103 protein-coding genes (1 of these 103 running past the window's edge) are annotated in these 115,343 nt (G+C 53.5%); 50 read left to right on the top strand and 53 right to left on the bottom strand.

Annotated elements, in window-relative coordinates; all coding sequences use genetic code 11:
• Positions 1-1,306: the 5' portion of a lysine-sensitive aspartokinase 3 gene (lysC, locus tag OGY10_RS01230; protein ID WP_003826556.1), read on the bottom strand. The gene continues 44 nt to the left of window position 1, outside the view; 1,306 of the gene's 1,350 nt are visible here — the first part of the coding sequence; its start codon is at positions 1,304-1,306; its stop codon lies beyond the left edge, outside the window.
• A gap of 314 nt (positions 1,307-1,620) precedes the next feature.
• On the opposite strand from lysC, the gene pgi reads away from it, so the two are divergent.
• From pgi to OGY10_RS01205, 5 genes are all read left to right on the top strand, one after another.
• On the top strand, positions 1,621-3,270 hold the full coding sequence (pgi, locus tag OGY10_RS01225) for a glucose-6-phosphate isomerase (protein WP_128612468.1): 1,650 nt from the start codon (positions 1,621-1,623) through the stop codon (positions 3,268-3,270).
• Positions 3,271-3,661: 391 nt separating this feature from the next.
• Positions 3,662-3,904 carry an exopolysaccharide production protein YjbE gene (gene yjbE / locus OGY10_RS01220; protein WP_003826562.1) on the top strand — a complete coding sequence of 81 codons (243 nt, stop codon included), beginning with the start codon at positions 3,662-3,664 and terminating at the stop codon, positions 3,902-3,904.
• 118 nt (positions 3,905-4,022) lie between these two features.
• Positions 4,023-4,661, top strand: a complete 639-nt coding sequence (locus OGY10_RS01215) for a YjbF family lipoprotein (RefSeq protein ID WP_128612467.1) — start codon at positions 4,023-4,025, stop codon at positions 4,659-4,661.
• Positions 4,658-5,395, top strand: a complete 738-nt coding sequence (locus OGY10_RS01210; protein WP_137377439.1) for a capsule biosynthesis GfcC family protein — start codon at positions 4,658-4,660, stop codon at positions 5,393-5,395. The genes OGY10_RS01215 and OGY10_RS01210 overlap by 4 nt, the downstream gene beginning before the upstream one ends.
• Positions 5,395-7,491, top strand: coding sequence for a YjbH domain-containing protein (locus tag OGY10_RS01205; protein ID WP_057068682.1), 2,097 nt, complete (start codon positions 5,395-5,397; stop codon positions 7,489-7,491). The genes OGY10_RS01210 and OGY10_RS01205 overlap by 1 nt, the downstream gene beginning before the upstream one ends.
• A gap of 97 nt (positions 7,492-7,588) precedes the next feature.
• Here OGY10_RS01205 and OGY10_RS01200 read toward each other — a convergent pair whose 3' ends face one another.
• Positions 7,589-8,041, bottom strand: a complete 453-nt coding sequence (locus OGY10_RS01200; RefSeq protein ID WP_008786912.1) for an acyltransferase — start codon at positions 8,039-8,041, stop codon at positions 7,589-7,591.
• A gap of 138 nt (positions 8,042-8,179) precedes the next feature.
• On the opposite strand from OGY10_RS01200, the gene psiE reads away from it, so the two are divergent.
• A complete protein-coding gene (gene psiE, locus OGY10_RS01195; protein ID WP_003031674.1) occupies positions 8,180-8,590 on the top strand; it encodes a phosphate-starvation-inducible protein PsiE in 411 nt (136 codons plus the stop codon).
• A 45-nt stretch (positions 8,591-8,635) separates the two neighbouring features.
• Here the strand turns inward: psiE and xylE are convergent, their stop codons facing one another.
• From xylE to malE, 4 genes are all read right to left on the bottom strand, one after another.
• A complete protein-coding gene (xylE, locus tag OGY10_RS01190; protein ID WP_071445334.1) occupies positions 8,636-10,111 on the bottom strand; it encodes a D-xylose transporter XylE in 1,476 nt (491 codons plus the stop codon).
• A 324-nt stretch (positions 10,112-10,435) separates the two neighbouring features.
• On the bottom strand, positions 10,436-11,326 hold the full coding sequence (malG, locus tag OGY10_RS01185; protein ID WP_003826575.1) for a maltose ABC transporter permease MalG: 891 nt from the start codon (positions 11,324-11,326) through the stop codon (positions 10,436-10,438).
• Between the two features lie 14 nt (positions 11,327-11,340).
• Positions 11,341-12,885: a maltose ABC transporter permease MalF gene (gene malF, locus OGY10_RS01180; protein WP_003826577.1), complete on the bottom strand. Its 1,545-nt coding sequence runs from the start codon at positions 12,883-12,885 to the stop codon at positions 11,341-11,343.
• Between the two features lie 130 nt (positions 12,886-13,015).
• Complete coding sequence (malE, locus tag OGY10_RS01175; RefSeq protein WP_003031680.1) at positions 13,016-14,206, bottom strand: maltose/maltodextrin ABC transporter substrate-binding protein MalE; 1,191 nt, start codon at positions 14,204-14,206, stop codon at positions 13,016-13,018.
• A 360-nt stretch (positions 14,207-14,566) separates the two neighbouring features.
• Here malE and malK point away from each other — a divergent pair, with 360 nt between their 5' ends.
• The 5 genes from malK (at position 14,567) to ubiA (ending at position 19,719) form a co-directional block, all read left to right on the top strand.
• A complete protein-coding gene (malK, locus tag OGY10_RS01170) occupies positions 14,567-15,676 on the top strand; it encodes a maltose/maltodextrin ABC transporter ATP-binding protein MalK (protein WP_008786916.1) in 1,110 nt (369 codons plus the stop codon).
• Positions 15,677-15,753: 77 nt separating this feature from the next.
• Entirely contained in the window at positions 15,754-17,094 is a 1,341-nt protein-coding gene (locus tag OGY10_RS01165) for a maltoporin (RefSeq protein ID WP_133085647.1), read from the top strand.
• 113 nt (positions 17,095-17,207) lie between these two features.
• Complete coding sequence (gene malM, locus OGY10_RS01160) at positions 17,208-18,155, top strand: maltose operon protein MalM (RefSeq protein WP_111466246.1); 948 nt, start codon at positions 17,208-17,210, stop codon at positions 18,153-18,155.
• Positions 18,156-18,335: 180 nt separating this feature from the next.
• Positions 18,336-18,833 carry a chorismate lyase gene (gene ubiC / locus OGY10_RS01155; RefSeq protein ID WP_286574120.1) on the top strand — a complete coding sequence of 166 codons (498 nt, stop codon included), beginning with the start codon at positions 18,336-18,338 and terminating at the stop codon, positions 18,831-18,833.
• Between the two features lie 13 nt (positions 18,834-18,846).
• Complete coding sequence (gene ubiA, locus OGY10_RS01150; protein WP_003826589.1) at positions 18,847-19,719, top strand: 4-hydroxybenzoate octaprenyltransferase; 873 nt, start codon at positions 18,847-18,849, stop codon at positions 19,717-19,719.
• Positions 19,720-19,775: 56 nt separating this feature from the next.
• Here ubiA and plsB read toward each other — a convergent pair whose 3' ends face one another.
• Positions 19,776-22,196, bottom strand: coding sequence for a glycerol-3-phosphate 1-O-acyltransferase PlsB (gene plsB, locus OGY10_RS01145; protein ID WP_008786919.1), 2,421 nt, complete (start codon positions 22,194-22,196; stop codon positions 19,776-19,778).
• A gap of 170 nt (positions 22,197-22,366) precedes the next feature.
• Between plsB and OGY10_RS01140 the strand changes: the two genes are divergently transcribed.
• The 4 genes from OGY10_RS01140 to OGY10_RS01125 all read left to right on the top strand — a co-directional run bounded on the left by OGY10_RS01140 (position 22,367) and on the right by OGY10_RS01125 (position 25,250).
• On the top strand, positions 22,367-22,735 hold the full coding sequence (locus OGY10_RS01140) for a diacylglycerol kinase (protein ID WP_003826594.1): 369 nt from the start codon (positions 22,367-22,369) through the stop codon (positions 22,733-22,735).
• A gap of 109 nt (positions 22,736-22,844) precedes the next feature.
• Positions 22,845-23,453: a transcriptional repressor LexA gene (gene lexA / locus OGY10_RS01135; protein ID WP_003826596.1), complete on the top strand. Its 609-nt coding sequence runs from the start codon at positions 22,845-22,847 to the stop codon at positions 23,451-23,453.
• A gap of 131 nt (positions 23,454-23,584) precedes the next feature.
• Entirely contained in the window at positions 23,585-24,904 is a 1,320-nt protein-coding gene (gene dinF, locus OGY10_RS01130; protein ID WP_191226531.1) for an MATE family efflux transporter DinF, read from the top strand.
• Between the two features lie 136 nt (positions 24,905-25,040).
• On the top strand, positions 25,041-25,250 hold the full coding sequence (locus OGY10_RS01125; protein WP_003031706.1) for a CsbD family protein: 210 nt from the start codon (positions 25,041-25,043) through the stop codon (positions 25,248-25,250).
• A gap of 49 nt (positions 25,251-25,299) precedes the next feature.
• Here the strand turns inward: OGY10_RS01125 and zur are convergent, their stop codons facing one another.
• Positions 25,300-25,818: a zinc uptake transcriptional repressor Zur gene (zur, locus tag OGY10_RS01120; RefSeq protein WP_003031709.1), complete on the bottom strand. Its 519-nt coding sequence runs from the start codon at positions 25,816-25,818 to the stop codon at positions 25,300-25,302.
• A gap of 115 nt (positions 25,819-25,933) precedes the next feature.
• Here zur and OGY10_RS01115 point away from each other — a divergent pair, with 115 nt between their 5' ends.
• The 3 genes from OGY10_RS01115 to pspG all read left to right on the top strand — a co-directional run bounded on the left by OGY10_RS01115 (position 25,934) and on the right by pspG (position 27,904).
• The gene (locus OGY10_RS01115; protein WP_003031710.1) at positions 25,934-26,422 is read left to right on the top strand and encodes a cupin domain-containing protein; all 489 of its coding nucleotides are present in this window, start codon (positions 25,934-25,936) and stop codon (positions 26,420-26,422) included.
• A gap of 107 nt (positions 26,423-26,529) precedes the next feature.
• Positions 26,530-27,528, top strand: coding sequence for a tRNA dihydrouridine(20/20a) synthase DusA (dusA, locus tag OGY10_RS01110; RefSeq protein ID WP_048215129.1), 999 nt, complete (start codon positions 26,530-26,532; stop codon positions 27,526-27,528).
• A 133-nt stretch (positions 27,529-27,661) separates the two neighbouring features.
• Positions 27,662-27,904 carry an envelope stress response protein PspG gene (gene pspG, locus OGY10_RS01105; protein WP_048227487.1) on the top strand — a complete coding sequence of 81 codons (243 nt, stop codon included), beginning with the start codon at positions 27,662-27,664 and terminating at the stop codon, positions 27,902-27,904.
• Between the two features lie 302 nt (positions 27,905-28,206).
• On the opposite strand, the gene OGY10_RS01100 is transcribed toward pspG, so the two are convergent.
• Complete coding sequence (locus OGY10_RS01100) at positions 28,207-29,190, bottom strand: quinone oxidoreductase (RefSeq protein WP_008786924.1); 984 nt, start codon at positions 29,188-29,190, stop codon at positions 28,207-28,209.
• Between the two features lie 64 nt (positions 29,191-29,254).
• Here OGY10_RS01100 and dnaB point away from each other — a divergent pair, with 64 nt between their 5' ends.
• The 5 genes from dnaB to OGY10_RS01075 all read left to right on the top strand — a co-directional run bounded on the left by dnaB (position 29,255) and on the right by OGY10_RS01075 (position 34,470).
• Positions 29,255-30,670, top strand: a complete 1,416-nt coding sequence (gene dnaB / locus OGY10_RS01095) for a replicative DNA helicase (RefSeq protein ID WP_003826610.1) — start codon at positions 29,255-29,257, stop codon at positions 30,668-30,670.
• A gap of 16 nt (positions 30,671-30,686) precedes the next feature.
• The gene (gene alr, locus OGY10_RS01090) at positions 30,687-31,766 is read left to right on the top strand and encodes an alanine racemase (protein ID WP_008786925.1); all 1,080 of its coding nucleotides are present in this window, start codon (positions 30,687-30,689) and stop codon (positions 31,764-31,766) included.
• A gap of 128 nt (positions 31,767-31,894) precedes the next feature.
• Positions 31,895-33,088, top strand: coding sequence for an aromatic amino acid transaminase (tyrB, locus tag OGY10_RS01085; RefSeq protein ID WP_060683094.1), 1,194 nt, complete (start codon positions 31,895-31,897; stop codon positions 33,086-33,088).
• 184 nt (positions 33,089-33,272) lie between these two features.
• Positions 33,273-33,986: an acid phosphatase AphA gene (gene aphA, locus OGY10_RS01080; RefSeq protein ID WP_003826615.1), complete on the top strand. Its 714-nt coding sequence runs from the start codon at positions 33,273-33,275 to the stop codon at positions 33,984-33,986.
• Positions 33,987-34,113: 127 nt separating this feature from the next.
• Positions 34,114-34,470, top strand: coding sequence for an MmcQ/YjbR family DNA-binding protein (locus tag OGY10_RS01075; RefSeq protein WP_008786927.1), 357 nt, complete (start codon positions 34,114-34,116; stop codon positions 34,468-34,470).
• Positions 34,471-34,753: 283 nt separating this feature from the next.
• Here the strand turns inward: OGY10_RS01075 and uvrA are convergent, their stop codons facing one another.
• Positions 34,754-37,576, bottom strand: coding sequence for an excinuclease ABC subunit UvrA (gene uvrA, locus OGY10_RS01070; protein WP_003826619.1), 2,823 nt, complete (start codon positions 37,574-37,576; stop codon positions 34,754-34,756).
• A 251-nt stretch (positions 37,577-37,827) separates the two neighbouring features.
• Between uvrA and ssb1 the strand changes: the two genes are divergently transcribed.
• Positions 37,828-38,352, top strand: a complete 525-nt coding sequence (ssb1, locus tag OGY10_RS01065; RefSeq protein ID WP_003826621.1) for a single-stranded DNA-binding protein SSB1 — start codon at positions 37,828-37,830, stop codon at positions 38,350-38,352.
• A 66-nt stretch (positions 38,353-38,418) separates the two neighbouring features.
• On the opposite strand, the gene OGY10_RS01060 is transcribed toward ssb1, so the two are convergent.
• Positions 38,419-38,700 carry a YjcB family protein gene (locus OGY10_RS01060; RefSeq protein WP_003826625.1) on the bottom strand — a complete coding sequence of 94 codons (282 nt, stop codon included), beginning with the start codon at positions 38,698-38,700 and terminating at the stop codon, positions 38,419-38,421.
• Positions 38,701-39,252: 552 nt separating this feature from the next.
• On the opposite strand from OGY10_RS01060, the gene pdeC reads away from it, so the two are divergent.
• Positions 39,253-40,839, top strand: coding sequence for a cyclic di-3',5'-guanosine monophosphate phosphodiesterase PdeC (pdeC, locus tag OGY10_RS01055; protein WP_048236344.1), 1,587 nt, complete (start codon positions 39,253-39,255; stop codon positions 40,837-40,839).
• A 2-nt stretch (positions 40,840-40,841) separates the two neighbouring features.
• On the opposite strand, the gene soxS is transcribed toward pdeC, so the two are convergent.
• A complete protein-coding gene (gene soxS / locus OGY10_RS01050; RefSeq protein ID WP_003031731.1) occupies positions 40,842-41,165 on the bottom strand; it encodes a superoxide response transcriptional regulator SoxS in 324 nt (107 codons plus the stop codon).
• Between the two features lie 86 nt (positions 41,166-41,251).
• Here soxS and soxR point away from each other — a divergent pair, with 86 nt between their 5' ends.
• The 4 genes from soxR to OGY10_RS01030 all read left to right on the top strand — a co-directional run bounded on the left by soxR (position 41,252) and on the right by OGY10_RS01030 (position 46,624).
• Entirely contained in the window at positions 41,252-41,710 is a 459-nt protein-coding gene (soxR, locus tag OGY10_RS01045; protein WP_003826630.1) for a redox-sensitive transcriptional activator SoxR, read from the top strand.
• 608 nt (positions 41,711-42,318) lie between these two features.
• The gene (gene ghxP / locus OGY10_RS01040) at positions 42,319-43,668 is read left to right on the top strand and encodes a guanine/hypoxanthine transporter GhxP (protein ID WP_003826632.1); all 1,350 of its coding nucleotides are present in this window, start codon (positions 42,319-42,321) and stop codon (positions 43,666-43,668) included.
• Positions 43,669-43,825: 157 nt separating this feature from the next.
• The gene (locus tag OGY10_RS01035; protein WP_003826634.1) at positions 43,826-45,472 is read left to right on the top strand and encodes a Na+/H+ antiporter; all 1,647 of its coding nucleotides are present in this window, start codon (positions 43,826-43,828) and stop codon (positions 45,470-45,472) included.
• 660 nt (positions 45,473-46,132) lie between these two features.
• Positions 46,133-46,624: an REP-associated tyrosine transposase gene (locus OGY10_RS01030; protein ID WP_191226528.1), complete on the top strand. Its 492-nt coding sequence runs from the start codon at positions 46,133-46,135 to the stop codon at positions 46,622-46,624.
• Positions 46,625-46,699: 75 nt separating this feature from the next.
• Here OGY10_RS01030 and OGY10_RS01025 read toward each other — a convergent pair whose 3' ends face one another.
• Positions 46,700-47,590 carry a LysR family transcriptional regulator gene (locus tag OGY10_RS01025; protein WP_003826636.1) on the bottom strand — a complete coding sequence of 297 codons (891 nt, stop codon included), beginning with the start codon at positions 47,588-47,590 and terminating at the stop codon, positions 46,700-46,702.
• Between the two features lie 101 nt (positions 47,591-47,691).
• Between OGY10_RS01025 and OGY10_RS01020 the strand changes: the two genes are divergently transcribed.
• Both OGY10_RS01020 and OGY10_RS01015 read left to right on the top strand, forming a co-directional pair.
• A complete protein-coding gene (locus OGY10_RS01020) occupies positions 47,692-48,102 on the top strand; it encodes a CidA/LrgA family protein (protein WP_003826638.1) in 411 nt (136 codons plus the stop codon).
• Entirely contained in the window at positions 48,095-48,784 is a 690-nt protein-coding gene (locus tag OGY10_RS01015) for an LrgB family protein (protein ID WP_003031745.1), read from the top strand. The genes OGY10_RS01020 and OGY10_RS01015 overlap by 8 nt, the downstream gene beginning before the upstream one ends.
• 45 nt (positions 48,785-48,829) lie before the next feature.
• Here OGY10_RS01015 and actP read toward each other — a convergent pair whose 3' ends face one another.
• From actP to acs, 3 genes are all read right to left on the bottom strand, one after another.
• On the bottom strand, positions 48,830-50,479 hold the full coding sequence (actP, locus tag OGY10_RS01010; protein WP_008786931.1) for a cation/acetate symporter ActP: 1,650 nt from the start codon (positions 50,477-50,479) through the stop codon (positions 48,830-48,832).
• Entirely contained in the window at positions 50,476-50,790 is a 315-nt protein-coding gene (locus tag OGY10_RS01005) for a DUF485 domain-containing protein (protein ID WP_003031750.1), read from the bottom strand. The genes actP and OGY10_RS01005 overlap by 4 nt, the downstream gene beginning before the upstream one ends.
• A gap of 242 nt (positions 50,791-51,032) precedes the next feature.
• Entirely contained in the window at positions 51,033-52,991 is a 1,959-nt protein-coding gene (gene acs, locus OGY10_RS01000) for an acetate--CoA ligase (RefSeq protein ID WP_003826645.1), read from the bottom strand.
• A gap of 434 nt (positions 52,992-53,425) precedes the next feature.
• On the opposite strand from acs, the gene nrfA reads away from it, so the two are divergent.
• The 7 genes from nrfA to gltP all read left to right on the top strand — a co-directional run bounded on the left by nrfA (position 53,426) and on the right by gltP (position 61,579).
• Positions 53,426-54,862, top strand: coding sequence for an ammonia-forming nitrite reductase cytochrome c552 subunit (gene nrfA, locus OGY10_RS00995; RefSeq protein WP_003826647.1), 1,437 nt, complete (start codon positions 53,426-53,428; stop codon positions 54,860-54,862).
• A gap of 44 nt (positions 54,863-54,906) precedes the next feature.
• Complete coding sequence (nrfB, locus tag OGY10_RS00990; protein ID WP_003826649.1) at positions 54,907-55,473, top strand: cytochrome c nitrite reductase pentaheme subunit; 567 nt, start codon at positions 54,907-54,909, stop codon at positions 55,471-55,473.
• Entirely contained in the window at positions 55,470-56,141 is a 672-nt protein-coding gene (gene nrfC, locus OGY10_RS00985; RefSeq protein WP_003031761.1) for a cytochrome c nitrite reductase Fe-S protein, read from the top strand. The genes nrfB and nrfC overlap by 4 nt, the downstream gene beginning before the upstream one ends.
• Positions 56,138-57,094, top strand: a complete 957-nt coding sequence (nrfD, locus tag OGY10_RS00980) for a cytochrome c nitrite reductase subunit NrfD (protein ID WP_286576051.1) — start codon at positions 56,138-56,140, stop codon at positions 57,092-57,094. The genes nrfC and nrfD overlap by 4 nt, the downstream gene beginning before the upstream one ends.
• A gap of 8 nt (positions 57,095-57,102) precedes the next feature.
• Positions 57,103-59,316, top strand: a complete 2,214-nt coding sequence (nrfF, locus tag OGY10_RS00975) for a heme lyase NrfEFG subunit NrfF (RefSeq protein ID WP_191227234.1) — start codon at positions 57,103-57,105, stop codon at positions 59,314-59,316.
• Complete coding sequence (gene nrfG, locus OGY10_RS00970; RefSeq protein ID WP_191226527.1) at positions 59,313-59,924, top strand: heme lyase NrfEFG subunit NrfG; 612 nt, start codon at positions 59,313-59,315, stop codon at positions 59,922-59,924. The genes nrfF and nrfG overlap by 4 nt, the downstream gene beginning before the upstream one ends.
• Positions 59,925-60,268: 344 nt before the next feature.
• On the top strand, positions 60,269-61,579 hold the full coding sequence (gene gltP / locus OGY10_RS00965; protein WP_020996087.1) for a glutamate/aspartate:proton symporter GltP: 1,311 nt from the start codon (positions 60,269-60,271) through the stop codon (positions 61,577-61,579).
• 78 nt (positions 61,580-61,657) lie between these two features.
• Here the strand turns inward: gltP and yjcO are convergent, their stop codons facing one another.
• Both yjcO and fdhF read right to left on the bottom strand, forming a co-directional pair.
• Entirely contained in the window at positions 61,658-62,341 is a 684-nt protein-coding gene (gene yjcO / locus OGY10_RS00960) for a Sel1 family TPR-like repeat protein YjcO (RefSeq protein WP_048236335.1), read from the bottom strand.
• Positions 62,342-62,432: 91 nt separating this feature from the next.
• Complete coding sequence (gene fdhF / locus OGY10_RS00955; protein WP_081003612.1) at positions 62,433-64,580, bottom strand: formate dehydrogenase subunit alpha; 2,148 nt, start codon at positions 64,578-64,580, stop codon at positions 62,433-62,435.
• Between the two features lie 288 nt (positions 64,581-64,868).
• On the opposite strand from fdhF, the gene OGY10_RS00950 reads away from it, so the two are divergent.
• The gene (locus OGY10_RS00950; RefSeq protein WP_032942111.1) at positions 64,869-65,600 is read left to right on the top strand and encodes a response regulator transcription factor; all 732 of its coding nucleotides are present in this window, start codon (positions 64,869-64,871) and stop codon (positions 65,598-65,600) included.
• 137 nt (positions 65,601-65,737) lie between these two features.
• Here OGY10_RS00950 and OGY10_RS00945 read toward each other — a convergent pair whose 3' ends face one another.
• The 6 genes from OGY10_RS00945 to OGY10_RS00920 all read right to left on the bottom strand — a co-directional run bounded on the left by OGY10_RS00945 (position 65,738) and on the right by OGY10_RS00920 (position 71,958).
• Positions 65,738-66,742 (bottom strand): carbohydrate kinase family protein, encoded by a 1,005-nt coding sequence (locus tag OGY10_RS00945; RefSeq protein WP_122983985.1) that lies wholly within the window; start codon positions 66,740-66,742, stop codon positions 65,738-65,740.
• Positions 66,739-67,599: a ketose 1,6-bisphosphate aldolase gene (locus OGY10_RS00940; protein ID WP_008786944.1), complete on the bottom strand. Its 861-nt coding sequence runs from the start codon at positions 67,597-67,599 to the stop codon at positions 66,739-66,741. Before OGY10_RS00940 ends, OGY10_RS00945 begins: the two co-directional genes overlap by 4 nt.
• A 14-nt stretch (positions 67,600-67,613) precedes the next feature.
• The gene (locus tag OGY10_RS00935) at positions 67,614-68,297 is read right to left on the bottom strand and encodes a D-lyxose/D-mannose isomerase (protein WP_153686850.1); all 684 of its coding nucleotides are present in this window, start codon (positions 68,295-68,297) and stop codon (positions 67,614-67,616) included.
• A gap of 119 nt (positions 68,298-68,416) precedes the next feature.
• Positions 68,417-69,358: an ABC transporter substrate-binding protein gene (locus OGY10_RS00930; protein WP_003826688.1), complete on the bottom strand. Its 942-nt coding sequence runs from the start codon at positions 69,356-69,358 to the stop codon at positions 68,417-68,419.
• Positions 69,359-69,446: 88 nt separating this feature from the next.
• Positions 69,447-70,442, bottom strand: coding sequence for an ABC transporter permease subunit (locus tag OGY10_RS00925; protein ID WP_032948335.1), 996 nt, complete (start codon positions 70,440-70,442; stop codon positions 69,447-69,449).
• Positions 70,435-71,958: a sugar ABC transporter ATP-binding protein gene (locus OGY10_RS00920; RefSeq protein ID WP_003844755.1), complete on the bottom strand. Its 1,524-nt coding sequence runs from the start codon at positions 71,956-71,958 to the stop codon at positions 70,435-70,437. The genes OGY10_RS00925 and OGY10_RS00920 overlap by 8 nt, the downstream gene beginning before the upstream one ends.
• A 114-nt stretch (positions 71,959-72,072) precedes the next feature.
• Here OGY10_RS00920 and OGY10_RS00915 point away from each other — a divergent pair, with 114 nt between their 5' ends.
• The 4 genes from OGY10_RS00915 to OGY10_RS00900 all read left to right on the top strand — a co-directional run bounded on the left by OGY10_RS00915 (position 72,073) and on the right by OGY10_RS00900 (position 75,556).
• A complete protein-coding gene (locus tag OGY10_RS00915) occupies positions 72,073-74,337 on the top strand; it encodes a hybrid sensor histidine kinase/response regulator (RefSeq protein WP_191226526.1) in 2,265 nt (754 codons plus the stop codon).
• A 69-nt stretch (positions 74,338-74,406) separates the two neighbouring features.
• The gene (yjdP, locus tag OGY10_RS00910) at positions 74,407-74,736 is read left to right on the top strand and encodes a DDRRRQL repeat protein YjdP (protein ID WP_003031807.1); all 330 of its coding nucleotides are present in this window, start codon (positions 74,407-74,409) and stop codon (positions 74,734-74,736) included.
• 155 nt (positions 74,737-74,891) lie between these two features.
• A complete protein-coding gene (locus tag OGY10_RS00905) occupies positions 74,892-75,194 on the top strand; it encodes a type II toxin-antitoxin system RelE/ParE family toxin (RefSeq protein WP_191226525.1) in 303 nt (100 codons plus the stop codon).
• Between the two features lie 20 nt (positions 75,195-75,214).
• Positions 75,215-75,556 carry a HigA family addiction module antitoxin gene (locus OGY10_RS00900; protein ID WP_008786950.1) on the top strand — a complete coding sequence of 114 codons (342 nt, stop codon included), beginning with the start codon at positions 75,215-75,217 and terminating at the stop codon, positions 75,554-75,556.
• A gap of 52 nt (positions 75,557-75,608) precedes the next feature.
• Here the strand turns inward: OGY10_RS00900 and phnP are convergent, their stop codons facing one another.
• The 16 genes from phnP to OGY10_RS00820 all read right to left on the bottom strand — a co-directional run bounded on the left by phnP (position 75,609) and on the right by OGY10_RS00820 (position 87,595).
• Positions 75,609-76,367 (bottom strand): phosphonate metabolism protein PhnP, encoded by a 759-nt coding sequence (gene phnP, locus OGY10_RS00895; RefSeq protein WP_191226524.1) that lies wholly within the window; start codon positions 76,365-76,367, stop codon positions 75,609-75,611.
• A gap of 8 nt (positions 76,368-76,375) precedes the next feature.
• Complete coding sequence (gene phnO, locus OGY10_RS00890) at positions 76,376-76,810, bottom strand: aminoalkylphosphonate N-acetyltransferase (RefSeq protein WP_191226523.1); 435 nt, start codon at positions 76,808-76,810, stop codon at positions 76,376-76,378.
• Entirely contained in the window at positions 76,797-77,351 is a 555-nt protein-coding gene (gene phnN, locus OGY10_RS00885) for a ribose 1,5-bisphosphokinase (protein WP_008786953.1), read from the bottom strand. Before phnN ends, phnO begins: the two co-directional genes overlap by 14 nt.
• 2 nt (positions 77,352-77,353) lie before the next feature.
• Positions 77,354-78,490: an alpha-D-ribose 1-methylphosphonate 5-triphosphate diphosphatase gene (gene phnM, locus OGY10_RS00880; protein ID WP_286576046.1), complete on the bottom strand. Its 1,137-nt coding sequence runs from the start codon at positions 78,488-78,490 to the stop codon at positions 77,354-77,356.
• A complete protein-coding gene (gene phnL / locus OGY10_RS00875; protein ID WP_003826708.1) occupies positions 78,487-79,173 on the bottom strand; it encodes a phosphonate C-P lyase system protein PhnL in 687 nt (228 codons plus the stop codon). The genes phnM and phnL overlap by 4 nt, the downstream gene beginning before the upstream one ends.
• Positions 79,174-79,343: 170 nt before the next feature.
• A complete protein-coding gene (gene phnK, locus OGY10_RS00870; RefSeq protein WP_003844769.1) occupies positions 79,344-80,102 on the bottom strand; it encodes a phosphonate C-P lyase system protein PhnK in 759 nt (252 codons plus the stop codon).
• Positions 80,099-80,890 (bottom strand): alpha-D-ribose 1-methylphosphonate 5-phosphate C-P-lyase PhnJ, encoded by a 792-nt coding sequence (gene phnJ, locus OGY10_RS00865; protein WP_049259807.1) that lies wholly within the window; start codon positions 80,888-80,890, stop codon positions 80,099-80,101. Before phnJ ends, phnK begins: the two co-directional genes overlap by 4 nt.
• A 46-nt stretch (positions 80,891-80,936) precedes the next feature.
• Positions 80,937-82,004 carry a carbon-phosphorus lyase complex subunit gene (locus OGY10_RS00860; protein ID WP_191226521.1) on the bottom strand — a complete coding sequence of 356 codons (1,068 nt, stop codon included), beginning with the start codon at positions 82,002-82,004 and terminating at the stop codon, positions 80,937-80,939.
• On the bottom strand, positions 82,004-82,600 hold the full coding sequence (phnH, locus tag OGY10_RS00855; RefSeq protein WP_008786957.1) for a phosphonate C-P lyase system protein PhnH: 597 nt from the start codon (positions 82,598-82,600) through the stop codon (positions 82,004-82,006). Before phnH ends, OGY10_RS00860 begins: the two co-directional genes overlap by 1 nt.
• Entirely contained in the window at positions 82,597-83,049 is a 453-nt protein-coding gene (gene phnG / locus OGY10_RS00850) for a phosphonate C-P lyase system protein PhnG (RefSeq protein ID WP_008786958.1), read from the bottom strand. Before phnG ends, phnH begins: the two co-directional genes overlap by 4 nt.
• Positions 83,050-83,775: a phosphonate metabolism transcriptional regulator PhnF gene (phnF, locus tag OGY10_RS00845; RefSeq protein ID WP_286576044.1), complete on the bottom strand. Its 726-nt coding sequence runs from the start codon at positions 83,773-83,775 to the stop codon at positions 83,050-83,052.
• 20 nt (positions 83,776-83,795) lie between these two features.
• Positions 83,796-84,575 carry a phosphonate ABC transporter, permease protein PhnE gene (phnE, locus tag OGY10_RS00840; RefSeq protein ID WP_016155398.1) on the bottom strand — a complete coding sequence of 260 codons (780 nt, stop codon included), beginning with the start codon at positions 84,573-84,575 and terminating at the stop codon, positions 83,796-83,798.
• A 133-nt stretch (positions 84,576-84,708) separates the two neighbouring features.
• Entirely contained in the window at positions 84,709-85,725 is a 1,017-nt protein-coding gene (gene phnD, locus OGY10_RS00835; protein ID WP_191226520.1) for a phosphonate ABC transporter substrate-binding protein, read from the bottom strand.
• A 24-nt stretch (positions 85,726-85,749) separates the two neighbouring features.
• On the bottom strand, positions 85,750-86,538 hold the full coding sequence (gene phnC / locus OGY10_RS00830) for a phosphonate ABC transporter ATP-binding protein (RefSeq protein ID WP_003826726.1): 789 nt from the start codon (positions 86,536-86,538) through the stop codon (positions 85,750-85,752).
• A 132-nt stretch (positions 86,539-86,670) separates the two neighbouring features.
• Complete coding sequence (gene yjdN / locus OGY10_RS00825) at positions 86,671-87,120, bottom strand: VOC family metalloprotein YjdN (RefSeq protein WP_008786962.1); 450 nt, start codon at positions 87,118-87,120, stop codon at positions 86,671-86,673.
• Positions 87,121-87,259: 139 nt separating this feature from the next.
• Positions 87,260-87,595 (bottom strand): zinc ribbon domain-containing protein YjdM, encoded by a 336-nt coding sequence (locus OGY10_RS00820; protein ID WP_003031835.1) that lies wholly within the window; start codon positions 87,593-87,595, stop codon positions 87,260-87,262.
• Between the two features lie 541 nt (positions 87,596-88,136).
• Between OGY10_RS00820 and crfC the strand changes: the two genes are divergently transcribed.
• Positions 88,137-90,494, top strand: coding sequence for a clamp-binding protein CrfC (gene crfC / locus OGY10_RS00815; protein WP_191226519.1), 2,358 nt, complete (start codon positions 88,137-88,139; stop codon positions 90,492-90,494).
• Positions 90,491-91,384, top strand: coding sequence for a diguanylate cyclase regulator RdcB family protein (locus OGY10_RS00810; RefSeq protein WP_032942133.1), 894 nt, complete (start codon positions 90,491-90,493; stop codon positions 91,382-91,384). The genes crfC and OGY10_RS00810 overlap by 4 nt, the downstream gene beginning before the upstream one ends.
• Before the next feature lie 30 nt (positions 91,385-91,414).
• On the opposite strand, the gene kdgT is transcribed toward OGY10_RS00810, so the two are convergent.
• Positions 91,415-92,413 (bottom strand): 2-keto-3-deoxygluconate transporter, encoded by a 999-nt coding sequence (gene kdgT, locus OGY10_RS00805; RefSeq protein ID WP_003826735.1) that lies wholly within the window; start codon positions 92,411-92,413, stop codon positions 91,415-91,417.
• A gap of 699 nt (positions 92,414-93,112) precedes the next feature.
• Between kdgT and proP the strand changes: the two genes are divergently transcribed.
• Entirely contained in the window at positions 93,113-94,615 is a 1,503-nt protein-coding gene (gene proP / locus OGY10_RS00800) for a glycine betaine/L-proline transporter ProP (RefSeq protein WP_003826737.1), read from the top strand.
• Positions 94,616-95,080: 465 nt separating this feature from the next.
• The gene (pmrR, locus tag OGY10_RS00795; RefSeq protein ID WP_003826741.1) at positions 95,081-95,170 is read left to right on the top strand and encodes an LpxT activity modulator PmrR; all 90 of its coding nucleotides are present in this window, start codon (positions 95,081-95,083) and stop codon (positions 95,168-95,170) included.
• On the opposite strand, the gene pmrB is transcribed toward pmrR, so the two are convergent.
• The 7 genes from pmrB to melR all read right to left on the bottom strand — a co-directional run bounded on the left by pmrB (position 95,164) and on the right by melR (position 104,681).
• On the bottom strand, positions 95,164-96,246 hold the full coding sequence (pmrB, locus tag OGY10_RS00790) for a two-component system sensor histidine kinase PmrB (protein ID WP_223124333.1): 1,083 nt from the start codon (positions 96,244-96,246) through the stop codon (positions 95,164-95,166). The two genes, pmrR and pmrB, sit on opposite strands and share 7 nt — an antisense overlap.
• Positions 96,243-96,914, bottom strand: coding sequence for a two-component system response regulator PmrA (gene pmrA, locus OGY10_RS00785; protein WP_191226518.1), 672 nt, complete (start codon positions 96,912-96,914; stop codon positions 96,243-96,245). The genes pmrB and pmrA overlap by 4 nt, the downstream gene beginning before the upstream one ends.
• A gap of 4 nt (positions 96,915-96,918) precedes the next feature.
• Positions 96,919-98,556, bottom strand: coding sequence for a phosphoethanolamine transferase EptA (gene eptA / locus OGY10_RS00780; protein ID WP_286576038.1), 1,638 nt, complete (start codon positions 98,554-98,556; stop codon positions 96,919-96,921).
• Positions 98,557-98,702: 146 nt separating this feature from the next.
• Positions 98,703-100,040, bottom strand: coding sequence for an arginine/agmatine antiporter (gene adiC, locus OGY10_RS00775; RefSeq protein WP_003031853.1), 1,338 nt, complete (start codon positions 100,038-100,040; stop codon positions 98,703-98,705).
• 127 nt (positions 100,041-100,167) lie between these two features.
• Positions 100,168-100,929, bottom strand: a complete 762-nt coding sequence (locus tag OGY10_RS00770; protein ID WP_008786968.1) for an AraC family transcriptional regulator — start codon at positions 100,927-100,929, stop codon at positions 100,168-100,170.
• A 314-nt stretch (positions 100,930-101,243) separates the two neighbouring features.
• The gene (adiA, locus tag OGY10_RS00765) at positions 101,244-103,511 is read right to left on the bottom strand and encodes an arginine decarboxylase (protein WP_003826754.1); all 2,268 of its coding nucleotides are present in this window, start codon (positions 103,509-103,511) and stop codon (positions 101,244-101,246) included.
• 237 nt (positions 103,512-103,748) lie between these two features.
• Positions 103,749-104,681: a transcriptional regulator MelR gene (melR, locus tag OGY10_RS00760; RefSeq protein WP_003826756.1), complete on the bottom strand. Its 933-nt coding sequence runs from the start codon at positions 104,679-104,681 to the stop codon at positions 103,749-103,751.
• 269 nt (positions 104,682-104,950) lie between these two features.
• Between melR and melA the strand changes: the two genes are divergently transcribed.
• From melA to OGY10_RS00745, 3 genes are all read left to right on the top strand, one after another.
• Positions 104,951-106,306, top strand: coding sequence for an alpha-galactosidase (melA, locus tag OGY10_RS00755; protein WP_008786970.1), 1,356 nt, complete (start codon positions 104,951-104,953; stop codon positions 106,304-106,306).
• A gap of 92 nt (positions 106,307-106,398) precedes the next feature.
• Positions 106,399-107,829 (top strand): melibiose:sodium transporter MelB, encoded by a 1,431-nt coding sequence (gene melB / locus OGY10_RS00750; RefSeq protein ID WP_286576036.1) that lies wholly within the window; start codon positions 106,399-106,401, stop codon positions 107,827-107,829.
• Between the two features lie 2 nt (positions 107,830-107,831).
• Positions 107,832-108,086 (top strand): SemiSWEET transporter, encoded by a 255-nt coding sequence (locus tag OGY10_RS00745; RefSeq protein ID WP_032942140.1) that lies wholly within the window; start codon positions 107,832-107,834, stop codon positions 108,084-108,086.
• 20 nt (positions 108,087-108,106) lie between these two features.
• On the opposite strand, the gene OGY10_RS00740 is transcribed toward OGY10_RS00745, so the two are convergent.
• From OGY10_RS00740 to OGY10_RS00720, 5 genes are all read right to left on the bottom strand, one after another.
• On the bottom strand, positions 108,107-108,730 hold the full coding sequence (locus OGY10_RS00740) for a DUF2238 domain-containing protein (protein ID WP_286576034.1): 624 nt from the start codon (positions 108,728-108,730) through the stop codon (positions 108,107-108,109).
• Positions 108,731-108,877: 147 nt separating this feature from the next.
• Positions 108,878-110,524 (bottom strand): class I fumarate hydratase FumA, encoded by a 1,647-nt coding sequence (fumA, locus tag OGY10_RS00735; protein WP_008786974.1) that lies wholly within the window; start codon positions 110,522-110,524, stop codon positions 108,878-108,880.
• A 96-nt stretch (positions 110,525-110,620) separates the two neighbouring features.
• A complete protein-coding gene (gene dcuB / locus OGY10_RS00730; RefSeq protein WP_003031873.1) occupies positions 110,621-111,961 on the bottom strand; it encodes an anaerobic C4-dicarboxylate transporter DcuB in 1,341 nt (446 codons plus the stop codon).
• 717 nt (positions 111,962-112,678) lie between these two features.
• Positions 112,679-113,398 (bottom strand): two-component system response regulator DcuR, encoded by a 720-nt coding sequence (gene dcuR / locus OGY10_RS00725; RefSeq protein WP_008786975.1) that lies wholly within the window; start codon positions 113,396-113,398, stop codon positions 112,679-112,681.
• On the bottom strand, positions 113,395-115,026 hold the full coding sequence (locus tag OGY10_RS00720) for a sensor histidine kinase (RefSeq protein WP_079935050.1): 1,632 nt from the start codon (positions 115,024-115,026) through the stop codon (positions 113,395-113,397). The genes dcuR and OGY10_RS00720 overlap by 4 nt, the downstream gene beginning before the upstream one ends.
• Between the last annotated feature and the right edge of the window lie 317 nt (positions 115,027-115,343).

The following is a 115,343-nucleotide window of genomic DNA, read 5'->3' as shown; positions in this document are numbered from 1 at the left end:
CTTCAGTACCGGGCACCAGGAAGCACAGGTTATGGCTGGACGCGCCGTAGCAAATCATGCGGATGTTGAATGGCTCCAGTACGCCGAACACCTCTTTACCCACTCCACAGGCTTTGGACAGGTCGTTGCCAATCAGTGCCACCAGCGCCAGGCCTTCTTCTACTTCAACCCGACACAGGGCAGACAGTTCCATCAGCAGAGACTGTGTTAACAGTGTATCGCCGGTGGAGGTCGAACCGGTGGTATCCAGCGTCAGCGCCACGCTGACTTCGGATGTGGTAATTAAATCGACCGAAATGTTATGGCGTGCGAGGATGCCGAACACTTCCGCCAAAAAGCCGCGAGAGTGCAGCATATTCAGGCTATGCAGCGTCAGCAGCGTTTGCTTACGACGCAGTGCCAGCGCCCGGAACAGCGGTGGATTAGCGGTTTTATTGCATACCAGCGTACCGCCTGCTTTTGGATCCTTACTGGAACCAACAAACACCGGGATATCGCTACGCACGGCTGGCAACAACGTTGCCGGGTGCAGCACTTTCGCGCCAAAGGTCGCCATTTCTGCGGCCTCTTCAAAGGCGATTTCATCAATACGCTGCGCCGCCGGAACAACGCGCGGATCGGTCGTGTAAATGCCAGGAACATCGGTCCAGATATCGACGCGCGTGGCGTGCAGTGCTTCGGCCAGCAGGGCAGCCGTATAATCGCTCCCGCCGCGCCCCAACGTGGTGGTGCGGCCTTTACCTTCACTGCCGATAAAGCCCTGAGTAATCACCAGACCTTCGCTCAGACGCGGGGCCAACTGGAGCGTTGCCAGTTCGGCCAGCGCCGCGACGTCAGGTTCTGCGCGGCCAAAACGATCGTTGGTGCGCATCACTTTACGTACGTCAAACCACTGCGCCTGCACGTTGCGCTCACGCAGGATCTCGACGAACAGCAGGGTAGACATCAGTTCGCCGTGGCTGACCAGTTCGTCGGTCAGCGCAGTTGAGGTCGCCAGTGACGCCGCTTCAGCCAGCGTGGTGATGTTTTCCAGCAGACGTTCAATCTCTTCACGGATCACGTTTGGATAACGCAGGCGTTCCAGAATATTGAACTGAATTTGACGAATGGCATCGAGTTTTTCGAAGCGCGCGGTTGGCTCCAGCCCTTCAGCCAGTGCGACCAGCAGGTTGGTGATTCCCGCAGAAGCGGAAAGTACCACTACACGGACGTTAGCATCAGAAAGTACTACATCAGCGCTGCGATTCATGGCATCAAAATCCGCCACGCTGGTACCGCCAAATTTGGAGACAACTACATCAGTCATAACTACCTCGTGTCAGGGAATGAATAGAGCGACCATGGCACATAAGGCAGAACAGAAACCGGTGCAGGCGCAAATGCAAATACCGTATTTATAAATAAAATGTGTAGCTTGCACTGTCAACGCTGGGATTATGCGGATTTTTCATGCTGCAACTGCGTTGAGTAACGGTACTAATAACAACGCTGATAACCGCTATACTTTTTAGTCACGTTTGGCGGATGCCCTGGCAATGGCATTAAAACAATCACACTTTTCTGTGACTGGCGTTACAATCGATCTCAGTCACAATTCTCAAAATCAGAAGAGTATTGCTAATGAAAAACATCAATCCAACGCAGACCTCAGCCTGGCAGGCACTACAAAAACACTTTGAAGAAATGAAAGACGTTACTATCGCGGATCTTTTCGCGAAAGATAGCGATCGTTTCACTAAGTTTTCCGCGACGTTTGACGATTTGATGCTGGTGGATTTCTCCAAAAACCGCATCACTGAAGAGACGCTGGCTAAACTGCAGGATCTGGCGAAAGAAACCGATTTGGCGGGTGCCATCAAGTCCATGTTCTCCGGTGAGAAAATCAACCGCACTGAAGACCGTGCCGTGCTGCACGTGGCGCTACGCAACCGTAGCAATACGCCTATCATCGTTGACGGCAAAGATGTCATGCCGGAAGTGAATGCTGTGCTGGAGAAGATGAAATCCTTCTCTGAAGCGATCATCTCCGGAAGCTGGAAAGGCTATACCGGTAAAGCCATCACTGATGTAGTAAACATCGGTATCGGCGGTTCTGACCTCGGTCCGTTCATGGTGACCGAAGCGCTGCGTCCGTACAAAAATCACCTGAACATGCACTTTGTGTCTAACGTCGATGGTACGCACATTGCTGAAGTGCTGAAGAAAGTGAACCCGGAAACCACGCTGTTCCTGGTCGCTTCCAAAACCTTCACCACCCAGGAAACCATGACCAATGCCCACAGCGCGCGCGACTGGTTCCTGGCGACCGCAGGCGACAACAAGCACGTTGCCAAACACTTCGCAGCGCTCTCCACTAACGGTAAAGCGGTTGGTGAGTTTGGCATTGATACTGCCAATATGTTCGAGTTCTGGGACTGGGTTGGCGGTCGTTACTCCCTGTGGTCTGCAATCGGTCTGTCCATCATCCTGTCCGTAGGCTTCGACAACTTTGTTGAGCTGCTCTCCGGCGCGCATGCGATGGACAAACACTTCTCCACCACTCCGGCTGAGAAAAACCTGCCGGTGCTGCTGGCGCTGATCGGTATCTGGTACAACAACTTCTTCGGTGCCGAAACCGAAGCAATTCTGCCGTATGACCAGTATATGCACCGTTTCGCGGCCTACTTCCAACAGGGCAACATGGAATCCAACGGTAAATACGTTGACCGTAACGGCAATGTGGTGGATTACCAGACTGGCCCAATCATCTGGGGTGAGCCGGGTACTAACGGCCAGCATGCGTTCTACCAGCTGATCCACCAGGGCACCAAAATGGTTCCATGCGATTTCATCGCGCCGGCCATCACCCACAACCCGCTGTCGGATCACCATCCGAAACTGCTGTCTAACTTCTTCGCGCAAACCGAAGCACTGGCATTCGGTAAATCTCGTGAAGTGGTTGAGCAGGAATACCGCGACCAGGGTAAAGATCCGGCAACGTTGGACCACGTTGTGCCGTTCAAAGTGTTCGAAGGTAACCGCCCAACGAACTCCATCCTGCTGCGCGAAATCACGCCGTTCAGCCTGGGTGCGCTGATTGCACTGTACGAACACAAAATCTTCACTCAGGGCGCTATCCTGAACATCTTCACCTTTGACCAGTGGGGCGTTGAGCTGGGCAAACAGCTGGCGAACCGCATTCTGCCAGAGCTGAAAGATGGTTCCGAAGTGAGCAGCCACGACAGTTCTACCAACGGTTTGATTAACCGTTATAAGTCCTGGCGTGCCTGATAGCACACACTTGTAGGCCGGATAAAGCGTTTAGCCGCATCCGGCATTAATGAAATAAAAAGCCGATATTAATATCGGCTTTTTTATAAGAATGCTCCAGGATATCTACGTTCTAACTTCATACCTTAATTGAGCTTAATCCTAAAATAATTTTATTAATGTTATTCAATTTCTGATGTTTTCGGATTTACCGGATATTGCATTTTAATTTTTATATTTTAATTTATTGATTTATTTGTCTTTGTTGTATTTTTTAATCATTTTTCCTTTCGTTATCTAATTATCCTAAATTCCCGCGTGGCGTAATTTGCACACTTTGACTTGTGTATACTCGATCTCGCCCGAAATTCTTTTGGGTAAATCTCCATTCATACAATGAAGGGAATTTGTGATGAAAAAAGTTCTGTATGGCCTGTGGGCTATATCTGCGCTTGCGGCGACTTCTGTCTATGCCGCCCCCGTTCAGGTGGGTGAGGCGGCAGGGTCGGCTGCCGCGTCGGTTTCGGCAGGAAGTTCCTCCGCAACCAGCGTGAGCACCGTAAGTTCTGCAGTGGGGGTCGCCCTGGCGGCGACCGGTGGCGGCGATGGTTCTAATACCGGAACCACAACCACCACAACCACCAGTACCCAGTAATAAAGGTACGTTTAATTCTAACCACACTTCGGTGTGGTTATTTTGAATTGCCAAAAGTATGTGGGATTTGTAGGCCGGATAAGCGTTGCGCCACCCGGCAATAATGCGGAGAAACGTCGTGAAGCGACCAGCGCTCATAATGGTTTGCCTGTTACTGCAGGCGTGCTCAGCCACCACCGAAGGGTTGGGGCATTCGCTGTGGGATAGCGTGTTTGGTACTCCCGGCGTACAGATGACGGACGATGAAATCCAAAATATGCCCTACGCCAGCCAGTATATGCAGCTAAACGGCGGTCCCCAACTGTTTGTGGTACTCGCGTTTGCGGAAAACGGACAGCAGAAATGGGTGACTCAGGATCGGGCTATTCTCGTCACGCAGCATGGGCGCATTGTGAAAACGCATCTCGGCGGGGACAACCTAATTGAGGTGAATAATCTGGCGGCAGACCCACTCATCAAACCCAATCAGATAGTCGATGGCGCAACGTGGACCCGCACAATGGGCTGGACTGAACATCAGCAGGTACGCTATGCCACCGCGCGATCGGTTTTCAAATGGGATGGCGCAGACACCATCAAGATCGGCAGCGATGACACGCCGGTACGGATCCTCGATGAAGAGATAACGACCGATCAAACGCGCTGGCATAACCGCTACTGGATAGACAGTGAAGGGCAGATTCGCCAGTCGGAACAGTATCTAGGCGCGCATTACTTCCCGGTGAAAACCACGCTGATTAAGGCGGCAAAATCATGATCAAACGAGCCGTTATGGCGCTGCTGATGGGCCTGAGCGCAGCGTCTGTTTTTGCTGCGGGCAGCGTTAAGGTCTTTACCTCCGCCAGCGAAGAGCCAAAAACGCTGACCGGGGCCGAACATCTGCTCGACCTGGTTGGACAGCCGCGGTTGAGCAATAGCTGGTGGCCAGGCGCGGTTATCAGCGAAGAGCGGGCAACGACGGAGGCGGAACGTCAGCAGCAGGCATTACTGGCTCGCCTGGCGACGCTGGGCGCAGAAGAAAGCGGTGACGATGCTGCCACTATCAACACATTACGCCAGCAGATTCAGGCGCTGAAGGTGACTGGCAGGCAGATGATTAATCTTGACCCGGATGTTGTGCGCGTCAGCGAGCGAGGCAACCCGCCGTTGCAGGGCAATTACACGCTGTGGGTCGGAGCGCAGCCAACGCATATCACGCTGTTTGGCCTGCTAAGCCATCCGGGTAAACAACCGTTTATGCCCGGGCGCGATGTTGCCAGTTATCTCGATGGGCAAAGTCGGCTCAGCGGCGCGGATCGTAGCTTCGCCTGGGTTATCTATCCTGACGGGCGCACGCAAAAAGTACCGGTCGCTTACTGGAACAAACGTCACGTTGAGCCGATGCCCGGCAGCATCATTTATGTCGGACTCTCTGATGCTGTCTGGAGCAGCACCCCGGATGAAATTAATGCCGACATTCTTCGCACCCTGACCCAGCGGATACCCGAATAATGAGAAAAACTTACCTGCTCAGCTTACTGGCGCTGGGCGTAAGCGTTGCCTGCCACGGTGAAACCTGGCCCGCGCCCATTGGACCTTCGCAGTCCGATTTTGGCGGCGTGGGGCTGCTGCAAACCCCAACCGCACGCATGGCACGTGAGGGCGAAATGAGCCTCAATTACCGCGATAACGATCAGTACCGCTACTACTCTGCGTCGGTGCAGCTCTTCCCGTGGTTGGAAACCACGCTGCGCTACACCGATGTGCGTACCAAAAAATACAGTAGCGTGGAGTCGTTTTCTGGCGATCAGACTTACAAGGATAAAGCTTTTGATCTCAAACTACGGCTGTGGGAAGAGAGCTACTGGATGCCGCAGGTGGCGGTTGGCGCGCGAGATATTGGCGGAACTGGCCTGTTCGATGCGGAGTATATTGTGGCGAATAAAGCCTGGGGGCCGTTTGATTTCTCGCTTGGCCTGGGCTGGGGATATCTCGGGACCAGCGGTAACGTCAGCAATCCGTTTTGCTCATACAGCGATAAATTCTGCTATCGCGATAACAGCTACAAGCAGGCCGGTTCTATTGACGGCAGCCAGATGTTCCACGGCCCGGCATCGCTGTTTGGCGGCGTCGAGTATCAGACGCCCTGGCAGCCGTTGCGTCTGAAACTGGAGTATGAGGGAAACAATTACCAGCAGGATTTTGCGGGCAAGCTGGATCAGAAGAGCAAGTTTAACGTCGGCGCTATTTATCGCGTCACCGATTGGGCCGACGTTAACCTCAGCTATGAGCGCGGGAACACCTTTATGTTTGGGGTCACGCTGCGGACTAACTTCAACGATCTGCGGCCAAACTATAACGACAACGCCCGCCCGAAATATCAGCCACAGCCGCAGGATGCCATCCTGCAACACTCGGTGGTGGCGAATCAGCTAACGCTGCTGAAATATAACGCCGGACTGGCCGATCCTAAAATTCAGGTGCAGGGCGATACGCTGTATGTGACCGGTGAACAGGTGAAATACCGTGATTCGCGCGAAGGGATCGAACGTGCCAACCGGATCGTGATGAACGATCTTCCCGACGGGATCCGCACGATCCGTATTACGGAAAATCGTCTTAACTTGCCGCAGGTGACGACCGAAACGGAGGTTTCCAGCCTCAAGCGTCATCTGGAAGGCGAACCGTTGGGCCACGAAACCCAGCTGGCGCAAAAACGCGTTGAGCCCGTGGTGCCGAAAACGACCGAGCAGGGCTGGTATATCGATAAGTCACGCTTCGATTTCCACATCGATCCGGTGCTTAACCAGTCGGTGGGCGGCCCGGAAAACTTCTATATGTATCAGTTGGGCGTGATGGGAACGGCGGATTGGTGGGTTACCGATCACCTGCTGACCACTGGGAGTTTGTTCGCCAACCTCGCCAATAACTATGACAAATTTAACTACACCAACCCGCCGCAGGATTCGCATTTGCCACGAGTGCGTACCCATGTGCGCGAGTATGTGCAAAACGATGTCTACGTGAATAACCTGCAGGCCAACTACTTCCAGTCACTCGGAAACGGGTTCTACGGACAGGTTTACGGTGGCTATCTGGAAACCATGTACGGCGGAGCGGGGGCAGAAGTGCTGTATCGTCCACTGGACAGCAACTGGGCGTTTGGTGTTGATGCCAACTACGTGAAACAGCGTGACTGGCGTAGCGCGCAGGACATGATGAAATTCACCGACTACAGCGTGAAGACCGGGCATTTGACGGCGTACTGGAATCCGTCATTCGCTCAGGATGTACTGGTGAAAGCCAGCGTGGGTCAGTATCTGGCGGGAGATAAGGGCGGAACGCTGGAAGTGGCGAAGCGCTTTGACAGTGGCGTTGTGGTAGGCGGCTATGCGACCATCACCGACGCCTCGCCGGATGAGTACGGAGAGGGTGATTTTACCAAAGGGGTGTACGTATCCGTGCCGCTGGATCTGTTCTCGTCAGGCCCGACCCGCAGCCGTGCGGCGATTGGCTGGACGCCGTTAACGCGTGATGGCGGCCAGCAGCTTGGACGTAAGTTTGGTTTGTACGACATGACCAGCGACAGAAGTGAAAACTTCCGTTAATCGAGCCGTTTGCCAGCCGGATGGCGCTACGCTTATCCGGCCTACAAACTGCCTGTACTGCAGGCCGGATAAGGCATTTGCGCCGTCAGCAGGCAAGTTACAGGCGACGCAATAATTTTGCCGGGTTTCCTGCATACACGCCTTTCTCGGTGATCGATTTGGTCACCACGCTCCCCGCACCGATGACCGCGCCATCGCAGATGGTGACCGCCAGAATGGTCGCTCCACTGCCGATTGAGACATCGTTGCCAATCGAAATTCTTCCCCAACTGTTGCGGTCGGCGTTGGGTTTTCCTTCGCGAAACATATCGTTGGCGAACATCACGCCATGACCGATAAAACAGCGGGCGCCCAGGGTGACATATTCGCAGATGAAAGTGTGCGACTGAATTTTGCTGTCTGCGCCAATTTGCGTATTACCCTGGATTTCAACAAATGGCCCGACAAAAACGTTGTCACCCAATGTGCAATTGTAGAGATTTGCGGGTTCATAAATCACCACGTTCTCACCGCAGGTAACGTTGCGGACAGCGGATTGTCTTAGCTGCATACTTCATCCTGTGAAATGTGTCGTGACATTCATCATTCCCCGCTGACCTTTCTTGCACAAAACATAAACAAAAAATGTAGATCTCTGTCACATTTTTGCGTTATACAGGAACCTCGCCACTGAGTAAGAGGTGCTGTTATGACGTCGCTATCTCGTCCGCGCGTGGAGTTTATCTCCACCATCTTACAGACCGTGTTGAATCTGGGACTGCTGAGTCTGGGCCTGATCCTGGTTGTATTCCTCGGGAAAGAAACGCTGCATCTGGCGGATGTGCTGTTCGCGCCGGAACAAACCAGCAAGTATGAGCTGGTGGAAGGGCTGGTGGTTTACTTCCTCTATTTTGAATTTATCGCGCTGATTGTGAAGTACTTTCAGTCGGGGTTTCACTTTCCGTTGCGCTATTTTGTCTATATCGGGATCACCGCGATTGTGCGGTTGATCATTGTCGATCATAAAGCACCGATGGATGTGCTGATCTATTCCGCGGCGATCCTGCTGCTGGTGATCACCTTGTGGTTGTGTAATTCAAAACGGCTGAAGCGAGAGTAAAAAACAACACGCCGCAATCGGGCTGCGGCGTGTTGCAGGTCAGGATTACTGCGCAGAGGCAGGCTGGGTTTTCTCTGCGGCGGGTTCCCACAGTTCTTCAAGTTCTTCCAGCGTTTTGCCTTTGGTTTCCGGTACAAACTTCCACATAAACAGCGCCGCCAGAATACCCATACAACCGTAAATCCAGTAGGAGAAACCGTTGTGGAAATGGGAAACCAGCCACGAATTTTTGTCCATCATCGGGAAGGTCCAGGAGACGAAATAGTTCGCCAGCCATTGTGCGGCCACCGCAATGGCGAGCGCTTTGCCGCGAATCGCATTGGGGAAGATTTCTGCCAGCAGCACCCAGCAAACCGGTCCCCAGGACATGGCGAATGCGGCGACGTAAAACAGCATCGACAGCAGAGCAACCAGCCCGGAAGCCTGGGTATAAAACGCGGTACCGAGGCTGAACATACCAATGGCCATGCCCAGAGCGCCAATAATCTGCAGCGGTTTGCGACCAAATTTATCCACCGTCATGATCGCCAGCACGGTAAAGCTCAGGTTGATCACGCCAACAATGATGGTCTGTAACAGTGCCACATCGGTGCTGGCTCCCAGCGTTTTAAACACCTCTGGGGCGTAGTAGAGTACGACGTTAATACCGACGAATTGCTGGAAGATAGACAGCATTACGCCGATGACGATAACGCCTGCGCCAAACATCAGCAGGCGACCACCGGTTTTACGACCATGTTCCAGAGACTGATTGATCTCCTGCATGGCCTGGGTAGCGAGGGTGCTGCCCATAATTTTGCGCAGAATACCTTCCGCCTGCTCGTGTCTGCCACGCGCCATCAGCCAGCGCGGGCTTTCTGGTACGGTGTACAGCAGCAGTAAAAACAGCAGGGCGGGAATACTTTCGGACGCAAACATATAGCGCCAGCCATCGGTATTCAACCAGTTAGCGTCGCCAGAACGGGCGATAAAATAGTTAACGCAATACACCAACAGTTGACCAAAAATAATGGCGAATTGGTTAAATGACACCAGTTTTCCACGAATATGTGCGGGTGCCAGTTCAGCAATATACATTGGTGAGAGCATTGAGGCTAAACCTACACCAATACCACCAATGATACGATAAATAACAAATTCGGGAACGTATCCGGCCAAATAAACAGGTACGGAATTATCAGGATTAATCGTCGTAAAGCCTAATTCCGGCCAGGCAGAACCAATACCGGAAATAAAGAACAGCAGAGCCGCGATTTTCAGCGAGTCCCGGCGGCCAAACCGGTTACTGCAATAGCCGCCCAGTGCACCGCCGATGATGCAGCCTATCAACGCACTGGCGACGCAAAAGCCCAACAGCGAGTTGGCGGCGGATTCACTTAAATGTTGTGGCGCGACAAACACAGTATTCAGGGATTCTACCGTTCCGGATATGACCGCAGTGTCGTAGCCGAATAATAGCCCTCCTAACGTTGCCACTAATGTAATCGAAAAAATATAACTGGAATTATATTGAGAGTTCATTCAGACCTGCCTTAGAGGATACAGCTCTTTTGATCAGTGCCGTGATGTTGAATTTAACAGGCAGGGAAGACAATTATCATTTTTTACATTGCAATTACGTTTTGTCTTTTCTGTGATCTTAATTCTGTTTGATTTATCTATATTCAGACAGGAAATAGAATTGCAGTGATGGAGAGCACGAAAGGAAATAATCGTAACAGTGATGCAAAATAACGTAAAAAAAGGGCGCTCCGTAGAGCGCCGAATAACAGTCACAGGTTGGGATAACATAAGTTGAGGGTTGCAGTGGCATTGCCCGTTGCCGGGCAGGTACTTCGGTAAAACTTAACCTTTCACACCACCCGCGGTCAGACCGTTGACTAGCCAGCGCTGCGCCAGCAAGAACACCAGAGTGATCGGAATGGCTGAAAGTACAGCCGCGGCGGCAAAGTCGCCCCACAAATAGTTCTGTGGGTTGAGGTACTGCTGCATACCTACCGCAAGGGTATAGCTGTTCACATCACGCAGCAGCAGTGACGCGACCGGTACTTCGGTAATAGCGGCAATGAAAGACAGAATAAACACGACCGCCAGAATCGGAACGGAAAGCGGCAACAGCACCAGGCGGAATGCCTGCCACGGCGTAGCGCCATCCAGCGCGGCCGCTTCTTCCAGTGAGCCGTCGATAGTTTCGAAATAGCCCTTAATCGTCCACACGTGCAGCGCGATACCGCCAAGATAGGCGAAGATCACGCCGCCGTGCGTGTTCAGGCCGATAAACGGAATGTACTGGCCCAGGCGATCAAACAAAGCATACAACGCGACCAGAGACAGCACCGCCGGGAACATCTGGAAAATCAGCATCCCTTTCAGCAGGGTTGCTTTGCCCGGGAAACGCATACGAGCAAAGGCGTAAGCACAGGTAGTGGAAAGCGTCACGATACCGATCGCGGTAATGCTGGCCACTTTCACCGAGTTCCACAGCCATAACAGTACCGGGAACGGCGGTGGCGTCACGCGGCCATCCGCGTGTTCAACGCTAAAGCCCAGCGCCAGTTTCCAGTGTTCCCAGGAGATGTTTTCCGGGATCAGGCTGCCGGTGGCAAAGTTACCTTCGCGCAGCGAGATAGCGATAACCATCAGCAGCGGGAACATGATCGCCGCGATAAAAATCAGCAGCCCTAAGTGCGTTGCGAATAAACGTAACTTTTGTGATTTCGGTTGGACCATAGCCATTGTCGTTATCTCCCTTAATCAAACTTCATACGTGTGGCTTTCAGGTTCACAATCGCCAGCGCACCAACCAGCAGGAAGATCAGCGTGGCAATCGCCGCCGCCAGACCGAAGTCCTGACCACCGCCGCCTTCAAAGGCGATACGGTAGGTGTAGCTCACGAGCAGGTCGGTATAACCGGCTGGTGTGGTGGTACCAAGACGGTCCGGACCACCGTTGGTCAACAGCTGAATCAGCACGAAGTTGTTAAAGTTAAAGGCGAAGCTGGCGATCATCAGCGGCGTCAGCGGCTTAATCAACAGCGGTAGCGTTATCTTAAAGAAGTTCTGGAACGGACCTGCGCCATCCATCGCCGAGGCTTCATACAGGTCGTCAGGAATCGCTTTCAGCAGACCCATGCACAGGATCATCATGTATGGATAACCGAGCCAGGTGTTGACGATAATAATCATCGAACGCGCGGTGGTTGGGTCGCTGAACCAGGCCGGTTTGATGCCAAACAGCGCGCTCAGCATCATGTTGATTTCACCAAAGCTCTGGTTGAATAAGCCCTTGAAAATCAGAATCGAGATAAACGACGGTACGGCATACGGAAGAATCAGCAGGACGCGGTAAATCGCTTTGCCTTTGAGAGACTCCCACTGTACGAGACAGGCCAGCACCATGCCCACGGCAACGGTCAAAATAACGGTCAGTACCGAGAAGACCACCGTCCAGACGAAGATGGCGAAGAACGGTTTCTGGATGCCCTCGTCGGTAAATACGCGGGTGAAGTTATCCCAGCCGATGGCAACGGTGTAGCCCGGGCTGAGTTTTTCGCTACCCCAGCTACCGTCAGCGTTAATCGCCTGATAATAACCAATATCGTTGTTGGCGCGGTATTTTACGCCGCTCTGGCTGTTGGTGAGCGTACCGTCTTCAGCTAGCGTATAGAGTGGCTGCGTGCCGGAAAACTGGCGCAGCGAACTCATGGTAACTTTGCTTTCATCCGGCAGGATGGCGGTCAATTGGGTAAGCGCCTGGCGATTCTGCGTGATGATACGCAGCGTTGCACGTTCGCCTGCCGGCAGCGCCTCGGCTTCTTTCAGTTGCAGTTTCTGCTCGCCGCCAAATTTAAAGGCGTCAGAAAGGTAATTCTTGCCGGTTTCACCGTCGGTGAGGGCCAGTTGCCACTCATCACCCGCCGGATACAGGCCAAAGTTGTAGGTTTTCCCAGCCTGGTACGAACGATCCATCAGGACTTCCTGAGCACGTTCAAATGTCAGCTGATTGGTACTGCTGTAGTTGGTAAAAGCAATGGCGATTGTACAAATCAGTGGAAACAGGACAAACAGCCCCATACCGGCAACGCCCGGGTAAACATAGCGCCAGGCATAGGCTTTACGGTTAGCGAAAATATACAGGCCAGCAGAGCTTAAAATCAGCGTCATGATGGCAAACAGGTACTCCCCCTGAGCGTACATCAAAACAACAAGGTAACCGACCAGCAGCCCAAGCAGACCCATCACTGACCATTTCAGCGTGTCGCTTTGCCACCAGTGTTTCTTTTTAATGACATCCATGGGGTTCAATCCTCAACAACAATGAAAACCTGTTGGTCAGCGTGCCTGATGGCGCTGCGCTTATCAGGCCTACAGGGTATGTAGGCCGGATAAGGCATTTATGCCGCCATCCGGCACGTTCACAACTGCATTACTTGGTGATACGACCCTGCGCGTCTTTCAGTGCGGCATCGACGGTCTGACGGCCGCTGGCTGCGTTGATCACTGCGGTACGAACGGCATACCAGAATGCGGACATCTGTGGGATGTTCGGCATGATTTCGCCTTTCTGGGCGTTATCCATGGTGGCGGCGATACGTGGGTCTTTCGCTAACTGATCCTGGAAGGATTTCAGCGCAACGGCGCCCAGCGGTTTGTCCTTGTTCACTTCATCCAGACCCTGATCGGTCAGCAGGTAGTTTTCGAGGAACTCTTTCGCCAGTTCTTTGTTCGGGCTGGCGGCGTTGATACCGGCGCTCAGAACGCCAACAAACGGTTTAGACGCTTTGCCTTTGAAGGTTGGCAGCAGCGTGACGCCGTAGTTGATTTTGCTCTTATCGATGTTGGACCACGCCCACGGACCGTTGATGGTCATCGCGGTATCGCCTTTGTTAAAGGCCGCTTCGGCGATGGAGTAATCGGTATCCGCGTTCATGTGTTTGTTCTTGATCAGATCAACCAGGAAGGTCAGACCCGCTTTCGCGCCAGCGTTATCCACGCCAACATCTTTCACATCGTACTTACCGTTCTCAAACTTGAACGCGTAACCGCCGTCGGCGGCAATCAGCGGCCAGGTGAAGTACGGTTCTTGCAGGTTAAACATCAGCGCGGATTTACCTTTTGCCTTCAGCTCTTTATCCAGTGCAGGAATTTCTTCCCAGGTTTTCGGTGGATTTGGAACGAGGTCTTTGTTGTAAATCAGCGACAGCGCTTCAACCGCGATCGGGTAGGCAATCAGTTTGCCGTTATAGCGTACGGCATCCCAGGTGAACGGATAGAGCTTGTCCTGGAACGCTTTGTCAGGCGTGATTTCAGCCAGCAGGCCAGACTGAGCGTAGCCGCCAAAACGGTCATGTGCCCAGAAGATGATGTCCGGACCGTCGCCAGTCGCGGCAACCTGCGGGAATTTCTCTTCCAGTTTGTCAGGGTGCTCAATAGTGACTTTGATCCCGGTGTCTTTCTCGAATTTTTTGCCCACTTCAGCGAGGCCGTTATAGCCTTTGTCGCCGTTAATCCAGATAACCAGCTTACCTTCTTCAATCTTGGCGAGAGCCGAGGCGGAAAACATCATCGTCGTTAATGCAGACAATGCGAGGATGCGTGCGCCAGTTTTGATTTTCATAGTTCCCATCCTGTTTGGTGATTTTGCAGAGGTGGCTTAACGGTTACTAGTTTCTTTATACGACAACCTCTTTCCATCCTCCTTACCCCTACGCCCCACCCGCTCTTTATGTGATCTGTGTTACATAAATGTGAGTATTGCGTACTGGCGCACATAAAAACCCACCGATTTTTGCAGGCTGCATCACGAAATTCCTCTGAGGCTGGTGGCCCGGGTCTCAGACGCTGCTCTCTCATCCTCCCGCCTCCTCCCCCATAAAAAAGCCGGGGGGTGGAGGATTCACGCAGTCAAGGGATCGCGCATAGTCAGCCCATCATGAATGTTGCTGTCGATGACAGGTTGTAACGAAGGGAGAAGGGCATGGCGAGCGTACAGCTACGAAATGTAACGAAAGCCTGGGGTGACGTGGTGGTATCGAAAGATATCAATCTCGACATTCACGAAGGGGAATTCGTGGTGTTTGTCGGACCGTCAGGCTGCGGTAAGTCGACCTTGCTGCGTATGATCGCTGGACTTGAAACCATCACCAGTGGCGACCTGTTTATCGGAGAGACCCGAATGAACGACATTCCGCCCGCCGAACGCGGTGTGGGCATGGTCTTTCAGTCCTACGCGTTGTATCCCCATTTGTCCGTCGCGGAGAACATGTCGTTCGGCCTCAAACTGGCCGGAGCGAAAAAAGAGGTGATGAACCAGCGGGTGAATCAGGTTGCGGAAGTTCTGCAACTGGCGCACCTGCTGGAGCGTAAACCGAAAGCGCTTTCCGGTGGACAACGTCAGCGTGTGGCGATTGGCCGTACGCTGGTCGCCGAACCGCGCGTATTCCTGCTGGACGAACCACTGTCGAACCTCGACGCCGCTCTGCGCGTGCAGATGCGTATTGAAATCTCCCGCCTGCATAAACGTCTTGGCCGCACGATGATTTACGTCACCCATGATCAGGTCGAAGCGATGACGCTGGCCGACAAAATTGTGGTGCTGGATGCCGGTCGCGTAGCGCAGGTTGGTAAGCCTCTGGAACTGTATCACTACCCGGCTGACCGCTTTGTGGCGGGCTTCATTGGTTCACCGAAGATGAACTTCCTGCCGGTGAAAGTCACGGCAACGGCGATTGATCAGGTGCAGGTTGAATTACCAAACCGCCAGCAAGTCTGGCTCCCGGTAGACAGCCATGCGGTACAGGTTGGCGCCAACATGTCTTTAGGTATCCGCCCGGAACATCTGCTGCCCAGCGATATCGCCGATGTCACCCTTGAAGGTGAAGTGCAGGTGGTCGAGCAGCTTGGTCACGAAACACAAATTCATATCCAGATCCCCGCCATCCGTCAAAACCTGGTTTACCGCCAGAACGACGTGGTGTTGGTAGAAGAGGGTGCCACTTTCGCTATCGGCCTGCCGCCAGAGCGTTGCCATCTGTTCCGTGAGGATGGCACTGCATGTCGTCGGTTGCACCAGGAGCCGGGCGTTTAAGGTGTCCCATTAAAAAAAACGCAAATCCGTCAAGGTGAAGCGTTCAAAGAAAAGCAATGATCTCAGGAGATAGAACGATGATTACTCTGCGCAAACTCCCTCTGGCGGTTGCTGTAGCAGCAGGCATTATGTCTGTTCAGGCAATGGCTGTGGATTTCCATGGTTATGCTCGTTCCGGCATTGGCTGGACAGGTAGCGGCGGTGAACAACAATGTTTCCAGGCAACAGGTGCACAAAGTAAATACCGTCTTGGTAACGAATGTGAAACCTATGCGGAAATTAAATTAGGCCAGGAAGTGTGGAAAGAGGGCGATAAGAGCTTCTACTTCGACACTAACGTTGCCTACTCCGTTGCACAGCAAAATGACTGGGAAGGGACTGACCCGGCCTTCCGTGAAGCCAACGTGCAGGGTAAAAACCTGATTGAATGGCTGCCAGGCTCCACTATCTGGGCCGGTAAACGTTTCTATCAGCGTCATGACGTCCACATGATCGACTTCTACTACTGGGATATTTCAGGTCCTGGTGCGGGTCTGGAAAACATCGATGTAGGCTTCGGTAAACTGTCTCTGGCTGCAACCCGTTCTTCTGAAGCGGGCGGTTCTTCCTCCTTCGCCAGCAACAGCATTTATGATTACACCACCCGTACCGCGAACGACGTGTTTGACGTTCGTTTAGCGCAGATGGAAATTAACCCAGGCGGTACGCTGGAACTGGGCGTTGACTACGGTCGTGCAAACCCGCGCGATGATTATCGCCTGGTTGACGGCGCATCTAAAGATGGCTGGATGTTCACCGCTGAACACACCCAAAGCATGCTGAAAGGCTACAACAAGTTTGTGGTTCAGTACGCTACCGACTCCATGACCTCTCAGGGTAAAGGTTTGTCTCAGGGCTCTGGCGTGGGCATTGATAGCAACTCCAACTTTGCTTACGACATTAACAACAACGGCAGCCTGCTGCGTATCCTCGACCACGGCGCAATCTCTCTGGGCGATCGTTGGGACCTGATGTACGTCGGTATGTACCAGGATATCGACTGGGATAACAACAACGGCACTAAGTGGTGGACCGTGGGCGTTCGTCCAATGTTCAAATGGACGCCAATCATGAGCACCTTGTTGGAAGTGGGCTACGACAACGTCAAATCCCAGGAAACTGGCGATACCAACAACCAGTATAAAATTACTCTGGCACAACAGTGGCAGGCTGGCGACAGCATCTGGTCTCGTCCGGCTATCCGCGTCTTCGCAACCTATGCTAAGTGGGATGAGAAGTGGGGCTACGACTACAACGGTAACCCATCTAATAACGCGAACTTCGGTAAAGCAGTTAAAGACGGCTTTAACGGCGGCTCCTTTGGCCGTGGCGACAGCGATGAATGGACCTTCGGTGCCCAGATGGAAATCTGGTGGTAATCCAGCACTAACCTGACGTAAAGACCGAAAGAGAGGCGCAAGCCCCTCTTGATTACGGTTTAGCGCGCTATTGCCTGGCCACCGCTGAACCCATGCTATCTGAGGTGATAACAATGAAAATGAAGAAAAGTCTCGTTGCCCTTTGTTTATCTGCAGGGTTATTTGCCAGCGCGCCTGGCATCAGCCTGGCCGATGTAAATATTGTTCCGCAGAACACCACCGCGGCCCCAACAATCCCCACTGCTGCGCTGCAACAGTTAACCTGGACGCCGGTTGATCAATCTAAAACTCAGTCCACACAGCTTGCCAATGCAGGTCAGCGTTTAGATGTTGCTGGTATTACTGGCCCTGTAGCGGCCTATAGCGTACCGGCGAATATTGGCGAACTGACCCTGACGCTGTCCAGTGAAGTCAACAAACAAACCAGCGTATTTGCGCCAAACGTCTTAATTCTCGATCAGAATATGACGCCATCTGCGTTCTTCCCCAGCAGCTATTTCACCTACCAGGAGCCCGGCGTGATGAGTGCCGATCGTCTGGAAGGCGTAATGCGTCTGACGCCAGCGCTGGGCCAGCAAAAACTGTATGTTCTGGTCTTTACCACAGATAAAGATCTCCAGCAGACCACGACCCTGCTTGACCCGGCAAAAGCCTACGCCAAGGGTGTAGGTAACGCTGTTCCGGATATTCCGGACCCGATTGCCCGCCACACCACCGACGGTCTGCTGCATCTGAAAGTTAAAACCAGCTCCTCCTCCAGCGTGCTGGTCGGGCCGCTGTTTGGTTCTTCCGGTCCTGGCCCTGTTACGGTTGGTAATACCGCAGCGCCTGCAGTGGCCGTTGCTGCTCCGGCGGCAGCCGTTGCTGCTCCGGCACCACAACCCGTGAAGAAAAGCGAGCCAATGCTGAACGACACGGAAAGCTATTTTAATCAGGCGATTAAGGATGCAGTTGCAAAAGGCGATGTTGATAAAGCGCTGAAGCTGCTTGATGAAGCGGAACGTCTGGGATCCAAATCTGCCCGATCCACCTTTATCAGCAGTGTAAAAGGCAAGGGGTAAACATCTCCCCACATTGTTGATTTTGCAACAACTGGTGCGTCTCCTGGCGCACCTTTTTTTATCCTTCGGTGCTAATTGTTACACTTATGTTGCCCTGCCGATCACTTAATCGTGTTTGCTCACCCCGTAATGCCTTTTCTGCGATACAATGCCTTCAGGTTATAAATCGGAGAGTAAGGCATGCCACACCCTGCGTTAACGCAACTGCGTGCGCTGCGTTATTTTGATGCGATCCCGGCGCTGGACGCCCAACTGCTCGACTGGTTGTTATTGGAAGATTCCATGACCAAACGTTTTGAGCAGCAGGGGAAAAAGGTCACCGTAACGTTGATTCGCGAAGAATTCGTTGGGCAAAATGAGGTGGCTGAAGAACTTACGCTGCTGCCTAAAGAGTCTCGTTATTGGTTACGTGAAATCCTGTTATGCGCGGATGGTGACCCCTGGCTTGCCGGACGGACTGTGGTGCCTGAATCAACCTTGTGCGGCCCTGAACTGGCCTTACAGAACCTGGGGAAAACCCCGCTCGGACGCTACCTGTTTACGTCATCGACATTGACCCGAGATTTTATTGAGATTGGCCGCGATGCAGCGCTGTGGGGGCGTCGTTCCCGCCTGCGGCTGAGCGGTAAGCCACTGATGCTTACCGAGCTTTTTCTGCCTGCGTCGCCGTTGTACTGAGAGGAAGATAAAGATGGAGTGGAGTCTGACGCAGAATAAGCTGCTGGCGTTTCACCGCTTGATGCGTACGGATAAGCCAATCGGCGCCTTACTGCTGCTCTGGCCTACGCTGTGGGCACTGTGGGTGGCGACCCCAGGCATGCCGCAACTGTGGATCCTGGCGGTTTTTGTCGCTGGCGTTTGGTTAATGCGCGCCGCCGGATGCGTGGTGAATGATTATGCCGACAGGAAATTTGACGGGCACGTCAAACGCACCGCGAATCGACCGCTGCCGAGCGGGGCTGTCACCGAGAAAGAAGCCCGAACGCTGTTCGTCGTATTGGTGCTGCTGGCCTTCCTGCTGGTTTTGACCCTCAACACGATGACCATTTTGTTGTCCGTTGCGGCATTAGCATTAGCGTGGGTTTACCCGTTTATGAAGCGCTATACGCATCTGCCGCAGGTGGTGCTGGGGGCGGCGTTTGGCTGGTCGATCCCGATGGCGTTCGCCGCCGTGAGTGAATCCGTACCGCTGAGCTGCTGGCTGATGTTCCTTGCGAATATTCTCTGGGCGGTGGCTTATGATACGCAGTACGCCATGGTTGACCGGGATGATGACCTGAAGATCGGCATTAAATCGACCGCGATCCTGTTCGGTCAGAACGACAAGCTGATTATTGGTATTTTGCAGGTAGGCGTGCTGGTGCTGATGGCGCTGGTGGGCTGGTTAAACGGGTTGGGACTGGGCTATTACTGGTCTCTGCTGGTGGCGGGCGCGCTGTTTGTCTATCAGCAGAAACTGATCGTCAACCGTGAACGTGATGCTTGCTTTAAAGCGTTTATGAACAATAACTACGTCGGTCTGGTGCTGTTCTTAGGTCTGGCAATGAGCTACTGGCATTTTTGATTTTGGCTTAGCCTGCAAAATAAAAAAACCGGTCATTTCGACCGGTTTTTTTATGCTTACTCGCCCTGAGTGGCGCTCTCGATGGTCAGACGCACATCTGACGTGACCAGTTCGGCCAGCATCTGATAGATCTTCATCGTCTCTTCCGGTTCGGCATCTCCGGTATCGCTGATGAATCCCTCGTCACGCAGCGTCAGCACCAGAGAGCTGAATACGGCTTTATCGAAGAATTCCGGCGCGTTAATGCCGTGCAGCACTGAGAGGCGTTGCGCCACGGTGCGGCTCTCTTTCTCCAGCGTGCCACGGTTGATGGACGGGTTCGCGCTCAGCAGCCAGAAGGTAATGGCGTAGCGCTGCAACGTCTCGCGAGCACCTGCGGCCAGCAGCTGTAGCGTGCGGGAGCGGGCTGGATTGATATGCAGTTCGTCATCGGTCAGGGTGATGAGTCCCTGGCGCTGCATTTCGCTGGCCAGTTCGTCAATCACTCCGGCAAGCTCATCACGCTCCCAGCGTAAGAACAGCTCCGCTTTCAGCATCGGGTACAGCGCATCAATATGCTGCTGCAACGCGGCGCGTGAAATACGACGATGCTGAGTCACAATGGCTGCCATCAACGAAGGCAGAACCAGCATATGCGCAATGTTATTGCGGTAGTAGGTCATCAATACCGCCTGCTCGCGCGGCAGAATAATGATGTCACCGATGGTGTCTTTCTCGACCTCAAACTTGTTCATCTGCAAGGCGTGGTCGATCAGTTCACTGGCGCTCTGTGCCGGCACAGTCGAATCCGCAGCATACGGCACATTGCGCAGCAGGCTCAGATAGCAGTCGAGTTGTTCGGTCAGCTGTTCACGGGTCAGAGAGCGCTGGCGGGAGGCCAGTAAAGCAGTACAGCACAGGTTCATGGCGTTGGCCGCGCCTGCGTTGTTAATGCGCACCATCAAATCGGCGGCAATGTTATTCACCGTCGGCGTCAGCCAGGCCGGGCGGATAGACTCGATAGGGTCAATAGATTCACGCCACTCCGGCACATGCTGGTTGAGGTAAGTCATCAATGGCATTGGTTCACCAAAGTTGACGTAGCCCTGACCCAGATTACGCAGCTTGCTTAAGCCACGCAGCATTTGCGGCAGACTTTCTTTCTCTTTCGTCGCGCCACGCAGCTCTTTTGCGTAGGTGCCCACTTCCATTACGTGCTCATAGCCGATGTAGATCGGAACGAGAGTAATCGGACGTGTACCGCCGCGCAGCATCGCCTGAATAGTCATCGACAGCGTGCCGGTTTTCGGGTCGAGCAGACGACCGGTACGTGAACGGCCCCCTTCGACAAAGTACTCAACCGAGTAACCGCGGCTGAACAGCTCGCCCAGGTATTCACGGAATACGGTGGAATAGAGCTTGTTGCCCTTGAAGGTACGACGAATAAAGAACGCGCCCAGACGGCGGAAAATCGGACCCGCGGGCCAGAAGTTCAGGTTGATACCGGCTGCGATGTGCGGCGGCACCAGACCCTGGTGGTACAGAACGTACGACAGTAGCATATAGTCCATATGGCTGCGGTGGCACGGAACGTACACGATTTCATGCCCATCATGCGCCAACTGGCGTACACGTTCAGCATTGTGAACGTTAATCCCCTGATACAGACGGTTCCAGGTAAAGCCCAGAATACGGTCCGTCAGACGAATCATTTCGTAGGAGAAGTTGGCGGCAATCTCTTCCATCAGCGCAATGGCATTTTGCTGCGCTTTTTCGTGGGAGATTTTTTTACTGCGCGCTTCATCTTCTACCGCACGAGCGATCGCTTTTGAAGCTAACAGCTTATTAAACAGATCCTGGCGGGCTGGGAGGCGCGGGCCGACAGCGGCCAGGCGCTGGCGAGCAAAGTGCATACGCGCCACGCGTGCCAGCTTCTGAGCGATGATCTTATCCGTACCGTGTTCATCCGCCATACGGCGCAGAGAAACCGACGGGGAGAAGCGGACAAAACTGTCGCGACCCAGCCAGGACACCGCAAAGAATTTCTGTACGCCGTTTAGCATACGTAACGGCGGATTGACCTCGCCTTTTTCACGCCCTGGCGCACGGCCAAACATCACCGAAACCGGCACCATCTGCACATCCAGATCTGGATTGCTGCGATGCAAGTCGAGATAGTTGTGGAACAGCTTGATGGACTCTTCTTTCGGCGTGTAATAGGTGAATACACGCGGACCGCCGTGAATAAACACGTAGCGCGGTAACAGCGTTCCGTCTATCTCTAGTGGTTCCAGGGGATCGGGGAGGTCGTGCACCAGACATTGGGCACGCAGCGTCAGCAAGTCTGCTTTCGAATTGTACGGTAGGACGTACATAATGGGACGCGAAGTATCGAGTCCCAATTCCGGAGCAGGTTCTGCTGGAATAGACTTGCTTTTTACCAGGACGCTTAATGGTAAATTCAGTAATTTGTAGTAAATTCGTGGCCAGCCGGACATAAACGATGTAAAGCCTCTGGTTAATAATGCAAATGCGCTGCAAGGATATCAGAAAGTTTAGTGAATTTCTGTGGTATCCGGTCATACTTCGCGCTGCTTTGCCACACCCTGAACAAACGGGGTAACGTTACAATGACATTGACGCTAATAATGTAAAAAGGTTCTTTTTGATGGCCAATAATACCACTGGATTCACCCGAATTATCAAAGCTGCAGGTTATTCCTGGAAAGGTTTTCGCGCCGCATGGATTAATGAGGCGGCATTCCGTCAGGAAAGTGTTGCCGTCCTGCTGGGTGTCGCCATCGCCTGCTGGCTGGATGTTGATGCAATTACCCGCGTGTTGTTGATCGGTTCTGTGATGCTGGTGATGATCGTTGAAATCCTCAACAGTGCGATTGAAGCGGTAGTTGATCGTATTGGTTCTGAGTACCACGAACTTTCCGGTCGAGCGAAAGATATGGGGTCGGCTGCGGTATTGCTGTCTATTTTTGTCGCTCTAATCACCTGGGGCATCCTGTTGTGGTCGCATTTGCGATAAGGCTTCCACAACTGCATAAATCTCCTGTTTTTTGTGCAGTTTGCGGTTCCAAATTCGCCTTTAGCTGTATATACTCACAGCATAACTGTATATACACCCAGGGGGCGGAATGAAAGCGTTAACGGCCAGGCAACAAGAGGTGTTTGATCTCATTAGAGATCACATCAGCCAGACAGGTATGCCACCGACGCGTGCGGAGATCGCGCAGCGTTTGGGGTTCCGTTCCCCAAACGCAGCTGAAGAACACCTGAAAGCGCTGGCGCGTAAAGGTGTGCTGGAAATTGTATCCGGCGCATCGCGCGGTATTCGACTGTTGCAGGAAGAAGAAGAAGGGTTACCGCTTGTTGGTCGCGTGGCAGCCGGTGAGCCACTTCTGGCGCAGCAGCACATCGAAGGCCACTATCAGGTCGATCCTTCACTGTTCAAACCGAACGCCGATTTTCTTCTGCGCGTTAGCGGTATGTCGATGAAAGATATCGGGATTATGGACGGTGATTTACTCGCTGTGCATAAAACCCAGGACGTGCGTAACGGCCAGGTTGTTGTTGCCCGTATTGATGACGAAGTTACGGTTAAGCGCCTGAAAAAGCAGGGAAACAAGGTTGAACTCCTGCCAGAAAACAGCGAATTCAAACCCATCGTTGTCGACCTGCGCGAACAAAACTTCACTATTGAAGGGCTGGCAGTAGGCGTCATCCGTAACGGTGAATGGCTGTAATTTTCTGTTGAATCCCCGTAGGCCGGATAAGACGATGACGTCGCCATCCGGCAACGTGCCCGGTAGCGCTGCGCTTGCCGGGCCTGCATCACATTATCCAGTACGTCTAACTTCTTCTCAGGCCCTCCTGTATGCCTTTCTTTACCTCTTCTGATAAAGCACTCTGGCACCTCGCCTTACCCATGATCTTTTCCAATATCACCGTTCCCCTGCTGGGACTGGTGGATACCGCGGTGATTGGTCATCTGGATAGTCCGGTCTATCTTGGCGGTGTTGCGGTTGGTGCTACGGCAACCAGTTTTCTTTTTATGCTGCTGCTTTTTTTGCGCATGAGCACCACCGGTCTTACCGCCCAGGCATTTGGTGCGAAAAATCCGCAGGCGCTGGCGCGCGCACTGGTGCAGCCGCTCATGCTGGCGCTGGGGGCGGGGTTGCTTATCGCACTTTTTCGTACGCCGATTATCGATCTGGCTCTGCACATTGTTGGCGGAAGTGAAGCGGTACTGGAGCAGGCCCGACGTTTCCTCGAAATTCGCTGGTTAAGCGCACCCGCCTCGCTGGCGAATCTGGTGCTACTCGGCTGGCTGCTTGGTGTTCAGTATGCGCGTGCGCCGGTTATCCTATTGATTGTCGGCAATATTCTCAACATTGTGCTTGATATATGGCTGGTGATGGGCCTGCATATGAACGTGCAGGGTGCGGCACTGGCAACGGTGATTGCTGAATATGCCACCTTGCTGATCGGCCTGATGATGGTGCGCAAAGTCCTGCATATGCGCGGAATTTCGCTGGCAATGCTGAAGCAGGCGTGGCGTGGCAACTTCCGCCGTTTGCTGGCGCTTAACCGTGACATCATGTTGCGCTCGCTGCTGCTGCAGCTCTGTTTTGGCGCTATCACGGTGCTGGGTGCGCGTCTGGGAGGCGATATCATTGCGGTTAATGCCGTTCTGATGACCCTGCTAACCTTTACCGCCTACGCGCTGGATGGATTTGCCTATGCCGTGGAAGCGCATTCGGGCCAGGCCTATGGGGCGCGAGATGGTAGCCAGTTGCTGGACGTCTGGCGGGCGGCCTGCCGACAGTCCGGTATTGTGGCTATTTTGTTTTCGTTTGTTTATGCCCTGTTTGGCGAGCAGATTGTTGCGCTGCTGACCTCGCTGCCACAGATCCAACAGCTGGCCGATCGCTATCTTTTCTGGCAGGTGGTGTTACCGCTGGTGGGTGTCTGGTGTTATCTGCTCGACGGAATGTTTATTGGCGCGACGCGCGCGGCAGAAATGCGCAACAGTATGGCCGTTGCCGCCACAGGATTCGCATTAACGCTGCTGACTTTGCCGTGGCTGGGAAATCATGGCTTGTGGTTGGCGTTAACCGTTTTCCTGGCGTTGCGCGGGCTTTCACTGGCCTTTATCTGGCGACGTCACTGGCGTAATGGAACCTGGTTTGCCTGAGCGGGATGGTTAAAAATTCCGAATAGTAAATAAAACCCAGAATCACTGACTACACTTATTCTCACGTCCAGCAAAAACAGCATGTGTCTGGACATGGCACTCTCGCTATTCACAACCTAACGATGAGGACTTGATGATGAATAAAGACGAAGTCGGCGGCAACTGGAAGCAGTTTAAAGGTAAAGTGAAAGAGCAATGGGGCAAACTGACCGATGATGATATGACGGTCATTGAAGGTAAACGTGACCAACTGGTCGGTAAAGTCCAGGAGCGTTACGGTTACGCGAAAGATCAGGCGGAGAAAGAAGTTAACGATTGGGAAAAACGTAACGATTACCGCTGGTAATTAACCCTTCCCTCCTGAGAGTACAAGGATGTACGCTCTTCCCGCTTACCTAGCGCCCAACTTTCTTCTTCACCTGAATCGTATGGTCATGCTGGCACTCGCCAGGATGGCGGCAAGATTCAACTTCCACACAGGCCGGACACAGCCCGTGGGCTTCAATAACGTTATGCCGCAGTGCAAAGCCCATTTTTGCTGCTAGTGTATGCATGATGTCTTCCACGCCTTCCGCACACTCTTCTTTTACCACGCCACAGCGGTCGCAAATGAACATTGCTGAACTGTGGGTTGGCTGATCGAACAGATGACAAAGCACATAGCTGTTGGTGGATTCCACCTTGTGCACGAAACCTTGTTCCAGCAGAAAATCGAGCGCACGATATACGGTAGGTGGCTTAGCCTGCGGCTCGGTTTCCCGCAACAGGTCGAGCAGGTCATAGGCGCTGATCGCACCTTCCTGCAGGCTCATCAGGCGCAGTACTTCGAGGCGTTGTGGCGTAAGCCGCACGTTGCGTTGCGCGCAGAGTTTTTCAGCTTGAGCCAATAACTCTTGCGTAGTGGTTTTGTCCATTTGGCGCCTCGATTTGCATGGAAGGTTAATCCCTTACTTTAACATGTTCTGCTTAAAACACCGAGATCCACCGCGGTGTGCTATACCTGACGCATCGCAATACTGGAAAATAACCATGAAAAGACCCGATTGTATTCGCCACTGGCGTGAGGTTGAGGGGGCTGATGACTCCACTTATCCTGACAGCGATGAGCTATTTGCTATTGGCGCGCCGCTTGCCCGCAAGTTGGGGTTAGGACGACTCGGCATTCATCATGAACGCCTGCCGCCGGGTCGGCGCACGTCGTACCCGCACGCTGAAAGCGATGAAGAAGAATTTATCTACGTGCTGGAAGGTTATCCTGAGGCCTGGATTAACGGGTATTTATGGAAGCTGGAACCGGGCGACAGCGTCGGTTTCCCGGCAGGTACAGGCGTGTGCCATACCTTTATCAATAACACCAGTGAAGAGGTGCGCCTGTTAGTCGTGGGTGAGGCGAACAAAAAATACAACCGCATTTATTATCCGCTTAACCCGGTCTACGCCGCTACACGTGAGGATCGCTGGGTCGACCATCCGCCACAGTTTTTTGGATCTCACGACGGAAAACCGGGGCGTAAATAGCTTTTGTTTAGGGTCAGGGGGAGTGAGCCGCGAGGATGTGGCTCACTATCGTAACGGTCTATGCTATAGTAGCGCCCCTTTTTTAACCGGATGCTTGAATATTCGCCATGCTGCCTGAATCTCAGTCTACCGCTTTTCCCGCTCATCGTTTTTCTATCGCGCCGATGCTCGACTGGACGGACAGACACTGCCGCTACTTTTTGCGCTTACTGTCCAGCCAGACGCTGCTCTATACGGAGATGGTAACCACTGGGGCAATCATTCATGGTAAAGGCGATTATCTGGCGTATAGCGAAGAAGAACATCCGGTCGCATTGCAACTGGGCGGGAGCGATCCTGCGGCGCTGGCGCAGTGTGCTAAGCTCGCTGAACAGCGGGGCTACGACGAAATTAACCTCAACGTGGGTTGTCCTTCCGACCGCGTACAGAACGGCATGTTTGGCGCCTGCCTGATGGGGAATGCGCAACTGGTCGCCGATTGCGTCAAAGCAATGCGCGACGTGGTGTCGATTCCGGTAACGGTGAAAACTCGTATCGGTATTGATGACCAGGATAGCTACGAATTCCTCTGCGATTTCATCAACACGGTATCTGGCAAAGGCGAATGTGAGATGTTTATCATTCACGCCCGCAAGGCCTGGCTGTCAGGGTTAAGCCCGAAAGAAAACCGCGAAATTCCACCGCTGGATTATGACCGTGTTTATCAGTTAAAGCGTGATTTTCCGCATCTGACGATGTCGATCAACGGCGGCATTAAATCGTTGGAAGAAGCGAAAATTCATCTGCAACATATGGATGGCGTGATGGTGGGGCGTGAGGCGTATCAAAACCCAGGCATTCTGGCGTCCGTTGACCGCGAGATTTTTGCAGCTACCACCAAAGATTCCGATCCAGTCGCCGTGGTGCGTGCCATGTACCCGTATATTGAGCGTGAACTGAGTAAGGGAACCTATTTGGGACATGTGACACGCCATATGTTGGGGCTGTTTCAGGGTATTCCCGGTGCGCGCCAGTGGCGTCGTTACCTGAGCGAGAATGCACATAAAGCCGGGGCAGATATTAACGTTCTGGAGCACGCGCTGAAGCTGGTGGCAGACAAGCGTTAAGTTTTCACCAAAAGTTAGTTAATTTCACCACGACCTGCGCTTTGTCGCGGGGCGTTTTCTTTATAAATCAACGCATTATTTTTGGCATGTTTCTTGTAAAGCAATGGAGAGAATTTCATTTCGGGAGAGAGCCATGCTGGAACTACTTTTTGTGATTGGATTTTTTATCATGCTGATGGTCACCGGCGTATCTTTGCTGGGCGTTCTGGCCGCATTGGTCGTAGCCACCGCCGTGATGTTTCTGGGCGGACTATTTGCCTTGATGATTAAACTGTTGCCCTGGCTGCTACTGGCTGTTGCCGTGGTGTGGGTGATCAAGACGATAAAAGCGCCAAAAGTCCCACAGTATCAGCGCAATAACCGCCGGTTTTACTAAGGTATTGAGCGGTACGTCACAACCTGCAACATTGCCTTTAGAACCAAATAGGAATTGATTATCAAATCTGTCACTATTGCCAGGTTAACGAATTCATCGAGCTGTACCCTACATACAGCCGAACTAAAAAAAGAAAGGGCTTCCTGCGGGAAGCCCTAATTCTTTCTTTCCCCGTCATAATTCAAACTCCAGGTGTGTTGGCTGCTTTCATTCACCCCAGTCACTTACTCCAGTAAGCTCCTGGGGATTCATTCCATTGCCGCCTTCCTGGAGCTTGAATTATTTAGGGGAAAATGATGGCGTTACGGAATCAGCAAACTCGATCCCTGCGTGGCCCGGCTTTCCAGTACTTCATGAGCACGCTGTGCATCGTGCAGTGCGAACGTTTGACCAGGCGCGACATCCACTTTGATCACTCCACTGGCAATCAGCGAGAAAAGCTCATTGCTGGCTTCGGTTAATTCGCGGTGATTGGTGATGTAACCCTGTAGAGAAGGACGGGTCACGTATAGCGAACCTTTCTGGTTCAGAATGCCTAAGTTCACGCCAGTAACCGGCCCGGAAGCATTACCAAAGCTGACCATTAATCCCCGGCGCTGTAAACAATCCAGCGAGGCTTCCCAGGTATCTTTCCCCACCGAGTCATACACCACCCGCACTTTTTTACCGCCAGTTACCTCTTTCACTCGCTCAACAATGCTCTCTTCACGATAGTTAATGACCTGCCATGCGCCAGCCTGCAGCGCAATTTGCGCTTTTTGCGCACTGCCGACGGTACCAATCAGCTTCGCACCCAATGCTTTTGCCCACTGGCAGGCAATCATGCCGACGCCGCCCGCAGCTGCATGGAACAAAAACGGCTCATCAGGTTGAATTTCATAGGTTTTACGTAACAGATAAAAAACGGTTAGCCCTTTAAGAAACGAGGCGGCAGCTTGTTCAAACGAGATAGCGTTAGGCAGGATGGCGGCTTTATCGGCCGGAACGTTATGCACTGAGCTGTAGGCGCCAAGAGCAGACTGGGCGTACACCACGCGATCGCCAGCTTTAATGTGTGTCACTTTGCTGCCAACTTTGCTGACTACGCCGGCGGCTTCGGTACCCAGCCCGCTGGGCAGGGAAGGCGGTGGATAAAGACCACTGCGGATGTAGGTGTCGATATAGTTGATCCCAATCGCTTTGTTCTCGACCTGGATTTCGTTTTCCGCCGGGTCTACGGGCGTAAACTCTACCGCCTTGAGTACATCAGGGCCACCATGCTTGTGAAATTCAATACGTGTTGCCATGCTTCCTCCAAAAGAAATGTGGTAATCTTTCGACCCAATCATTATCTCGGTAACTCCATTCACTATGGCAGGAAATAAACCCTTCAACAAACAACAGACTGATGCTCGTGAGCGCGATCCCCAGGTCGCCGGGCTGAAAGTACCGCCGCACTCGATTGAAGCGGAACAGTCGGTGTTGGGCGGTTTAATGCTGGATAACGAACGCTGGGACGATGTCGCCGAGCGTGTGGTGGCGGAAGATTTTTATACCCGTCCGCACCGGCATATCTTCACGGAAATGCATCGCCTGCAGGAGATGGGAAAACCCATCGATCTGATCACGCTGGCAGAGTCGCTGGAAGTTCAGGGACAACTGGACAGCGTCGGCGGTTTTGCTTACCTGGCTGAGTTGTCTAAAAACACGCCAAGTGCGGCGAACATTAGCGCTTATGCGGATATCGTCCGCGAACGTGCCGTTGTTCGTGACATGATTTCAGTTGCGAACGAAATCGCGGAAGCCGGTTTTGATCCGCAAGGGCGCTCCAGTGAAGATCTGTTGGACCTTGCAGAATCCCGTGTCTTTAAAATCGCGGAAAGCCGCGCTAATAAAGACGAAGGCCCGAAAAATATTACTGACGTGCTCGACGCCACCGTCGCGCGTATCGAGCAGCTGTTCCAGCAACCGCACGACGGCGTCACCGGGGTGAACACCGGTTATGACGACCTCAATAAAAAGACGGCTGGTTTGCAGCCGTCAGACTTAATTATCGTCGCCGCGCGTCCGTCGATGGGTAAAACGACATTTGCAATGAACCTCGTCGAAAATGCGGCGATGTTGCAGGATAAGCCGGTTCTTATCTTTAGTCTTGAAATGCCCTCAGAACAGATCATGATGCGTTCCCTGGCCTCGCTCTCACGCGTAGACCAAACCAAAATTCGTACCGGTCAACTGGATGATGAAGACTGGGCGCGAATTTCCGGAACAATGGGTATTTTGCTGGAGAAACGAAACATCTATATTGATGACTCCTCCGGCCTGACGCCTACGGAAGTGCGCTCGCGTGCCCGTCGTATCGCCCGTGAACATGGCGGTATCGGACTTATCATGATCGACTACCTGCAGCTGATGCGCGTGCCGTCGCTCTCCGACAACCGTACGCTGGAAATTGCAGAAATCTCCCGCTCGCTGAAAGCGTTAGCGAAAGAACTGCATGTGCCGGTGGTGGCGCTGTCGCAGCTTAACCGCTCTCTGGAACAACGTGCCGACAAGCGTCCGGTCAACTCGGATCTGCGTGAGTCTGGCTCCATCGAGCAGGATGCCGACTTAATCATGTTTATCTATCGTGATGAGGTTTATCACGAAAACAGCGACCTGAAAGGGATCGCAGAAATCATTATTGGTAAGCAACGTAACGGCCCGATCGGAACGGTTCGCCTGACGTTTAACGGACAGTGGTCGCGATTCGACAACTATGCCGGTCCTCAATATGACGATGAGTAATTTCTAAGGAATACAAATGCAAGCGGCAACTGTAGTTATTAACCGCCGCGCTCTGCGACACAACCTGCAACGTCTGCGTGAACTGGCTCCAGCCAGCAAACTGGTTGCGGTTGTGAAAGCGAACGCCTACGGCCATGGTCTGTTAGAGACCGCGCGAACGCTCCCCGATGCGGACGCTTTTGGTGTCGCTCGTCTTGAAGAAGCCCTGCGCTTGCGAGCGGGAGGGATCACGCAGCCCATCCTGCTGCTGGAAGGATTTTTTGATGCCTCCGATCTGCCGACTATTTCCGCGCAGCGCCTGCATACTGCCGTCCACAACCAGGAGCAGCTCGAAGCCCTGGAAGCCGCTAAACTGGCTGAACCCGTTACCGTCTGGATGAAGCTCGACACGGGTATGCATCGACTGGGCGTACGCCCTGAGCAGGCCGAGGCGTTTTATCAGCGCTTAACACAGTGTGAAAACGTGCGCCAGCCGGTCAATATCGTCAGCCACTTTGCTCGCGCGGACGAGCCTGAGTGTGGCGCGACCGAAAAACAGCTCGATATCTTCAACAGTTTTTGTGAAGGCAAACCGGGGCAGCGTTCGATTGCCGCGTCGGGTGGTATTTTGCTGTGGCCGCAGTCTCACTTCGACTGGGCGCGTCCGGGGCTGATTCTGTACGGTGTATCACCGCTGGAAAACCACTCTATCGGCGCTGATTTTGGCTGCCAGCCGGTAATGTCGCTAACCTCCAGCCTGATTGCGGTGCGTGAGCACAAAGCGGGCGAACCGGTCGGCTATGGCGGTACCTGGCAGAGCGAGCGCGACACGCGTCTTGGCGTGGTAGCGATGGGCTATGGCGATGGTTACCCGCGTGCGGCGCCGTCTGGAACACCGGTGCTGGTCAATGGCCGTGAAGTGCCGATCGTCGGTCGCGTCGCGATGGATATGATCTGCGTCGATTTAGGCCCCGAAGCGCAGGATAAAGCCGGCGATTCGGTGATTCTGTGGGGCGAGGGCTTGCCCGTTGAACGCATTGCTGAAATGACGAAAGTAAGTGCTTACGAACTTATTACGCGCCTGACCTCAAGGGTAGCGATGAAGTATATCGATTAGCAGCATGATGTGCCGGACAGGTGGTTACGCCGCCTTCCGGCAATATTCCTCTCAACATCCTCTCGATCTTCTCCCACTTCCGGTTTATTGTGTTCTTAACCCCTGCCTGTAAACCCGGAGAACCACACGTGTTTCAAAAAGTTGACGCCTACGCCGGCGACCCGATCTTATCGCTCATGGAGCGCTTCAAAGAAGATTCACGTAGCGACAAAGTGAATCTCAGCATCGGCCTGTATTACAACGAAGACGGCATTATTCCTCAGCTTAAAGCTGTGGCAGAAGCGGAAGCCCGCCTCAATGCCAAACCGCATGGCGCTTCGCTGTATCTGCCGATGGAAGGTCTGAACACGTATCGCCATACTATTGCGCCGCTGCTGTTTGGCGCAGAACATCCGGTTCTCCAGCAGCAGCGCGTCGCAACCATTCAGACGCTGGGCGGCTCCGGTGCGTTAAAGGTTGGCGCAGACTTCCTGAAACGTTATTTCCCTGATTCTGGCGTGTGGGTCAGCGATCCGACCTGGGAAAACCATATCGCGATTTTTGAAGGTGCCGGATTCGAAGTAAGCACTTACCCATGGTATGACGACACGACCAACGGCGTGCGTTTCAACGACCTGCTGGCAACGCTGAATACCCTACCGGCGCGCAGCATCGTGCTGCTACATCCGTGCTGCCATAACCCGACAGGGGCGGATTTAACGCCTGCGCAGTGGGATAGCGTTATTGAGATCCTGAAAGCACGCGATCTGATTCCGTTCCTGGACATTGCTTACCAGGGCTTTGGTGGTGGAATGGAAGACGATGCCTATGCGATTCGCGCCATTGCCAGCGCCGGATTGCCTGCTCTGGTCAGTAACTCATTCTCGAAGATTTTCTCCTTATACGGCGAGCGTGTCGGCGGACTGTCAGTGGTATGTGAAGACGCTGAAGCCGCTAGCCGCGTGCTGGGGCAGCTAAAAGCGACGGTGCGTCGGAACTACTCCAGCCCGCCAAACTTTGGTGCGCAGGTAGTTGCCGCGGTACTGGGGGATGACGCGCTGAAAGCCAGTTGGCAGGCGGAAGTTGAAGAGATGCGTACCCGCATTCTGGCGATGCGCCAGGAGTTGGTTAACGTATTGAATACGGAGATCCCAGGCCGTAACTTTGACTACCTGCTGCAACAGCGCGGGATGTTCAGCTATACCGGGCTTAGCGCAGCCCAGGTTGATCGTCTGCGCGATGAGTTCGGTGTATACCTGATCGCCAGTGGTCGCATGTGCGTGGCCGGGTTGAATCACGGTAACGTGCAGCGCGTGGCGAAGGCATTTGCCGCCGTCATGTAACCGACTTTGCAGGCCTGATAAGCGTCGCGCCATCAGGCCTGTTTTCCAATGTGATCGTGCTCCTTTTCCAGGACAAAACCAGAGAAAATCCTTCCTTTCCCTCCCCCTAAGGGGTAAGGTCAGATAGTTTTTTGACCAGTTGTTAATAAAAAAATGATAACTAACTGACTACTTAGGGAAAAATATGCGCAAGTTTACGTTGGCACTGAGTGCCGTTTGTTTATTGTTCACGCTTAATCAGCCAGCCCAGGCACTCGTTTCTTCTCCCTCTCAGCTCAATCCAGGCACTAACGTTGCAAAGCTCGCTGAGCAGGCTCCCATTCACTGGGTCTCCGTGGCACAAATTGAAAACAGCCTGACCGGACGTCCGCCGATGGCCGTCGGGTTTGATATCGATGACACTGTCCTCTTTTCCAGCCCAGGCTTCTGGCGCGGTAAAAAAACGTATTCTCCGGACAGTGAGGATTACCTGAAGAATCCGGCCTTCTGGGAAAAAATGAACAATGGCTGGGACGAGTTCAGTATTCCAAAAGAAGTCGCGCGCCAACTGATTGATATGCACGTGCGTCGCGGTGACAGCATCTTTTTCGTGACCGGGCGTAGCCAGACGAAGACTGAAACGGTGTCGAAAACGTTGTCTGATAACTTTCACATCCCAGCTGGAAATATGAATCCGGTCATTTTTGCCGGCGACAAGCCGGGTCAGAACACCAAAACGCAGTGGCTGCAGGATAAAAATATCCGCATGTTCTACGGTGACTCCGATAATGACATCACTGCCGCTCGCGACGTGGGTATTCGCGGTATTCGCATTTTGCGCGCCTCTAACTCCACTTATAAGCCGCTGCCACAGGCCGGTGCGTTTGGTGAAGAGGTGATCGTCAACTCGGAATATTGAGGACGCTGGCTGCGGATTGCTGTTTTTTTAAACAAATTTACATTGCTGGCTTTTACCTTTTGCGGACTTGCTGCACACTGAATAAAAGATGTTCTCATGAGGCAATATGCTGGTAAGGGGAATAAAGATGACGAATTCGGAGTTGCTGCAATACTGCATGGCAAAAACGGGCGCGGAGCAGAGCGTTCACAGTGATTGGAAGGCCACGCAAATCAAAGTCGAAGATGTGCTTTTTGCCATGGTAAAAGAGGTGGAAGAACGCCCGGCGGTGTCTCTGAAAACCAGCCCTGAACTGGCAGAACTGTTGCGCCAGCAGCATAGCGATGTTCGGCCAAGCAGGCATCTCAATAAGGCGCACTGGAGTACGGTGTATCTGGACGGCTCGCTGCCGGATTCACAGATTTATTATCTGGTCGACGCCTCTTATCAGCAGGCTGTGAACACGTTGCCGGAAGATAAACGCCGGATACTGACGCAGCCCTGATCCGTTTCGCCGGATGCGGCGCAAGCACCTTATCCGGCCTACAGGCTTTATACCTGGTCTGTAGTTTCGTAGGCCTGATAAGCGCAGCGCCATCAGGCACAACGGTTGCCGGATGCGGCGCAAGCACCTTATCCGGCCTACAGGCTTTATGCGTATTCTGTAGTTTCGTAGGTGCTGATAAGCGCAGTGCCATCAGGCACAACTGTTGCCGGATGCGGCGCAAGCACCTTATCCGGCCTACAGGCTTTATGCATATTCTGTAGGCCAGACAAGTGTTGCGTAATTACAACAGCGGTTTGAGGAAGCGGGCCGTGTGTGAGGCTTCACACTCAGCGACAGTTTCTGGTGTGCCGGAGACAAGGATTTCGCCGCCGCCGCTACCGCCTTCCGGACCGAGATCGACAATCCAGTCTGCGGTCTTAATCACGTCCAGATTGTGCTCAATCACCACGATGGTGTTGCCCTGATCCCGGAGTTGATGCAGCACGTCCAACAGTTGCTGAATATCCGCAAAATGCAGACCGGTGGTCGGCTCATCGAGAATATACAGCGTTTGCCCGGTACCGCGTTTGGACAGTTCGCGCGCCAGCTTCACGCGCTGTGCTTCACCGCCTGAGAGCGTGGTAGCGGACTGACCCAGCCGAATGTACGTCAGGCCAACGTCCATCAGCGTTTGCAGCTTACGTGCCAGCGCCGGAACGGCATCGAAGAACTCACGTGCTTCTTCAATCGTCATATCCAGCACTTCGTGGATAGTCTTGCCTTTGTACTTAATTTCTAACGTTTCGCGGTTATAGCGCTTGCCTTTGCACTGATCGCACGGCACGTAGATATCCGGCAGGAAGTGCATTTCGACTTTGATCACGCCGTCGCCCTGACAGGCTTCACAGCGTCCGCCACGGACGTTAAAGCTGAAACGCCCCGGCGTGTAACCGCGTGCTCGTGACTCCGGTACACCGGCAAACAGTTCGCGCACTGGCGTAAACACCCCGGTGTAGGTTGCCGGGTTAGAGCGCGGCGTACGGCCAATCGGGCTTTGGTCAATGTCGATCACTTTGTCGAAATGCTCCAGGCCTTGAACGTCGCGATACGGCGCAGGTTCAGCCAGCGTCGCACCGTTTAGCGCCGTCTGTGCAATCGGGAACAGTGTGTCGTTAATCAGCGTCGATTTACCCGAACCGGAAACACCGGTAATGCAGGTAAATAAACCTACCGGCAGCGTCAGGGTGACATCTTTCAGGTTATTACCGCGTGCGCCGGTGAGTTTCAGCACTTTCTCTGGGTCAGCCGCAACGCGCTGTTTAGGCACTTCAATCTTGCGTTTACCGCTCATGTACTGGCCGGTCAGCGACTCAGGCACTGCCATGATGTCGTCGAGCGTCCCTTCGGCGACGACCTGACCGCCGTGAACACCCGCGCCCGGGCCGATATCGATAACGTGGTCAGCGGCGCGAATCGCGTCTTCATCGTGCTCGACCACAATAACGGTATTACCCAGATTACGCAGGTGGATAAGCGTACCCAGCAGACGTTCGTTATCGCGCTGGTGCAGGCCAATAGACGGCTCATCCAGTACGTACATTACACCGACCAGACCCGCGCCGATCTGGCTTGCCAGGCGAATACGCTGGGCCTCACCGCCGGAGAGTGTTTCCGCCGACCGCGATAGCGTCAGGTAGTTGAGGCCGACGTTGACCAGGAACTTCAGACGATCGCCAATCTCTTTAAGAATTTTCTCGGCAATCTTCGCCCGCTGACCTGCGAGCTTCAGATTGTTGAAGAAATCCATTGCATGACCGATGCTCATGTCAGAAATCGCAGGCAGCGGCGTATTTTCAACAAATACGTGACGGGCTTCCCGGCGTAAACGCGTCCCTTCACAGCTGGCGCAAGGACGGTTACTGATGAACTTGGCTAATTCTTCACGTACTGCGCTGGATTCCGTCTCTTTATAGCGGCGCTCCATATTGTGCAATACGCCTTCGAACGGATGGCGACGTACGGACGTATCACCGCGATCGTTCATGTATTTAAATTCGATATTCTCTTTACCGGAACCGTACAGTACCACTTTATGCACAGCAGGGTTCAGGCTGGCCCACGGGGCTTCAACGTCGAATTTATAGTGTTCCGCCAGAGACTTAAGCATCTGGAAGTAATAGAAGTTACGGCGATCCCAACCGCGGATAGCACCACCGGCCAGCGACAGTTCCGGGTTTTGGATCACCCGATCAGGATCGAAATATTGCTGCACGCCGAGACCGTCACAGGTTGGACACGCGCCCGCCGGGTTGTTAAACGAGAACAGCCGCGGTTCCAGTTCGCGCATGCTATAGCCGCAGATAGGGCAGGCGAAGTTGGCGGAGAACAGCAGCTCCTCCGCTTTCGGGTCGTCCATATCGGCAACGACCGCCGTACCGCCGGACAGTTCCAGCGCGGTTTCAAAGGATTCCGCCAGTCGTTGGGTGAGATCGTCACGGACTTTAAAGCGGTCAATCACCACTTCAATGGTGTGTTTCTTTTGCAGCTCAAGCTTGGGCGGATCGGAAAGGTCACAGACTTCACCGTCGATACGGGCGCGGATATAGCCCTGGCCTGCCAGGTTTTCCAGCGTTTTGGTGTGCTCGCCTTTACGCTCTTTGATCACCGGCGCCAGCAGCATCAGACGCTTACCTTCCGGCTGCGACAGGACGTTATCCACCATCTGGCTTACGGTCTGCGCTGCCAGGGGGACGTCGTGATCCGGACAGCGCGGCTCGCCAACGCGGGCAAACAGCAGACGCAGATAGTCGTGAATTTCGGTAATTGTACCTACCGTGGATCGCGGGTTATGGGACGTCGATTTTTGTTCAATTGAGATGGCAGGAGAGAGCCCCTCAATGTGGTCGACGTCCGGTTTTTCCATCAGCGACAGAAATTGACGCGCGTACGCGGAAAGGGATTCAACGTAACGACGCTGCCCTTCGGCATATAAGGTGTCGAAAGCGAGCGAAGATTTGCCTGAGCCCGAAAGCCCGGTGACGACAATCAGCTTGTCGCGCGGGATGACGAGGTTGATGTTTTTGAGATTATGGGTGCGGGCGCCCCGAACTTCGATCTTATCCATTCATCTTTCCCGGATTAAACGCTTTTTTGCCTGGCTGCATGGTGCTACCGGCGATCACAAACGGTTAATTATGACACAACCTGACCTGAATGGATATACAGTATTGGAATGCAAAACGCAGACGTCTGTGCAACAATGTCTGGCTGGAGTTGTTTACTGGAATCAACTTCGCAACGTAGTAAAAGCGCTATTGGAAATGCTACAATCCCGCGCTTACACTTATTCAGTAACGTTTTTCAGGAGACACGATCATGGCCAGCAGAGGCGTAAACAAGGTGATTCTCGTCGGTAATCTGGGCCAGGACCCGGAAGTACGCTATATGCCGAATGGTGGCGCAGTTGCCAACATTACGCTGGCTACTTCCGAATCCTGGCGTGATAAAGCGACCGGTGAAATGAAAGAGCAGACTGAATGGCACCGTGTTGTGCTGTTTGGCAAACTGGCGGAAGTGGCCAGCGAATATCTGCGTAAAGGTTCTCAGGTCTATATCGAAGGTCAGCTGCGTACCCGCAAATGGACCGATCAGTCCGGTGTAGAAAAGTACACCACAGAAGTTGTGGTTAACGTTGGCGGCACCATGCAAATGCTGGGTGGTCGTCAGGGTGGTGGTGCTCCGGCAGGTGGCGGTCAGCAGCAGGGCGGTTGGGGTCAACCTCAGCAGCCGCAGGGTGGCAACCAGTTCAGCGGCGGCGCGCAGTCTCGCCCGCAACAGTCAGCGCCGGCAGCGCCGTCTAACGAGCCGCCGATGGATTTCGACGACGATATTCCGTTCTAATCCCACTGCGTTACGCTGAAAATAATGGCTACCTCAAGACTGGGGTAGCCATATGCAATTTTGTTATCAGTTCAACACCATAGGCCAATCTGGCGGTGTGTGGCTCATCACGTCAACCATTACGGTTTCAATGTTCTTCCAGATAGCGGACATATCCACCAGGGTTATGCCGAGCAATCCAGTCGCAAACCAGCAGGCAAAAACCAGCCCCAAACCGCTGCTAATGACGGCCAGGCCAATATAATCTGATTTACGAAAACGGATATTGAGCGTACTGGCTAAAAACATCAGCACCGCGCTGAGTAGTTGCCACCGCAGAAGAACCACGCCAGTTGTTATTGTCGCCATGAAAAACGTCCTCAGAAAGTCTGGATGCCCAGGACAGCGCGGGGGTGTTCACCGAGGGTGTGATACTCTGGCTATCGACGGGCAATAACATGAATGAAACATTGTTTCTGTTACATGATTTTTGTGAACTATATCACATCTGGTCGTTTGTTCACCAGCATTGGCCGTTATTTTTGTAGGCTTATAACCACTCCAGGTGTGTGGTTTTGTTTAATGAAGAGTTGATAATAAATAACCATTTTTTAAACATGCATTTAGTCTGCTTGTTATATTTATCCTAAATTAAACGTTAAAAAAAATTAATGAATTTCTTAAATGCAGCCAGGATAATGCTCATAAAAAATTACTCCGTGGGGATAATAACGTTATGAAATAAGCATAACTTTAAGTTTGCCTTACGGAAAAATAATATCATCATCAACTATTATCAGACTTTTACATAGAGAAGTCTGTTGCTAATACTGATAGATTCATGCAACTTAATCAGTCGGTGTTTATAGCATCCTGCCTTGATGGGTTCTGGCATATACGAAACAGGGAAATAGGGCTGACATGAATCACAGTGCGCGACGCAAGATGCTGAAGTTCCTAGGAACATTCATGGTGGTATTGTTCCCCGTGGTGCTGGCGATATGGTTTGCGCACATCCGGGCGATGACCGAAACCCATAGCCAACTCCGCTCTTTTGCTCAACTGGTGTTAAATAAAACAGAATTGGTGATCCTACAAGCTGATTTGGCGCGTGATATGGCCCAGTTGTATCAGGGTAAGATGTGTACCCCGGCACATCAGAAAAGTATGCTAAATATTATTCGCGGTCGTTTATATATCAGTGAGCTAATTTATGCGCAGGGCGATCACTTTTTGTGCTCTACGTCGATGGCGCCGCCTGTTACTTATATTATGCCGACAGCCGATTATAAACGTACGCCGGATATCGCCATCTATTACTACCGCGATACCCCTTTTTTCGCTGGCTACAGAATGACGTACATGCAACGCGGGAACTACGTAGCAGTCATCAATCCATTGTCCTACAGCGAAGTCATGTCAGATGATCCGGATCTCTCCTGGGGCGTGTATGACACAGTAACAGATACGTTTTTCTCTGCTAGTGAAGCGGCAAATATTGCGCAATTCGCGCCGCTCATACGCGGTGAAGCCTCGACCTTTCAACAAGACGATCGCTTCTACACCATCGTGCATTCAGAAAAACGTCCAATTGCGATTATTGTGTCGACCTCAGACAACCGCGTAAGTCAGATTTTCTATCACGAGGCGGCATTAACCATTCCCTTCGGGATTATCTGCAGCATCCTGATACTGCTAATGTGGTGGCGCACGCGCCAGGAATACTTATCTCCCCGGCGCTTATTAAAACGCGCGATCAAAAAACGTCAGCTTTGCCTGCATTACCAGCCGATCATTGATATTAAGAATGGGCAATGTGTTGGTGCTGAAGCTCTGCTGCGCTGGCCGGGCTGTAAAGGTGAGGTGATGAGCCCGACGGAGTTTATTCCACTGGCTGAAAAAGAGGGAATGATTGAGCGGATCACGGATTATGTCGTTGAAGAGGTGTTCAACGATTTGGGGTATTTTCTTTCGGCGCATCCTCAGCTTTCTATCTCGATTAACCTTTCCGCTTCTGACTTTCATTCATCCCGATTGATTGCCCTGATTAACGACAAAAATCGTGAGTACTCCGTGGCGGCCCAGCAAATTAAAGTTGAAGTGACCGAGCGTGGGTTCATAGATGTACATAAAATGACCCCCGTAATCCAGGCGTTCCGCAAGGCGGGTTATGAAGTGGCATTTGATGATTTTGGCACGGGATATTCCAATCTGCATAATTTGTCAGCGCTGAATGTCGATATCCTGAAGATCGACAAATCGTTTATTAGCACGTTGTCCACTAACAGCACCAGTCACTTGATTGCCGAACATATTATTGAGATGGCACAAAGCTTACACCTGAAGACGATTGCGGAAGGGGTGGAAACGAAGGAGCAAATCGAATGGCTGCTTGAACGCGGCGTACAGTATTGTCAGGGCTGGTATTTTGCGAAGGCGCTGCCGCCGCAGGAATTCATGCACTGGATACAACGGTCGCCCGCCATACTGACGCAGAGCGGGCAATAATATTACAGACGATGGCGGTAGTCGCTGGGAGTACGATCAAATTCGCGGCGAAACACACGCGAGAAGGTTTGTTGCGACACATAACCAAGATCCATCGCGATATCAAAAATAGGTCGCTCAGTTGTCCGCAGTTCAACGGCGGCCAGCAAAAGCCGACGCTGGCGGATGTAGTCACCCAAGGTCTGGCGCGTCACCGTGCGGAACATTCTTTGTAAATACCACTTCGAGTAACCTGATTTTTTCGCCACCGCCTCAATGTTCAGCGGTTGATCGATATGTTCATCAATCCATTCAATAAGGGTCTGAATAATCTGCTGATGGGACATAGGGCTGCCTCTTTCTCAGTATTCGATTCGTCGTTTTGTCTGTGGGCGAGTATAATTCCTCAAGTTAACTTGAGGTAAAGCGATTTATGGAAAAGAAATTACCCCGGATAAAAGCGCTGCTCACACCAGGTGAAGTCGCCAAACGTAGCGGCGTGGCGGTATCGACCCTGCATTTCTATGAAAGCAAAGGGTTAATCAGTAGCATGCGCAACAGCGGCAATCAGCGGCGATACAAACGTGATGTGTTGCGTTACGTCGCGATAATCAAGATTGCTCAACGCATCGGGATCCCGCTGGCCACGATCGGTGACGCGTTAGGTGTATTACCCGAGGGGCATTCGCTTAGTGCCAAAGAGTGGAAGCAGCTCTCTTCGCAATGGCGTGAAGAACTGGACCGACGCATCCATACTTTGGTGGCGCTACGTGATGAGCTGGATGGGTGTATTGGTTGCGGATGCTTGTCACGTAGCGATTGCCCGTTGCGTAACCCTGGCGATCAGCTTGGCGAGCAGGGGACCGGAGCGCGCCTGCTGGAAGATGATTAATTGGTTTAAAATATGTGACGGGTATGAAGGATATAAAACTAAAGCGCCACAGAGGGCGCTTTAGTTTGGTTCCGGTCTTTGTCTTTCACTCTATCCCGCTGGTTCACGGGAGGGTTTCCCCCGACATCAACACCCCTCAGTCGAGCACATTAGGGGAGGTTCCGGCCTGTGTTGATAATGTAAGTGTAAGCCACCTCCCTCCATTTGCCAGTGAAATGGTGATTTTTTAGCCAAAAAATTTTCCGCATCTTCACCTGTTTTCTTGCGCGAGTTGCGCGAAATAAACACGCCGATGATGTAATAACTCCGCGAAATTTGTTGCCAAATTGCGCATTGACGATAACGTTTGCGCATCGACTGGTTATTTCTTGCGCGTTATAAGAAGAAATGAGTAAAAAGCGGCAAAGTTCAGTTGAAAACCAGCGTATGATCGCTGGATAATCGTTTGCTTTTTTTTACCACCCGTTTTTTATGCGCGGAGCTAAACGTTTGCTTTTTTGCGACACCCCTATTGACGCAAACCTGGCACATGGAGAAAACGTTTAGCAGGCAGTGGATTGTCCAGCACGCATAATGACGAAAAAATAAACTCTCAGGGGATGTTTTCTATGTCTACGCCTTCAGCGCGTACCGGCGGTTCACTCGACGCCTGGTTTAAAATTTCGCTCCGCGGCAGTACCGTTCGTCAGGAAGTCGTTGCCGGATTAACGACCTTCCTGGCCATGGTCTACTCCGTTATCGTGGTTCCGGGGATGCTGGGTAAAGCCGGGTTCCCACCTGCTGCTGTATTTGTGGCGACCTGTCTGGTCGCGGGCGTCGGTTCTATTGTGATGGGCCTGTGGGCAAACTTGCCGCTGGCAATTGGTTGCGCCATTTCTCTGACCGCATTTACCGCATTCAGCCTGGTGCTGGGCCAACATATTAGCGTGCCCGTTGCGCTGGGTGCGGTGTTCCTGATGGGGGTCCTGTTTACCATCATTTCCGCGACCGGTATCCGTAGCTGGATCCTGCGCAATCTGCCGCAGGGCGTTGCGCATGGTACGGGGATTGGTATCGGCCTGTTCCTGCTGCTGATTGCGGCAAACGGTGTCGGTCTGGTAATTAAGAACCCGCTGGACGGCCTGCCGGTTGCGCTGGGTGACTTCGATACCTTCCCGGTCATTATGTCGTTAATTGGTCTGGCGGTGATTATTGGCCTCGAAAAACTGAAAGTACCGGGTGGCATTCTGCTGACCATTATCGGTATTTCAGTGGTTGGTCTGATTTTCGACCCGGCAGTGCATTTCTCCGGCATTTTTGCCATGCCGTCTCTGAGTGATGAAAACGGCAACTCGCTGATCGGCAGCCTGGATATCATGGGGGCACTGAACCCGATTGTCCTGCCGAGCGTGCTGGCGCTGGTCATGACCGCTGTCTTCGATGCAACCGGAACCATCCGCGCGGTAGCCGGACAGGCGAATCTGCTGGATAAAGACGGACAGATTATCGACGGTGGTAAGGCGCTGACCACTGACTCCCTGAGCAGCGTGTTCTCTGGTCTGGTGGGCGCAGCTCCGGCGGCGGTTTACATTGAATCCGCAGCGGGTACGGCGGCAGGCGGTAAAACTGGCCTGACAGCGATCACCGTTGGCGTACTGTTCCTGCTGATCCTGTTCCTCTCTCCGCTCTCTTATCTTGTACCTGTGTACGCAACGGCACCTGCGCTGATGTATGTGGGTCTGTTGATGCTGAGCAACGTCGCGAAAATCGATTTCGCTGACTTTGTCGACGCGATGGCGGGACTGGTTACGGCCGTATTTATCGTGCTGACCTGTAACATCGTTACCGGCATCATGATTGGCTTTGCGACCCTGGTAATTGGCCGCATCGTTTCTGGTGAATGGCGCAAACTGAACATCGGCACCGTGGTGATCGCCATCGCGCTGGTGGCCTTCTACGCCGGCGGTTGGGCTATCTGATTCTGATTTCCTGACGATCCTAAAAACGGGTGGCTTTGGCCGCCCGTTTTCATTTTCAGAACACACTCGTTGTCTTTTGCGTTACTCTCAATTAGATAGAATTGAGGCACGACGCCTCTCATTAGCAATCATAAGAAACATCGCAAACAGGGAACGCATGGAAATCTTTTTCACCATACTCATCATGACCCTTGTGGTCTCGCTGTCGGGGGTATTTACTCGCGTATTGCCCTTCCAACTTCCTTTACCCCTTATGCAGATCGCCATCGGCGCCTTGCTGGCGTGGCCGACGTTTGGTTTGCATGTGGAATTCGATCCTGAGCTGTTCCTGGTTCTGTTCATCCCGCCGCTGCTCTTTGCCGATGGCTGGAAGACGCCAACGCGTGAGTTTCTCGAGCACGGGCGAGAGATTTTCGGCCTGGCACTGGCGCTGGTGCTGGTCACGGTGGTCGGCATTGGATTTATGATTTACTGGCTGGTGCCGGGGATCCCTCTCATCCCAGCCTTTGCGCTGGCTGCTGTGCTATCGCCAACCGATGCCGTCGCACTTTCCGGCATTGTGGGAGAGGGACGTATACCGAAGAAAATCATGGGTATCCTGCAGGGCGAAGCGTTGATGAACGACGCCTCCGGTCTGGTCTCTCTGAAGTTTGCCGTCGCCGTGGCGATGGGGACGATGGTATTCACCGTTGGTGGCGCAACGCTTGAGTTCTTCAAAGTGGCGATTGGCGGCATCCTGGCTGGTTTTGTCGTCAGTTGGCTGTACGGCCGCTCCCTGCGCTTCCTCAGCCGCTGGGGCGGTGACGAGCCGGCAACGCAAATCGTCCTGCTGTTCCTGCTGCCGTTTGCGTCTTACCTGATTGCGGAACATATCGGCGTTTCCGGTATCCTCGCGGCGGTCGCTGCCGGGATGACGATCACCCGTTCCGGGGTGATGCGCCGCGCGCCACTGGCGATGCGTTTACGTGCTAACAGTACCTGGGCGATGCTGGAGTTTGTATTTAACGGCATGGTCTTCTTGCTGTTAGGGCTACAGTTACCGGGAATTCTGGAGTCTTCTTTGGCGGCGGCCGAGGCCGATCCGAATGTTGAAATCTGGATGCTGTTTACCGATGTCGTGCTGATTTACGTGGCGCTAATGCTGGTGCGTTTTGGCTGGCTGTGGACCATGAAAAAGTTCAGTCTGCGCTTCCTGAAGAAAAAACCGATGGAGTTTGGATCCTGGACGACGCGTGAAATCATGATCGCCTCTTTTGCCGGTGTACGCGGGGCCATTACCCTCGCCGGTGTACTCTCCATTCCTCTGTTGTTACCGGACGGTAGCGGCTTCCCGGCGCGATATGAGCTGATCTTCCTTGCCGCAGGCGTGATCCTGTTCTCGTTGTTTGTTGGCGTGGTGATGCTGCCGATTCTGCTACAACATCTGGAAGTGGCAGACCACTCGCAGCAGCAGAAAGAGGAACGTATTGCCCGCGCCGCCACGGCAGAAGTGGCGATTGTCGCGATCCAGAAAATGGAGGAGCGACTGGCCGCGGACACCGAAGAGAACATCGATAACCAGTTGCTCACCGAGGTGAGTTCACGCGTGATTGGTAACCTGCGTCGACGCGCCGACGGGCGCAACGATGTGGAAAGCTCTATGCAGGAAGAAAACCTCGAACGACGTTTCCGCCTGGCAGCGCTGCGTTCAGAACGCGCGGAGCTTTATCACCTGCGCGCCACGCGTGAAATCAGCAATGAAACGCTGCAAAAACTACTGCACGACCTGGATTTGCTGGAAGCGCTGTTGATTGAGAATCAGTAAACGATAGCGCCTGATGCGCTACGCTTATCAGGCCTACAAGACCGGCAACAGCGATGTAGGCCGGATTAGGCGCTAGCCGCATCCGGCGAAAGGTGTGCCTGATGCGCTACGCTTATCAGGCCTACAAGATCGGGAATAGTGATGTAGGCCGGATAGGGCGTCAGCCGCATCCGGCGAAGGGTGTGCCTGATGCGCTACGCTTATCAGGCCTACAAGATCGGGAATAGTGATGTAGGCCGGATAGGGCGTCAGCCGCATCCGGCGAAGGGTGTGCCTGATGCGCTACGCTTATCAGACCTACAAGACCGGCAATAGCGATGTAGGCCGGATAAGGCGCTAGCCGCATCCGGCGAAGGGTGTGCTTGATGCGCTACGCTTATCAGGCCTACAAGACCGGCATACCGATGTAGGCCGGATAAGGCGTTAGCCGCATCCGGCGAAGGGGTGCCTGATGCGCTACGCTTATCAGGCCTACAAAACCGGCAATAGCGATGTAGGCCGGATAAGGCGTTAGCCGCATCCGGCGAAAGGTGGGCCAAATGGCGCGCAACTGGCTGCAAGAAATTATTCATCGTGTAATTTGCGAGCGACATTCCTGAACGAATCCATCCCTCTTGTCGATTCCCTCTTTTCTCCATACGGTTGAGGAAAGGGGGAAACATGTCCAACTATCGACGAAATTACATCAATGGGGGAACCTGGTTTTTTACGGTAAATCTGCAGGACCGTCGAAGCCATCTTCTGACTGCCAACATTCACGCGCTTCGGTGTGCAATCGCTGCGGTCAATAAGGTTAGGCCTTTTCGCATCAATGCGTGGGTCGTTTTACCCGAGCATATGCATTGTATATGGACGTTACCCGGCAATGATGCGGATTATTCCTCTCGCTGGCGGGAAATTAAGAAGCATTTCACCCACTCATTGTCTTCCCGACATATCTGGCAATCTCGCTTTTGGGAGCACACCATCCGTGATGAACATGATTATCGCCAGCATGTTGATTATATTTACATTAACCCGGTGAAGCACGGTTGGGTAAAGCAGGTACAGGCTTGGCCTTTTTCAACATTTCATCGTGATGTGAGGCACGGTTTGTACCCGCAAGATTGGGCAGGTGAAATCATGGTTTTTAATGCGGGTGAACGTGCCTGATGCGCTACGCTTATCAGGCCTACAACACCGGCATACCGATGTAGGCCGGATAAGGCGTTAGCCGCATCCGGCATTTTACGACGCTTGCGGTAGCCAAAACCCTTCACAGCATTTGAGCCACGCCTGGGCGCTGTGCGACAGATACACGCCTTCGCGCCAAATCATGCCCAACTGCCAGCGTAAGTCACTCTCCAGAGGGATCCAGCGCAACGTTTGCTTATCCAGCCGCTGGCAAATCGGCTCCGGTAAAATGGCAATCCCGACTCCGGCTTGTACCATTGCCGCCAGAAAATCCCACTGCCCGCTGCGCACCGCGATGCGGGGTTTGACGTTGTGTTGGCTAAACAGCTCAAGCAATTGGCGGCTCAACGCGAAATCTTCGTTGTAGATAAGCAGCGGATGTTCCGCCAGCGCCTCGGGGGGAATGGATTCGCACGTTGTCCACTGGCCGGAGCGAGGAACCAACACGCAGAGTGGATGGCTAAAAAGCGGTAAGGTTGCCAGACCGCTCTCTTCTTCAACCGGCAGCGCGGTCATCGCGACATCCAGGTCACCGTTCATTACCGCCTGCTGAACGGTTAAGCCGCCAAATTCAGAGACCTTCAGCTCAACGCCGGGATAGCGCTGGCGAAACAGGCCGATCGGCCCAGCCATTAACATCCCCACCATGGGCGGGATACCGAGGCGCAGCACGCCCTTGTTGAGGTGATTTATGTCACTGAGTTCCGCTTCAAGCTGGCGAAACTCGGCAAGGATCGCCAGGCCGCGTTCGAAAACGACCTGCCCGGTATCGGTTAACAGCAGTCGCCGACCATCGCGGATTAACAGCGTGCAGTTAAGCTCGTCTTCAAGGTTCTTCAACATCTTGCTGATGGTGGGCTGGGTGACAAAAAGCTTCTCCGCTGCGCGGGTAAAGCTCTGCTGACGAACCACTTCAACAAAATATCGCAGCGTTCTGATATCCATGATTATTCCTTAAGACTATGCCTGCAATGAGTTTAATTCATTTCAGTCCTGGAAGGGGGCTCTCTATACTGGCGCTCTCTATTTTTTAAGGACATACCCTCATGGCTGTGGCGATAAGCCGCGTGACGCCTGCTGTCATTCACCGACTCCAGATCCCCGTTCAGGTTCTGTTGTACGCAGGTCTTTTTGTATTTGCTCAATATCTTGTCTCCTGGCTGCATCTGCCGCTTCCCGCCAACCTGGTCGGGATGGTGCTGATGCTGGCGTTAATTGTCTGTCGGGTTATCCCGCTGAACTGGATTCGCGCAGGTGCTCGCTGGTTACTGGCTGAAATGCTGCTGTTTTTTGTCCCGGCGGTGGTCGCCGTTGTGAACTACACGCAGCTGTTGCTGGTTGATGGCTGGCGTATATTTGCCGTGATTGCGATCAGTACGCTGATGGTGCTCGGCGCAACGGCGTGGGTGGTGGATAAAGTGTATCGCTATGAAATGCGCAGGCTAAACCGTGAGTAATTTCCAGCTAAGCGTATTGTGTCTGGTGATTACGCTGGGTATCTACTTTGCCAATAAGCGTCTGTATCGCCGTTTTCGTAAATTACCCCTGATGCCATTAGTTCTCACCCCGGCCCTGCTGGTGCTGATGCTGGTTTTCGGCCATATCTCCTGGCAAAACTATATTGGTGAATCGCACTGGTTGCTGTGGCTGTTAGGCCCGGCGACCATCGCCTTTGCCGTTCCGGTGTATGACAACCTTGCCGTGATTAAGCGTCACTGGATGTCGCTGACGGCGGGTGTGGTAACGGCAACGCTGGTGGCCGTCACCAGTTCCGTATGGCTGGCGCGCCTGTTTATGTTGCCTGATGAGATCCAACGTAGTCTGGCGGTGCGCTCCGTCACCACACCGTTTGCGCTGGCGGCGGCAGAACCGTTGGGCGGGCAGCCGGACCTGGTGGCATTGTTCGTGGTGGTGACCGGCGTATTTGGTATGGCGGTCGGCGATGTGCTGTTTTTACGGCTTTCCATTCGTGAAGGGATGGCGAAAGGCGCAGGATTTGGTGCAGCATCGCACGGTGCGGGCACGGCACGCTCTTATGAACTCGGTCAGCAGGAGGGTGTCGTTGCCAGCCTGGTGATGATGCTTTCCGGCGTGGTAATGGTGCTGGTGGCACCGCTGGTGGCGAGGCTGATGTTCTGAGGAAAGATATATTCCTCCGGCCCGAAAGCCGGAGGAGAAGGGAAGTTAGTGCGCGCGACCCTGTTCTACGCCGTATCCGGTCTGGGAACGGATAAACTGAGCACGGAACTGCTCGCGTTCGCGGTTACCTTCTTCTGAGTTATCGGTGGCAGAGAAGAACCAGATCCCGAGGAATGCTACGCTGATGGAGAACAGCGCCGGATACTCATACGGGAAAATGGCTTTTTCGTGACCGAGGATCTGGACCCAAATCGTTGGACCAAGAATCATCAGCACCACTGCCGTCAGCAGGCCTAACCAGCCACCCAACATTGCGCCACGCGTGGTCAGTTTCGACCAGTACATAGAGAGCAGAATGATGGGGAAGTTACAGCTCGCCGCGATGGCGAACGCCAGGCCGACCATGAAGGCGATGTTCTGGTTTTCGAACAGCACGCCGAGCACGATGGCAATCACGCCCAGCACCAGCACGGTGATTTTCGAAACCCGCAGCTCTTCACGTTCGGTGGCGCCTTTGCGGAACACGTTGGCGTACAGGTCGTGAGACACTGCCGATGCGCCCGCCAGCGTCAGACCGGCAACCACCGCCAGAATGGTGGCAAACGCCACTGCCGAGATGAAGCCGAGGAACAGGTTACCGCCTACCGCATTCGCCAGGTGAACCGCCGCCATGTTATTACCGCCAATCAGCGCGCCCGCAGCATCTTTGTACGCAGGGTTTGCACCAACCAGCATGATTGCGCCAAAGCCGATGATAAAGGTCAGGATGTAGAAATAACCCATAAAACCGGTGGCGTAGAACACACTCTTACGTGCTTCACGGGCATCGCTAACCGTGAAGAAGCGCATCAGGATGTGCGGCAAGCCTGCCGTACCAAACATCAGGCCGAGACCTAACGACAGCGCGGAGATCGGATCTTTCACCAACCCGCCCGGGCTCATAATGGCTGAACCTTTCGGGTGTACCGCCATCGCTTCGGTGAACAGATTATTGAAGCTAAAGCCGACGTGTTTCATCACCATAAAGGCCATAAAGCTGGCACCGAACAGCAACAGTACGGCTTTGATGATCTGTACCCAGGTGGTCGCCAGCATGCCGCCAAACAGCACGTACATCATCATCAGCACGCCAACCAGTACGACAGCGATGTGATAGTTCAGACCAAACAGCAGCTCAATCAGCTTACCTGCACCAACCATCTGGGCGATCAGATACAGCGCAACCACCACCAGGGAACCACAGGCGGACAGAATACGGATTGGCCCTTGCTTCAGACGATAAGACGCAACGTCTGCAAAGGTGTAACGACCCAGGTTACGCAAACGCTCAGCAATCAGGAACAGAATAATTGGCCAGCCGACCAGGAAGCCGAGTGAATAGATCAGCCCGTCATAACCGGAGGTAAAGACCAGCGCGGAAATCCCGAGGAACGATGCCGCCGACATATAGTCGCCCGCAATCGCCAACCCGTTCTGGAAACCGGTGATGTTACCTCCAGCGGTGTAGTAGTCATTACGCGAACGTACGCGCTTTGACGCCCAGTAGGTAATGCCGAGCGTAAAGATGACGAAAATCAGGAACATAATAATCGCCTGCCAATTGGTTGGCTGGCGTTGGACTGCACCGCTAATAGCATCCGCCGCGTTTGCGGCGAAGGGCAGCGTGGCGGCAAGCGCCGTCAGGACTCTCTTCATGATGCTTTAACCTCGTGCAAAACCGCATTGTTCAGGCGATCGAATTCACCGTTTGCCCGCCAGATGTAGATCCCGGTCAGGATGAAGGAGATAAGGATCACACCGACCCCAATCGGAATACCGCGGGTGACGCTGGTTCCCGCGTGTAGCGGAGTACCCAGCCAGCCCGGCGCAAAGGCAATCAATAAAATAAAGCTGATATAAACTGCCAGCATGATGATGGACAGAATGGTGGCAAACCGTTGCCGTTTTTCTACTAACTCCCTGAAACGCGCACTGTCTTCTATCCGCTGATAAATTTGGTCATTCATCACAGAGCTCTCCAGAGGTCCCCCTGCGTCTTTCGTGCTACAGGTTCGTTGGCCGCACTCGCCCACCCCAGTCACATAGTGAACTATGCTCTTGGGGATGTGCTCGCTTGCCGCCTTCCTGTAACACGAAATCCTTTGGGGGAGGTTTTTTATATTTCCCTCCCGGTGAAGAGAGGGTAGGGTCAGATTTGTAGGCCGGATAAGACGCTTTCGCGTCGCCATCCGGCATTTTCAGGACTTTGTTATGATGGCATCGCGATGGCCTGCTTCTCTTCGAGCAGTTTCTCCACGACGCCAGGATCGGCGAGGGTCGAGGTATCGCCCAGATTGCTGGTATCGCCCGCCGCGATTTTGCGCAGGATGCGGCGCATGATTTTGCCGGAGCGGGTTTTCGGCAGTGAGTCGGTCCAGTGCAGCACGTCTGGCGTTGCCAACGGACCAATTTCTTTACGCACCCAGTTGCGAACCTCGGCGTACAACTCAGGTGACGGCTCTTCACCGTGATTCAGCGTGACGTAGGCGTAGATCGCCTGGCCTTTAATATTATGCGGAATTCCCACCACCGCGGCTTCGGCAATCTTCGGATGCGACACCAGCGCCGATTCGATTTCAGCCGTTCCCAGACGGTGGCCAGAGACGTTCAGCACATCGTCCACACGTCCGGTAATCCAGTAATAGCCATCTTCGTCACGGCGCGCGCCGTCGCCGCTGAAGTACATATTCTTGAAGGTAGAGAAGTAGGTTTGCTCAAAGCGTTCGTGATCGCCAAACAGCGTTCTCGCCTGGCCTGGCCACGAGTCGGTAATCACCAGGTTACCTTCCGTCGCGCCTTCCAGTGGATTACCTTCGTTATCGACAATCGCAGGCTGTACGCCAAAGAATGGACGGGTTGCAGAACCGGCTTTCAGCTCGGTAGCGCCCGGCAGTGGGGTGATCATGAATCCCCCGGTTTCGGTCTGCCACCAGGTATCGACGACCGGACATTTTTCGTTGCCGATCTTCTTCCAGTACCACTCCCACGCTTCCGGGTTGATCGGCTCGCCAACGGAACCCAGGATACGCAGCGACGAACGGTCAGTACCTTCAATCGCTTTGTCGCCTTCTGCCATCAGTGCGCGAATGGCGGTCGGTGCGGTATACAGAATATTGACCTGGTGCTTGTCCACAACCTGCGACATACGCGCAGGCGTTGGCCAGTTTGGTACGCCTTCGAACATCAGCGTGGTTGCGCCGCAGGCCAGCGGGCCGTACAGCAGGTAGCTGTGTCCGGTTACCCAACCCACGTCAGCGGTGCACCAATAGATATCGCCCTGATGGTAATCAAACACGTACTTAAAGGTGGTTGCAGCGTAGACCAGATACCCGCCGGTGGTGTGCAGCACGCCTTTTGGCTTGCCGGTTGAACCGGAGGTATACAGGATAAACAGTGGATCTTCCGCGTTCATCTCTTCCGGTTGGTGTTCTGAGCTGGCTTTCTCGATAAGATCGGACCACCACAGGTCACGGCCTTCCTGCCACTCCGTTTTACCACCGGTACGTTTGAGGACGACCACATGTTCAACGGTTTTTACGTTTGGATTTTTCAGCGCATCATCCACGTTCTTTTTCAGTGGGATAGCGCGTCCGGCGCGTACGCCTTCGTCGGCGGTGATCACCAGGCGTGAATTGGAGTCGATAATACGTCCGGCGACGGCTTCCGGTGAGAAACCACCGAAGATGACAGAATGCACGGCCCCAATGCGGGCACAGGCCAGCATGGCAACCGCAGCTTCTGGCACCATCGGCATATAAATGGCCACCACGTCACCTTTTTTAATGCCTAAATCCAGTAGCGTATTGGCGAAACGGCAGACATCGCGATGCAACTCGCGATAGGTAATGTTTTTGCTTTGGGTAGCGTCATCGCCTTCCCAGATAATGGCGGTACGATCGCCGTTTGCCTGCAGATGGCGGTCAAGGCAGTTTGCGGCCAGGTTCAGGGTGCCGTCTTCGTACCATTTAATAGACACGTTGCCTGGTGCGAAGGAGGTGTTCTTCACCTGGCTGTACGGCTTGATCCAATCAAGAATCTTTCCCTGCTCGCCCCAAAATGTGTCGGGTTCGTTAACGGATTGCTGGTATTTCTCTGCGTACTGCTCCGGATTTATCAGGCAACGATCCGCAATGTTTGCGGGAATAGCGTGTTTATGTATTTGGCTCATGGCTTTTGTTCTCCTTGTAGGATGTTAATAATATGTCTCATAAACGTTAAATGTAGGGGCTTTGAGAGTTTTGTTTAGTATTTGCGCGGCAGATCACGCAATAAACGAATTGTGCAAATTAGCGACAAACTGAATTTTGAAGGGAACTAGCAAAAATTGATTAAATCTCGCGATAACATGCAGTTATCTAAAGGATTGTTGAAAAGGTGATCTGTCTCTGAATTAGACAAAAGAGTGAGAGATTAGAGGGGTGTTATAACTCTAAAGTGGTATTTTACATACACTTACAATTGATTAAAAACAACATTTTCAGTGTGGTTTCTTGTTACAAATAGGGTGGAGCAATGTCATGACAGTATTCGTGTGGTTGCTGTTGTGGAAAACAATAAAAGAACCGCCATTGCAGATAATGGCGTCATCTGGATGAGACCCCTATGGCAAGGATAAAATCACGCGTACGCCGTTTCTTCAGCCTGTTATTACCTTTATTATTTATTTCTGCTGTTCACGCTGAACAAACTTCTGTACCTGCAAAAACCGTCACCGTTGAAGCGAAGAATGAAACCTTCGCACCTCAGCATCCCGATCAATATCTCTCCTGGAAAGCCACGTCTGAGCAATCAGCCCGTGAAGATGCACTGGCAGAAGATCCGCGTCTGGTGATCCTGTGGGCGGGATACCCATTCTCGCGCGATTACAACAAACCGCGGGGACACGCGTATGCCGTGACCGATGTCCGTGAAACCTTACGTACCGGCGCACCAAAAACGGCAGAAGATGGTCCGTTGCCGATGGCCTGCTGGAGCTGTAAAAGCCCGGACGTAGCGCGTCTTATCCAGAAAGACGGTGAAGATGGCTACTTCCACGGTAAATGGGCGCGCGGCGGTCCGGAAATTGTTAACAACCTCGGTTGTGCGGATTGCCATAATACCGCGTCACCAGACTTCGCCAAAGGCAAGCCAGAACTGACCCTGTCGCGTCCTTATGCAGAACGCGCGATGGAAGCCATCGGTAAACCGTTTGAGAAAGCCGGTCGCTTTGACCAGCAATCCATGGTCTGCGGCCAGTGCCACGTGGAATACTACTTCGACGGTAAAAACAAAGCCGTTAAGTTCCCGTGGGACGACGGCATGAAAGTCGAGAACATGGAGAAATACTACGACAACATTGCTTTCTCTGACTGGACCAACTCCCTGTCTAAAACGCCGATGCTGAAAGCGCAGCACCCGGAGTATGAAACCTGGAGCGCGGGCATTCACGGCAAGAACAACGTGACCTGTATCGACTGTCACATGCCGAAAGTGCAAAACGCGGAAGGCAAGATCTATACCGACCATAAGATTGGTAACCCGTTCGACAACTTCCCTCAGACCTGCGCGAACTGCCACACCCAGGACAAAGCGTCCCTGCAAAAAGTGGTCGCCGAGCGTAAACAGGCTATTCATGACCTGAAAATCAAAGTTGAAGATCAGCTGGTTCGTGCGCACTTCGAAGCGAAAGCCGCATGGGATGCGGGCGCGACTGAAGCGGAAATGAAGCCGATTCTGGAAGATATCCGTCACGCACAATGGCGTTGGGACCTGTCTATCGCCTCACACGGCATTCATATGCACGCCCCGGAAGAAGGCCTGCGGATGCTGGGTAGCGCAATGGATAAAGCCGCCGACGCGCGTACCAAACTGGTCCGTCTGCTGGCGACCAAAGGCATCACGCATGAAATTCCGTTGCCGGATATCTCGACCAAAGAGAAAGCCCAGGCGGCGATTGGTCTGAACATGCAGCAAATCAATGCTGAGAAGCAGGACTTCATCAAAACGGTGATTCCGCAGTGGGAAGATCAGGCACGTAAAAACGGTCTGTTAAGCCAATAACCCCATTCCGCCCCGCAAGGGGCGGATAACTCAACGGAGTGAATATGAGCGTATTACGTTCGTTATTAACTGCTGGGGTGCTGGCGTCAGGCTTGTTATGGAGCCTGAGTGGAATCACTGCCACGCCAACGCCGCAGGAGTCGGATCAACGCTGGACGGTTACCCAACAGCGTAATCCGGATGCCGCCTGTCTGGACTGTCACAAGCCGGATACCGAAGGCATGCATGGTAAGCATGCGGAAGTCATCAACCCGAATAACAAACTGCCGGTCACCTGCACTAACTGTCACGGCCAGCCATCACCGAACCACCGTGAAGGGGTGAAAGATGTGATGCGCTTTAATGAGCCGATGTACAACGTGGAGCAGCAGAACAGCGTCTGTATGTCCTGTCACCTGCCTGAGCAGCTGCAAAAAGCGTTCTGGCCGCACGATGTCCATGTAACCAAAGTGGCGTGTGCCAGCTGTCACTCACTGCATCCGAAGCAAGACACGATGCAAACGCTGAGCGATAAAGGACGGATCAAGATTTGCGTCGATTGCCACAGCGATCAGCGTAACAATCCGAACTTTAACCCGGCGTCGATTCCGTTGCTTAAGGAGCATCCATGAGTTGCTCTCGTCGCCAGTTTATCACCGGCGTCGGCGCGCTGGTGGCAGTGAGCGGGACGGCGGGGCGCGTTGTGGCGAAGACGCTGAACATCAACGGCGTGCGTTACGGTATGGTACATGATGAGTCATTATGCATCGGCTGTACGGCCTGTATGGATGCTTGTCGCGAAGTCAACAACGTGCCGGAAGGCGTATCGCGTCTGACGATTATTCGCAGTGAGCCGCAAGGAACGTTTCCTGATGTGAAGTATCGCTTCTTCCGTCATTCGTGCCAGCACTGCGACCACGCTCCCTGCGTTGACGTCTGCCCGACGGGGGCATCGTATCGCGATGCCGCCAGCGGCATTGTGGATGTGAACCCGGACCTTTGCGTTGGCTGCCAGTACTGCATTGCCGCGTGTCCTTATCGCGTGCGCTTTATCCATCCGGTGAGCAAAACGGCGGATAAATGCGATTTCTGCCGGAAAACCAACCTGAAAGCGGGCAAACAGCCCGCCTGCGTTGAGTCATGTCCGACGAAGGCGCTGACGTTTGGTAATCTGGACGATCCCAACAGCGATATCTCCCGTTTGTTGCAGCAGAAAACGACCTACCGTTACAAGCTGGCGTTGGGTACAAAACCAAAGGTCTACCGCGTTCCCTTTAAATTTGGGGAGGTGAGCCAATGACATCCGCTTCTGCATTTCATTTTGAATCACTGGTGTGGGACTGGCCCATTGCCATCTATCTGTTCCTGATAGGTATCTCTGCCGGACTGGTCACGCTGGCGATTCTGCTGCGTCGCTTCCATCCGGAGGCGGGCGGTTCGGACAACACGCTGCTGCGCACTACGCTGGTGTTAGGGCCGGGGGCGATTATCCTCGGTCTGTTGATTCTGGTGTTCCACCTGACGCGGCCATGGACCTTCTGGAAACTGATGTTCCACTACAGCTTCACTTCGGTGATGTCGATGGGGGTCATGCTGTTCCAGTTGTACATGGTGGTGTTAGTGCTGTGGCTGGCAAAAATCTTTGAAAAAGAGGTGATTGCCCTGCAACAGCGCTGGCTGCCGCGGTTAGGTATCGTGCAGAAAGTATTGACGCTGATCGCGCCTTTCCATCGTGCGCTTGAGACGTTAATGCTGGTGCTGGCGGTCCTGCTCGGGGCGTACACCGGTTTTCTGCTGTCGGCGCTGAAATCTTACCCGTTCCTGAATAACCCGATCCTGCCGGTGCTGTTCCTGTTCTCTGGGATCTCCTCCGGCGCCGCGGTGGCGCTGATCGCCATGGCGTTACGCCATCGTAGCAACCCGCACAGCACCGAAGCGCACTTTGTGCATCGCATGGAAGTCCCGGTGGTATGGCTGGAGATCTTCCTGCTGGCGGCGTTCTTCGTCGGTCTGGCGCTGGGCGATGACGGCAAAATGCGCGCGCTGGCGGCGGCACTGGGCGGCGGATTCTGGACCTGGTGGTTCTGGCTTGGCGTGGCTGGGCTTGGGCTGATACTGCCGATGCTGCTAAAACCCTGGGCCAACCGCAGTTCGACGTTTCATGGCGTGCTGGCAGTGTGCGGCGCCAGCCTGACCGGCGTACTGCTGCTGCGTTTTTTTATACTCTATGCGGGTCAGCTAACCGTTGCGTAAGGTGATATCTGGACGTTCTCCTTCCTGAAGCCGGTTTTCTGGCGCTGTTATTAAGCCTTGGGGTCAACGTGTTGACCCCGCTTGCCGTGCTGGTGGGTGTCCGCCAGCGCTGGCAAGGGGTGATGCGGCTTGCAACGGTGGGCGTGTGGGCGCAATTTACCCTGCTACTGCTGGCTTTTGCCATTTTGGTATTCTGCTTTTTGACCAGCGACTTTTCGGTGGTCTACGTTGCTCAGCACAGCTACAGCCTGCTGCCGTGGGGATTAAAACTGGCGGCGGTGTGGGGCGGTCATGAAGGATCGCTGCTGCTGTGGGTGCTGTTTCTTTCCGGCTGGAGCGCGCTGTTCGCTTTACGCTATCGGCGTGATACCGACGCGCTGTTTCCGCTGACGCTCAGCGTCCTTTCAATGATAACGGCCCTGCTGCTGCTGTTTGTGGTGGTATGGTCCGATCCGTTCGTGCGCATCTTCCCGCCTGCCATTGAAGGGCGCGACCTTAACCCGATGCTGCAACATCTCGGGTTAATCCTCCATCCACCTCTGCTGTATCTGGGTTACGGTGGTTTGATGGTGGCGGCAGGCGTGGCGCTGGCCTCGCTGCTACGTGGTGACTTTAATGCGCAGAGCGCCTGGGTGTGCTGGCGCTGGGCGCTGCCCGGCTGGTGCGCGCTGACGCTGGGAATTATCCTCGGCTCCTGGTGGGCCTATTGCGAGCTGGGCTGGGGCGGCTGGTGGTTCTGGGACCCGGTTGAAAATGCCTCCTTATTACCCTGGCTTTCCGCCAGCGCGCTGCTGCATAGCCTGTATATCACGCGCCAGCGCGGAATCTTCCGCCACTGGTCCCTGCTACTGGCGATCGTCACGCTGATTTTATCGCTGCTTGGGACGCTGATCGTACGTTCCGGCATTCTCGTTTCGGTGCATGCTTTCGCGCTGGATAACGTTCGTGCCGCGCCGCTGTTTGCGCTGTTTACCGTGTTGAGTCTGGCGTCGCTCGGGCTGTACGCCTGGCGGGGCCAGCAAGTCCGGCAGAATGCGCGTTTTGGCGGTTGGTCACGCGAGATGCTGATTCTGGTTGCGCTGCTGCTCTTTAGTGCGGTGCTGCTGATTGTGTTGATTGGCACGCTCTACCCGATGATTTACGGGCTGTTCGGCTGGGGACGGCTCTCCGTAGGCGCACCGTACTTTAACCGCGCTACGCTGCCCTTTGGCCTGCTGATGCTGCTGGTTATCGTGCTGGCAACGGTCAGAAGCCGCAACGTGTCTTTCCGCATCCAGCTTCCGGCACTGCTGGCGCATGCCGGGGTGCTGGTGTTTGCGGCGGGGATCGTCTTTTCCAGCGGTAGCCGTCAGGAGATAAGCCTGAACCTGAGCCCTGGGCAGCAGGTTGAACTGGCGGGTTACATTTTCCGTTTTGAGCGTCTCGACCTGGAAGCCAAAGGTAACTACACCAGTGAAAAAGCGCAGATCACGCTGTGGCACAATGAGAAACGTATTGGCAGCCTGCAACCTGAAAGGCGCTTCTATGCCGCGCGCCGTCAACAGATGATGGAGCCGGGGATCCGCTGGAACCTGATGCATGACTGGTATGCGGTAATGGGTGAAAAAACCGGACCTGACCGCTATGCCATGCGTTTGTACGTGCAGACCGGCGTGCGCTGGATTTGGGGTGGGGGACTATTAATGGTCTTTGGCGCGCTGCTGAGCGCATGGCGAGGAAGGAAGCATCCAGAGTTATTGCCTGATGGCGCTGCGCTTATCAGGCCTACGAGTGAAAAGCATGGTAGGCCGGATAAGGCATTCATGCCGCCATCCGGCAAAACGATGTTACTTGTGGCTTTACTGATTTTTCTACCTTTTACCACCCATGCCCAGGTTGTGGATACCTGGCGCTTTGAAAATCCGCAACAGCAGGAACAAGCGCTGTCCATTGCCAGCCAGCTTCGCTGCCCACAGTGTCAGAACCAAAACCTACTGGAATCCAATGCGCCGGTAGCGGTCAGTATGCGCCATCAGGTTTATAGCATGGTGGCGGAAGGGAAAAGCGAAGCTGAGATCACGACATGGATGACCGAGCGTTACGGTGACTTCGTTCGTTATAATCCGCCGCTGAATGAGCAAACGCTGCTGCTGTGGGCGTTGCCGTGCCTGCTGTTATTGCTGGTAGGTGTGGTGGTCTGGCGAGTGAGAAGACGTCAGCATACGGAGGAAGGTGAACAATGAACCAGTCCGAACCGCTGTTACGCCCAATGCCTGTGAAGCGGCTGACCGCTGCGGCGGTGCTGATGGTTGTGGCCTGCATTGGAGGCTACTTGTTGACGCCAAAATGGCAGGCGGTTCGTCAGGAGCAAACGAGACTGGCAGACCCTTTACATGCTTTCTCCGATGAAAATGTTCAGGAAAAACAGTTGCTTTTGCTGCAATCGCAGATTCGCGCTAATCCCCAGGACGGCGTGAAATGGGCGCAACTCGGGGAGTACTATCTTTGGCAAAACGCGTATCATAATGCGCTGCTGGCCTACGAGCAGGCGCTGCGTGTCGGCGGTGAAAATGCTGAGATCTATTCCGCGATGGCAACGGTATTGTATTACCAGGCCGGACAACATATGACGCCACCCACTCGCGAGATGATTGATAAGGCTCTGGCGCTGGATCCGGCAGAGGTCACCGCGCTGATGCTGTTAGCCTCAGATGCGTTTATGCAGGCAGACTACGCCCAGGCTGTTTCAGTGTGGCAAAAGGTTATGGATTTAAACTCGCCTAGGGTGAACCGGGCACAGCTCGTTGACTCTATTAATATGGCGAAGTTATTGCAGAATCGGCAAAAATAAATTTGTTTTTTTTGTGATTTGTATCATTTGGCCTGTTTAAAAAACAGGCAAACGAACAAATGGGCGAAAAAAACTCACACCATGACTTCTTCATTTTTGAACATATTAAAATTCTTTTATAACAAAAAGTTATTCATCAATACCGCGATAAAATTGCATTTTTATGCATAAAATCAGCCAAAAGCCCTGTTCTTAGAGGGTTGCGCGGAATGCCATGCAGATGATAATGATAATAAGCGTTAAAAAACTCCATAAACGAACGCAACACAATTCATACCCTTTCAGTATGTACTATTCCCACACACCGCATGTGGAATAGCGCTCCATCGAGGAAGTCCGTTGTTATGAAAAATTTGAAAGTCAGCCTGGCATGGCAGATTCTAATCGCCATGGTGCTGGGCATTCTGCTAGGGAGTTACCTGCATTACCATAGTGACAGCCGTGAATGGCTGGTTGTAAACCTGCTGTCACCGGCGGGCGATATCTTTATCCATCTGATCAAAATGATCGTTGTGCCCATTGTCATCTCTACGCTGGTTGTCGGTATTGCCGGAGTCGGTGATGCAAAACAGCTGGGCCGCATTGGCGCCAAAACTATTCTCTATTTCGAAGTGATCACCACCGTGGCGATTATCCTTGGGATCACGCTGGCTAATGTGTTCCAGCCGGGTTCCGGGATTGATATGTCGCAACTGGCGACCGTGGATATTTCGAAATATCAAAGCACGACTGCAGAAGTACAGAGCCACGCGCATGGTTTGATGGGGACAATTTTGTCACTGGTGCCGACCAATATCGTCGCCTCGATGGCAAAAGGCGATATGCTGCCAATTATCTTCTTCTCGGTGCTGTTCGGTTTAGGCTTGTCTTCCCTGCCGGCAACTCACCGCGAACCGCTGGTGACCGTGTTCCGCTCTATTTCCGAAACCATGTTTAAAGTGACCCACATGGTTATGCGCTATGCGCCAGTCGGCGTTTTCGCGCTGATTGCCGTTACCGTCGCAAACTTCGGTTTTGCCTCCCTGTGGCCGCTGGCGAAGCTGGTGCTGTTGGTGCACTTTGCCATCCTGTTCTTCGCGCTGGTGGTGCTGGGGATTGTCGCGCGTATCTGTGGGTTGAGCATTTGGATCCTGATCCGCATTCTGAAAGACGAGTTGATTCTGGCTTACTCTACCGCCAGCTCCGAGAGCGTACTGCCGCGTATTATCGAGAAGATGGAAGCCTATGGCGCACCGGCTTCAATCACCAGCTTTGTGGTGCCGACCGGCTACTCATTCAACCTTGATGGTTCAACGCTGTACCAGAGTATTGCCGCGATCTTTATTGCGCAGCTGTATGGTATCGACCTGTCGCTGTGGCAGGAAATCGTGCTGGTGTTGACGTTGATGGTGACCTCGAAAGGGATTGCGGGCGTGCCGGGCGTATCATTCGTCGTGCTGCTGGCAACGCTGGGCAGCGTGGGGATCCCGCTGGAAGGCCTGGCGTTTATTGCCGGTGTTGATCGTATCCTCGACATGGCGCGTACCGCGCTTAATGTGGTGGGTAACGCACTGGCGGTGCTGGTTATCTCCAAGTGGGAACACAAATTTGACCGCAAAAAAGCGCTGGCCTATGAGCGCGAAGTATTAGGTAAGTTTGATAAGACCGCCTTGTAGGCCGGATAAGGCAACGCCGCCATCCGGCAACCTGCTCCGGGTTGCCTGATGGCGCTACGCTTATCAGGCCTACAACGACTACCCGTTGGTTAACTTATCAAACTCTTCGCAGCCGGTATCGAATCCTTCCGTACAGCTCAGATTCAGCCAGTGCAGTGCCTTCTGTTTATTCTTCACGATAAAACCCTGCTCACCGTTTAAGAACATCATCCCGGCCCAGTATTCGGAATAACCGGTGCGGGAGATGGCTGAGCTACGTTTGAAATACCACGTCGCTTTCTCATCGTCTGCGGGAATACCCACGCCGTTGGCGTAAATCAGCCCAAGCAGCATTTGCGCGTCGACGGCAGAATCATTTTCCAGGTCTTCGGAGGCGTTTTGCAGCAAGGTAATGGCTTTGGGGTAATCGGTGTGTCCAGCCTGAGTGTTGACCAGAATACGCGCCAGCGTAATTTCCCCGGTTTTACTGCCTGCCAGGGTCGCTTTTTCCGCCAGCGTTTTGGCCTGGGGGTAATCCAGACTGACCGGATTGGTAATCTTAATCTGTGCCAGCAATGCGTAAGCATCGGCATCACCATTGTCGGCGGCTTTTTGCGCCCAATATTCCGCTTTACCCAAATCGCCTGAGCTAAACCAGGTATCAGCGAGGAAATATTGTGCACGTCGATCTCCGGACTCGGCGGCTTTCAAAAACTGACTACCGGGCTCTTCGGCATGGACAAAGCATGTCATTAACACCATCAAGGCGAAAAGTCGTTTCATCTTATATTTAGATTTAGTGTAGGGAATGAACAGTATAGAGAGATTATTTGCATAAAAAAACGGCCTCCGAATGGAGGCCGTCAGGGGAAGCTTAACCCATCGCGCTTTCGCGCAGGCTGGCTTTCAGCTTGGTGTACTCATCAATGACATACTGCTCGGCAGCGCGCTGATCGGCAATGCGTTCAACGTTTACAGCACAGTACTTGTACTCCGGCGTTTTGGTAATCGGGCTTAAGTTCTCGGTTACCAGTTCATTACATGCGCCAATCCACCACTGGTAGGTCATGTAAATCGCGCCTTTGTTTGGACGATCGCTGACTGCCGCACGGGTAATGACCCGGCCTTTACGCGAGTTCACCCACACCAGCTCTTCATCCTGGATGCCCAGGCGTTCTGCGTCGGCGGTGTTGATCTGGGCATAGCCCGGTTCATCCGCCAGCGCGGCCAACGCCGCACAGTTACCGGTCATCGAACGGCAAGAGTAGTGGCCGACTTCACGCACTGTAGACAGTACCATCGGGTACTCCTCAGTGAGTTTGTCGATTGGCGCTACCCAGTCGCAGGTGAAGAACTGCGCCAGGCCGTTCGGGGTGTCGAACTTCTCTTTGAAGAGATAAGACGTACCCTGGTCGGCTTCTGAGGTGTCGCGGCAAGGCCACTGGATATAACCCAGTTCGCCCATTTTCTCGTAAGTGGCACCGTAGAAATCCGGGCACAGATGACGCAACTCGTCCCAGATTTCCTGGGTGTTGTTGTAGTGCATCGGGTAGCCCATACGGGTGGCGATTTCACTGATAATCTGCCAGTCCGTTTTCAGATCCCACTTCGGCTCAACGGCTTTAAAGAAGCGCTGGAAGCCACGGTCAGCTGCGGAGAATACGCCTTCATGCTCACCCCATGACGTAGACGGTAAAATAACGTCTGCGGCAGCGGCAGTTTTGGTCATGAAGATATCCTGCACGATGACCAGTTCCAGATCCTCAAAGCCTTTGCGCACTGCGGAGAGTTCAGCATCGGTTTGTAATGGATCTTCACCCATGATGTACGCCGCGCGTACTTCGCCATGCGCTGCACGGTGCGGCAGTTCGCTGATGCGATAACCGGTATGAGCAGGCAGACTTTCCACGCCCCAGGCTTTAGCGAACTTCTCGCGGTTAGCCGGATCTTTCACATACTGATAGCCCGGATAAGTATCCGGCAGCGCGCCCATGTCACATGCGCCCTGAACGTTGTTCTGCCCACGAACCGGGTTAACGCCCACGCTCGGCTTACCGAGGTTGCCGGTCAGCATTGCGAGGCTGGTCAGTGAACGCACGGTTTCCACGCCCTGATAGAACTGGGTAACACCCATGCCCCACAGGATGGCCGCGCTTTTCGCCGTGGCATACATACGTGCAGCCTGACGAATATCCTGCGCGCTAACGCCAGTGATATCTTCGACGGACTCCGGCGTGTAGCCTTCGACGATCTTGCTGTACTCTTCGAATCCTTCCGTACGGGAGGCGACGAACGCCTGGTCATACAGTTTTTCTTCGATGATGACATGACCCATAGCGTTGAGCAGCGCGATGTTCGAGCCGTTTTTCAACGCGATGTGCATGTCGGCAATACGCGCGGTTTCAATTTTGCGCGGATCGCAGACGATGATTTTCGCCCCGTTACGTTTAGCATTAATCACGTGATTCGCCACGATCGGGTGGGAATCCGCCGGGTTGTACCCGAAGATGAATACTAAATCTGTGTTATCAATTTCATTGATAGCATTACTCATTGCGCCGTTACCGACCGATTGGTGCAGACCTGCAACCGATGGGCCGTGTCAGACGCGAGCGCAGCAGTCAACGTTATTGGTACCAATAACGGCGCGCGCGAATTTTTGCATTACATAGTTGGTTTCGTTACCCGTACCGCGAGATGAACCGGTCGTCTGAATAGCGTCCGGGCCATACTTCGCTTTGATGGCGCTCAGACGACTGGCGACGTAATCAAGCGCTTCATCCCAGGAAACGGATTCCAGTTTGCCGCCACGCTGGCGACGGATCATAGGGGTTTTCAGACGAGGGGTCAGGATCTGGGTATCATTGATAAAATCCCAGCCATAGTAGCCCTTCAGACACAGGGTACCCTGGTTGGTTTTCCCCTGCGCCGCTTCAGCCCGGACGATTTTGCCGTTATCGACCACCAGGTTGATTTTGCAACCTGATGCGCAATATGGGCAAACCGTGACGACTTTTTTCATCGGTCTCGCTCCAGTTAATCAAATCGCGCATACGCGCTTGTCGTTTTTGTTATGCATCTTTTATGCCATGTTTTTATCAGGGGCATTAGTCGATATTACGGGCGAATTTTGCGCAAAACCCTGACGAAAAACAGGCTGTCGTCATATTTGACGTGACGAATCTCCAATACGTGACGCCCCGGCAGTGTGACCGAGGTTATGTTTCCCGCACATCCTTGTGCCTTATCGCTGTCACTCTGTGCAGAATCAATCACACTCATTTAAGTTGGCCAGAAATGGGGAAAAACAATGAAGCCAGCCATACTGGTTGTGGATGATGACATCGCTGTCTGCACGCTTTTACAGGATGTGCTGAGCGAACACGTCTTTACGGTGACCGCCTGTCACACCGGGCAGGAGGCGCTGCGCTGCATTGAGACTCAGCCGGATATCGCTCTGGTATTGCTGGACATGATGTTGCCCGATATCAACGGTCTGATGGTGTTGCAGCAGGTGCAAAAGATGAGACCCGGATTACCGGTAGTCATGCTGACGGGCTTAGGCAGCGAGTCGGATGTGGTGGTCGGACTGGAAATGGGGGCTGACGACTATATCGGTAAGCCGTTCAATGCGCGGGTGCTGGTGGCGCGGGTAAAGGCGGTGCTCAGACGCGTTGGCGTGTTAACGGCAGAAAGCGGCTGCCCGCAAACCACGGGGCTTTCTTTCAATGGCTGGCATCTCGATACCGCCGGTTGCCAGTTACATAATCCCCAGCAGTTGAAGGTGGAGTTGACGCAGGGGGAATACAGCCTGCTGTTGGCGCTGGCCCAAAATGCCCGCCGGGTGCTGAGCCGGGAACAGCTGCTGGAGCTGACGCGCAGCGACAGCGTTGAGGTGTTTGACCGCACTATTGACGTGTTAATCATGCGGCTGCGGCGAAAAATAGAGAACAACCCGCACCAGCCAATGTTGATCAAAACCCTGCGCGGGCTGGGTTATGTGTTTGCCGCCGACGTGCAACATCACGATAAGGCGGCGTGAACGTGTGCAGTTGCCGGATGCGGCGTAAACGCCTTATCCGGCCTACAAAAGCGATAACAACTCCGTAGGCCTGATAAGCGCAGCGCATCAGGCATATTTCCGGACGATGCGGTCGTAGGCCTGATAAGCGTAGCGCATCAGGCGTCAGCCATTTCTGCTTTCAACTCTGCCAGCGTCTTCGCGCCGTCTATCGCATTCGCGCACAGCAAGCTTGCCCGCGCACAGGCGTGTGCCAACCTGACGCTGTCCGTCAGCGACCAGCGCTCATGACAGCCATACAAAAATCCAGCGCAAAACGCATCTCCCGCCCCGACGCTGCCAACGATCTCCTCCTGCGCCAGGTACTGCGACGGGATCCAGACGCCCGGCAGATCCGGCGCTTCACCCCAGGCACCTTCCGGACAGTGGATCACCACCCGCTGGCGTACACCTGCATCCAATAATTCGCGTGCGGCGGTGGCGATGTGCGCAATATGCAGTTCGCCGTTGGGCTGGCGGATCTCCAGCCCGCTGAACTCCCCGGCTTCCAGCTCGTTAATCACCAGATAGTCTAGATGGCGCAGGGCTGGCATCACCAGCGGTTGATAGCGCGGGTCGCCCTTGCGTGAGACCAGATCCAGCGACGTTTCAAAGCCGTTGTCGCGCATTTGCGCCAGCAGGCGTGCGCTACGCGTCCCGTACTCCTCATCCGGCATGTCCAGACTGTCGAGCAGCAGCAGATATCCCAGATGGAAGATTTTCATCGAGGTATCCAGTTGCTCAAACGCAGGCAGATCGAGTAGCCGATTGGCACCGGGCGAGTGGAAAAAGGTGCGCTGACCGCTGGGATCGGTCATCACCTGCGACATCGACGTGGGGGCGAATGTGGTGCGCTGCACGTGTTGGCGATTAACGTGATACTGCTCCAGCATCGCCATAATGTAGTCGCCGTCGCTGTCCTGACCGATTAACCCCACCGCCTGCAACGGCAGCCCAGTGTGCATTTTTGCCAGCGTCAGCAGCACATTAAGCGGCGCACCGCCCGTGGCGCGTTCGCTACGGGTGATTTCCGCCAGCCAGCCACGTTCCGGCCACTGCACAATTTGATGCACGTGATCGACCAGCATGTTGCCTGCGGCGATAACGCCTTTGCGTTCCATCAGACCCGTCCCGCGCTGCCAAAAATGCGCATCTGTTCCGAAACGGTATCGGTAATGGCCTCTTCAATGCCGAGCAGCAGTTCGGCGAATTCGTCGTACAGCGGCTGGCGATTCGCCATCCGTGTTTCTACCGCCGACAGCGCCGCCTGCGACATGCCGGTATAGAAGTTGATTTTGTGAATGCCGAGTTCAATCGCACGCTTGAAATCGTCGTCGCTGATGCCGGAGCCGCCGTGCAGTACCAGCGGGATTGCCGCCTGCTGGCGAATGGCGTCCAGACGCGGGAAGTCGAGCAGCGGTTCGCCTTTGTATTTGCCGTGGGCATTGCCAATGGCGACCGCCAGCGCGTCAATCCCGGTTCTGTCGACGAAATCACGCGCCATCATTGGGTCGGTAAACAGCGACTCGTCGGCATGACCGTACAGCGCGCCGCCCTCATCACCGCCCACCGCACCCAGTTCGGCTTCCACCGACACGCCGACGGCATGGCACATTTTCACCACTTCGCGGGTCTGGCGGATATTTTCTTCATACTCCAGCGTGGAACCATCGAACATCACTGAACTGAAACCTAAGCGTAGCGCCCGCACCACTGACTCAAAGTGCAGGCCGTGGTCAAGGTTCAGCACCACCGGAATGTCATGCCTGGCGGCTTCGAATTTGACCGCTTCGACCAGAGAATCCAGCGAGATATATTTAAAATGTACTTCGGCGATATTGATGATAAACGGCGAACGTTCCTGCTTTGCCGCGGCAAACAGCGCGCGCAGGAAGTGTGAATCCAGAACATTAAATGCCCCTAAGGCATAGTGATGCTCACGGGCATGTGCAAGGCCATCAGCGAGAGATATCAACGGCATAATACGCTCCTTGGTTAGCGGAACAGGCGATATTCGTTACACAGCACCAGCTGCGCCGGCTCGTCTTCTTCAATGTCGTTATAGCGGGCGATCGGTTGCAGAAAGTGGTTATCGTGGTCGTCGTCATTAACAGAAGAAACCTCGCCGACCAGCACGTCGCCAAAACCTTCTTCCGCCCAGAAGCTGTGATACAGGCCCGGCGGCAGGCAGATGCTTTCACCCGGCGTCAGCCGTAACTGACTGCCCGCTGCATGGGTTTGCCGACAGCCGTCAATCACCACGCTGACGTCGGTCTCCTCCGTTTGTTCCCGGATCCCCGCATTCCACAGTTCCACAATTAAATTGCCGCCGCCGCGATTGATAATGTCTTCGCGTTTGCGCCAGTGAAAATGCATCGGCGTGACCTGCGCATCGCGAACATGCATGATTTTCTCGGCGTAGCATTTCTCGTAAGGCATTCCTTTCGGCGAGCCATTACGCAGAGTGAACAGCGTTAACCCTTGCGCGGCGAAATTGTTGCCGCCAAATGCGGTGACATCCCAACCGAGCTTAAGGTCGAACACTTCGCTCCAGGCTGTGGCATCAAGCTTGCGCCATTGGGTCGGGGGGAAGCTGGCAAAAGGGGGGAGAAGCACGTCGTGCTGAGAGAAAAACTGGCGCGTGTGGCCAAGGATCTCGTTTATTGCGGAGCGTTTCATCGGCTGAATCCTCCTTAATATAATGCCGGATGGGCCGCGCTTATCCGGCCTACAAATTCATAGCGATCTTGTAGGCCGGATAGGGCATTTTCGCCGCCATCCGGCGTTGTTGTGGCGGGCTATTTAACCGTCCAACCCTTATAACTGCCGACGTTGTTTTTATCGATCATCGTCACCGGGATCAGCACGGGTTCTTTCGGAGCGGGTTTCCCCTGCAATATGTCATAGCCGATTTCGACCGCTTTGGCAGCCATCACCTGCGGATCTTGTGCCGGAGTCGCCACAAATAGTGAGTTTTCGCGCTTAAGCGCTTCTTCACCGTCCGGGGATCCATCTACGCCGACAATAAAGAATTCGCTACGCTGCGCCTGTTTTGCCGCCAGATCGGCACCGATCGCCGTCGGATCGTTAATGGCGAATACGCCGTCGATCTTCGGATTCGCCGCCAGCAACGCGGTCATGATCTCCAGCCCGCCTTCGCGACTGCCTTTGGCGTTTTGGTTATGCGACAGCACCTTGATGTCTGGGTGGCGTTTGAACTCAGTCTGGCAGCCTTCCACGCGGTTCTGGACGGCGGAAACCGGCGGCCCGTTGATGATGACGACGTTGCCTTTGCCTTTCAGGCGGTCGGTAATGTATTTACAGGCCATTTCACCTGCCTGGGTGTTATCGGAGGTAATGGTCGCGTCTGCGCCTTCCGCTGCCACGTCAACGGCAACCACCACGATCCCGGCGTCTTTCGCGCGTTTTACCGCCGGGCCGATGCCTTTGGAGTCGGCAGCGTTAAGGATAATCATGTCGACTTTGGCGGCAATAAAGTTGTCGATCTGCGACACCTGTTGACCCAGATCGTAGCCGCTGGAAACCAGCGTTACTTTAACGCTATCACCTGCCAGCTTGCGTGCTTCCAGCTCCGCGCCTTTGGTGATCTGCACGAAGAACGGGTTGGCCAGATCGCCCACCGTAACGCCGATCGATTTCAGTTCTTTTGCCTGCACAAACGGAGCTGCAGCAAGCAGGGCGCCAGCACAGAGCGCGGTTACTAATGGCTTCAAACGCATACTCGTTTCCTCACGTAGGGTATTGTTGTTATACGCCTGATGGCGCTGCGCTTATCAGGCCTACGAATGAGTAGGCCAGTAAGCTTGTCTATGCACTTTGATGGTGTCGGGTACGGTATTTGTCGATCAGCACCGCTATGATGATCACCGCCCCTTTGATCACCAGTTGCCAGAAATAGGAGACGCCCATCAGCGTCATGCCGTTATTGAGCGTGGCGATTATCAACGCCCCCACCAGCGTGCCGGTGATGGTGCCGATCCCGCCAACAAAGCTGGTGCCGCCGAGGATCACCGCCGCGATGGCGTCCAGCTCGTAACCCATGCCTAAGTTGCCGTTGGCGCTATACAGCCGCGAGGCGCTCATCACCCCGCCAAGACCTGAGAGCAAACCGCTCATGCCGTAGACGAACAGCAGCACCAGCCACACTTTGATGCCGGTTAAACGTGCGGCCTGCATATTGCCGCCGACCGCGTAGATATGAACGCCGAGCGTGGTGCGGCGCAGAATGAACCAGCACACCACCACCACCGCCAGCGCAATGACCACCAGCCACGGAACCGGGCCGAGATAGTTGTTACCGATCCACTCAAAGCTGATATTGGAGTTAATCACCGTTGTACCGTCGGCCAGCAGATAGGCCGCACCGCGCAGCGCCGTATAGGTTCCAAGCGTGACGATAAACGGCGGTAGTCCGGCAAAAGCGACCAGCGCGCCGTTAAACAATCCCAGCACCAGACCGAGCATCAGCGCCGCCGGAATCGACAGCATGGCAAACTCAGGAATAAGAGAAACGACCATGGCTGCGACAGCGGTGGTACCGAGAATCGAGCCAACCGAGAGGTCGATCCCGCCGGTCAAAATAATGAAGGTCATGCCAGCCGCCAGCACGATGTTGATCGAGGCCTGACGGGTAATATTCAGCAGGTTACTTTCGGTAAAAAAGTTAGGCGCGATAAAGCCAAATACCGCCACAATCAGGATGAGAATCGGTAAGATGCCGACCGTTTGCATCAGATCGCTCATCAGCATTTTTTTTGCGGAGGCGGATTTCGCCACCTGCTGGGGAGTGGTTGGATTATTCATGGGGCACCGCCTGATGGTGGGAGTCGTTCACGCCGGTTGCCAGCGTCATAATATTTTCCTGGGTAATGCTTTGTCCGTTCAGCTCGCCGGCAATACTGCCTTCCCGCATGACATAAACACGATCGCTCATACCGACGACTTCCGGCAGCTCGCTGGAGATCATCAGGATCGCTACGCCTTTGCGCGCCATATCGTTCATGATCCGGTAGATCTCGCTTTTGGCGCCGACGTCCACGCCGCGCGTGGGTTCATCGAGGATCAAAATACGTGGGCCGATCGCGACCCAGCGTGAAATCAGCAGTTTTTGCTGATTTCCGCCGGACAGCCCGCCCGCGCGTACCTGTGCGTGCGGCACGCGGATGTTGAGCAGCTTGATGGCGTCATCGGAAATAGCCTGCGCCTTTTTGCGATCGAGCATGCCCCAGTTGGCGTCACGCTCCAGCGTTGCCATGGTGATGTTTTCTGCCGCTGCCAGCTCTAAAAATAATCCCTGTTCTTTGCGGTTTTCCGTCAGAAAGCCAATGCCGTGGTCAATCGCCTCGCGCGGGGAGTGGATCACTACCGGTTCACCGTCTACTTCAATCATGCCGCCGATGGCTTTACGCACGCCAAAAATAAGCTGAGCCAGTTCAGAACGCCCGGCACCGACTAGCCCGGCCAGGCCGACGATCTCCCCGGAGCGCACCAGTAAGCTGCACGGCTGGACTTTATGGCCGTCGGTCAGGTGATGAACATTGAGGCGTGCTTTACCTAAGGGAATATCGCGCTCTTTGTTGAACAGATCGCTCAACGGACGGCCCACCATCATGCGTACCAGCTCCGAGGCGTTGAGCTTGTCGCGGGTCAGGCTGCCAACATATTGCCCATCGCGCAGGACGCTGACGCGGTCCGAGAGTTCGTACACTTCCGCCATGCGGTGGCTGATGTAGATAATTGCCATCCCCTCATCGCGCAGGCGCATGATCAGTTCAAACAGGCGGTGAGTTTCACGTGAGGAGAGGGCGGCGGTGGGTTCATCCATTACCAGAATGCGGCTGTTACGGTGCAGGGCGCGGGCAATTTCCACCTGCTGCTGTTCGGCGATGGTCAACGTCATCACACGGTCGCTGGCCTTAAACTGGGCACCGAGTCGGTCGATGACTTTCTGCGACTGCATGACCATCTCTTTACGCTGGACCAGCCCGCCGCGCGACAGCTCGCTGCCAAGAAAGATATTTTCCGCTACCGTCAGGTTCGGCGCGAGCTGCATCTCCTGATAAATCAGCGTGATGCCTGCGCTAAGCGCATCTTTGGGACCGCGAATGTGAAACGGCTGACCGTCAATCAGGATCTCACCGCTGGTGGCGGTATAGGCGCCTGCGAGGATCTTCATCAGGGTGCTCTTCCCCGCGCCATTCTCGCCCATCAGGGCATGAATCTCGCCCGGCCAGACCGTTAAATCGACCCCTTTCAGCGCGTAAAATTTGCCAAACGCTTTAGCAATGTTGCGCATCTCCAGAACCGGTGTCCTGCTCATGGCGGATCTCCTGTGGGGTGGCCGATATCAGCAGTCCATCACAGGAATGTAAATGCAAAATGTCAGAAGCCGTTCATATTTGTCATATTGCGATTTTTCTTCACGGAGCGTGATATGCCGCAACCGGGACGTCACTTTCTCGCCAGTGCGCGCGGACGATTGCTGTTCTTCAATCTGCTGGTGGTGGCTGTCACGCTGATGGTGAGCGGCGTGGCGGTGCTGGGTTTTCAGCATGCCAGTCAGATTCAGGAGCAGGTGCAGCAGCAAACCGTTGACGACATGACCGGCAGCATGAACCTGGCGCGGGATACGGCGAACGTGGCGACGGCGGCGGTGCGGCTGTCGCAGGTGGTCGGGGCGCTGGAATACAAAGGGGAAGCGGAGCGGCTGCAGGAGACGCAAAGGGCGCTGAAGCAGTCGCTGGAACAACTGGCTACCGCGCCGCTGGCACAGCAAGAGCCGGTGCTGGTCGAGCGTATTATCCAGCGCAGTAATGAACTACAAAGCAGCGTAGAAGGGATGTTGCAGCGCGGGCAGCGGCGACACCTGGAGCGTAACGCGTTGCTCAGTTCGCTGTATCAAAATCAAAGCTATTTACGTCATCTGCAAAAGTTGACCGGCGCGCAGGATGATGCGCTGCTGGGGCAGATGGACCGCTTAATTGTTGCCGCCATCGACACGCCCACGCCGCGTTCGGTGGTGAAACAACTGGATGCGGTGATGCCTGCGCTTCCCTTGCGCCATGCTAGTCCGCTGATTAGCGGTATCCTCAACGACTTCAACCAGGAGCTGCATAAGCTGGAGCCGCTCTCTTCCGCGCTGGAGCAGAGCGATTTGGCCATCAACTGGTATATGTTTCATATCAAAGCGCTGGTGGCGATCCTCAACAGCGATATCAATCAGTATGCCTCGCAGGTGGCGCTGATCTCAGAGCAGCGGGTGGCGCAAAGCCATCAGGAACTGCAATCCGGCGCGTTGTTTATTTTAGTGTTTGCGCTGCTGGCGGTGGTGATCACCGGTTTTGCCGGGTGGTATATCTACCGTAATCTCGGTTCCAACCTGACGGCCATTTCACGGGCGATGACCCGGCTGGCGCACGGTGAATCAGACGTCAGCGTCCCGGCCCTGCAGCGTCGCGATGAGCTGGGCGAGCTGGCCCGCGCTTTTAGCGTCTTTGCCCGTAACACCGCGTCGCTGGAGCACACAACCCGACTGCTAAAAGAAAAAACCAGCCAGATGGAAATCGATCGCACCGAACGTCAGGGGCTGGAAGAAGCGCTGTTGCACAGCCAAAAGCTGAAGGCGGTGGGGCAACTGACGGGTGGATTAGCACATGATTTCAATAACCTGCTGGCGGTTATTATTGGCAGTCTGGATCTGGTGAATCCGGAGTCGCCCGATGCGCCACGGGTCAATCGGGCGCTAAAAGCCGCCGAGCGTGGGGCGTTGCTTACCCAGCGACTGCTGGCCTTTTCGCGCAAACAGTCGTTGCACCCTCATGCGGTGGAGCTGAAAACGCTGCTGGAAAATCTGGGCGAACTGATGCGCCACTCTCTTCCGGCCACGTTGACGCTGGAGATTGAAGCCCAGTCTCCCGCCTGGCCCGCGTGGATTGACGTCAGCCAACTGGAAAACGCTATTATCAATCTGGTGATGAACGCCCGTGACGCCATGGACGGGCAGGCGGGCACGATTAAAATCCGTACCTGGAATCAGCGGGTCACGCGCAGCGATGGGCGCAAGCAGGATATGGTGATGCTGGAGGTGGCTGACCAGGGAAGCGGGATGTCACAGGAGGTGAAAGCCCAGGTCTTCGAACCGTTTTTCACCACCAAACAGACCGGTAGCGGCAGCGGACTGGGGCTGTCGATGGTTTACGGTTTTGTGCGCCAGTCCGGTGGTCGGGTGGAGATTGAAAGCGCTCCCGGGCAGGGAACGACGGTCAGGCTACAACTGCCTCGCGCCGTTGTGCCAGTGCAGGCTCAGGCAGAACCGGTGGCGGTACATGCGGCGAACAGCAGTGAAAAACTGGTGTTGGTGCTCGAGGATGAGGACGATGTACGCCAGACGTTGTGCGAGCAATTACACCTGCTGGGCTACCTGACGTTAGAGGCCGCAAACGGGGAACAGGCGATGCATATGCTGGCGGCTTCATCCGAGATTGATATTTTTATCAGCGACTTAATGCTGCCAGGTGGTTTAAGCGGCGTGGATGTGGTTAACCATGCCCAGGCACATTATCCGCAGTTGTCCATCCTGCTGATAAGCGGTCAGGATTTACGTCCGGCGCATAACCCGGCGTTGCCGGATGTGGCGCTATTGCGTAAGCCTTTTACTCGGGGAGAGCTGGCGCAGGCGCTGCGGCATTCGCGTAATTGAGATTCCTCCGCTACCCGCGCAAATACGCTTTGATTACCGTGGGGCGAGTTTCTTGATGAGGCTGGTTTTATGCAACGCTCCGCGACATTCCTTCTTTTTAGTTTGCTAATGCTGACCACCGTATCGGCACAGGCGGATATTATCGATGACGCCATTGGTAATATTCAGCAGGCGATTAACGACGCATACAAACCGGACAACGGGCGGGATTATGATGACTCCCGTGATGAAAGCTGGCAGCGCCAGATGAGTGACGACCGGCGCAGGCAATATGACAATCGCCGCCGCCAGTTTGAAGATCGACGTCGCCAACTGGATGACCGTCAGCGCCAGCTCGATCAAGAACGGCGTCAGTTAGAAGACGAAGAACGCAGAATGGAAGAAGATTACGATCGTTAGCGGTAACGATTAAATTTATGGGTATTTTATCTTTCTGGCAGGGATTTACCTGCTCGCCCAACAGCTCACCATTTTATGTTAATGAATGCACTTGAGCACAGTGCATGTGTGCACTACAATCTCTCTATGCTTATGGAAAAGGTGCTGGCAATGGAATGTCTAAATCATTAAATATCAGAAATTTTCGGGATACATGGCTTGAAGATTTTTTTGAACGGGCGACATCGCACAGAAAAATACCTGCGGATATTCACACTGCATTAGCCAGAAAGCTGGATATCATTAATGCGGCTGTTTCGCATCGGGATTTGCGCTCGCCACCCGGTAACAGATATGAAGAGTTAACCGGAAAATTACAGGAATATTCTTCAATCAGAATAAACAAGCAGTACCGATTAATATTTAAATGGATTAATGGTAAGGCCGAAGATGTGTACTTAGATCCACACATCTATTAGAGAAAACGTAAGGTAACGATATGAAACAGGCATCCAGAAAACCAACGACTGTGGGTGATATCCTGCAATATGAATACCTGGAACCGCTTGATCTGAAAATCAACGATCTGGCTGAAATTCTGCATGTTCACCGCAATACAGTGAGCGCACTGGTCAACAATAATCGCAAATTAACAACGGATATGGCGTTTCGTTTGGCAAAAGCGTTCGATACCTCCGTTGATTTCTGGCGTAACCTACAGGCGGCGGTTGACCTGTGGGAAGTTGAAAATGACATGCGGGCGCAAGAAGAACTGAACCGGATTGTTTCAGTTAAAGATTTTATTGCGCAGCGAGATGTCGGCGCAAAAAAAGTCGCTTAATCATCTGTTTGTAGGCCGGATAAGATGTTTTCATCGCATCCGGCAAATTTCCTTACTCCAGCACAATCTCCATTCCGTCATATCCTGCCTCAAACCCTACTGGTAGCGGATGTTCCATCATCCACAGATCAAACTGATGGCTGATATGCGTCAGGATCACCCGTGGGCAGCGGATGACGTCGTTCAATGCGATAACGGTGTTTAAATCACAATGATTGCGCGGTGGCTCGGCGCGCGGGGCATGGCTGCAGTCAATGATAATCACCTGAGGCTGGTTATTGTGGAGAAACTTCAACGTCTTGTCGGGAAGTCCGGCGGTATCGGAGAGCCACGCCACGCGGCTATGTGCGGTCTCCAGCAGATAACCAAACGTCAGCTTTGAATGGTTGAGCGGTAGCGGCGTTACCTGCAATCCTTGCAGGTCGAACACCACGAACGGTGCCACGGTATGGCTAAAATCGAGGATGCCGGGATGCTTAAACAGATCGTCGCAACCCTGTTCATCCGGCGGACCGTACACCGGGATGGTCGCCCCGACACCCCAGCGCAACGGAAACAGCCCTTGCACATGATCCATATGATAGTGGGTCAGTAGAAACTGCTGGAAGCTGCCCGCCGGCCAGTCGTCCATCAGATGTGGGAGCCCTGCGTCCAGCAGCGTCACCGCATTATTGAACCTGACCACCCCGCTACAAGGGCGTCGACGGTATTGCGCCTGTAAGCGTGCTCGTTGGCAGGCCGCACAGTCGCAGCCATATGTCGGCACCAGCTGCGCGCCGCCCGTTCCCGTCAGCGTAATGGTCAGACTCATGGCTCCCCCTACAACGGTTTAGTGAAGCGAAAATGGCTCTGGGTATAGCCTTCGCGCTGATAAAAACGGTGAGCGTTAAGGCGTTGAGTGCTGGTGGAAAGCTCGGTCATCTCTGCACCCGCTTCGCGCGCGGTGGCTTCGGCCCAGGCCAGTAACTGACTGCCTACCGTTAATCCTCGCGCCTGCGGCATCACCACCAGTTCCTGTATTTCGCCAATCCAGTTAGCGTGGTGCAGATGAAACTGCAGGTGCAGACCGATCAAGCCGATGACCTGTCCGTCGAGCAGCGCCAGTTGGTAGTGCATATTGGGATCTTGCAGATTCGCGGCGTATCCGGCACTAAAGGCCTGCAGGTCGAATTGACCCTGTTTCAACTCACAGATGAGCGCATAAACCGCATCGGTATCGTATAGCGTAGCGCGGCGTAATTCACAGACAGACATGTTTCTTCTCCTTGCGTCCCATCAGTGTGAGTAGTGTATCGACAGACTGTAGCAAACTTCCATCGTTGTTCAGGACGTGGCAGTCATACGGGGCGTAGCGGGCTGCGCGCTCAAGACGGGCGGCGATTTCCGTTTCGCTCTCCCGTCCACGAGCCTGCAAGCGCTGGCGTAAAATCGCCGGAGAAACCTGTAAGCAAATGGGGAGTAAAGATGTGCCGTAACGGGCCTGCGCCTGGGGCAGATGCGCCCGTGAGCCGTTGACCACCACATCAAAACCGGCGTGTAGCCAGAGGTCAATCTCCACGCCAACGCCGTAGTAGAAGCCATTGGCGTGCCAGCTCAGCGCCAGCAGGTTCTGCCCGGCGCGGGTAAAAAACTCTTGTTCGCTCAGCGCAATATGATTTTCATTCCCGGCGTTGGCGGCGCGGGTGATGTAACGGTGCGCCACCAGCAGTTGCGCCGGTTCCTGCTGGCGGAGTTCGGCCAGCAGACTGTCCTTACCGGAGCCGGATGGCCCCATCAGCCAGATCAGTTTACCCATAGTCAGAATACCCTTTTGCCCTGACGCCAGACGTGGTCGATATGGATGTTGCCGCCTTTGCGGTGTGCCAGCACCAGATCCGCGCGTTTGCCTTCGGCAACAACGCCACGATCGTCGAGATTTAATGCCCGCGCCGGATTGTGGGTCACCAGACGAATGGCCTGTGGCAGCGTAAAGCAGTTGGCGTCGTCGTCCGCTACGCGAAACGCCGCATCGAGCAGGCTGGCGGGGTAGTAGTCGGAAGAGAGAATATCCAAAAGCCCCAGCTCAGCCAGCTTATGCGCGGCCACGTTGCCGGAGTGAGAACCGCCGCGCACGATGTTGGGCGCCCCCATCAGCACGTTCATACCATGCTGGCGCGAGGCTTCAGCCGCTTCGAAGGTAGTGGGAAATTCGGCGATCACGCTGCCAAGCTGGTGCGATTCCAGCACATGATCATGGGTGGCATCATCATGGCTCGCCAGCGCAATCTGGCGCTCACGACACATCTGGGCAATCGCCGTGCGATTGGGCTGTGACCAACGCGCCGCCAGCGCTAATTGTTCTTCTTCATAGCGGGCCATCTGCTCGTCGGTGAGCGAATACTTGCCTTGATAATACTCGCGGTACTTCTCACGATTGGCGAACTGACGCTGGCCTGGCGAGTGATCCATCAGTGACACCAGCGTTACCGGCTCGCGGCCGACCAGCTTTTCAAACAGCGGCAGGGTAGTGTGATGCGGCAGCTCACAGCGCAGGTGCAGGCGATGCTCGGCGCGATTGACCCCGCGCTTTTGCGTCTCTTCGACCGCATTGATCATCTTCTCCAGATTTTCCAGACGGTCGCCGCCGTCGCGCACATCGCCAATTGCCACCGCGTCCAGCACGGTGGTAATGCCGCTGGCGACCATTAGCGCGTCGTGGCTGCTCATCGCCGAGTGGGCAGGCCAGTCTACCTTCGGGCGCGGGGTGAAAAATTTGTCGAGATTATCGGTATGCAGCTCGATAAGCCCTGGTAGCAGCCAGCCGCCTTCGCCGTCCAGCGCCTCAGGTAGGCTGCTCGGACTTTCTGCAAAGGTGCGAATGACCCCGCCCTCGATTTCCAGCGATCCTTGCACCACTTCATCTTCCAGTACCAGCTTTACATTATTGATAATCATGCTGTTGTTCCCATCAGATGCAGACGATCCGCTACGCGGTCGCGCACGGTTTGATCGTGAAAAATGCCGACAATTGCTGCGCCGCGGGCTTTCGCCTCTTCAATTAATGCGACGACGGCGGCGCTATTTTTGGCGTCCAGCGAGGCGGTAGGCTCATCGAGCAGCAGAATTGGGTAATCGACGATAAACCCGCGAGCGATGTTGACGCGCTGCTGTTCGCCGCCGGAAAAGGTCGACGGCGCCAGGTGCCACAATCGCTCCGGCACGTTCAGGCGGGTAAGCAGGTTAGCTGCTTTGGCTGCACACTCCTCACGGGAGACCCCCAGATCCAGCAGCGGTTGCATCACCACGTCCAGCGCGGAAATCCTCGGGATCACGCGCAGGAACTGGCTCACCCAGCCGATGGTTGAACGGCGAACTTCCAGTACTTTGCGCGCCGGGGCCTGCACCAGATCAACCCATTCATCGCTGTGGCGGATGTGGATGTGTCCTTCATCCGGCAGGTAGTTGGCGTACAGCGAACGCAGCAATGTGGATTTGCCGCTACCTGAGTGACCGTGCAGCACCACGCATTCGCCGCTTTTAACGTCCAGAGTGGCGTTTTGCAGCACCGGCAGACGCACGCCGTTTTGCTGATGCAGGACAAAGGTTTTACTGACATTTTCAACGCGGATCGCGTTCATTTTTAGCCTCTTTAGACATTTTTGCGTTCGATTGCCTGATGGCGCTTCGCTTATCAGGCCTACAACCAATGCCGCTCCGTAGGCCGGATAAGACGTAGCCGTCATCCGGCACAAGCGATGCCACTCCGTAGGCCGGATAAGGCGCAGCCGCCATCCGGCACAACAAAAAATCAGTTCTGCAACACCGACGACACCAGCAACTGGGTATACGGATGATGCGGGTCGTCGAGCACGCGGTCGGTTAACCCACTTTCCACCACCTGACCTTGCTTCATCACCAGTAAACGGTCGGCCAGCAGGCGCGCGACGCCCAAATCGTGGGTGACAATCACTACCGCCAGATCCAGTTCCACCACCAGGCCGCGCAGCAGGTCCAGCAGTTTGGCCTGTACGGAAACGTCCAGCCCGCCGGTAGGTTCGTCCATAAACACCAGTTTGGGATGGGTGACGAGGTTGCGGGCAATCTGCAGGCGCTGCTGCATGCCGCCGGAAAAGGTGGTGGGTAGATCGTCGATACGCGAGGCAGGGATCTCTACCTCCTCCAGCCAGCGCTGCGCGGTGGCGCGGATGTCGCCGTAGTGACGTGCGCCGGTGGCCATCAGACGTTCGCCGATATTGCCGCCTGCGGAGACCTGACGGCGAAGGCCATCCAGCGGATGCTGATGCACCACGCCCCATTCGGTGCGCAGCAGACGGCGACGGTCGGCTTCGTTCATGCCGTACAGCGAACGGTTCTGATACAAAATCTCACCGCTCTGCGGCGTCAGCCGTGAAGAGATCGATTTCAGCAGCGTGGTTTTGCCGGAACCGGACTCGCCGACGATACCCAGCACCTCGCCTGGCCACAGGTCAAAAGAGACATCGCTGAAGCCCTTGCCCGGCGCGTAGAGATGGGTCAGGTTGTTGACTGAAAGCAGCGGTTGCGTCATTTGCTGAGGGCCTCGCTCTGTTGGCGGCAGTAGTCGGTGTCGGAGCAGACAAACATGCGTTTGCCGGTGTCATCGAGCACCACTTCATCGAGATAGCTGTGGGTTGAGCCGCAGATGGCGCAAGGCTCATCCCAGCTCTGCACGGTAAACGGGTGATCGTCGAAATCGAGGCTTTCCACGCGGGTGTAAGGTGGAACGGCATAGATACGCTTTTCGCGGCCAGCGCCAAACAGTTGCAGGGCTGGCATCATGTCCATCTTTGGATTGTCGAATTTCGGGATGGGCGACGGGTCCATGACGTAGCGGTCATTGACCTTCACCGGATAGGCGTAAGTGGTGGCAATATGGCCGAAGCGGGCGATATCTTCATACAGTTTCACCTGCATGATGCCGTACTCTTCCAGCGCGTGCATGGTGCGAGTTTCCGTTTCACGCGGTTCGATAAAGCGCAGCGGTTCAGGGATCGGTACCTGGAAGATGATTATCTGATCTTCCACCAGCGGCGTTTCCGGGATGCGGTGGCGGGTCTGGATCAGCGTCGCATCTTCCGTACGCTCAGTGGTATTCACCCCGGTCACACGCTTGAAGAAATTACGAATCGACACGGCGTTAGTGGTGTCGTCTGCGCCCTGGTCAATCACCTTCAGTACGTCCGGCTCGCCAATCACGCTGGCGGTAAGCTGAATACCGCCGGTTCCCCAGCCGTAGGGCATCGGCATCTCACGTCCGCCAAACGGGACCTGGTAACCCGGGATTGCCACCGCTTTCAGAATGGCGCGGCGGATCATGCGCTTGGTCTGCTCATCAAGATACGCAAAGTTGTAGCCGGAGAGGTTAGTGGTCACGGGTGGCCTCCTGTTGCAGGCGTTTGAGCAGTTCCAGTTCGGCCTGGAAATCGACGTAATGGGGAAGTTTGAGGTGCGAAACAAAACCCGCCGCCTCGACGTTATCCGCATGCGCCAGCACGAACTCTTCGTCCTGCGCCGGTCCTGTGACCGTTTCATCGTATTCGGCTGCCTGTAGGGCGCGGTCCACCAGCGCCATCGCCATCGATTTACGTTCGCTCATACCGAACACCAGCCCGTAGCCGCGGGTAAAATGGGGGGATTCGTTTTCTGGTGCGACAAACCCGTTCACCATTTCACATTCGGTCATCAGCAGTTCGCCGACGTTAACCGCAAATCCCAGCTCTTCCGGCACCGTTTCCAGTTCCACATAGCCGCTGCGGATTTCGGCGGCAAACGGGTGATTGCGCCCGTAGCCGCGCTGGGTGGAGTAGGCCAGCGCCAGCAGATAGCCTTCGTCGCCGCGCATCAGCTGTTGCAGGCGTGAAGCACGTGAACAGGGATAAACCGGCGGTGTGCGGGTGATGTCGTCGGGTGTCGCGCCATCATCCTCTTCACGCTTTGCCAGTCCCTGGTTGGCCAGCAGGGAAAAGACGTGCGGGGAGGCATCCTGTACGGCGTCTGCGCTGCGCAGGGGCGGCGTTTCGCCATTGGCCAGCAGGGTAAAATCCAGCAGGCGATGGGTGTAGTCATAGGTTGGACCCAACAGTTGCCCGCCGGGAATATCTTTGTAGACCGCCGAGATTCGGCGCTCAAGGCGCATTTCTGCGCTGTTAACCGGTTCACTGACCGCCACTTTTGCCAGCGTAGTGCGGTAGGCGCGGAGCAAAAAGATGGCTTCGACGTTATCGCCGCTGGCCTGCTTCAGCGCCAGTGCCGCCAGTTCGCGGTCGGCGATGCCGCCTTCGGTCATCACCCGGTCGACGGCCAGGTTCATCTGCTGTTCGATTTGCGCCACGCTCAGTTCAGCAATGGTCTCATCGCCCCGGCGTCGGTTTTCCTGCAGGGCGTGGGCGTTGGCTATCGCCTTTTCGCCCCCTTTGACGGCGACGTACATCAGCACACCTCCACATGGGTGGTTCGCGGAATAGCCAGCAGGCGTTCGCCGCAGGTGAGGATCAGATCGACCCCCAGTGGGAACGGGTGCGGGCGTTCGGTGAGTTCGTGAATCAGACATTCCGGCAGCTGTGGCGCGATCATGCGCTCTTCGGCAATGCCCGCGCCGGTCAGACGCAGCATGCGTCCGCCGCTTAAGCCAGAGACCTGCACAATCAGCGTAGCGCTGGTCTCTGGCGCGACGGCTGAACCGGCGGAGAGGGCGTTAAGCTGTTCGCTGCTGATGCGCTCGTCGGCGACGGCAAAGGCCGCCAGCTGCGGCTGATCCACCAGCGGCGCGTTGGTATGAAAACGCAGGTTCTGGCGGGCGATATCGTTATCCATCGACGGTGCCAGCCAGACCGGCGTGTCGCCATCGACCAGGGTCAGCAGCACGCTGGTGGTTGCCAGACCCAGCGGCTGCCAGCCGTGTTTCAGTTGATGCAGGGCGACGATTACGCCCGGTTCGCTCATGGCTTTCAGCAGGCGACGAAAGCTCTGCTGAGCATCCTGAACGGGTAAATTAAAAGCGGTCAGAAGTGCTGTAGATCGTGTCATGCGTTATCTCCGCGTACCAGCGTGAAGAAGTCGACCCGGCTGGCGTTGACTTCGGCACGGCGTGCGTTAATCAGCGCATCGCGTTCCGCTTCCAGCGGGGCAATTAAGGTTTCCATTAGGTTCTGGAAATGCGTTTGTTCCTGCAGCAGTGCGTCAATCACCGCGCACTGCTCGGCATGTTGTTTATTGCGTCCCAGCAGGTAGCTGTAACCCAGCGTGCCGCTCTTCAGGCGTACCACTGCGCGAGTTAGCGTGGTGTCACCGGCAAAGAAGCGGTTGCCGGTACCGCCCATACGGGCCTGGATCTGCATCAGTCCGCTTTCCGGAGCGCGGATAAGTTCATAGTCCGGCGTCAGTTTGAGCGCGGTGATGCGGGCGTTCAGGGCATCGGCATTGCTGTAAGCCAGCGCGCGCATCCAGCGCTGGCGGGTGGCGGTATCGAAATGCATTCAGTGCTCCATAGTGAATTCGATCATGTCGGCGCGGGTCAGGCTGACGGAGTATTCCGCCGCGTGTTCTTCGCCTTCACGGTGGTTCAGGGTGCGCACGCACAGCAGCGGCGCCATATTGGGGATTTCCAGTACCTTGCTCTCTTTGGCGTGCGCGCGGCGGGCGCTGATGCGCGTTTGCGTACGCAGCAGCGTCAGGCCGGACTGTTCGCGCAGGTAGTCGTGCAGCGAACCGCTGTTAAAGCCCTGCAGCAGCGGCCACAGCGTGAGGTCGGAAAAATAGTGGTCGATCTGGCACAGCGCGATACCGTTAACCCGGCGCAGGGTGCGCAGGTGAATCACGTTATCGCCCTCGTTAATGCTGAGCGCGTCGGCAATGTGGCTGGAGGCCGGGCGCAGCACCGCCAGCAGTTTTTCGCTGGTGGGGTGGCTGCCCTGGTCCAGCAGGTTCTGACTAAAGCGCGCCTGGGCATTAAGCGGGTAATCGAACGGGCGCATCAGCACCAGCACGCCGACGCCCTGACGACGCTGAACCCAACCGCGTTCAACCAACTGGTCAATGGCGCGGCGCAGGGTGTGGCGGTTTACCTCGTAGCGCGCGGCAAGCTGATGCTCGGCGGGCAGATAGTCACCGCAGCGATAATGTTGACGTAGCTCCTGCTCAAGTCTCGCGGCAATTTCCTGATAACGCGTTGGATAACTGGTCGGATGTGTAGACAAGTGCATAGCAATCAATGCCTCGCTAATCAGATAAAGTGCTTACGCAAACGCTGGGAAAGGAAATCCAACAGGCTGACGGTGACGATGATTAACACCATCAAGGCGCAGGTTTGCTGGAACTGAAAGCCGCGAATCGCTTCCCATAAGGTCACGCCAATACCGCCTGCACCCACCATTCCGACCACCGTGGCCGAGCGAACGTTGGATTCAAAGCGATACAGCGAGTAGGAAATAAGCAGCGGCATGACCTGTGGCAGAACGCCGTACAGAATCTCTTCAATTTTGTTGGCACCGGTGGCGCGAATGCCTTCTACCGGACCTGGCTCAATAGCTTCTACCGCTTCGGAAAGCAGCTTGGAGAGCACCCCGGTAGTGTGGATAAACAGCGCCATCACCCCGGCGAATGGGCCTAACCCGACGGCGACCACGAACAGCATGGCGAAGACCATTTCATTGATGGCGCGGCAGGCGTCCATCAGGCGACGCATCGGCTGGTAAATCCACCACGGCACGAGGTTATCGGCGCACATCAGGCCGAAGGGAATCGACAGCACAACGGCGAGGGCAGTCCCCCAGACGGCAATTTGCAGGGTGACGGCCATTTCACCGAGATAGTCCTGCCACTGGCTGAAGTCCGGCGGGAAGAAGTCGGCGGCGAAGGTCGCCATATTGCCGGAATCCTGGATCAGCGTGAGCGGGGCCATTTCGGCACCTTTCCACGAGACCACCAGCACGGCGAGAAGGATGGCCCAGCTCAGCAGCGAGAACCAGCTACGTTTGGGCGGGGCGACGGTGATGGTTTGCATGTTTAGCTCCTGGGTGTCGATGTTTCGGGTCTGTTGTAGGCCGGATAAGGTGCTGGCACCGCCATCCGGCATGGAATCCCTTGCATTGCCTGATGGCGCTGCGCTTATCAGGCCTACAATTTGGTCACCAGGTTTACTGCACCGCTTTGGTGACGCTGGTCATAGCGCCCAGTGCGGCGGTCAGACGGTCAAGGTCATCGAGCTGCGCTTTCAATGCCGAGGTTTTGCTGGTTTTCTCTTCCTCATTCAGCCCTTTGTTGTCCTTCACACCCTGCATCTCTTTAAACAGTGCCAGCTGGCGAATCGGCACCAGTTGCAGATCGCTGGAGGCGCGGAACGGTGCCCATCCCAGGCGTTCCAGTACGGTTTTCTGTTCCGGCGTTTTGCCGTAATTCATAAAGAAGTCGTACACCTTGTCCTTGGTGGTTTCGGAGAGGTTTTTACGCCAGACGATCGGATCGCCCGGGATCAGCGGCGACTTCCAGATCACCTTCAGTTCTTTCAGTTTTTCCGGTGCGGAAGTTTTCAGCTTGTCGAGGTTTTCGGTGTTGTTGGTGGCGACATCAACCTGCTTGTTGGCGACGGCCAGCGCGTTGGTTTCGTGTCCGGCGTTAACGGTGCGTTTGAAGTCGCTGGCGGAGATGTTGTTTTTGGCGAAGACGTAGTAACCGGGGACGAGGAAGCCTGACGTTGAGTTGGGATCGCCGTTGCCGAAGGTCAGATCCTTACGTTTGGCGATCAGATCGTTCAGGTTATTGATCGGGCTGTCTTTGTTAACGATCAACACGCTCCAGTAACCAGGGGATCCGTCGGCGGCGACGGTCTGGGCAAACACTTGCCCGTTAGCGCGATCCACCGCTTCCATTGCCGAGAGGTTGCCGTACCAGGCGATATCAACTTTGTTAAAGCGCATTCCCTGGATGATCCCAGCGTAGTCCGGGGCGAAGAAGGCGTTCACTTTCACGCCCAGTGATTTTTCCATGTCCTTCAGGAACGGTTCCCACTGCGGTTTCAGGTTTTGCTGTGATTCAGTCGAAATAATGCCAAAGTTCAGCGCTTTCTCTTGTTCTTCGGCATGCGCCGGGCTTAACAAGGTGCTGATGCTGAACATGCTGGTAAACGCCAGCGCGGCAACGGCCTTGTAATTCATGTTTATTCCTCAGTTCGGGCAAAGTTAAGCAGCTTGCGCGTTCTGTTCGACGCGGTTCATGCTGCGGTAGAGATGGTCAAAACGATCGTTATCAAAATGCTGGCTGCTGCCGTCAAAGAAGACGTTGCCCTGGCGCAGCGCGACGATGCGTTCGCAGTAACGCAGGGCGTAATCCACCTGATGCAGCGTGACGACCACGGTGATGCCGTCGGTCTGGTTTATGTCGCGTAGGGTGTCCATCACGATGCGGGCGGATTCCGGGTCCAGCGAAGCAATCGGCTCATCGGCGAGGATCACTTTGGCCTGCTGCATCAGCGCGCGGGCGATTGCGACACGCTGCTGCTGACCGCCCGAAAGCGTGGAAACGCGCTGGTATGCAAAGTGCGCCATGCCCACGCGGGTCAGCGCCTGTAATGCACGCTGTTTTTGTTCCTGGCTAAACCAGCTAAAACAGGTACGCCAGAACGGCGTGCTGCCGAGCGCGCCAATCAGGACGTTCTCCAGCACTGTCAGGCGGTTCACCAGATTGAACTGCTGGAAGATGTAGCCGGTGTGGGCGCGGCTTTTGCGGATATCGCGTGCCAGGCGGCCTTCATGTTGAACGGTGCGGCCCAGCAGCTCGACGCGGCTGCCGGGGGATTTATCACCGGTGATCAAACCGCTTAAATGACGTAAAAGGGTGGATTTGCCGGAGCCAGACGGCCCAAGCAGAGCCACCATCTCACCGGAACAGATGTTCAGATCAACCGCATTGAGCGCCTGATGTTGATTGAAGGACTTGGAGAGTTTCTCGACGCGAATAATCGTTTGCATGATGCGGCCTCCCTAAAAAAGTGGCCCCATCGTGGCGGATTAATGTGACGTTTTCGTTAAGGGATGGTTACTCGACGATGAAGAGTTGAGCGCTATTTGATGACAGCACGGGAGGGCTGGCCTCCCGTTGGATTACTCTGTAGGGGGTTGCTGTTGTTTGACGACGTTGATCATCCACGGCACGCCATACTGGTCGCTCACTTTACCGAAACCGTGGGCCCAGAAGGTTTCCTGCCAGTCCATTTCGATTTTTCCGTTTGCTGCCAGGTTATCAAACCAGCGTTTGCCTTCATCGACGTTTTGCGTGTCGAGCACCAGCGTGAAGCCAGAGTAGTGAGCATTTCCGTCCGGGGCGCTATCGCTCATCATGATGTCACTGCCCGCAACGCGCAGGTTGGCGTGGGCGATGGCGGTGGCGGGGAATTTCAAGCCTGAAGGGCAACCATCTTCGCTATCCTGCGCCGATTTGGGCATTTCACCGAAGTTGATTTTGTAGAGTAGCTCAGCGCCTAACGTTTTTTGATAGTAGGCGATAGCGTCAGCGCAGTTGCCTGCAAAGGAGATATAGGGACTTAACGGCATAATCTTTACCTCAGGTAAAAGAAGCCAATTAAGTGTAGTTAGCGTCTGCAAAAATAAACCAGGCGGGAAGTATGAGCTTCCCGCCTGGCAGATGAGCTGGTGTTGACCTGATTAGCGTCGCGCTATCAGGCAATTTGCATCAGTTCTTTTTCACAAACTCAGATTTCAGCTTCATTGGGCCAAAGCCATCGATTTTGCAATCGATGTTGTGGTCACCTTCAACCAGACGAATGTTTTTCACTTTGGTACCAATCTTCAGCATGGAAGAGCTACCTTTTACCTTCAGGTCTTTCACGACGGTCACGCTGTCGCCGTCAGCCAGCAAGTTGCCGTTGGCATCTTTAACGATCAGTTCGTCGCTATCCTGCGCCGGTTCAGCATCGTTCCATTCGTGAGCGCATTCCGGGCAGATGAACATGCCGTTATCTTCGTAAGTGTATTCGGAGTTGCATTGCGGGCAGTGTGGTAATGACATGTGGATTTCCTCAAAAGTCAGCAGGGGCAAATGCGCCCAAAAAATGGCAGATTGCCGAAAAAGGCCGCAATTATACATAAAATCCCTGCATTTGTCGGGACTACTGCGCGATTACGCAAAATGATCTGCTGTAAAGACCCTCTGCTTTCACCTCAATGAAAGTATGGCGGAATATTTTTTAAGGGAAATTGCTACGCTTAGATATTTAAGATAAGGTGAGGCGAAATATCTGATATTCATAGGTAACATTGCTTAGAGATGCCTAAGTCATTGTGATTGAATATCATTGAACCCCTTAAATTTAGTAGGGGGATTCCGCTGGCATTTTTTAAAACTGAACTACGCTGTCTATCTTTCTTACTTATTTTCATAAGTGAGAGGCATCAGGCCAGCGGTTATACACCAAATTTATTTTAATAATATCAATTGGTTGTTTTGATTTTAATTATTTCTATACGTAATTATAAAAGCCAAAAAATCTATAAATAAAACGATTGGGCTAAATAAAAGCAATGCCATTTGCGTTAAGGAAAAATTTTCCATGCACACACAGACAATATATGAATTAAGTCAGGAAGCGGAACGCTTGCTGATGCTCTCGCTTGAACATCTCAGGCAATTGCAAAAATTGCCTATGACGTCGTTGGATGATGTCGCGCTAAAACAAGGAGAGCATAGCAGTCAGGTTGTTCAGCCCCTGCATTTCAGCGCGCGTGGCATGGATGTCCAGCAAGCAACGCTCAATAATGAGCTGCGCAAGATTACGCGTCTGGAAATGGTGCTGGCGATTGTTGGCACCATGAAAGCGGGAAAATCGACGACGATTAACGCGATTGTGGGGACAGAGGTGTTACCTAATCGTAATCGCCCCATGACGGCGTTACCAACGCTAATACGCCATACGCCGGGGCAGAAAGAGCCGGTGCTGCATTTTTCACATGTCGCGCCGATCGATGCCTTAATGAAGGTTTTGCAGCAGCGCGTGCGCGAGTGCGATCGCCTGCGTCTTACGCAGACCCTGGAAATTGACAAGGATATGAATGTCCTGCTGCAACATATTGAAAATGGTGTGGCATTTGAACGGTATTATCTTGGCGCACAGCCTATTTTCCATTGCCTTAAAAGCCTGAACGACCTGGTGCGCCTGTCAAAAGCATTGGACGTTGATTTTCCTTTTGCTGCCTATGCTGCGATTGAGCATATTCCGGTTATTGAGGTTGAATTTGTCCATTTGGCCGGACAGGCAAGCTACCCAGGGCAATTAACGCTGCTGGATACGCCGGGGCCGAACGAGGCGGGGCAACCGCACTTACAAAAAATGCTCAATGAACAGCTGGTGCGGGCCTCTGCGGTGCTGGCGGTGTTGGATTACACCCAACTGAAATCGATTTCCGATGAGGAAGTGCGTCAGGCGATTATGGCGGTCGGCAAGTCAGTTCCTCTGTATGCGCTGGTGAACAAGTTCGATCAGAAAGACCGCAACAGTGACGATGAAGACCAGGTGCGGGCGTTGATTTCCGGCACATTGATGCAAGGCGGAATCGCCCCTGAAAGAATTTATCCGGTCTCCTCAATGTGGGGCTATCTGGCGAACAGGGCGCGTCATGAGCTGACGACGCGCGGGCGACTGCCGGATCATCAGGAGCAACGTTGGGTGCAGGATTTTGCCGAAGCGGCGCTAGGCAGACGCTGGCGCACCACCGATCTTGACGATACGGAACACATCCGCCATGCCGCCGACCTGTTGTGGGAAGACTCGCTGTTTGAACAGCCAATTCAGAAAGTGATCCACGCCGCTTATGCTAATGCTTCGTTGTATGCGCTTCGCTCAGCGTCACATAAGTTATTGAACTATGCACAAAGCGTGCACGAATATCTGGAATTTCGCGCCCACGGGTTAACGGTCGCCTATGACAAACTGCGGCTGAACATCACGCATATTGAAGAGGATATGCAGCAGTTAGAAGTGAGCCAGGGGCGGGTGAGCGATGAAGTCAGCCATGAAGTAGAACTGGCGCTGGAGGCTGCTGCTGCCTATCTCAGTGAGCAACAGACTGAGATTCTTTGCGGTATCAACACGTTCTTTGTCAAAGAAAACGTCCTGATGATGTCACAACACGGTCTGGGGAATGCTGTGAATACGGCAGAAATGGCCGGAGAGATGTTGGTGTTGCATGATGAAGGGCAGGCGAAAATTGTGTTAGATAAAATTCGCTCGTCCTGTGAGGGGGTATTGCTGGCGGCGCAGGAAAGCATCAGCCGGGACTTAGCCCTGCGTTTTGAACAGCTTGAGTCGACGCTCTCCCGGGCGCTAAATGACGCGATGCGGCCAATTGAGCAAAGGGTGAAAGAGGAGCTAAACCACGCCGGTTTTCGTGCGCGGATCCGTTTTCCAGCGTTCCATACGGCGATGTTTAATTTCAATACCCGCCAATTGTTTAACGAGGCCATTGAGCAGGATATTCCGGCAGAAAATGCGCCGTCTACTGGCGGTGTGGTGCGTGACACTTTCTCTCGTTGGCTAAATCAACCCAACTGGGGATGGAATGATTACGTCGAAACAAAAACGCGTTATCTCATTGATATGGGCGCATTGCATAAAAACCTTGTGCAGTACGTCTCCCAGTTTTGCCAACAAATTCGTAAAGCTTTAGCTGCTCAGGTCGATATCTCCGTTACGGCTGGCATGGCCACATTTTTTGCTGATTTCTCTCTGTGCCTGGCGCAATTGCAGGCGAGTCTGAGTGAGAGTCTGACGCTACGCCAACAAAATGAATCGGCGGTGAATGCAATGAATGAGCAATTGCAGCAGCGCATTACGATTGCGGCATGGCTTTATGAAGATTCCCGATTGCTGCGTGACGATATCAATACCCTTTTTGCAACCGAGCACACATGACTAACGTTTTACTGGAAGGCCCCGGGAGGACGCTGGAGTGTGTCTACCCGAAGTTTATGGTCGATCTGGTTCAGGGAGATGAAACCAAACGTTCCGGCGGTTTTCTGCAACAGCAGCAGCGGCTGCGTGCGCGTCTGACGCAGGAAGTGTTATCCCAAACGCAACTGCGTGCGTGGGTGATGGCGGGAGTGTCCAGCGAACATCTGGTGATGCGCCTTAAGCTGGTGGAGAAGCTGGCAGGCATGATTGATCCGGGTCATCTGGCGCTGGTACGGATCGCCGAAGGGTTGATGTTGTTGCAACAAACCGAACACCCGCGTGGGCTTTCAACCCCCGGTCTTTTACAGCAAATAAATTCACTGACTGACTGGTTTACCCAACGCGGTGCGTATAAAGAGAAGGCGCTGACCCAGCGCGGCCTGACGGTTCAGGCGGGTGAGCATAGCGAACAAATTTTTACCCGCTGGCGGGCTGGCGCGTATGACGGCTGGTCGTTACCAGGACGCTGTTTTGTCGCGCTGGAGGAGCTACGTTGGGGAGCTTTTGGTGATGCCTGCCGGTTAGCGAATGCCGATGTGGTGTTAATGCTAAAAGACAACCTGCGAACCATGGCGGCTCAGGCATTGGCGGACAGCGTGAATGCAGCGCCCGCTACGCGTCATTACTATCATCATTGGCTCAGCACGCCAGCTGTCGGCGGATCGGGCGAGTATAACGATATGCTGAGCTGGCTGGGGAGCTGGTGCGATGCGCAACGCCATCCGGTAAGCTGGTCGGTGACGCAGCGGTGGCAAAACGTGGCCTTGGGGATGCCGCGATTGTGTTCGGCAAAGCGGCTGGTCGATGCGATGGTTGAGGAGATTTTTGCACCGACCCTGCTCGTCAATTGAGCAGGGCTGGTGAGTAGGATAAAGGCAGGTTTAGTGGTGCAGAGAGTCTGCCGGGGTGGCCACCGCTTCGTTGGCGACCAGGTTTTTATTAAAACGTTTGGCGTACAGCGCGGTGATAATCGGCACCAGAATGGCGGTGACAATTACGCTGGCGGCAACCAGCGCCGTAGCGGATGCGGCAACCGGTTCGAACGCCGGGTTAATCTGGGCGATAATCACCGGGTTTGCTACCGCAGCGCCTGCTGCTGAAGAGGCTGCGACGCCTGCCGTACCGTTCCCGCCACCAATAACACGGTCAGCAATAATCAGCGGGATACCGGTGATGACGATAACCGCGACACCCAGCAGGATACCCAGCAGACCGGTATCAACGATCACGCTCAGGTTAATAGTGTTACCCAACGCGAAGCCGAAGAACGGGATCAGCACCGGTGTGGCTTTGCTGAAGAAAGAACGCAGGTCGTGATCCAGGTTGCCCAACGTAAAGCCAATCAGGAACGGTAATACCGCGCCGATGAAATGGTGTGGCTCGAAGGAGGCCAGACCCGCGGAGCCGAGGATCACCATGGTCATTAACGGACCGGATTCCAGAGACATCAACACAAATGCGCCAGACTCTTCTTTGGTGCCGTACTGGTTCATCAGACTGGCGTACAAACCACCGTTGGTCATGTCCATCGCGGAGACAATTGCCAAAACTGAGAGGCCTGCAAAGAACCCGGTTTGAATACCGGTATCAGGAATAAATGAAGCAGCAATCATTGCCACTACCCAAGCCACGGCTATTTTGGTTATTACCAGCGTACCGGACTTGCGTAATACCGTACCGGTTGCCCGCAAATCAATAGATGCGCCGATACAAAAAAACCACACTGCCAGAATCGGTACCGTTCCGCTGATCATTCCTTTGGTAAACGAACCAAAATACGCACCGGTATCCGGAGCTAACGTATTTAACACTGCGCCTAATAACAGAGGAATCAACATCATTCCGCCGGGGATGCGTTCAATCGTGGCTTTAATTTTCATAAACGTCCTCATGTCTTGTCGCTGCTGAAACTCGCGCAAGAGGGTAAAAATTAATAAATTCAAATGGTTACTAGTGTCTCTTAACAAAGAAAATCGCTATCTCTTTGTTTTATAAAATCTAACGCGGCATACGTTGAGCGTGTTGCTGCTCCCAGGGATATTGCGTCTGGAATTAGTTTGCATTCATGGGAACATTGATTCAATCAAAATAAAACGATGTTTTAGTTATCTTCATCACATATTCCGAGCAAAAATTCCAGGTTGCTCTGATTATTAAAAAAGCTGTGATCTTTTTGTGAAGGGATTAGGTGGTTTTTTTGCTAGCAGAATAATAGTGACTGCTGTGATTGTTGGCGCAATAAAGCGATTTATTCTTGTATTTAATTGTCAGTAAATCGCAAGCATGACATGTAAAAAAGCTGACTAAGAATGACCTAATTTACGCATGTTGACGAAATGAAAAACTATATGTGAAGTTGATCACAAATTTAAACGCTGTTAGGGTAAAGAGGTCATTAACCGCCCAATCAGGCGTCAACAGGTTCGGTTGTACTGTGCGTTTCTCGTCAGTGTAAGTAAACCTGCTACGCTTGTTACAGGGAATGCGCCTGTGCATTCCCCGCTCGATGATGACCCTGACGCATGGGCGTTAGGGGACTCGAACTGGAGCGTGACAGGGCTAAGTCTATGAGGACGAGTATGCTAAAAAGGAAAAAAATAAAACCGATAACGCTGCGCGACGTTACCATCATTGATGACGGTAAATTGCGAAAAGCTATTACCGCAGCGTCGTTAGGTAATGCGATGGAGTGGTTCGATTTTGGTGTTTATGGATTTGTTGCTTACGCATTAGGTAAAGTGTTCTTCCCGGGGGCTGACCCCAGCGTGCAGATGGTTGCTGCACTCGCCACCTTCTCTGTTCCCTTTCTGATTCGACCGCTTGGCGGATTGTTCTTCGGTATGCTCGGCGATAAATACGGTCGTCAGAAGATACTCGCTATCACCATCGTGATTATGTCGATCAGTACCTTCTGTATCGGTCTTATTCCCTCGTATGCCTCAATTGGTATCTGGGCACCGATTCTGCTGTTGCTATGTAAGATGGCGCAGGGGTTCTCGGTCGGCGGAGAGTATACCGGGGCATCGATTTTTGTCGCAGAGTACTCGCCAGACCGTAAGCGCGGATTTATGGGCAGTTGGCTGGACTTCGGCTCGATTGCCGGGTTTGTGCTGGGCGCGGGCGTGGTGGTCCTGATCTCAACTATCGTCGGCGAGGATAACTTCCTTGAGTGGGGCTGGCGTATTCCGTTCTTCCTGGCTCTACCGTTAGGCCTGATTGGTCTGTACCTGCGCCATGCGCTGGAAGAGACGCCGGCGTTCCAGCAGCACGTGGATAAACTGGAGCAGGGCGATCGTCAGGGTCTGCAGGAAGGTCCTAAGGTCTCGTTTAAAGAGATTGCAACTAAGCACTGGCGCAGCCTGTTGGCATGTGTTGGTCTGGTGATTGCCACCAACGTCACCTACTACATGCTGCTCACCTATATGCCGAGCTATCTGTCGCATAACCTGCATTACTCTGAAGACCACGGCGTGTTGATTATTATCGCCATCATGATTGGTATGCTGTTTGTGCAGCCGATTATGGGTTTGCTCAGCGACCGTTTCGGGCGTCGTCCGTTTGTGATCATGGGCAGTATTGCGCTGTTTGTGCTGGCGATTCCGGCATTTATTCTGATTAACAGTAATGTTATCGGCCTGATTTTCGCCGGGTTGCTGATGTTGGCGGTGATCCTCAACTGCTTTACCGGGGTGATGGCGTCAACGTTACCGGCGATGTTCCCGACGCATATTCGCTACAGTGCGCTGGCCGCCGCGTTTAATATCTCGGTATTAATCGCCGGTCTGACTCCGACATTGGCCGCATGGCTGGTGGAAAGCTCGCAGAATCTGATGATGCCTGCTTATTATCTGATGGTGATTGCGGTAGTAGGTTTGATTACCGGCGTGACCATGAAAGAGACGGCTAATCAGCCGCTGAAAGGCGCGACACCTGCTGCTTCGGATATTCAGGAAGCGAAAGAGATCCTCGGCGAACACTACGATAACATTGAACAGAAAATCGAAGATATCGATCAGGAAATTGCTGAGCTACAGGTTAAGCGCACGCGTCTGGTGCAGCAGCATCCGCGTATTGAAGAGTAACGGTGTTATTGCCTGATGGCACTACGTTTATCAGGCCTACGGGCAGCGTTGTACTCAGTAGGCCGGATAAGGCGCTAGCCGCCATCCGGCGCATGGCCCGGGCATTCGTGTTATTGCCTGATGGCACTACCTTTATCAGGCCTACGGGCAGCGTTGTACTCAGTAGGCCGGATAAGGCGCTAGTCGCCATCCGGCGCATGGCCCGGGCATTCGTGTTATTGCCTGATGGCACTACGTTTATCAGGCCTACGGGCAGCATTGTACTTTCGTAGGCCGGATAAGGCGTTAGTCGCCATCCGGCGCATGGCCAGGACACTCGTGTTATTACCTTATGAGACTACGTTTATCAGGCCTACGGGCAGCGTTGTACTCAGTAGGCCGGATAAGGTGTCTTATGATATCAACTTAAGGTTGGCTTAATCTGTGTCAGGCAAACTCTCCTCCATAGTTTCGGAGGAGAGTGTCATGAAAACCCGTATTTATGAAAGTTTGACCACCGTGTGCAGCGTGCTGATCGTCAGCAGCTTTTTGTATGTGTGGGTGAGCTCTTACTGATCTTTCGCCAATTCCACCCATGCGCGAGTGCCGGTGGCTCCCTGGCGATTTTGCAGATAGAAATGACCCTGATGTAACTGGGTGATACGACTGACAATACTCAGCCCCAGCCCAATCCCACCAAAACGGCTGTCCATTCGGACGAATGCTTTACTTAACTCCCCGCATTTACTTTCATCAATGCCCGGCCCTTCATCTTCGACGGCCAGGACGGCATCATGCTCAGTGTTCAGGCTAATCGTAATATGGGTGCCTTCCGGGCTATAACGATGCGCGTTTTCCACCAGATTTCGTAGCAGCATCCGCAACAGCGTAGCATCGCCACGCACGACAACGTCCGCCGCGCTTTGTGGCAGGAGCAGCGTCTGTTTACGTTGGTCCAGCATGGTGCTGAGTTCATCGTAGGAGGGCAGAATAACGTCCTCCAGCAGTTTGACATGCTGGTAGTTCCCGGCCGAAAACGACTGTCCGACGCGGGCGAGTTGCAGCAGCTGCGATACGCTGTCCATCATTTGGTCAAGGCGGGCAATCAACGGCGTAACGTCGACCTTATGGGTTTTGGATAATAATTCCAGATGCAGGCGAACGCCTGACAGCGGTGTGCGCAGTTCGTGGGCGACATCGGCGGTAAATAAACGTTCGTTTTCAATAGTGCTGGTCAGCCGCGTTACCAGGTCATTGAGCGCTGAGACAACGGCCTGGATCTCAACGGTTGAGCTGTGAATTTCAATGGGGGCCAGGTTATCGGCTGCTCGCGCTTCTAACTCTTTTTGCAGATCGGCAAGGGGACGGGTAATACGTCGCACCGCCTGATAGCAAATCAGCAGCGTCAGGCTGACCATAAAGATGCCGGGGACGATCAGGCTGGCGATAGCCTCGCGGATCTCATGCATGATGTGGCGATCGTTGTTACGGTTATCGCGCAGCGCCTGTTCGAATAACTGTATTTGTTCGGTACTTTCGTGCCACAACCAGAAGGTGCTAATCAACTGAAAGACCAGCAGAATTAGACCGATCGTCAGTATTAACCGTTGGCGAAGAGGGAGAGGTCGTTTTAGATATTGCAGCAGCTTCACTTAGCTTCCTCAGTGGCGACCAGCATATAGCCAAATCCCCTGACCGTGCGGATACGTGATTTCCCCACTTTATCGCGCAGATTGTGAATGTGCACTTCCAGCGTGTTGGTAGACGGTTCGTTATCCCAGCTGTAGATGTCGTTATACAAAATTTCCCGGTGTACCGGGCTGCCCGCTTTGAGCATCAGGCGTGACAGGAGCGCGTATTCTTTCGGCGTTAAGATAACCTCTTGTCCGTCCATCCACACCTGGCGACGACCGATATTCAGCGTCAGATTGCTGACAATTAATTCACTTTCACCCTGATTGTTGTGGCGACGCAGAAGTGCCCGGATGCGGGCGTGCAGTTCTTCCAGTGCGAACGGTTTGACCAGATAGTCATCGGCACCCACATCCAGCCCGCTGACCCGGTCTTTGAGCGTGTCACGGGCGGTGAGGATCAGCACGGGGAGAGAGTATTTCTTCTGTCTGATGCGGGTCAGGAAGTGCAAACCGTCTTCATCCGGCAAGCCCAGGTCCAGAACAACCAGACTGTAATGTCCGGTCTCCAGACACTGCTCGGCTGCACGGGCGGTTGACACGCCATCACAGGCGTAGCCTTCTGTTTGTGCAGCGAGTATCAGTCCCTGTAGTAACAACGTGTCGTCTTCAACAATCAGAATTTTCATTCGTTTAGCCTCCCCGGCAGGGTTGCAGAATATCATCTGCCGCCTGATATTTCTGTGTTTGCACGCGCGTTAATCCCAGCAGAGTTGAGAAGAGATTATCCTGCGAGAAGTCTTCTGAGCTTGCCCGTTTTTGCAAACATGTCTGAGAGACCTGATAGCGTTGCTGATAATCCTCGGAGAGCCACAGCAGCATCGGCACATGTTTTTGTGTATCTGGTGCAATCGAATACGGCAGGCCGTGCAAATAGACGCCATTTTCCCCTAAGGATTCGCCGTGATCGGAAAGATACACCAGGCTGGTGGTGAAATTATCCTGATGTTCTTTCAGTATATTGATCGCTTTATCAACAATATAGTCAACGTAAAGAATGGTGTTGTCGTAAGTATTGACCAACTGTTGCTGCGAACAGGTCTGGATTTCGTTGGTATCGCAGGTTGGCGTAAATTTCTTAAACTGCGCAGGATAGCGGTTGTAATAGGTCGGACCGTGGCTGCCGATGGTATGCAGCACAATCACGCCGTCGCCTTGCAGATTATTAATGTACTCTTCCAGCCCGTGGAACAGGACTTCATCGTAGCATTCACCGTCAATACACTGCCCTGGCAGGTTCAGCTTAGTCATATTCTGGTGTGGAACCCGGTCGCAAGCCCCTTTGCAGCCGCCGTCGTTATCGTTCCACAGAACGTTAATTCCCGCCCGCTGAATGATGTCGAGTACGCCTTCCTGATGCTGTGCCAGTTCTTCGTCGTAGTGCGCGCGTGGCATATCCGAGAACATGCAGGGTACTGATACTGCCGTTGCCGTTCCGCAGGATGTGGTGCGGGGGAAATAGACCACATCATCTTTTTCCAGCAGCGGGTTGGTCTGGCGCGAATAGCCTGACAGCGAGAAGTTATCGCCGCGCGAGGTCTCGCCGAGAACCACAATCGTCAGGTTCTTACGCTTTTCTTTCACCATCAACGGATTGCGATGTGCATCCTCGCCAATGCGCACCAGCGGCAGGTGGGCCAGTCGCTGGTGTGAATACCAGGATGACGTCGCCACAATGCTGTTGGATGGACTGAGGGATTTCACCAGTTCTTTGTTGTTGCGAAACAGTGAGGCGTAATCTTTATAGAAGAACGCAGCGACCAGCACGATCAGCAGGGCGGAGATCAGAATGTTCGCGCCACGAAACAGTACGCTGCGCATAACTGGCGTGATCGGTTTAATTTTTACCCAGCAGGCAATGAGCGCGGCCAGAATGCCGCTCACCCCGAGCGTGATGAGCATTTGCGGCGTCAGCAAAGCAAAGGTTTCGGCGGGCGTAGTGTCCATCATATTGGCGATCATCGAGCGGTCGATGATGATGCCGTAGGTCATGATGAAATATTGGGCCGATGCACCAACCAGAATGAAAATGCAAGCCACCAGGCGATTAAGCCACAGGAATGAGGCCAGCGTCAGCACAATGTTCATGACGCTGAACGCGACCACCGGCATTGATAAAAACACCAGCACGTTACGCACAGAGTCCAGAGGCAGGTCTTGCAGCACTTGTTTATAGAACGCAATGTTCAGGAAGGTCGCAAGATAAAATGAGATCAGCAGAAGCCAGCTGATTAGCCCGAGAGTGGGCCTTTTAAACAAGAGCTTTAACATTAAGGGGGTTCCATCGACTATGTGGCGCAAATCCTCTCAAAGTAAAATTAAGCCAACCTTAAGTTCTTAATGTTGATTTTTCGAAGAGCGGTAGGAGAACGTTGACCCGATGAACTTACGCCATCGGGCCACGACGATTGTTGGCGTTAGTTATTGTTTACCGGGGCATCCAGTGGATACGGGTTTTTATGGATCCGGTTGTAGTTCAATGCGTACAGCGCGGTGATGATCATCAGCGTGACGAACGACCACATCACTTCTTTGGCGCCGGAACCGACAACCGCCCAGATGCAGTAGACAAAGGCGATAAAGGTCACCAGTAAGTACATCGGGCGTGCTTTACCAAAGTGGCCATGGCCGAGCAGCAGCAGCGCGGCGCAGGTGTACAGATACGGCACCAGGGTGAAGATAACGGAAACCGAAGAGACCAGACCAAACTCTTTTGCTGCGTTCGGCGACATGCTGCTGAACTGGAAGATGGTCATCAGGATGCCGACAATAATTAACCCGGCCACTGGCGTACCGGCTTTGTTCACGCGGGCAAAAATCGGTGGGAACAGGCCGTCATCGGCTGCGGCTTTGGCGGTTTGCCCGGCAAGCAGCGTCCAGCCGCCCAGAGAACCAAGACACCCGGCAGCAGCACAGAAGGAAACAATGGCCCCAGCGGTGTCACCCAGCGCCATACGTGCGGCATCACCGAACGGAGAGGCTGATACACGCAGCGCCGCGTTAGGGATCATACCCATGATTGCGGTGGTGGAGAGCACATAGCAAACAGCGGCAATCAGCACGCCGCCCATGGTAGCGATAGGTACGTTACGTTTGGGATTTTTAACCACGCCAGCCGCAACGGAGGCGCTTTCCACCCCGATAAATGACCACAAGGTGACGTTCAGAGTGCTTTGAATCGCGCCGAAGGTGTTCATCCCGCTGACGTTCCAGGCTGCCATATAGGTTTCACCGCGGAACCAGAACCAGCCGAAGACGGCAATCCCGACAATTGGCACCAGTGCCAGTACCGTTGCGACGGCCTGCACGCGGGTGATCATTTTCGGTCCGACAATGTTCAGTAATACGAAGATCCACAGTACTACGACGCAGGTCAGCGTCAGGACCAGCGGATCTTTTAAGATGGGGAAGAAGTAGCTCAGGTAACCGACGCCAATGACCACCATGGCGATGTTACCAATCCAGCAGGCCAGCCAGTACAGCACGTTGGTCTGGTAGCCCAAAAAAGGACCGAAGCAGCGGCGGGCGTAAGCATAAGAACCACCGGGACTGGAGTCTAAGGACGACATTTTGGCGTACACCATCGACAGTGCCAGAGCACCGATAATCGTGACCAACCATCCGTAGATTGCAATCCCGCCAGTTGACGCAAGGTTTGCGGGTAGCAGGAATACACCGGAACCCATAATATTCCCCGACACCATAAGGGTGACGGGGATTAAGCCCACTTTGTGAGCATCAGCATCCGTCGACATATTTTTTAACTCCTGATAAGGATAAATGACGCCTTATCATACCTCGTCAAAAGTCTATTTAATGATGACGGAGCTGGGGTATCGCTAATGCTGATATTATTATGGCTTATCGCTAACTGATTAAAAATCAGGCGGCGGATGGCTCCCTATGTTGACTCACATAATGCAGAGGTGTCATCCCATAGAACTCTTTGAATACGGAGATAAAGTATGAGGTACTGTTATATCCACACAGTTGAGAGACCTGAGAAATGTTTTTGCCGTCCATCAGTAATTGATTGACGGCATATCGCATGCGACATGTGGTAATTATTTGGCTGTAACTTGTATTTTCACTTTTGAGCTTTTTCTTTAACAAACTGGGACTCAGGCATAAGCAACTGGCAACCATGCTTAAATTCCAGTCTTTATGTATATCGCTCTCAATAATGTGATAAACGCTATCGCTGATACAGTTGCGCAGCATATACATGAGCAAAGAAATAAACTTTTTGCTGTCGAGAAAGCGTGATAACACCGTGAACAGTAGCGAGCGCGTACGCTCTCTTTCAGCTTCGTTCACTGTGTCCATTACGCTGTGTTGGGCTGCCACCCTGAAGACATCCGGCGTCAGACACGCGGCGGTCATCACTGGGCTGGCACTGCGTTGCCAGAGTGGGATCTGTGAAAGGTCTTTATTTAAAAAGCGCAGATAATCTTTAATGATATCGCGGCTGATATGTACGACCAATGCGTTATTAAGTGATGAGAAATCGATAATATTATTATCGCATGCCACCAGTGCCATATGATTAGCTTTTAAACTGATGGCTTCTTTACCGTTAATCCTTAACCAAACATCCTTCTCCGTTAATACAACAACACAAGCTTCTTTGCTGCAAAGCCTCATACCCAACTCCAGGAATATGAACATAAAACACCGTAGCTCAACATCAGATGAGCCAAATCGGCTAAATTGAAATTGTATGATGAAACCAGGACTGCAATAAAATAACGTGTCTGAAATTAATTACAATGTTTGGCGGGATTTTTCTTATGTACACATTTTTGTACGCAAGTGGAAAGGCGCTATTTGCGTATAAAAAAAGCGCGGGGTGGTCCCGCGCAAAAAGGTATGACAATGTTATTGTTTTGCAGCAATACTCAGGAATTACTCAAGCATGACATGTCTACCTTAAACATCGGACTATCTATAAAACGACATTATGCTTTCACGCACATAACGTGGTACACACCGTCAATAATTTCCGTTCCTTCGGTTTCATGTTCAAATCCAGGGAAGTGGTGGTCCCAGGACTGCAACGAACGTAGATAACTAATCTGCGGGCTATTGGCGTCGCCAAAGTTTTCCCCGGACAGCAGCATCGGAATTCCTGGTGGGTAAGGAATAACGGAATTCGCGGCTATACGACCCGGCAGATTTTCAATGGCCACCATCTCAACGTTATCGCTGACTATCGCGTTATAGGCTTCACGCGGGGTGATTTCAGCAACAGGCAGGCCGGAGTAGGCCGCGTTAAGACGTGCGCCAGGGTTGTTCTCTTTCAGCCAGGCGAACATGGTGTCGCCCAGATCGTGAATGCCCATGTTGGCGTAAGTGTCTGGATGTTCCTCAACCAGTTCTGGCATCACCTGTGCCAGCGGGGTATTGGCATCGTAATGGTGTTTGAAAGAGCACAACGTGTTGATCAGTGTGCCCCATTTCCCGCGGGTAATCCCCATGGAGAACAGGAACATAATCTGGAAGTCGGTGGTACGGGTCGGCACGATGCCGTGACGGCCAAGCCAGGCGGTGACCAGTGCAGCCGGTACGCCGTTCTCTTCCAGTTCACCATCGTCGCCCATCCCCGGAGCCAGAATGCTGACTTTGATCGGGTCCAGCATGCTCCAGTTATCCGGCAGGTCTTTAAATCCGTGCCAGGATTCACCCGGGCGCATTACCCAGCAGTTCTGGTCGGTGGTCAGGAGTTGGGTTGGCGCATCGGCAAAGTCATAGGTTTTGCCGGTCTGCGGATCGGTCACAATCTCTTTGTTCCACGGTTTGAAGAACCAGTCGCCTTCGGCGGTGAATTCTTTGTACAACCGCGCCATGGCCTGACGGAAATCGACCGCTTCGTCGATCACTTCCTGGGTGAGCGACAGGCCGCTGTTACCGTCCATCATGGAAACCGCCACGTCGTTTGAGGCGCAGATGGCATACAGCGGAGAGGTAGTGGCGTGCATCATGTACGCCTGGTTAAAGCGGGAGAAGTTCACGGCCCCACGACCTTCACGAACGTGAATGTAAGATGCCTGAGAAAGCGCATTCAGCAGTTTGTGGGTCGAGTGGGTGGCAAAAACGGTAGGACCGTTATGATCGCCCGGCGCGCCACGCATGGCGTAGTGATCGGCGTAAATTGGGTTGAAGCGAGCATAGCCGTACCAGGCCTCATCGAAGTGGATGCGATCGCTGGTTTGCGCGAGCAGGTCCTGGGCCTCTTTGGCGTTGTAGCAAACACCGTCGTAGGTACAGTTGGTCACAACGCTGTAAGACGGTTTTTGCCCGGCTTTACCTTTGGTCAGCGGGCTTTCGCTGATCTTTTTCTGCAATGTTTCAGGCTGCATTTCCTGCGGGTAGATAGGCCCGATAATGCCGTACCGGTTGCGGCTTGGCACCATGTACACCGGTTTTGCCCCGGTGAGGATAAGCCCCTGCTCGATGGATTTATGGCAGTTACGATCCAGCACCACGACGTCGTTGTCGGTCATACAAGCCTGCATGATGGTGCGGTTAGAGCCGGAAGTCCCGACCACCACGGACCAGGAGCGATCAGCGCCAAACACGCGGGCGGCATATTTTTCGCTCTCGCCAAACGCGCCGGTATGATCCAGCAGCGAGCCGAGCGATGCACGTTCAATACCCATGTCGCTACGGAATAAGTTTTCACCATAGTAATCATGGTAGAAACGACCGGCCGGTGTTTTGGTGAATCCGACGCCGCCCTGGTGACCCGGTGCTGCCCAGGAGTATTCATGGATGTCGCCGTACTTCATCAGTGCGCTGAACAGCGGTGGCAGAAGTTGTTGGCGGTAGCGGGTCATCGCCGCAACGGCGCGACCGGCGATAAAGTCTGCGGTATCTTCCAGAATCCAGGCGAATTCATCGACAAGCTCCAGCAGGTCGCGATCCAGCGATGCGGTGGCTTTTTCGCGATCGCCCAGCAGGAAAACGGGAACGTTTTGCTGGCGCTCGTGGAGCTTGCCGATCAATTGCCTGACGTTCAGGTGCTCGTCTTGTTGTTCCATTTGATAGCTGAACATCAGGCAATCAATGGCTTCATTGGCGGCGAGGATTGCGTAACCATCGTCGAATGAGGTGGACTTAATGACGGTAACATTTTGGCGGCTTAATGCGTCAGCCAGACGTTCGACAGCGCTACCGACCCAGGTGTCCTGATGCAGAAACTCACTTTCAACAATTAATACTTTCATCATCTTTTACCCGGTTGTGGAAAGGTTGCAATCTATGAATTGCAGACACACCGTATGAATGTGACGCAGGCAAGTATTATCCTGTCAAAATGGGCTGTAAAGCGGGTGAAAAATAGTCTAATTTGTGTTTAATTTGTTTTTAAACAGTAGGTTATGTTTGCTTGTTGGCGGTTTTTCACCGCCGTTTATCGACAGGGGGAATATTTTTTTGGCTGATACTGATATTGCCGAATGATATCAACCAGCGATTGTTTGCCGATGCTGCTGGCTTAGTTTGCGGTACTGCTGCGGCGACATGCCGACAAACTTGCTGAAGGTGTCATAAAAACGGCTGCTGGATCGGAATCCGGCGGTCAACGCAACGTCGAGAATGGTTTTATCGGTATCGCTAAGCAATGCGCGGACGTGATTGATCCGCATTGCCGTGATGTACTGCTTCAGGGTGAGTTGCATTACGCGTTGGAAAATCCCCATCGCGTAGTTGGCGTTGAGCTTCACGTGTTCCGCGACGTCGTTGATGGTGAGCGCCTGATCGTAGTTGTCGGCAATAAAGCTCAGCATTTGGCTGACGTAGAACTGGGCGTGCCGCGACACGCTGTTTTTGTGGGTCCGCGAGGTTTTATTGACCAGGATAGGCTGCCAGCCGGAAAGGCTAAACCGCTTGAGCATCAGACCAATTTCATCAATGGCGAGCTGGCGAATTTGTTCGTTCGGGTTGCTCAGTTCCTGTTGCCAGCGCTGAACCTCAAAGGTGCTCAACTGCTGCGACGCCAGCGATTTGATGACCATTCCATGGGTAACATGGTTGATCAGCTCGCGATCCAGCGGCCAGGAGAGGAAAAGGTGCATCGGTAAATTGAAGATAGCCATACTTTGGCAGCTGCCCGGACGCGTGAGCTGATGCGGTGTACAGGCCCAGAATAGCGTGATGTGTCCCTGTTTTATCTGTACCACTTCGTTGTTGATAAGGTACTCGACGTCACCATCAAACGGGACATTGATCTCCACTTGCCCATGCCAGTGGCTGGCAGGCATAGCATGCGGTGAGCGCAACTCGATATCCATCCGTTGATATTCTGAGTACAGCGATAGCGGGCTGCGGGTTTGTTCTTCATCGCTACTGCACATGTGCGGATCGGGAGGGAGAGGCGATGTCGGTAATGTACTCATGGTTGCTCCATTTCCTGAATTATCAGAATCATGTCATTTAACACGTATTAAGGCTGAGAATCAGGACACAAATTGGACCGTTACCATTGAGCATAGCGACATTTTGCGGCCGCATACTCTGCTTTTTGGGTGATTTTGTCCCATAAACTCAGATCCAATAGGGCGCAGAGTGATGATCTGAGTTTATGGGAATGCTCAGCAGGGAAGTCGGAGGTTTTCATCTATGCGCTGTGCCACCATGACTGTGTTCACTAATGTTCTGGAGAGTCATGATGTCTGCACCCAAAATTACCTTTATCGGCGCCGGTTCCACGATTTTCGTCAAAAATATTCTTGGGGACGTCTTTCACCGCGATGCGCTTAAATCTGCGCATATCGCCTTGATGGATCTCGATCCTACGCGTCTGGAAGAATCACACGTTGTTGTGCGCAAGTTGATGGATTCTGCGGGCGCGTCTGGACGAATCACCTGCTATACCGATCAAAAAGCGGCATTACAGGATGCTGATTTTGTGGTGGTCGCTTTCCAGATCGGCGGCTATGAACCTTGTACCGTCACCGATTTTACGGTGTGTAAACGCCATGGCCTGGAGCAGACGATTGCCGACACGCTGGGGCCGGGCGGCATCATGCGCGCGCTGCGTACCATCCCGCATTTATGGCAGATTTGTGAGGATATGACCGAAGTTTGTCCGCAGGCCACAATGCTTAACTACGTTAACCCGATGGCAATGAACACCTGGGCAATGTATGCGCGCTATCCGCATATTAAGCAGGTTGGGTTGTGTCATTCGGTGCAGGGGACGGCGGAGGAGTTGGCCCGCGATCTGAACATCGACCCTGCTTCTTTGCGCTATCGCAGTGCCGGGATCAACCATATGGCGTTTTATCTGGAGCTGGAGCGCAAAACGGCGGACGGTGCCTATGTGAATCTCTACCCGGAGCTGCTGGCGGCCTATGAATCCGGTCAGGCGCCGAAACCAAATATTCACGGAAATACCCGTTGCCAGAACATTGTGCGTTATGAAATGTTCAAAAAATTGGGGTATTTCGTCACCGAATCGTCGGAGCACTTCGCTGAATATACGCCGTGGTTTATCAAACCGGGACGTGAAGATCTGATTGAGCGCTATAAGGTGCCATTGGATGAATATCCGAAACGTTGTGTGGAACAGTTGGCGAACTGGAAAAAAGAGCTGGAAGAGTACAAAACGGCTGAGCGGATCGACATTAAACCGTCACGCGAATATGCCAGCACTATCATGAACGCTATCTGGACCGGTGAACCGAGCGTCGTGTATGGCAACGTTCGCAATGACAATCTGATCGACAACCTGCCGCAAGGCTGCTGCGTTGAAGTCGCTTGTCTGGTCGATGCAAATGGTATTCAGCCAACGAAAGTCGGGACTCTCCCGTCACATTTGGCGGCCATGATGCAAACCAATATCAATGTTCAGACCCTGCTAACGGAAGCCATCCTGACGGAGAATCGCGATCGCGTTTATCACGCGGCGATGATGGATCCGCATACCGCCGCGGTACTGGGGATTGAAGAGATTTATGCGCTGGTGGACGACCTGATCGCGTCTCACGGCGACTGGCTGCCGGCCTGGCTGCACCGTTAATACACAATCACGCCGGGCATTGTATCCGGCGTTTAACCTCTGACGTTTCCTCTTACAGAAGGCGGGCGCTGGTAACAGCGACCCGATACCCTATGAGCATATCTCTGACAACAAAACTCAGTTATGGATTTGGAGCGTTTGGTAAGGATTTCGCCATCGGTATTGTGTACATGTACCTGATGTATTACTACACCGACGTGGTGGGATTATCGGTGGGGCTGGTCGGAACGTTGTTCCTGGCGGCAAGGATTTGGGATGCGGTAAACGATCCCATTATGGGCTGGATTGTGAACGCCACCCGATCGCGCTGGGGAAAATTTAAACCCTGGATCTTGCTAGGTACGCTGGCGAACTCATTGGTGCTGTTTTTGCTTTTTAGCGCACATCTTTTTGAGGGTACTGCGCAGGTCGTATTTGTTTGCGTGACGTATATATTATGGGGAATGACCTACACCATTATGGATATTCCATTCTGGTCACTGGTGCCAACCATTACGCTGGATAAACGCGAGCGTGAACAACTGGTGCCGTACCCCCGTTTCTTCGCCAGCCTTTCTGGGTTTGTTACCGCAGGCGTGACGCTGCCTTTTGTGAGCTATGTTGGCGGAGCCGATCGTGGTTTTGGTTTTCAGATGTTTACACTAATTCTCATCGCGTTCTTTATCGTTTCCACCGTTGTGACGCTACGGAATGTGCATGAGGTTTATTCGTCAGACAGTGAGGCCACGGCAGACAGCAGTCGTCTTGGGTTGAAAGCGATCGTTGGGCTTATCTATAAAAATGACCAGCTATCCTGCCTGTTAGGTATGGCACTGGCTTACAATATTGCATCCAATATCATTGCTGGCTTTGCCATTTACTATTTTACCTACGTGATTGGCGATGCAAGTCTCTTCCCGTACTACATGTCTTACGCAGGTGCGGCAAACCTGCTGACACTGATTTTCTTTCCTCGGCTGGTAAACGCGTTGTCACGACGGATCTTGTGGGCTGGGGCATCGGTGTTGCCGGTGCTTAGCTGTAGCGTACTACTGGTGATGGCGCTGGCAGATTTCCATAATATCTTACTGATTGTTATAGCGGGTGTTTTACTGAATATTGGTTCTGCGCTTTTCTGGGTGTTGCAGGTCATTATGGTGGCAGATACCGTTGATTACGGCGAATACAAACTTAATATTCGTTGTGAAAGTATCGCTTATTCGGTGCAGACAATGGTGGTAAAAGGTGGGTCAGCATTTGCCGCTTTCTTTATCGCGTTGATACTCGGGGTGATTAATTACGCGCCAAATGTCGCGCAGTCTGCCGAAACCATCGTTGGCATGCAGTTTATTATGATAGCGCTACCCGCACTCTTTTTTGTGGTGACCTTAGTCCTGTATTTCCGCTTTTATCGACTGAATGGCGACACCCTGCGCAGGATCCAGATCCATTTACTGGATAAGTATCGCAAGGTGCCGCAGCACCATGAACAACCGGATATCCCGGCTATTGCGGTAGTGGCTCCAGGCGATGTGAAGGCATAGCGATGGAATGGCATTCGTTGATTGGGTATTTGGCGGCCAGCCTGACGACGCTCTCTTTCTTACCGCAAGCCATTAAGGTTATTACCACCCGCAACACACAAGGCATCTCCGGTTTGATGTATGTGATGTTTGTGTGCGGGCTGGTTTTGTGGCTGATTTACGGATTATTGATTGAAGATACTGCCGTCAGCATGGCGAACTTTCTGACACTGTTGTTCGCCTTGCCGATTCTGGTTATCAAGTATCGCAGTAGGTAATGTAGATTGCCGGAGAAGCGTTAGCGCTCTCCGGCCGTTTTCAACTGCCGATTGTGCCAGCCCGCTAACGCGAGGACCGTTGTTAACGCACCGAGCAGGGCGCAGAACATGTCCGACTGGGTATCCCACGGGTCACCTTGCGTGCCAAGGAAGTCATCCGCACCTTGTCCCATTGCCAGCGCCGCCCACCATTCGATCAGTTCATACATTGCGCTAATCGCCAGTGCTACGCAGCAGACCAAAAATGCCAGCATCTTACGACCACGGACAATATTGCCGCGCACTAAAATCTCTCTTGCCGTCAGGGCTGGTACCAGCCCCTGGAAGAAGTGGCCCAGCTTGTCATAGGGGTTTCGACTGAGATCCAGCCATTCCTGAACCTGAAAACCGACGGGGACTTTGGCGTAGGTATACATCCCGCCTACCATCAGAATGATGGCGTGCAAGAAAATCAACGTATAAAGCAGCGGCGTCAATGGGTACTGCTTCATGGTAGCCAGCAACAGCGGGACGACAATAATGACTGGCGTGACTTCCATCAGCCAGGTGATTTTCTCAGAGGCAGAGATACCGGTGTAGATAAGAATCAGCGCCAGGATCAATGCGGCGGTGCGCAAGATTGTGGGGTTCAGAGTGCGGAGCATTGCGAATTCACACGTAATGGAAAAGGTCACTATTCCCTGTGAACGGCAAAAATTCAATACCAGTAAATGGGGGGATAAAGTTGGCCCGGGGGGATCGCTGGACTGACGCCAAAAATTTAGTGCCAGTCCAGTGCCGGGCCGAATGGGTTACTTCGCGCAGTTAGCGCATTGTTTGCTGACGATTTGCTGGAAGAAATCGTTGCCTTTGTCATCGACCAGAATGAAAGCCGGGAAATCTTCTACTTCGATTTTCCAGATAGCTTCCATACCCAGCTCCGGGTATTCCACGCATTCCAGATGCTTAATGCTCTGCTGCGCCAGTACCGCTGCCGGTCCACCGATGCTGCCCAAGTAGAAGCCGCCGTGTTTGTGGCAGGCGTCAGTCACCTGCTGGCTACGGTTACCTTTTGCCAGCATGATCATGCTGCCGCCGTGAGACTGCAACAGGTCAACGTAGGAGTCCATACGACCCGCGGTGGTTGGACCTAAAGAACCGGACGGGTAGCCTGCAGGCGTTTTGGCCGGACCCGCGTAGTAGATCGGATGATCTTTCACGTACTGCGGCAGACCTTCGCCGGACTCAATACGTTCTTTTAACTTCGCGTGAGCAATGTCACGACCAACAATGATAGTACCGCTCAGTGACAGACGAGTAGAAACCGGGTACTGAGAGAGCTGGGCGAGGATCTCTTTCATTGGGCGGTTAAGGTCAACTTTAACCACTTCACCTTCGCCCGCCTGGCGCAGAGATTCCGGAATGTACTGACCTGGGTTATGTTCCAGTTTTTCAATCCAGATCCCTTCGCGGTTGATCTTGGCCTTGATGTTACGGTCTGCAGAGCAAGAAACGCCCATGCCAACCGGGCAGGACGCGCCGTGGCGAGGCAGGCGGATCACGCGGATATCATGTGCGAAGTATTTCCCGCCGAACTGAGCACCAAGGCCGAGTTTCTGCGCTTCTTCCAGCAGTTCTTGTTCCAGTTGCAGATCGCGGAACGCCTGGCCGTGAGCATTGCCTTCAGTCGGCAGCGCGTCATAGTAGTGTGTGCTGGCCAGCTTCACCGTTTTGAGGGTGCTTTCCGCTGACGTGCCGCCAATAACGAATGCGATGTGATACGGCGGGCAGGCTGCGGTACCCAGCGTACGCATTTTCTCAACCAGGAAGTTTTTCAGTTTGCCGGGAGTCAGCAGCGCTTTGGTTTCCTGATACAGATAGGTTTTGTTGGCTGAGCCGCCGCCTTTGGCCACGCACAGGAATTTGTATTCGTCGCCGTCCACGCTGTACAGATCGATCTGTGCGGGCAGGTTGGTGCCGGTATTCACTTCTTTGTACATATCCAGCGCCGCGTTTTGCGAGTAGCGCAGGTTATCTTCGATATAGGTATTAAATACGCCTTTGGAGAGCGCCGCTTCATCGCCGCCGCCGGTCCAAACACGCTGACCTTTTTTCCCCATGATGATTGCCGTACCGGTGTCCTGGCAGGTTGGCAACACGCCTTTGGCGGCGATTTCGGAGTTTCTCAGGAACTGCAGCGCCACGTACTTATCGTTTTCGCTGGCTTCGGGATCATGGAGAATTGAGGCGACTTGCTGTTGGTGTTCTGGGCGGAGCATGAAGGAGGCATCGTGGAAGGCTTGCTGGGCCAGTAGCGTAAGTGCTTCAGGGGCTACTTTCAGGATTGTTTCGCCTTCAAACTCGCCGACGCTGACGTGATCGGATGTCAGCAGGTAGTACTCAGTTTTGTCTTCCCCCAGTGGGAAAGCCGCCTGGTAAGTGAATTCAACTTTTGACATTTGCTTCCAGCCTTTTCATTTTTCTCAGGAATTTTAAAATTCTCTGTGTCTTCATGGTGGCGTGCCGTACCAACGTGGACGGCACGCGAACTGTGATTACAGGAAACCGTACATTGCGGCGAAGATCCAACCAAAGACACAGGATACGCTTACGCCGATCAAGCCAGGCAGAATGAAGCTGTGGTTGATAACGAAGCGGCCGATGTGGGTGGTGCCGGAACGGTCAAACTGGATTGCAGCCAGATCGCTCGGGTAGGTCGGCAGAATGTAGTAACCGTAACATGCCGGAGCAGAAGCCACGATGTACGCGGGATCAACCCCGATTGCCAGCGCGACCGGAACAATCGCCGCCAGCGCCGCTGCCTGGGAGTTTACAAATTTGGATACCAGCAGCAGAACAATTGCATAGGCCCACGGATACTCTTTCACCATATTGCCCAGCACACCTTCGATTTCTGTCATGTGCGCACCGAACATTGTTTCGGCCATCCAGGCAATACCGTACACCGCCACAATCGCGATCATACCGGAACGGAAGACTTCGTTTTTAGATATTGAAGCGGGATTGGTCTTCGTCAGGATAATAATCAGCGCACCGGTCAGCAGCATGAACATCTGGATAACCAGCACCATTGACAGCGGTTTGCCGCTAAAGGTAGGACGCAGCTCAGAGAACGCGCCAAGCACGGCAACCACGGCGATAGCAGCCAGGAAGATCCACATGGCCAGCCAGTTGCTTTTCGGCAGCTTTTTGTCTAACAGCGTGGCGGTATCGCCATACACATAGTTATGGTTTTCAGGTACGGAAATGAACTTCTGGAACTCTTCATCTTTATCCAGATCCTTACCACGGAACCAGCTGAAGATACCGATCGCCAGGATACCCAACAGGGTAGACGGGATGGTGATGCTGAGCAGGTCGAGGAATTCGAGATGCTTGCCTTCAAACGTTACGTTACCCAGCATTGCCACCAGTGACACCACGGCTACAGAAACTGGGCTGGCGATAATCCCCATCTGTGCACCGATAGAACTCGCCGCCATCGGACGTTCCGGGCGAATATTGTTCTTAATGGCAACGTCATAAATGATTGGCAGGATGGTGTATACCACGTGCCCTGTACCGCAGAGAATCGTCAGGGTGCAGGTAACGAAAGGTGCGACGATGGAAACGTATTTTGGGTTACGGCGCAGCAGCTTTTCAGCGATTTGCAGCATAACGTCAAGGCCGCCGGAGGCTTGCAAGGTTGCCGATGCGGCCACCACGGCAATAATAACCAGCATTACATCTACAGGTGGTTTACCCGGCTGGAGATGGAAAACGAAAACCAGAATGACCAGGCCGATACCGCCTAATAAACCCAGCGCGATACCGCCCTTTCTGGCACCATAAAACAAACATATTAATATTATGAGAAGTTGTATACTAAATAACATTTTATTTACCCTCGCGAAAAACCCAGTCAATTTTTTGAAAAATGGATCTGTGCCACATTCTTTTTTGCCAGAATAAGCATCAAAAAATGGTCAGTATTCGATATGTCCGTATTTGCGATTAATGTTCAAATGTCTTGCTAGAATGTTTTTTCAAATTTATGGAAATATTTAGCTTTTTTCTGTGGCTTTGATCAGAGGAGAAAATCCTCAGGCGATGGGAAGCAGAGCTGGGCATGGAAAGCTGCGGTTGACGCTGTAATTTATCTGTTTTGCGTTTTCCGCTATTACGTGAACCACCGACAGAATGGGTGAGTAGATTATTTATGTGATCACGGTCACGCCATCTCATAATGTGATGAGGTCGGCGTGCGGATACTTTTATTTGCTCACAAAAATGTACGGTGTCCATGGTACGTAGCATGGTCTCCATTGCTACCAGTCTAGATTTTGTATGTCTGGTTAATTTCAGACTAATCCTTTATGGGTAAAAATACACACTCTGCGAGTTAGATAATACTTAATTAACTTTTGTTAGCGATTTTGAAATTAAAAACAGTGTGATGGTTGTCAATATTAAAATAATACATTTAACATGCCGGATACAAATATATTTGATCTAACGCAAATTTATAATTTTACAGTGCCAGCTGGTGAAATTGGGATTTTTCATTATTTTAATAATTGTTACTTTCAAATAACAAATAATCCCAAGTGTATTTATTGGCAATATTGTTTAAGCAATGAGTAGTGTTCAGCCTGCACACGATAACGATAAACAGGTCTGCCGGTCACGCCATAATGGATGCTGGTAAATAAGATGTGACAATTGACGAGCCAGATAAGGTATTTACGGCAAGAGACGCGCGAGATATTGACCTCGTTGGCCAGCTCATCCGTGGAGAACTCCTGATCCTGGTGCTCATCAATCCACTGACACAGCGTGCGTAACGTTTGTGGCGTTAACCCTTTAGGTAAGCGCCGTGCTTCCTGTTCATTGGAAGAGCTGCCGTGAATCAGCTGGTCAAGCTCAGACTGTTCATAATACTGATGCTTGTCCATCTCATTTTTCTTGTGCAGCCAGCCGGTGAGCGCCTCTTCAAACCGGGAAGCCTGGAAAGGTTTGATCAGGTAGTCAACAACACCGTAGTGAAGTGAATCTTTGATGGTGGTGGCATCAGCGGCGGAAGAGATGACGATGACATCACACTTGCAACCTTCGCTGTGCAGAACCGGTAGCAGGTCCAGACCGTTTTCTTTTTGCATATAAATATCTAGCAAAATCAGATCGATATGATGACCGCTATGAAAGATTATCTCTTTTGCTTTCTCCAGCGTGGAGGCTGTGCCGCAGCAGTGAAAACCGGAGAGTTGCGCGACATAACGGCGGTTTAATTCCGCTACCATTGCATCGTCATCGACAATTAAGACATTGATCATCTGCTGGCCCTCTCACCATTCCACGGTAACTGTACAAAAAATTGGGTGAAGATCCCTGGTTCAGACTCGACGGAAATATTACCGCCAACGTTTTCAACCTGTTGTTTAACAAGCGCTAAACCAACGCCCCGTTCGGTTCCTTTTGACGAAACGCCCTTCTCAAAGATGTGCTCAATGTTTTCGGGGGCAATCCCCGGACCATCGTCATTCACTTCGCAATGCAACCAGCCGTGTCGATAATGCAAGGATACGCTGATCTCACCACCAGGTTCTTGACCTAGCGCCTCCAGGGCGTTTTCAATCAGATTCCCCAGAACGGTAATCAGTACCGCCACCTGATCTTCGTTGCTATTTTCCGGTAACTGGCTTTCATTGCTAATGACCAGACTATGGCCTAAATCAGATGTGCGATTAATCTTACTGAGTAAAAATCCTGCGATCACCGGTGATTTTATTTTTCCTAACAGTGAGCCAATTTCTTCCTGATAATTGTTTGCGGTCTTCAGGATGTAATTTTCAAGCTGCTTATAACTTTTCAGATGCAATAATCCCAGAATCACGTGCAATTTATTCATGAATTCGTGGGATCGTTCACGAAGTGCGTCGGCATAGTTGACCATACCATCCAGACGTTGCATTAGTTTTCGGACTTCAGTCTTATCTCTGAAGGTTGAAATGGCACCGATGATTTTACCGTTGCTGAGTACCGGGACCGTGTTAATTAAGAGTAGCCGATCCTTCACCATGATCTCTTCATCGCGGCGCGGCGTTCCGTCATGTAGTACCTGTGAAAAATCGACCACCTGTGACCACGCATGGCTGAGTGTGGAGAGCTGGGCATCATCTTGTGATTTGTGATAATCCAGCAGCTCCTGCGCCGCCTGGTTAATCAGCGTCACCTCACCGCACTCGTCAACGGCAATAACACCTTCCTTTATAGAGTGCAGCATCGCCTGGCGTTGTTCGAACAGATTGGAGATTTCATAAGGCTCCAGGCCAAACAGAATGCGCTTGAGGACTTTGACAAATACCCATGTGCCGAGTAGCCCAACCAGTACACCAAATAAGATGGACCAAAAGATGCTGCCGCGGCTGTTATTGATCTGCTCAGTCACCCGGCTTAGCTCAAGGCCGATCGACACCACGCCAATCTGCCGATGATGTTCGTCATAGATAGGAGTAAATACACGTAGAGCTTTAGCCAGGAATCCGCGATTAATGGCGACATTCTCTTTACCTTGCAGGGCCAGCAATATGTCATCACCTTTAAATGGCTGACCGATTCGCTGCGCTTCGGGATGGGAGTAACGAATGCTTTGCATATCAGTGACGACGATAAACAAAAAGTCGTTGCTCTTATTCACCGCCTGGGCAATCGCCTGAATGCCGCTTTCCTCGGGCTTTTTCATTAGGCCCTGGCGGATCTCCGGAGAGTTGGCTAGCGTTCGCGCGACCGCAAGCGCTTTACTCGCTAAGGCATCGCGCGTCATGTTGCTGATCTGCGAGAAATAAATCAGATGAACGACAAGCAGCACGGAGAAGAGTACTGCACTAACCATGAGGATCACGGTGGTGCCAAGCTTCATTGGGCGTTTACGTATAGCAGTACGTTGCAGGGAGTATCTCATCACGGTCCTGAAATCACGGTTTGTGCGGGTATTATTGCCTGATGGGGTGCGTAATTCAAAGGTGGTAGGGATTATGGCGCTTAAGTTGTCAGTCCTTCTTCTTTATATAGCGTAGAGTGAATTTCTTTCTATATAGAGGTTTTCATACCGATTCTCTCCCTTTTTAGGGACGCTTACAGATAATTTCCTTACGATTGTGGATAACTCTGTGTGTAAATGGGTATAAGGCGGGATTTTGCTGTGGAATGCAGCAGTCAGTCATTTTTCTGTCATTTAAGGGTTGCGGGCCGCAGGAAACTCCCTATAATGCGCCTCCA

The sequence above is a fragment of the Citrobacter sp. Cpo148 genome, from assembly GCF_030332375.1.
GTDB lineage: Bacteria > Pseudomonadota > Gammaproteobacteria > Enterobacterales > Enterobacteriaceae > Citrobacter > Citrobacter portucalensis.
This window is presented reverse-complemented; position numbering and strand designations above follow the sequence as displayed.

What these genes read in the sequence shown, in the direction of transcription:
- pgi (WP_128612468.1), top strand. Translation starts at nt 1,621, where the DNA reads ATGAAAAACATCAATCCAACGCAGACCTCAGCCTGGCAGGCACTACAA.
- yjbE (WP_003826562.1), top strand. Translation starts at nt 3,662, where the DNA reads ATGAAAAAAGTTCTGTATGGCCTGTGGGCTATATCTGCGCTTGCGGCG.
- OGY10_RS01210 (WP_137377439.1), top strand. Translation starts at nt 4,658, where the DNA reads ATGATCAAACGAGCCGTTATGGCGCTGCTGATGGGCCTGAGCGCAGCG.
- OGY10_RS01205 (WP_057068682.1), top strand. Translation starts at nt 5,395, where the DNA reads ATGAGAAAAACTTACCTGCTCAGCTTACTGGCGCTGGGCGTAAGCGTT.
- OGY10_RS01200 (WP_008786912.1), bottom strand. Translation starts at nt 8,041, where the DNA reads ATGCAGCTAAGACAATCCGCTGTCCGCAACGTTACCTGCGGTGAGAAC.
- psiE (WP_003031674.1), top strand. Translation starts at nt 8,180, where the DNA reads ATGACGTCGCTATCTCGTCCGCGCGTGGAGTTTATCTCCACCATCTTA.
- xylE (WP_071445334.1), bottom strand. Translation starts at nt 10,111, where the DNA reads ATGAACTCTCAATATAATTCCAGTTATATTTTTTCGATTACATTAGTG.
- malG (WP_003826575.1), bottom strand. Translation starts at nt 11,326, where the DNA reads ATGGCTATGGTCCAACCGAAATCACAAAAGTTACGTTTATTCGCAACG.
- malF (WP_003826577.1), bottom strand. Translation starts at nt 12,885, where the DNA reads ATGGATGTCATTAAAAAGAAACACTGGTGGCAAAGCGACACGCTGAAA.
- malE (WP_003031680.1), bottom strand. Translation starts at nt 14,206, where the DNA reads ATGAAAATCAAAACTGGCGCACGCATCCTCGCATTGTCTGCATTAACG.
- malK (WP_008786916.1), top strand. Translation starts at nt 14,567, where the DNA reads ATGGCGAGCGTACAGCTACGAAATGTAACGAAAGCCTGGGGTGACGTG.
- OGY10_RS01165 (WP_133085647.1), top strand. Translation starts at nt 15,754, where the DNA reads ATGATTACTCTGCGCAAACTCCCTCTGGCGGTTGCTGTAGCAGCAGGC.
- malM (WP_111466246.1), top strand. Translation starts at nt 17,208, where the DNA reads ATGAAAATGAAGAAAAGTCTCGTTGCCCTTTGTTTATCTGCAGGGTTA.
- ubiC (WP_286574120.1), top strand. Translation starts at nt 18,336, where the DNA reads ATGCCACACCCTGCGTTAACGCAACTGCGTGCGCTGCGTTATTTTGAT.
- ubiA (WP_003826589.1), top strand. Translation starts at nt 18,847, where the DNA reads ATGGAGTGGAGTCTGACGCAGAATAAGCTGCTGGCGTTTCACCGCTTG.
- plsB (WP_008786919.1), bottom strand. Translation starts at nt 22,196, where the DNA reads ATGTCCGGCTGGCCACGAATTTACTACAAATTACTGAATTTACCATTA.
- OGY10_RS01140 (WP_003826594.1), top strand. Translation starts at nt 22,367, where the DNA reads ATGGCCAATAATACCACTGGATTCACCCGAATTATCAAAGCTGCAGGT.
- lexA (WP_003826596.1), top strand. Translation starts at nt 22,845, where the DNA reads ATGAAAGCGTTAACGGCCAGGCAACAAGAGGTGTTTGATCTCATTAGA.
- dinF (WP_191226531.1), top strand. Translation starts at nt 23,585, where the DNA reads ATGCCTTTCTTTACCTCTTCTGATAAAGCACTCTGGCACCTCGCCTTA.
- OGY10_RS01125 (WP_003031706.1), top strand. Translation starts at nt 25,041, where the DNA reads ATGAATAAAGACGAAGTCGGCGGCAACTGGAAGCAGTTTAAAGGTAAA.
- zur (WP_003031709.1), bottom strand. Translation starts at nt 25,818, where the DNA reads ATGGACAAAACCACTACGCAAGAGTTATTGGCTCAAGCTGAAAAACTC.
- OGY10_RS01115 (WP_003031710.1), top strand. Translation starts at nt 25,934, where the DNA reads ATGAAAAGACCCGATTGTATTCGCCACTGGCGTGAGGTTGAGGGGGCT.
- dusA (WP_048215129.1), top strand. Translation starts at nt 26,530, where the DNA reads ATGCTGCCTGAATCTCAGTCTACCGCTTTTCCCGCTCATCGTTTTTCT.
- pspG (WP_048227487.1), top strand. Translation starts at nt 27,662, where the DNA reads ATGCTGGAACTACTTTTTGTGATTGGATTTTTTATCATGCTGATGGTC.
- OGY10_RS01100 (WP_008786924.1), bottom strand. Translation starts at nt 29,190, where the DNA reads ATGGCAACACGTATTGAATTTCACAAGCATGGTGGCCCTGATGTACTC.
- dnaB (WP_003826610.1), top strand. Translation starts at nt 29,255, where the DNA reads ATGGCAGGAAATAAACCCTTCAACAAACAACAGACTGATGCTCGTGAG.
- alr (WP_008786925.1), top strand. Translation starts at nt 30,687, where the DNA reads ATGCAAGCGGCAACTGTAGTTATTAACCGCCGCGCTCTGCGACACAAC.
- aphA (WP_003826615.1), top strand. Translation starts at nt 33,273, where the DNA reads ATGCGCAAGTTTACGTTGGCACTGAGTGCCGTTTGTTTATTGTTCACG.
- OGY10_RS01075 (WP_008786927.1), top strand. Translation starts at nt 34,114, where the DNA reads ATGACGAATTCGGAGTTGCTGCAATACTGCATGGCAAAAACGGGCGCG.
- uvrA (WP_003826619.1), bottom strand. Translation starts at nt 37,576, where the DNA reads ATGGATAAGATCGAAGTTCGGGGCGCCCGCACCCATAATCTCAAAAAC.
- ssb1 (WP_003826621.1), top strand. Translation starts at nt 37,828, where the DNA reads ATGGCCAGCAGAGGCGTAAACAAGGTGATTCTCGTCGGTAATCTGGGC.
- OGY10_RS01060 (WP_003826625.1), bottom strand. Translation starts at nt 38,700, where the DNA reads ATGGCGACAATAACAACTGGCGTGGTTCTTCTGCGGTGGCAACTACTC.
- pdeC (WP_048236344.1), top strand. Translation starts at nt 39,253, where the DNA reads ATGAATCACAGTGCGCGACGCAAGATGCTGAAGTTCCTAGGAACATTC.
- soxS (WP_003031731.1), bottom strand. Translation starts at nt 41,165, where the DNA reads ATGTCCCATCAGCAGATTATTCAGACCCTTATTGAATGGATTGATGAA.
- soxR (WP_003826630.1), top strand. Translation starts at nt 41,252, where the DNA reads ATGGAAAAGAAATTACCCCGGATAAAAGCGCTGCTCACACCAGGTGAA.
- ghxP (WP_003826632.1), top strand. Translation starts at nt 42,319, where the DNA reads ATGTCTACGCCTTCAGCGCGTACCGGCGGTTCACTCGACGCCTGGTTT.
- OGY10_RS01035 (WP_003826634.1), top strand. Translation starts at nt 43,826, where the DNA reads ATGGAAATCTTTTTCACCATACTCATCATGACCCTTGTGGTCTCGCTG.
- OGY10_RS01030 (WP_191226528.1), top strand. Translation starts at nt 46,133, where the DNA reads ATGTCCAACTATCGACGAAATTACATCAATGGGGGAACCTGGTTTTTT.
- OGY10_RS01025 (WP_003826636.1), bottom strand. Translation starts at nt 47,590, where the DNA reads ATGGATATCAGAACGCTGCGATATTTTGTTGAAGTGGTTCGTCAGCAG.
- OGY10_RS01020 (WP_003826638.1), top strand. Translation starts at nt 47,692, where the DNA reads ATGGCTGTGGCGATAAGCCGCGTGACGCCTGCTGTCATTCACCGACTC.
- actP (WP_008786931.1), bottom strand. Translation starts at nt 50,479, where the DNA reads ATGAAGAGAGTCCTGACGGCGCTTGCCGCCACGCTGCCCTTCGCCGCA.
- OGY10_RS01005 (WP_003031750.1), bottom strand. Translation starts at nt 50,790, where the DNA reads ATGAATGACCAAATTTATCAGCGGATAGAAGACAGTGCGCGTTTCAGG.
- acs (WP_003826645.1), bottom strand. Translation starts at nt 52,991, where the DNA reads ATGAGCCAAATACATAAACACGCTATTCCCGCAAACATTGCGGATCGT.
- nrfA (WP_003826647.1), top strand. Translation starts at nt 53,426, where the DNA reads ATGGCAAGGATAAAATCACGCGTACGCCGTTTCTTCAGCCTGTTATTA.
- nrfB (WP_003826649.1), top strand. Translation starts at nt 54,907, where the DNA reads ATGAGCGTATTACGTTCGTTATTAACTGCTGGGGTGCTGGCGTCAGGC.
- nrfC (WP_003031761.1), top strand. Translation starts at nt 55,470, where the DNA reads ATGAGTTGCTCTCGTCGCCAGTTTATCACCGGCGTCGGCGCGCTGGTG.
- nrfD (WP_286576051.1), top strand. Translation starts at nt 56,138, where the DNA reads ATGACATCCGCTTCTGCATTTCATTTTGAATCACTGGTGTGGGACTGG.
- nrfG (WP_191226527.1), top strand. Translation starts at nt 59,313, where the DNA reads ATGAACCAGTCCGAACCGCTGTTACGCCCAATGCCTGTGAAGCGGCTG.
- gltP (WP_020996087.1), top strand. Translation starts at nt 60,269, where the DNA reads ATGAAAAATTTGAAAGTCAGCCTGGCATGGCAGATTCTAATCGCCATG.
- yjcO (WP_048236335.1), bottom strand. Translation starts at nt 62,341, where the DNA reads ATGAAACGACTTTTCGCCTTGATGGTGTTAATGACATGCTTTGTCCAT.
- OGY10_RS00950 (WP_032942111.1), top strand. Translation starts at nt 64,869, where the DNA reads ATGAAGCCAGCCATACTGGTTGTGGATGATGACATCGCTGTCTGCACG.
- OGY10_RS00940 (WP_008786944.1), bottom strand. Translation starts at nt 67,599, where the DNA reads ATGCCGTTGATATCTCTCGCTGATGGCCTTGCACATGCCCGTGAGCAT.
- OGY10_RS00935 (WP_153686850.1), bottom strand. Translation starts at nt 68,297, where the DNA reads ATGAAACGCTCCGCAATAAACGAGATCCTTGGCCACACGCGCCAGTTT.
- OGY10_RS00930 (WP_003826688.1), bottom strand. Translation starts at nt 69,358, where the DNA reads ATGCGTTTGAAGCCATTAGTAACCGCGCTCTGTGCTGGCGCCCTGCTT.
- OGY10_RS00925 (WP_032948335.1), bottom strand. Translation starts at nt 70,442, where the DNA reads ATGAATAATCCAACCACTCCCCAGCAGGTGGCGAAATCCGCCTCCGCA.
- OGY10_RS00920 (WP_003844755.1), bottom strand. Translation starts at nt 71,958, where the DNA reads ATGAGCAGGACACCGGTTCTGGAGATGCGCAACATTGCTAAAGCGTTT.
- OGY10_RS00915 (WP_191226526.1), top strand. Translation starts at nt 72,073, where the DNA reads ATGCCGCAACCGGGACGTCACTTTCTCGCCAGTGCGCGCGGACGATTG.
- yjdP (WP_003031807.1), top strand. Translation starts at nt 74,407, where the DNA reads ATGCAACGCTCCGCGACATTCCTTCTTTTTAGTTTGCTAATGCTGACC.
- OGY10_RS00905 (WP_191226525.1), top strand. Translation starts at nt 74,892, where the DNA reads ATGTCTAAATCATTAAATATCAGAAATTTTCGGGATACATGGCTTGAA.
- OGY10_RS00900 (WP_008786950.1), top strand. Translation starts at nt 75,215, where the DNA reads ATGAAACAGGCATCCAGAAAACCAACGACTGTGGGTGATATCCTGCAA.
- phnP (WP_191226524.1), bottom strand. Translation starts at nt 76,367, where the DNA reads ATGAGTCTGACCATTACGCTGACGGGAACGGGCGGCGCGCAGCTGGTG.
- phnO (WP_191226523.1), bottom strand. Translation starts at nt 76,810, where the DNA reads ATGTCTGTCTGTGAATTACGCCGCGCTACGCTATACGATACCGATGCG.
- phnN (WP_008786953.1), bottom strand. Translation starts at nt 77,351, where the DNA reads ATGGGTAAACTGATCTGGCTGATGGGGCCATCCGGCTCCGGTAAGGAC.
- phnM (WP_286576046.1), bottom strand. Translation starts at nt 78,490, where the DNA reads ATGATTATCAATAATGTAAAGCTGGTACTGGAAGATGAAGTGGTGCAA.
- phnL (WP_003826708.1), bottom strand. Translation starts at nt 79,173, where the DNA reads ATGAACGCGATCCGCGTTGAAAATGTCAGTAAAACCTTTGTCCTGCAT.
- phnK (WP_003844769.1), bottom strand. Translation starts at nt 80,102, where the DNA reads ATGACGCAACCGCTGCTTTCAGTCAACAACCTGACCCATCTCTACGCG.
- phnJ (WP_049259807.1), bottom strand. Translation starts at nt 80,890, where the DNA reads ATGATCCGCCGCGCCATTCTGAAAGCGGTGGCAATCCCGGGTTACCAG.
- OGY10_RS00860 (WP_191226521.1), bottom strand. Translation starts at nt 82,004, where the DNA reads ATGTACGTCGCCGTCAAAGGGGGCGAAAAGGCGATAGCCAACGCCCAC.
- phnH (WP_008786957.1), bottom strand. Translation starts at nt 82,600, where the DNA reads ATGACACGATCTACAGCACTTCTGACCGCTTTTAATTTACCCGTTCAG.
- phnG (WP_008786958.1), bottom strand. Translation starts at nt 83,049, where the DNA reads ATGCATTTCGATACCGCCACCCGCCAGCGCTGGATGCGCGCGCTGGCT.
- phnF (WP_286576044.1), bottom strand. Translation starts at nt 83,775, where the DNA reads ATGCACTTGTCTACACATCCGACCAGTTATCCAACGCGTTATCAGGAA.
- phnE (WP_016155398.1), bottom strand. Translation starts at nt 84,575, where the DNA reads ATGCAAACCATCACCGTCGCCCCGCCCAAACGTAGCTGGTTCTCGCTG.
- phnD (WP_191226520.1), bottom strand. Translation starts at nt 85,725, where the DNA reads ATGAATTACAAGGCCGTTGCCGCGCTGGCGTTTACCAGCATGTTCAGC.
- phnC (WP_003826726.1), bottom strand. Translation starts at nt 86,538, where the DNA reads ATGCAAACGATTATTCGCGTCGAGAAACTCTCCAAGTCCTTCAATCAA.
- yjdN (WP_008786962.1), bottom strand. Translation starts at nt 87,120, where the DNA reads ATGCCGTTAAGTCCCTATATCTCCTTTGCAGGCAACTGCGCTGACGCT.
- OGY10_RS00820 (WP_003031835.1), bottom strand. Translation starts at nt 87,595, where the DNA reads ATGTCATTACCACACTGCCCGCAATGCAACTCCGAATACACTTACGAA.
- crfC (WP_191226519.1), top strand. Translation starts at nt 88,137, where the DNA reads ATGCACACACAGACAATATATGAATTAAGTCAGGAAGCGGAACGCTTG.
- OGY10_RS00810 (WP_032942133.1), top strand. Translation starts at nt 90,491, where the DNA reads ATGACTAACGTTTTACTGGAAGGCCCCGGGAGGACGCTGGAGTGTGTC.
- kdgT (WP_003826735.1), bottom strand. Translation starts at nt 92,413, where the DNA reads ATGAAAATTAAAGCCACGATTGAACGCATCCCCGGCGGAATGATGTTG.
- proP (WP_003826737.1), top strand. Translation starts at nt 93,113, where the DNA reads ATGCTAAAAAGGAAAAAAATAAAACCGATAACGCTGCGCGACGTTACC.
- pmrR (WP_003826741.1), top strand. Translation starts at nt 95,081, where the DNA reads ATGAAAACCCGTATTTATGAAAGTTTGACCACCGTGTGCAGCGTGCTG.
- pmrA (WP_191226518.1), bottom strand. Translation starts at nt 96,914, where the DNA reads ATGAAAATTCTGATTGTTGAAGACGACACGTTGTTACTACAGGGACTG.
- eptA (WP_286576038.1), bottom strand. Translation starts at nt 98,556, where the DNA reads ATGTTAAAGCTCTTGTTTAAAAGGCCCACTCTCGGGCTAATCAGCTGG.
- adiC (WP_003031853.1), bottom strand. Translation starts at nt 100,040, where the DNA reads ATGTCGACGGATGCTGATGCTCACAAAGTGGGCTTAATCCCCGTCACC.
- OGY10_RS00770 (WP_008786968.1), bottom strand. Translation starts at nt 100,929, where the DNA reads ATGAGGCTTTGCAGCAAAGAAGCTTGTGTTGTTGTATTAACGGAGAAG.
- adiA (WP_003826754.1), bottom strand. Translation starts at nt 103,511, where the DNA reads ATGAAAGTATTAATTGTTGAAAGTGAGTTTCTGCATCAGGACACCTGG.
- melR (WP_003826756.1), bottom strand. Translation starts at nt 104,681, where the DNA reads ATGAGTACATTACCGACATCGCCTCTCCCTCCCGATCCGCACATGTGC.
- melA (WP_008786970.1), top strand. Translation starts at nt 104,951, where the DNA reads ATGATGTCTGCACCCAAAATTACCTTTATCGGCGCCGGTTCCACGATT.
- melB (WP_286576036.1), top strand. Translation starts at nt 106,399, where the DNA reads ATGAGCATATCTCTGACAACAAAACTCAGTTATGGATTTGGAGCGTTT.
- OGY10_RS00745 (WP_032942140.1), top strand. Translation starts at nt 107,832, where the DNA reads ATGGAATGGCATTCGTTGATTGGGTATTTGGCGGCCAGCCTGACGACG.
- OGY10_RS00740 (WP_286576034.1), bottom strand. Translation starts at nt 108,730, where the DNA reads ATGCTCCGCACTCTGAACCCCACAATCTTGCGCACCGCCGCATTGATC.
- fumA (WP_008786974.1), bottom strand. Translation starts at nt 110,524, where the DNA reads ATGTCAAAAGTTGAATTCACTTACCAGGCGGCTTTCCCACTGGGGGAA.
- dcuB (WP_003031873.1), bottom strand. Translation starts at nt 111,961, where the DNA reads ATGTTATTTAGTATACAACTTCTCATAATATTAATATGTTTGTTTTAT.
- dcuR (WP_008786975.1), bottom strand. Translation starts at nt 113,398, where the DNA reads ATGATCAATGTCTTAATTGTCGATGACGATGCAATGGTAGCGGAATTA.
- OGY10_RS00720 (WP_079935050.1), bottom strand. Translation starts at nt 115,026, where the DNA reads ATGAGATACTCCCTGCAACGTACTGCTATACGTAAACGCCCAATGAAG.